79 protein-coding genes and 1 tRNA gene are annotated in these 91,134 nt (G+C 55.3%); 45 read left to right on the forward strand and 35 right to left on the reverse strand.

Annotated features, from left to right (window positions below):
* The first annotated feature begins 370 nt into the window (after nucleotides 1-370).
* The 3 genes from ACR0BZ_RS15450 (at nucleotide 371) to ACR0BZ_RS15460 (ending at nucleotide 2,752) form a co-directional block, all read left to right on the forward strand.
* Complete coding sequence (locus ACR0BZ_RS15450; RefSeq protein WP_480920667.1) at nucleotides 371-895, forward strand: RNA polymerase sigma factor; 525 nt, start codon at nucleotides 371-373, stop codon at nucleotides 893-895.
* A complete protein-coding gene (locus ACR0BZ_RS15455) occupies nucleotides 892-1,629 on the forward strand; it encodes an anti-sigma factor family protein (protein WP_480920668.1) in 738 nt (245 codons plus the stop codon). The genes ACR0BZ_RS15450 and ACR0BZ_RS15455 overlap by 4 nt, the downstream gene beginning before the upstream one ends.
* Nucleotides 1,630-1,693: 64 nt before the next feature.
* Complete coding sequence (locus ACR0BZ_RS15460; RefSeq protein WP_480920669.1) at nucleotides 1,694-2,752, forward strand: helix-turn-helix domain-containing protein; 1,059 nt, start codon at nucleotides 1,694-1,696, stop codon at nucleotides 2,750-2,752.
* A gap of 42 nt (nucleotides 2,753-2,794) precedes the next feature.
* Here the strand turns inward: ACR0BZ_RS15460 and ACR0BZ_RS15465 are convergent, their stop codons facing one another.
* From ACR0BZ_RS15465 to ACR0BZ_RS15485, 5 genes are all read right to left on the reverse strand, one after another.
* Entirely contained in the window at nucleotides 2,795-4,099 is a 1,305-nt protein-coding gene (locus ACR0BZ_RS15465) for a UDP-glucose dehydrogenase family protein (protein WP_480920670.1), read from the reverse strand.
* Between the two features lie 381 nt (nucleotides 4,100-4,480).
* Nucleotides 4,481-5,545: a DUF2793 domain-containing protein gene (locus tag ACR0BZ_RS15470; RefSeq protein WP_480870534.1), complete on the reverse strand. Its 1,065-nt coding sequence runs from the start codon at nucleotides 5,543-5,545 to the stop codon at nucleotides 4,481-4,483.
* A gap of 174 nt (nucleotides 5,546-5,719) precedes the next feature.
* A complete protein-coding gene (locus tag ACR0BZ_RS15475; protein WP_480477025.1) occupies nucleotides 5,720-7,159 on the reverse strand; it encodes a mannose-1-phosphate guanylyltransferase/mannose-6-phosphate isomerase in 1,440 nt (479 codons plus the stop codon).
* Nucleotides 7,160-7,230: 71 nt separating this feature from the next.
* Nucleotides 7,231-8,124: a UTP--glucose-1-phosphate uridylyltransferase gene (locus ACR0BZ_RS15480; protein ID WP_480477027.1), complete on the reverse strand. Its 894-nt coding sequence runs from the start codon at nucleotides 8,122-8,124 to the stop codon at nucleotides 7,231-7,233.
* A gap of 636 nt (nucleotides 8,125-8,760) precedes the next feature.
* On the reverse strand, nucleotides 8,761-9,996 hold the full coding sequence (locus tag ACR0BZ_RS15485; protein WP_480920671.1) for a lytic murein transglycosylase: 1,236 nt from the start codon (nucleotides 9,994-9,996) through the stop codon (nucleotides 8,761-8,763).
* A 186-nt stretch (nucleotides 9,997-10,182) separates the two neighbouring features.
* Here ACR0BZ_RS15485 and ACR0BZ_RS15490 point away from each other — a divergent pair, with 186 nt between their 5' ends.
* The 4 genes from ACR0BZ_RS15490 to ACR0BZ_RS15505 are packed head-to-tail and all read left to right on the forward strand — an operon-like array spanning nucleotide 10,183 to nucleotide 14,177.
* On the forward strand, nucleotides 10,183-11,142 hold the full coding sequence (locus ACR0BZ_RS15490) for a cytochrome ubiquinol oxidase subunit II (RefSeq protein ID WP_480920672.1): 960 nt from the start codon (nucleotides 10,183-10,185) through the stop codon (nucleotides 11,140-11,142).
* Nucleotides 11,139-13,229 carry a cbb3-type cytochrome c oxidase subunit I gene (locus ACR0BZ_RS15495; protein ID WP_480487345.1) on the forward strand — a complete coding sequence of 697 codons (2,091 nt, stop codon included), beginning with the start codon at nucleotides 11,139-11,141 and terminating at the stop codon, nucleotides 13,227-13,229. Before ACR0BZ_RS15490 ends, ACR0BZ_RS15495 begins: the two co-directional genes overlap by 4 nt.
* Entirely contained in the window at nucleotides 13,226-13,858 is a 633-nt protein-coding gene (locus tag ACR0BZ_RS15500; protein ID WP_480920673.1) for a cytochrome c oxidase subunit 3, read from the forward strand. Before ACR0BZ_RS15495 ends, ACR0BZ_RS15500 begins: the two co-directional genes overlap by 4 nt.
* A complete protein-coding gene (locus tag ACR0BZ_RS15505; protein WP_480483630.1) occupies nucleotides 13,851-14,177 on the forward strand; it encodes a cytochrome o ubiquinol oxidase subunit IV in 327 nt (108 codons plus the stop codon). Before ACR0BZ_RS15500 ends, ACR0BZ_RS15505 begins: the two co-directional genes overlap by 8 nt.
* Before the next feature lie 73 nt (nucleotides 14,178-14,250).
* On the opposite strand, the gene ACR0BZ_RS15510 is transcribed toward ACR0BZ_RS15505, so the two are convergent.
* The gene (locus tag ACR0BZ_RS15510) at nucleotides 14,251-14,952 is read right to left on the reverse strand and encodes a GntR family transcriptional regulator (protein WP_480920674.1); all 702 of its coding nucleotides are present in this window, start codon (nucleotides 14,950-14,952) and stop codon (nucleotides 14,251-14,253) included.
* A 66-nt stretch (nucleotides 14,953-15,018) separates the two neighbouring features.
* Here ACR0BZ_RS15510 and ACR0BZ_RS15515 point away from each other — a divergent pair, with 66 nt between their 5' ends.
* Nucleotides 15,019-15,567 carry a HutD/Ves family protein gene (locus ACR0BZ_RS15515; RefSeq protein ID WP_480920675.1) on the forward strand — a complete coding sequence of 183 codons (549 nt, stop codon included), beginning with the start codon at nucleotides 15,019-15,021 and terminating at the stop codon, nucleotides 15,565-15,567.
* Here the strand turns inward: ACR0BZ_RS15515 and ACR0BZ_RS15520 are convergent.
* Entirely contained in the window at nucleotides 15,564-16,928 is a 1,365-nt protein-coding gene (locus tag ACR0BZ_RS15520; protein ID WP_480920676.1) for a formimidoylglutamate deiminase, read from the reverse strand. The genes ACR0BZ_RS15515 and ACR0BZ_RS15520 overlap by 4 nt on opposite strands.
* A gap of 82 nt (nucleotides 16,929-17,010) precedes the next feature.
* On the opposite strand from ACR0BZ_RS15520, the gene hutI reads away from it, so the two are divergent.
* From hutI to ACR0BZ_RS15585, 13 genes are all read left to right on the forward strand, one after another.
* The gene (gene hutI / locus ACR0BZ_RS15525; RefSeq protein WP_480920677.1) at nucleotides 17,011-18,219 is read left to right on the forward strand and encodes an imidazolonepropionase; all 1,209 of its coding nucleotides are present in this window, start codon (nucleotides 17,011-17,013) and stop codon (nucleotides 18,217-18,219) included.
* Nucleotides 18,216-19,754 carry a histidine ammonia-lyase gene (gene hutH / locus ACR0BZ_RS15530; protein ID WP_480920678.1) on the forward strand — a complete coding sequence of 513 codons (1,539 nt, stop codon included), beginning with the start codon at nucleotides 18,216-18,218 and terminating at the stop codon, nucleotides 19,752-19,754. The genes hutI and hutH overlap by 4 nt, the downstream gene beginning before the upstream one ends.
* Nucleotides 19,751-20,545: an N-formylglutamate deformylase gene (hutG, locus tag ACR0BZ_RS15535; RefSeq protein ID WP_480920679.1), complete on the forward strand. Its 795-nt coding sequence runs from the start codon at nucleotides 19,751-19,753 to the stop codon at nucleotides 20,543-20,545. Before hutH ends, hutG begins: the two co-directional genes overlap by 4 nt.
* Entirely contained in the window at nucleotides 20,542-22,224 is a 1,683-nt protein-coding gene (gene hutU / locus ACR0BZ_RS15540) for a urocanate hydratase (protein ID WP_480920680.1), read from the forward strand. The genes hutG and hutU overlap by 4 nt, the downstream gene beginning before the upstream one ends.
* Nucleotides 22,225-22,366: 142 nt before the next feature.
* Nucleotides 22,367-23,416: a quinolinate synthase NadA gene (nadA, locus tag ACR0BZ_RS15545; protein ID WP_480920681.1), complete on the forward strand. Its 1,050-nt coding sequence runs from the start codon at nucleotides 22,367-22,369 to the stop codon at nucleotides 23,414-23,416.
* A gap of 6 nt (nucleotides 23,417-23,422) precedes the next feature.
* The gene (locus ACR0BZ_RS15550) at nucleotides 23,423-24,991 is read left to right on the forward strand and encodes an L-aspartate oxidase (RefSeq protein ID WP_480899902.1); all 1,569 of its coding nucleotides are present in this window, start codon (nucleotides 23,423-23,425) and stop codon (nucleotides 24,989-24,991) included.
* Entirely contained in the window at nucleotides 24,988-25,836 is an 849-nt protein-coding gene (gene nadC, locus ACR0BZ_RS15555; protein ID WP_480870433.1) for a carboxylating nicotinate-nucleotide diphosphorylase, read from the forward strand. The genes ACR0BZ_RS15550 and nadC overlap by 4 nt, the downstream gene beginning before the upstream one ends.
* Before the next feature lie 114 nt (nucleotides 25,837-25,950).
* Nucleotides 25,951-26,931 (forward strand): biotin synthase BioB, encoded by a 981-nt coding sequence (gene bioB / locus ACR0BZ_RS15560; RefSeq protein WP_480899904.1) that lies wholly within the window; start codon nucleotides 25,951-25,953, stop codon nucleotides 26,929-26,931.
* Nucleotides 26,928-28,061 carry an 8-amino-7-oxononanoate synthase gene (locus ACR0BZ_RS15565; protein ID WP_480920682.1) on the forward strand — a complete coding sequence of 378 codons (1,134 nt, stop codon included), beginning with the start codon at nucleotides 26,928-26,930 and terminating at the stop codon, nucleotides 28,059-28,061. The genes bioB and ACR0BZ_RS15565 overlap by 4 nt, the downstream gene beginning before the upstream one ends.
* Nucleotides 28,058-28,678, forward strand: a complete 621-nt coding sequence (gene bioD, locus ACR0BZ_RS15570) for a dethiobiotin synthase (RefSeq protein WP_480920683.1) — start codon at nucleotides 28,058-28,060, stop codon at nucleotides 28,676-28,678. The genes ACR0BZ_RS15565 and bioD overlap by 4 nt, the downstream gene beginning before the upstream one ends.
* A complete protein-coding gene (gene bioA / locus ACR0BZ_RS15575) occupies nucleotides 28,675-29,961 on the forward strand; it encodes an adenosylmethionine--8-amino-7-oxononanoate transaminase (RefSeq protein WP_480920684.1) in 1,287 nt (428 codons plus the stop codon). Before bioD ends, bioA begins: the two co-directional genes overlap by 4 nt.
* Nucleotides 29,958-30,578: a pimeloyl-ACP methyl esterase BioG family protein gene (locus tag ACR0BZ_RS15580; protein WP_480487372.1), complete on the forward strand. Its 621-nt coding sequence runs from the start codon at nucleotides 29,958-29,960 to the stop codon at nucleotides 30,576-30,578. The genes bioA and ACR0BZ_RS15580 overlap by 4 nt, the downstream gene beginning before the upstream one ends.
* Nucleotides 30,575-31,330, forward strand: a complete 756-nt coding sequence (locus ACR0BZ_RS15585; RefSeq protein WP_480920685.1) for a methyltransferase domain-containing protein — start codon at nucleotides 30,575-30,577, stop codon at nucleotides 31,328-31,330. The genes ACR0BZ_RS15580 and ACR0BZ_RS15585 overlap by 4 nt, the downstream gene beginning before the upstream one ends.
* A 124-nt stretch (nucleotides 31,331-31,454) precedes the next feature.
* On the opposite strand, the gene ACR0BZ_RS15590 is transcribed toward ACR0BZ_RS15585, so the two are convergent.
* From ACR0BZ_RS15590 to ACR0BZ_RS15600, 3 genes are all read right to left on the reverse strand, one after another.
* Entirely contained in the window at nucleotides 31,455-32,381 is a 927-nt protein-coding gene (locus ACR0BZ_RS15590) for a carbohydrate kinase family protein (protein ID WP_480487376.1), read from the reverse strand.
* A gap of 39 nt (nucleotides 32,382-32,420) precedes the next feature.
* Nucleotides 32,421-33,470, reverse strand: a complete 1,050-nt coding sequence (locus ACR0BZ_RS15595; protein WP_480833217.1) for a glucokinase — start codon at nucleotides 33,468-33,470, stop codon at nucleotides 32,421-32,423.
* Nucleotides 33,471-33,561: 91 nt separating this feature from the next.
* On the reverse strand, nucleotides 33,562-33,849 hold the full coding sequence (locus ACR0BZ_RS15600; RefSeq protein WP_480833218.1) for a family 1 glycosylhydrolase: 288 nt from the start codon (nucleotides 33,847-33,849) through the stop codon (nucleotides 33,562-33,564).
* Nucleotides 33,850-33,911: 62 nt separating this feature from the next.
* Between ACR0BZ_RS15600 and ACR0BZ_RS15605 the strand changes: the two genes are divergently transcribed.
* From ACR0BZ_RS15605 to ACR0BZ_RS15645, 9 genes are all read left to right on the forward strand, one after another.
* Nucleotides 33,912-34,661 carry a sugar phosphate isomerase/epimerase family protein gene (locus tag ACR0BZ_RS15605; protein ID WP_480920686.1) on the forward strand — a complete coding sequence of 250 codons (750 nt, stop codon included), beginning with the start codon at nucleotides 33,912-33,914 and terminating at the stop codon, nucleotides 34,659-34,661.
* The gene (locus tag ACR0BZ_RS15610; protein WP_480605626.1) at nucleotides 34,661-35,707 is read left to right on the forward strand and encodes a LacI family transcriptional regulator; all 1,047 of its coding nucleotides are present in this window, start codon (nucleotides 34,661-34,663) and stop codon (nucleotides 35,705-35,707) included. Before ACR0BZ_RS15605 ends, ACR0BZ_RS15610 begins: the two co-directional genes overlap by 1 nt.
* A 22-nt stretch (nucleotides 35,708-35,729) precedes the next feature.
* The gene (locus ACR0BZ_RS15615; protein ID WP_480920687.1) at nucleotides 35,730-36,479 is read left to right on the forward strand and encodes a basic amino acid ABC transporter substrate-binding protein; all 750 of its coding nucleotides are present in this window, start codon (nucleotides 35,730-35,732) and stop codon (nucleotides 36,477-36,479) included.
* Between the two features lie 66 nt (nucleotides 36,480-36,545).
* Nucleotides 36,546-38,192 carry an amino acid ABC transporter permease gene (locus ACR0BZ_RS15620; RefSeq protein ID WP_480920688.1) on the forward strand — a complete coding sequence of 549 codons (1,647 nt, stop codon included), beginning with the start codon at nucleotides 36,546-36,548 and terminating at the stop codon, nucleotides 38,190-38,192.
* Nucleotides 38,189-40,174 carry a beta-galactosidase gene (locus ACR0BZ_RS15625; protein ID WP_480920689.1) on the forward strand — a complete coding sequence of 662 codons (1,986 nt, stop codon included), beginning with the start codon at nucleotides 38,189-38,191 and terminating at the stop codon, nucleotides 40,172-40,174. Before ACR0BZ_RS15620 ends, ACR0BZ_RS15625 begins: the two co-directional genes overlap by 4 nt.
* Before the next feature lie 124 nt (nucleotides 40,175-40,298).
* Complete coding sequence (locus tag ACR0BZ_RS15630; protein WP_209507630.1) at nucleotides 40,299-41,423, forward strand: extracellular solute-binding protein; 1,125 nt, start codon at nucleotides 40,299-40,301, stop codon at nucleotides 41,421-41,423.
* Between the two features lie 116 nt (nucleotides 41,424-41,539).
* Nucleotides 41,540-42,652, forward strand: a complete 1,113-nt coding sequence (locus ACR0BZ_RS15635; RefSeq protein ID WP_480483654.1) for an ABC transporter ATP-binding protein — start codon at nucleotides 41,540-41,542, stop codon at nucleotides 42,650-42,652.
* A gap of 12 nt (nucleotides 42,653-42,664) precedes the next feature.
* Nucleotides 42,665-43,585: an ABC transporter permease gene (locus tag ACR0BZ_RS15640; RefSeq protein WP_209597330.1), complete on the forward strand. Its 921-nt coding sequence runs from the start codon at nucleotides 42,665-42,667 to the stop codon at nucleotides 43,583-43,585.
* Nucleotides 43,582-44,850 (forward strand): ABC transporter permease, encoded by a 1,269-nt coding sequence (locus ACR0BZ_RS15645; RefSeq protein WP_480588610.1) that lies wholly within the window; start codon nucleotides 43,582-43,584, stop codon nucleotides 44,848-44,850. Before ACR0BZ_RS15640 ends, ACR0BZ_RS15645 begins: the two co-directional genes overlap by 4 nt.
* Nucleotides 44,851-44,893: 43 nt before the next feature.
* Here ACR0BZ_RS15645 and ACR0BZ_RS15650 read toward each other — a convergent pair whose 3' ends face one another.
* The 10 genes from ACR0BZ_RS15650 to ACR0BZ_RS15695 all read right to left on the reverse strand — a co-directional run bounded on the left by ACR0BZ_RS15650 (nucleotide 44,894) and on the right by ACR0BZ_RS15695 (nucleotide 56,159).
* Nucleotides 44,894-46,810 (reverse strand): beta-galactosidase, encoded by a 1,917-nt coding sequence (locus tag ACR0BZ_RS15650; protein ID WP_480920690.1) that lies wholly within the window; start codon nucleotides 46,808-46,810, stop codon nucleotides 44,894-44,896.
* Nucleotides 46,807-47,667: an SMP-30/gluconolactonase/LRE family protein gene (locus tag ACR0BZ_RS15655; RefSeq protein WP_480920691.1), complete on the reverse strand. Its 861-nt coding sequence runs from the start codon at nucleotides 47,665-47,667 to the stop codon at nucleotides 46,807-46,809. Before ACR0BZ_RS15655 ends, ACR0BZ_RS15650 begins: the two co-directional genes overlap by 4 nt.
* Nucleotides 47,664-48,269 (reverse strand): 2-dehydro-3-deoxy-6-phosphogalactonate aldolase, encoded by a 606-nt coding sequence (locus tag ACR0BZ_RS15660; protein WP_480920692.1) that lies wholly within the window; start codon nucleotides 48,267-48,269, stop codon nucleotides 47,664-47,666. Before ACR0BZ_RS15660 ends, ACR0BZ_RS15655 begins: the two co-directional genes overlap by 4 nt.
* Entirely contained in the window at nucleotides 48,266-49,159 is an 894-nt protein-coding gene (locus ACR0BZ_RS15665) for a 2-dehydro-3-deoxygalactonokinase (protein WP_480773644.1), read from the reverse strand. The genes ACR0BZ_RS15660 and ACR0BZ_RS15665 overlap by 4 nt, the downstream gene beginning before the upstream one ends.
* A 4-nt stretch (nucleotides 49,160-49,163) precedes the next feature.
* On the reverse strand, nucleotides 49,164-49,928 hold the full coding sequence (locus tag ACR0BZ_RS15670) for an SDR family NAD(P)-dependent oxidoreductase (protein WP_267364972.1): 765 nt from the start codon (nucleotides 49,926-49,928) through the stop codon (nucleotides 49,164-49,166).
* Nucleotides 49,928-51,634, reverse strand: a complete 1,707-nt coding sequence (locus tag ACR0BZ_RS15675) for an IlvD/Edd family dehydratase (protein WP_480920693.1) — start codon at nucleotides 51,632-51,634, stop codon at nucleotides 49,928-49,930. Before ACR0BZ_RS15675 ends, ACR0BZ_RS15670 begins: the two co-directional genes overlap by 1 nt.
* Before the next feature lie 58 nt (nucleotides 51,635-51,692).
* Complete coding sequence (melA, locus tag ACR0BZ_RS15680) at nucleotides 51,693-53,033, reverse strand: alpha-galactosidase (RefSeq protein WP_480920694.1); 1,341 nt, start codon at nucleotides 53,031-53,033, stop codon at nucleotides 51,693-51,695.
* Nucleotides 53,030-53,878, reverse strand: a complete 849-nt coding sequence (locus ACR0BZ_RS15685) for a carbohydrate ABC transporter permease (protein WP_209507605.1) — start codon at nucleotides 53,876-53,878, stop codon at nucleotides 53,030-53,032. Before ACR0BZ_RS15685 ends, melA begins: the two co-directional genes overlap by 4 nt.
* Before the next feature lies 1 nt (nucleotide 53,879).
* Nucleotides 53,880-54,806 (reverse strand): carbohydrate ABC transporter permease, encoded by a 927-nt coding sequence (locus ACR0BZ_RS15690; protein ID WP_480507004.1) that lies wholly within the window; start codon nucleotides 54,804-54,806, stop codon nucleotides 53,880-53,882.
* 93 nt (nucleotides 54,807-54,899) lie between these two features.
* On the reverse strand, nucleotides 54,900-56,159 hold the full coding sequence (locus ACR0BZ_RS15695) for an ABC transporter substrate-binding protein (protein ID WP_480483665.1): 1,260 nt from the start codon (nucleotides 56,157-56,159) through the stop codon (nucleotides 54,900-54,902).
* Nucleotides 56,160-56,299: 140 nt separating this feature from the next.
* On the opposite strand from ACR0BZ_RS15695, the gene ACR0BZ_RS15700 reads away from it, so the two are divergent.
* From ACR0BZ_RS15700 to ACR0BZ_RS15710, 3 genes are all read left to right on the forward strand, one after another.
* Nucleotides 56,300-57,106, forward strand: coding sequence for an IclR family transcriptional regulator (locus tag ACR0BZ_RS15700; RefSeq protein WP_480483666.1), 807 nt, complete (start codon nucleotides 56,300-56,302; stop codon nucleotides 57,104-57,106).
* Nucleotides 57,103-58,161, forward strand: a complete 1,059-nt coding sequence (locus ACR0BZ_RS15705; RefSeq protein ID WP_480920695.1) for an ABC transporter ATP-binding protein — start codon at nucleotides 57,103-57,105, stop codon at nucleotides 58,159-58,161. Before ACR0BZ_RS15700 ends, ACR0BZ_RS15705 begins: the two co-directional genes overlap by 4 nt.
* Nucleotides 58,162-58,404: 243 nt before the next feature.
* Nucleotides 58,405-60,618 (forward strand): NADP-dependent isocitrate dehydrogenase, encoded by a 2,214-nt coding sequence (locus ACR0BZ_RS15710; RefSeq protein WP_480920696.1) that lies wholly within the window; start codon nucleotides 58,405-58,407, stop codon nucleotides 60,616-60,618.
* A gap of 396 nt (nucleotides 60,619-61,014) precedes the next feature.
* Here ACR0BZ_RS15710 and ACR0BZ_RS15715 read toward each other — a convergent pair whose 3' ends face one another.
* From ACR0BZ_RS15715 to ACR0BZ_RS15775, 13 genes are all read right to left on the reverse strand, one after another.
* Nucleotides 61,015-62,049: a glycosyltransferase family 2 protein gene (locus tag ACR0BZ_RS15715; RefSeq protein ID WP_480920697.1), complete on the reverse strand. Its 1,035-nt coding sequence runs from the start codon at nucleotides 62,047-62,049 to the stop codon at nucleotides 61,015-61,017.
* A gap of 191 nt (nucleotides 62,050-62,240) precedes the next feature.
* Nucleotides 62,241-63,347 (reverse strand): transporter substrate-binding domain-containing protein, encoded by a 1,107-nt coding sequence (locus ACR0BZ_RS15720; RefSeq protein WP_267366224.1) that lies wholly within the window; start codon nucleotides 63,345-63,347, stop codon nucleotides 62,241-62,243.
* Between the two features lie 43 nt (nucleotides 63,348-63,390).
* The gene (locus tag ACR0BZ_RS15725) at nucleotides 63,391-64,653 is read right to left on the reverse strand and encodes a type 2 periplasmic-binding domain-containing protein (protein ID WP_480483670.1); all 1,263 of its coding nucleotides are present in this window, start codon (nucleotides 64,651-64,653) and stop codon (nucleotides 63,391-63,393) included.
* Nucleotides 64,654-64,674: 21 nt separating this feature from the next.
* Nucleotides 64,675-65,457 carry a PP2C family protein-serine/threonine phosphatase gene (locus tag ACR0BZ_RS15730; RefSeq protein WP_267366226.1) on the reverse strand — a complete coding sequence of 261 codons (783 nt, stop codon included), beginning with the start codon at nucleotides 65,455-65,457 and terminating at the stop codon, nucleotides 64,675-64,677.
* Nucleotides 65,458-65,460: 3 nt separating this feature from the next.
* Nucleotides 65,461-66,480 carry an FHA domain-containing protein gene (locus ACR0BZ_RS15735; RefSeq protein ID WP_480483671.1) on the reverse strand — a complete coding sequence of 340 codons (1,020 nt, stop codon included), beginning with the start codon at nucleotides 66,478-66,480 and terminating at the stop codon, nucleotides 65,461-65,463.
* 201 nt (nucleotides 66,481-66,681) lie between these two features.
* Nucleotides 66,682-68,853, reverse strand: a complete 2,172-nt coding sequence (locus tag ACR0BZ_RS15740) for a serine/threonine-protein kinase (RefSeq protein WP_480487408.1) — start codon at nucleotides 68,851-68,853, stop codon at nucleotides 66,682-66,684.
* Between the two features lie 340 nt (nucleotides 68,854-69,193).
* On the reverse strand, nucleotides 69,194-70,480 hold the full coding sequence (locus ACR0BZ_RS15745) for a dynamin family protein (protein WP_480560260.1): 1,287 nt from the start codon (nucleotides 70,478-70,480) through the stop codon (nucleotides 69,194-69,196).
* Complete coding sequence (locus ACR0BZ_RS15750) at nucleotides 70,477-72,519, reverse strand: dynamin family protein (RefSeq protein WP_480920698.1); 2,043 nt, start codon at nucleotides 72,517-72,519, stop codon at nucleotides 70,477-70,479. The genes ACR0BZ_RS15745 and ACR0BZ_RS15750 overlap by 4 nt, the downstream gene beginning before the upstream one ends.
* 69 nt (nucleotides 72,520-72,588) lie before the next feature.
* Nucleotides 72,589-73,455 (reverse strand): hypothetical protein, encoded by an 867-nt coding sequence (locus ACR0BZ_RS15755; RefSeq protein WP_480920699.1) that lies wholly within the window; start codon nucleotides 73,453-73,455, stop codon nucleotides 72,589-72,591.
* Nucleotides 73,456-73,478: 23 nt separating this feature from the next.
* Nucleotides 73,479-73,880, reverse strand: a complete 402-nt coding sequence (locus ACR0BZ_RS15760; protein WP_480920700.1) for a hypothetical protein — start codon at nucleotides 73,878-73,880, stop codon at nucleotides 73,479-73,481.
* 46 nt (nucleotides 73,881-73,926) lie between these two features.
* Nucleotides 73,927-75,669, reverse strand: coding sequence for a dynamin family protein (locus ACR0BZ_RS15765; RefSeq protein ID WP_480920701.1), 1,743 nt, complete (start codon nucleotides 75,667-75,669; stop codon nucleotides 73,927-73,929).
* An 8-nt stretch (nucleotides 75,670-75,677) separates the two neighbouring features.
* Nucleotides 75,678-77,690, reverse strand: coding sequence for a dynamin family protein (locus ACR0BZ_RS15770; RefSeq protein WP_480487410.1), 2,013 nt, complete (start codon nucleotides 77,688-77,690; stop codon nucleotides 75,678-75,680).
* 2 nt (nucleotides 77,691-77,692) lie between these two features.
* Nucleotides 77,693-78,115 carry a hypothetical protein gene (locus tag ACR0BZ_RS15775; RefSeq protein WP_209507691.1) on the reverse strand — a complete coding sequence of 141 codons (423 nt, stop codon included), beginning with the start codon at nucleotides 78,113-78,115 and terminating at the stop codon, nucleotides 77,693-77,695.
* 834 nt (nucleotides 78,116-78,949) lie between these two features.
* On the opposite strand from ACR0BZ_RS15775, the gene ACR0BZ_RS15780 reads away from it, so the two are divergent.
* Nucleotides 78,950-79,034: transfer RNA gene (locus tag ACR0BZ_RS15780), tRNA-Leu, on the forward strand.
* Between the two features lie 1,484 nt (nucleotides 79,035-80,518).
* Here the strand turns inward: ACR0BZ_RS15780 and ACR0BZ_RS15785 are convergent.
* The gene (locus ACR0BZ_RS15785; protein ID WP_171722474.1) at nucleotides 80,519-80,752 is read right to left on the reverse strand and encodes a hypothetical protein; all 234 of its coding nucleotides are present in this window, start codon (nucleotides 80,750-80,752) and stop codon (nucleotides 80,519-80,521) included.
* Nucleotides 80,753-80,901: 149 nt separating this feature from the next.
* Between ACR0BZ_RS15785 and ACR0BZ_RS15790 the strand changes: the two genes are divergently transcribed.
* The 11 genes from ACR0BZ_RS15790 (at nucleotide 80,902) to ACR0BZ_RS15840 (ending at nucleotide 90,798) form a co-directional block, all read left to right on the forward strand.
* The gene (locus tag ACR0BZ_RS15790) at nucleotides 80,902-81,639 is read left to right on the forward strand and encodes a Crp/Fnr family transcriptional regulator (protein WP_171722473.1); all 738 of its coding nucleotides are present in this window, start codon (nucleotides 80,902-80,904) and stop codon (nucleotides 81,637-81,639) included.
* Nucleotides 81,640-82,086: 447 nt separating this feature from the next.
* Nucleotides 82,087-82,395 carry a hypothetical protein gene (locus tag ACR0BZ_RS15795; protein ID WP_171722472.1) on the forward strand — a complete coding sequence of 103 codons (309 nt, stop codon included), beginning with the start codon at nucleotides 82,087-82,089 and terminating at the stop codon, nucleotides 82,393-82,395.
* A 3-nt stretch (nucleotides 82,396-82,398) separates the two neighbouring features.
* Complete coding sequence (locus tag ACR0BZ_RS15800; RefSeq protein ID WP_171722471.1) at nucleotides 82,399-82,752, forward strand: hypothetical protein; 354 nt, start codon at nucleotides 82,399-82,401, stop codon at nucleotides 82,750-82,752.
* 79 nt (nucleotides 82,753-82,831) lie between these two features.
* Nucleotides 82,832-83,596 carry a hypothetical protein gene (locus ACR0BZ_RS15805; RefSeq protein WP_480920702.1) on the forward strand — a complete coding sequence of 255 codons (765 nt, stop codon included), beginning with the start codon at nucleotides 82,832-82,834 and terminating at the stop codon, nucleotides 83,594-83,596.
* 93 nt (nucleotides 83,597-83,689) lie between these two features.
* The gene (locus ACR0BZ_RS15810; RefSeq protein ID WP_480920703.1) at nucleotides 83,690-84,829 is read left to right on the forward strand and encodes an N-acetyltransferase DgcN family protein; all 1,140 of its coding nucleotides are present in this window, start codon (nucleotides 83,690-83,692) and stop codon (nucleotides 84,827-84,829) included.
* Nucleotides 84,830-84,884: 55 nt separating this feature from the next.
* Nucleotides 84,885-86,006 carry an alanine/ornithine racemase family PLP-dependent enzyme gene (locus ACR0BZ_RS15815; RefSeq protein WP_480920704.1) on the forward strand — a complete coding sequence of 374 codons (1,122 nt, stop codon included), beginning with the start codon at nucleotides 84,885-84,887 and terminating at the stop codon, nucleotides 86,004-86,006.
* Nucleotides 86,007-86,385: 379 nt separating this feature from the next.
* A complete protein-coding gene (locus ACR0BZ_RS15820) occupies nucleotides 86,386-86,958 on the forward strand; it encodes a hypothetical protein (RefSeq protein ID WP_480920705.1) in 573 nt (190 codons plus the stop codon).
* Between the two features lie 556 nt (nucleotides 86,959-87,514).
* Nucleotides 87,515-88,147 (forward strand): tyrosine-type recombinase/integrase, encoded by a 633-nt coding sequence (locus ACR0BZ_RS15825; RefSeq protein WP_170403722.1) that lies wholly within the window; start codon nucleotides 87,515-87,517, stop codon nucleotides 88,145-88,147.
* Nucleotides 88,148-88,814: 667 nt separating this feature from the next.
* Nucleotides 88,815-89,603 carry a hypothetical protein gene (locus ACR0BZ_RS15830; protein ID WP_480920706.1) on the forward strand — a complete coding sequence of 263 codons (789 nt, stop codon included), beginning with the start codon at nucleotides 88,815-88,817 and terminating at the stop codon, nucleotides 89,601-89,603.
* A gap of 183 nt (nucleotides 89,604-89,786) precedes the next feature.
* Nucleotides 89,787-90,476 (forward strand): hypothetical protein, encoded by a 690-nt coding sequence (locus tag ACR0BZ_RS15835; RefSeq protein ID WP_480912322.1) that lies wholly within the window; start codon nucleotides 89,787-89,789, stop codon nucleotides 90,474-90,476.
* A gap of 73 nt (nucleotides 90,477-90,549) precedes the next feature.
* Nucleotides 90,550-90,798, forward strand: a complete 249-nt coding sequence (locus tag ACR0BZ_RS15840) for a ParB N-terminal domain-containing protein (RefSeq protein ID WP_480484944.1) — start codon at nucleotides 90,550-90,552, stop codon at nucleotides 90,796-90,798.
* On the opposite strand, the gene ACR0BZ_RS15845 is transcribed toward ACR0BZ_RS15840, so the two are convergent.
* Nucleotides 90,790-91,083 carry a fatty acid desaturase gene (locus tag ACR0BZ_RS15845; protein ID WP_480920707.1) on the reverse strand — a complete coding sequence of 98 codons (294 nt, stop codon included), beginning with the start codon at nucleotides 91,081-91,083 and terminating at the stop codon, nucleotides 90,790-90,792. The two genes, ACR0BZ_RS15840 and ACR0BZ_RS15845, sit on opposite strands and share 9 nt — an antisense overlap.
* Nucleotides 91,084-91,134 lie beyond the last annotated feature (51 nt).

Below are 91,134 nucleotides of genomic sequence, written 5' to 3' on the forward strand. Positions count from 1 at the left end.
TTGTTCCAGGCGCGCTTCATCATTGCGTTCTCCAAATCCGTGAAACGGTGCGCACGCCCAGATACCCCATATCCCGCCGCGCCTAAAGGACAGATGCAACCCTGCGGCACACCAACCCATCCCAACATCCAAACACGCTAAATAAGACCTCAACACCAAACCCGCAACCAAAACAACCGTCGCAAATGGCCAATATCCAACGCCAAGTTGGTTGCAGAAACAGGCGCTGCAACAATTACAGACGCAAACGTGACTGCATGGAGCAGGAGTTTCGTTTCATTTCACCGCCAAATATGACAATTCTGCCCTTGCGGGTCCGGTCCGCGATTGAGAAACACAAGCAGGTCGCGATCATTCGATGAGAGCCGAGATGACTTCTGAACAAGCCGTCCGCGATGCGGTTCAGACGCATTCGAAGCGTGTCTGGCGGTTTGCGCTGGCATTATCGGGTGCCTCGGATGTAGCTGACGATTTGTTGCAGGCCACATGTTTGCGCGCGCTTGAACGACATCATCAGGTGACGTCGCACAATCGTCTGGACAGCTGGTTGATGACAATCTGCCGGTCGATCTGGCTGAATAAGCTGCGTTCGCGGTCGGTTCGACGCGCGCAGGCGCTGTCGGTGACCCCCGAAGCGGATCTGGTTGCAACGGGACCGGATACAGAAACGAATATTTTCGCGGCTGAAGTGTTTACTCAAGTGATGCAGTTGCCTGAGGCACAGCGCGAAGCGGTAATGCTCGTCTTCGTTGAGGGGTACAGTTACCGCGAAGCCGCTGCCTTGTTGGAGGTTCCAATTGGCACGATCATGAGCCGGCTTTCGAATGCCCGGCAGAAACTTAAAACCGTGATGCGGATTGATGCAGCGGACACCGCGCGACGGAGTGGCAAATGAAGTTTTCCGACGAGACGCTAATAGCGTATCTGGAAGGCAGCCTGGACGAGGCTCAGACCCGCGCCATTGAGGCTGCGGTTGAAGATGATGCTACGCTGGAACATCGTCTGATGGCGCTGGATCCGTTTGCGCCTGTTGTTCGGGATATTTTTGAGAACCTGCCCGCTGAAGCGCCGAAGGTGGACCTGCCGGAAAAAACGACTAGGCCCGCCAATAACGGGTTTCTGCGTCTTGTTGCGGTGGCGGCCAGCGCGGCATTTGCAGCCGTCGCCGTAACATTCTGGGCCACCCGGCCAGCAGATTTAAGCTGGGCCCAGCAGGCCGCGATCTATCAATCACTTTACGTGCCGGAAACGATTGCATCGCTGGACAGTTCGGACGCGTCGCTGGCCAAACAATTTGCAATGGCCGAAGCCGAACTGGGACGAACGCTGAATCAGGAAACACTGGAAGCGTTGCCGGGGCTGGAGCTGAAGCGGGCGCAGGTTCTTTCCTTCAAAGGCAAGCCCTTGATCCAAGTGGTTTTTGCCGATGATCAGGGTCGACCACTTGCCTTCTGTGTCATTCGCCAAGGACCGAATGCCCCAAATACCGAAGTCCAACAAACGGTGTTGAGCGGTTTGGCAACTGCAAAGTGGGAGCAGGGCGGTTATGGATATATGCTGTTGGGCAGTTCCCCACAGACGGATTTAAGCAACGAACTGGAAGTGTTGACCCGCACATTCTCGGGCTGATGGAAAACCCTTGTGAACTGTTGCAAATGCCCGAAGAATGCCGGGTATGACGTCGAAGAAAACCATGCCCCTTCCAGAAGACGAGGTCGATGATCTTGGCCCAGCCAGCATCTATGATGGCGATCCGGCAGAAGAGGATGACCCTTGGTTTTTGCCTCCGGACCAGGACGTGGAGGAAGACTTCTTTCTGCCTGGTCCCCGATCATCGCAGCGCCCGTTATTCGATCCGCGCGATTGGCATTCGGCACAATCAGAACTGTCGGCAGAGCTTGCTGATCTTGCCCTGACCTTTGGTGCTCTGGACGAGAGGCTGCGTTCGGGGCCTGAGGGGTGGACGCACCGTTTGGCACTTATGGAAACGTCCGATCTGGGGTGGTGGACAGGGGATCGGGTCAGCGTGGACCGCCTGGCTTTGTGGACGGGTCTGAGGATAGGCGCGACCCACGATGACGTGCAGGCGCTGTTTCGGGCAGGTTGGGCCGTACGCCGTCTGAGCTCAGGCGCAGGCCCTGCTAGTGGCGGGTGGGAAAGTGGGTTGACCGCGTTTCTTGACCGTCTGGCTCAGGGCTCTGATGCGACGCCCGAAGCGATCGTTGATCTGGCCGAAGTCATGCAGAATGCGGAAAGGCTGCACCCGGTGACACAATCGGCGATCGCGTTTCATGCTTGGCGAGCTATATCGCAGGGCGTCGGACAAGACACCGAGGCGGCAATTATCGCTGCGCGGCACGCGGCTTCGATGGGGCGGGGCGGCGCAATGTTCATGCCTCTGGCGTTGTCTGGTCCGGGTGCGTTGCGCGGAACGGGTGGGCCGACGGACAAGTTGGGGTCTTGGATACAGGGCGCCGGGCAAGCGGTTCTTGCGGCCTTGCTGCACCTCGACAGGATCAGTGTCTGGGAGGGCAAGGCCCGCGACGCGACGCAAGATATGAGCGGCCGCACCCCACCACGACTGATTGATGCTCTGGCGGCGTGGCCAATGGTCTCGGCCCCGCTTGCGGAAGACTTGACCAACTCTTCGCGCGCGGCGGTTCAGCGGAATTTCGATCTGTTCACCCGGAGAGGTCTGGTGCGTGAAGTCACGGGCCAAGGCCGTTACCGGGTTTGGACAGCCGCACTATGACCCGTCAACCACTTGCGAAACGGTAAGATTGGACGGGCGCTTTCAGCGTCCAACACCGACGTAGGTTTCGAACCCCGATTTCAGCGCTGTAGTTTTCGAGTAGATGTTGCGCAGGTCAACCATCCTAGCTGTGTTCATAGATGCTGCAATTTCGGAAAGGTTCAGCGCGCGGAACTCATTCCATTCCGTCAGCAGCACAACAACATCCGCGCCCTGCGCGGCGATATACGGGTCGTCGCACCATTCGACGCCCGGCAAAAGCGCTTCTCCTTCAGATTTTCCCTGAGGGTCAACAACGCGCACCGTTGCGCCACCGCCAATCAGGGCGGGGACGATGGACAGCGAAGGTGCGTCGCGCATATCGTCCGTGTTGGGCTTGAACGTGACACCCAGAACCGTCACGGTCTTGCCGTTGAAATGATCGTCACATGCGTCTCGAATTTTCTCGATCATCCGTTTCTTGATTTCGTCATTCACGCGGATGACGGTCTCGGTGATTTGCATCGGATGCGCGTGGTCCTGCCCGATCCGGGCCAACGCGGCGGTATCCTTTGGAAAACATGAACCACCGTAGCCAGGTCCTGCATGCAGGAATTTGTTGCCAATTCGCCCGTCAAGGCCAATGCCACGCGATACTTCTTTGACATCCGCACCAACTTTTTCGCATAGCCCGGCGATTTCATTGATGAAGGTAATTTTGGTCGCTAGAAACGCGTTGGCGGCGTATTTTATCATCTCGGCGCTTTCCAGATCGGTGGTCAGGATCGGGAAGTCGCGCAGGTAAAGAGGGCGGTATATTTCTGCCATCACCTCGGCAGCGCGGTCATTTTCGACGCCGACCACAACGCGGTCCGGACGCATGAAATCGTCTATTGCCGCGCCTTCGCGAAGGAATTCAGGGTTCGAAGCCACGTCAAATTCGGCCTGGGGGTTAGCGGCCTTGACTGTTTCCTGCACTTTTCTGTTTGTTCCGACGGGCACAGTCGATTTTGTGACGATAACGGTATACCCGGAGACAGCCTGAGCGATTTCTTCCGCCGCTGCCATCACATAGGTCAGATCCGCATGGCCGTCTCCACGCCGGGTTGGCGTTCCAACTGCAATAAAGATAGCATCCGCGCCGTCCACTGCGGCTGCAAGATCGGTTGTGAAGCTCAGGCGGCCAGCCGCGACGTTTCGCGCCATCAGCACGTCCAGACCCGGTTCATAAATTGGCACCTGTCCGGCTTTGAGCATATCGATCTTCTGCTCAGCCTTATCAACGCAAATCACATCATGACCGAAGTCCGAGAAACACACACCGGAAACAAGGCCCACATACCCGGTGCCGATCATTGCAATGCGCATCTGCCAAATCCTTTTATACCAATTACTATCAACGGCGCGGGCACAATCGAAGAATCCGGCGCCGGTTTCAATGATTTACAGGTATGGTTGCTGAGTTCCCATGTTTTCTTGTTGTTTTTGAGGCAATATGCGCGGGAACAGAGTTTTTACAATCCGTCGTGCTGCGCAGAACTTGTTGAATCACGTCCATTGTCAGCTGAAATGATACAATTCTGGGCATGGACCAGTAATAAACAGCCACTAAGCGGGCGGTGTTGCGCCGCCCACTTTCCGCCCGGAGCAAGGCGGCTGTGGCGGGTCCAATGGAATTGGCGATTGCTATAGAAATGGACCGACGACGCAAAAAAACCGCCCGAACCACAGTTCAGGCGGCAGCTGTGCTCAGAACCAGCGCCCTATGGCGATGACACTTGGTGAAAAAGCCGCTGTATCCGAAGTTACAGAGAGGGCTTTGCACGTGGCTTGAGTGTTTCCGGGCACATCAAACCCGATGAAACGATTATTGGCTCCAGCGCTGCCACTAACGCTTGGCGCAGAGGAAAATGGCGCTGGGTAGTTCCACGTCATTGCAGCGCTTGCGAACAATACGCCTTCCGCGGCCGTGCATGCGACAGGAAGCAACGCGGCGGTGCAGATCAGGGTTCCATCGGCAAAACGTGTAAATTCGCCATTGGTGTTACTTCCGCGCTCTATGACCGCACCGGTTGGTATACCGCCAACTTCTGATACCGACCCCAGAAGGTTACCCGGCCCATAACCGTAGTCGGCACGCATCAAGCGACCCGAAGTGGTATCCGTCGCATCGCCCTGAACAGCCGCACCAGCCGCTGTTCCGGTCGCGGGGTCAAAAGTCAGAGCTTCCGTCCAGGTACCTCCGTCAGGGGACACTTTGATTGAAAACCCCGTACTTCCGGATAACCCCATTTCAGCGTGACCGGTCCAGTTCGACTGAAACACCAGCGATGCTGTATCGCTGGCACCCGCCTTGTTGATCTTCAGCTGATGCCCGCCGCCCTCATGGCTCAGAAGCGTTGCCGGGCTTCGGACAGACAAGCGATTCGTAGCGTCCGAACTTGTTGCCACCCCAATACCATTCAGGTTCTGAGTATTGACGGGCAAGGGCAGCCAGTCAGACCCATTCCAGATCTTCAGTTCACCAGTGGCCTCGTCCCAGGCGCGCCAGCCCGCATACGGGGTCAAGAAATGCCAGGCGTTGTCCAGCCATGCGGCAAGCTCTCCTGCATGTCCGGCCCAGTCCCCGGTGGGGGTGACGCCCAGAGCATGGATATCACCCTGCTCGGGGACAACGGGCGGGGTGCTGGCATTGGTCGTCTGAACTGTTAGCTGAACGACCAGATCAAGCTGTCGCAGTGCCTCGTTGTGGGTGACGTGCTTTTGAGCCTGCGAAGGTTGTAGAAAAGGCAGGCGCAATCTGGGTGAGGTCATTGACACGAGGGTCCTCCTGTGGTCGTCGGTCCGAAAGTCGGTTGCGTGCCACCCTGCCGTAAGGCGCGTCAATCCGGTCTGACCTGGCCGACCGCACAGGAAATGATCTATTAACCTAAGTATCTCCGGGGACAAGCCGACCCGAGTATGGCCTATGGAGAACTTTGACGCTGCTTAATCTCGGGCATAAATGTCTTCGTACCGTATGATGTCATCTTCGCCCAAGTAGGTGCCTGTCTGAACTTCGATCAGAACCATGGGCACTTTGCCGGGGTTCTCCATCCGGTGCACGGCACCCAGCGGGATATAGACAGACTGGTTTTCGCTGACCAGCCGTTCCTGATCATCGACCGTAACCTTGGCGGTGCCTTCAACCACAATCCAATGTTCGGACCGGTGGTGATGGGACTGCAGGCTGAGCGAAGCGCCAGGATGTACATGGATTCGTTTAACCTGAAATCTGTCACCGATCACGAGGCTCTCAAACCAGCCCCAGGGGCGGTGATCGACCGGAAGCGTATCTGCCTGTTTGGCCCCTTTAGCCTTTAAGGCAGCGACAGCCTGCTTGACGTCCTGGGCTTTGTCCATGCTAGCAACCAGCACAGCATCCGGCATCGCAACTGCGATAATGTTCTCAAGCCCCATTGCCACCACTTCCTGAGCTGGCGATTCTGATCGTATCAGAACGTTGCGGCAGTCGATTGTGGTTACTTCCCCATTTGTCGCGATGCCGTTTTCATCAGGGTTTGACAATTCTTGAACAGCCGTCCAACTGCCAACATCCGACCAACCAGCGGAATACGGAACCACGCTGAGGTTGGGAGCTTTTTCCATGACCGCATAGTCGATCGAGATGTCATCGACTTCAGCCCAAGCCGAAGGATCCAATCTCAGGAACCCCAAGTCTGTCTTTGCGTTGTCGACGGCCTTTTGGACAGGTGCAACAAGGGTGCTTGCGAATTTTTCATATGCGGCAACGATGTCACGTGCCGCAAACAGGAAGATGCCGGAATTCCACAGGTAACTGCCATCTTTCACCATCGCCTGCGCCGCATCCAGATCCGGTTTCTCCGCGAAACGATCCAGGCGAACTGCACCTCCGGACGCGTCTGGGGCGTCGTTCAGCTTTAAGTAGCCATACCCGGTTTCGGGCCGAGTGGGCGTGATGCCAAATGTCACCAGATCGCCTCGTTCGGCAATTGCGCGCGTGCCTTCGGCGACGGCCTGATGAAAAGCCGCCTTGTTTGGAAGCACATGATCTGAAGGTGCGACCAGCATGATGGCTTCCGGATCATGTGAGGCAAGGTACAACGCAGCCGCGAGTACAGCAGGGGCTGTGTTGCGCCCTTCAGGCTCAATCAGGACCGGACCGGGGTCGATGCCCACGGCCGCCAACTGTTCAGGGACAATAAACCGAAAGGCTTCGTTGGTGAGAACTAGTGGTTTTGCATAGGGTGCATGTGAGGGTCCCAGCATCCGGTCGGCGCAATCTTGTAAAAGACTGGTTTTGCCGACAAGTGGAACGAATTGCTTGGGATAGCTTTTGCGCGACAGGGGCCACAAACGCGTTCCTGAACCACCACACAGGATAACTGGATAGACCGTACTGTTCATACACGTGCCCCTGAATTGCTGATGATTAACGTTATTATTCAGTTCTCTTTGTGGAATGGAAGATCCCGTGGCTACTGGGCCGCTTTTCCAGTTGCCACGATGTCATTCAGGTATTGGCTCAGGTCATCACGCAGGTCGTCACGGGCAAGAGCAAAGGAAACGGTCGCTTGCAGAAAACCGGATTTTGAGCCGCAGTCGAAACGCTGCCCGTCGAACTTGTATCCAAATACAGGCACACCGGATGCGATATCCTCGGCGATTGCATCAGTCAGTTGGATTTCACCACCACTTCCGGTTTTCATTGCGTTCAGGTTGTTCAGCACGGAAGGTCGGAGAATATAACGACCGATAACTGCCAGATTGGATGGCGCTTTCGACGGCTCAGGCTTTTCAACCATACCCTTGGCTGGAATGACCGGGCCAATACTGTCGACAACATCCAGCACGCCGTACGAACTTGTCTTTTCTGGTGGAACATCCATCGTTGCCACCATGTTGCCGCCTGTTTCTTCATAGGCTTCAACCATTTGTTGCAGACATGGTGTATCTGCAGCAATCACATCGTCAGGCAGCATTACGGCAAAAGGTTCATCGCCTATCAAGCGGCGCGCGCACCAAACGGCGTGGCCCAACCCCAAGGCTTTGTGTTGGCGGATATAGGCTATCGCGCCGCTTTCCATATTGGTCTTGTTCAGGATATCGAGAAGCTTGTTTTTACCTTTGGCCATTAGCTCCTGTTCGAGGACGAGGTTATGGTCAAAGTAATCTTCAAGCGCGGATTTCCCGCGAGACGTCACAAAGATGAACTCTTTGATCCCAGCGGCGCGGGCTTCGTCGATTGCATATTGCACCAGCGGGCGATCCACCAACGTCATGATCTCTTTCGGAACGGATTTGGTTGCCGGCAAAAACCGGGTTCCCATTCCCGCCACTGGAAAAACTGCTTTGGTGACTTTACGTGTCATGGTGCCTCTCAAAACAAAACTTGGCCGGAAAAGCAAAAAACATCCGGAATGTCCTCTTAGTCTTCAAAACCGTGTCAATCAATCATGCCCGGTGTGTCGACTGTAATTGACCAACTCGTGCCATCTCGGTCCAGATGAGTCAAAAGCCGACTCTATTGTTTCCTGTATACAAGGCCTGAACCACAGTTCCCAGAGACCCTTCCGTTTTTACTCTGTGCCAAAAATCTGGCGACGATTTGTCGATCACGGAAAGTTGATGTGTTTGGAGCAGCGTCAGTTGACTTGAAAAGTCCCCGGACGGAGTCCCGCGTACCTTACATTGGATGGGTATATCGCCTTGTTATTACGAGAAGTTTTGGGCTGCGCGGTCAAAAAAAGAACACAGTTGGCACGGACTGTGCAATTGAAATTAGCACGGCTCGCTTAGTCGCAAGCGGCGTGTCTCAATGGCAGACGCAACCCGTCGGCAAACATCCGAGCTTCATGGAAATACATGGTCTGACGCATCAAGTTAGTTTTCGATTGAGCAACAATATAATCGCAACCACAAAGATTGATGTTAATGACGGTCTGTTGCGACCGGCGGTAAGACGCTCAGGCAAGTTACCAGAGACCGTTCAATGCATGCTTGGTGCCTTATCGGGCCAGTTTTGTTTTCATCGAGATTTCAGGAAAACAGGTAGGTGCAAGACCCAATGCTTCCTGCCATCTGCCTATTGATCGGCGGGTTTTGAAACCTGGCAAACCGTCAACGCCCCCGACATCGTACCCCAAGCTTTCCAGCGCGCCCTGCATCTTTGCGATGTCAGAACGGTACAAGCCACCGACCTTGCCCCATTGTCCTTTGAAATCGCCGCTTCCAAATTGGATTCTGTCACCGACATGGCCCACGAACAAAGCATACAGATCGCTTTTGTTGTATTCCTTAAGAACGTAAAAATTCGGAGTGACAAGAAAAGCAGGACCAAATCGTCCGGCTGGCATCATCAGGTAACCTGCACCCTTCAGCTCGTGAGCTGGATAAGGTTTACCCGAGACCCGGTTTATGCCCATCGCTTCCCATTGCTGGATTGACCGCCCCTGATCAGGTCCTTCCAAGGCACATGAAACGGTTGCTGGCACAGACACTTCGAAGCCCCAGTCACGCCCGGCGACCCAGCCGTGCTGTTTCAGGTAGTTGCCAATCGATGTGATTGTATCATCGGATGACCCCCAGATATCGACCTGTCCATCGCCGTTGCCATCTGCGGCGTAAGCCAAATAGCTTGATGGCATGAATTGGGGTTGTCCTAACGCGCCCGCCCAACTGCTTTTCAATTGCCGGGCTGGCAGAGGTCCTGCTTCCGCGATTTGCAGAGCCGCGATAAGCTCGGCCGTGAAGTAGTCCGCGCGCGTGCTCATGAATGCCTTGGTCGACAAAACCCTGAACGCATCATGGCGGATCGGCACCTGCCCATAGCCGCTCTCTCTGCCCCAGATTGCCAGAATGATACGAGCAGGAACGCCCGTTTGACGTTCGACTTTGGCAAGAATCGCAGAGTGTTGCCTCGCCATCCTGCGCCCGATAGACGTTGCGCCCTGAATTGACCCCGGATTGAAATACCGGCTGGGCGATCCAAACTCGGCTTGTTTTTGCGCCTTGGGCGTTTTGCGTTTATGTCCGGGGGGAACCAGATCAGGCAGGTCCCAGTTCAGAGTAACACCAGAAAACGCCTGTTGCAGTGTGTTGCGCGAAACACCTTTGGCCTGCGCCTGCGGCCAGATCGTCTCCAACAACCACGACTGAAACTGGCGTTCAATTGCTGCACGATCCTGTGCCAGTGCGGTCTGGGACAGAATGATCAATCCTAGAGTGAACAGCAAAATACGCATTGACGATTTATCTGTCCCGACTGGCCTTGCAAGTCAACGGGAAGATGCCGCGCGACCCGTCGCCGTTTACACCCAAAGTTGAAAGAAAATTGAGGATGGCAATCCCCGGTTCGGAAAAACTCTTGAGAAAATTCACCCGCTTGCCGATAGTTGGATGGGATTGAGATGAGGAGAGGACAGTCAGCTGTGGCACAAGTCATTTCGTCCAATCCATCCTTGCTCAGGCTTGTCGTTGTGCTCCTGTTGATCGTTTCGGCGCAACCAGCTTTGGCCAGCGACAGCTTTATGGACCCGCAAGGCCCAATAGCGGCAGTTCAGAAAACGCATTTGCTTCGGGCGACCGTATTGATCCTGCTGGCCGTTATCCCGGTATTGGTGCTGGTCCCGATAATAGCGTTTCGGTATCGCCGCCGGAGCAACCGCATTGCGCCCTACGCGCCGGATTGGGATTTCTCGGCAAAGCTGGAATTTGTAATGTGGGGTGTGCCTGTCATAATCGTGGCCTTGCTGTCTTTTTACCTTTGGAAGGCGACGCATCGGCTTGACCCGTATTCGGCACCGTTTGGTGAAGATCCGGCGCTGCGGGTTCAGGTTGTCGGTCTGGATTGGAAGTGGCTGTTTCTGTACCCCGATCTTGGGGTCGCCACTGTAGGAGAGTTCGGAATTCCGACAAAGCGGCAAGTTGCATTGACGCTGACAACCGATACCGTGATGCAGTCGTTTATGATACCCGCGCTGGCCGGACAGATTTATGCGATGCCGGGCATGACCACCCAGTTACATCTTGTCGCGGATGCGCCGGAAGTGATGCAGGGTGAAAACACTCAGTACAACGGACGGGGCTTTGCCAAGCAGAAGTTCCGCACCATCGCAATGAGTGGTGAGGATTTCGACGCTTGGGTCGAAAAAGTGCGTAACAAAAGCATCCAACTAGATGTGGCAACTTATCGGAAACTGGCCATGCGGACCGACAGGGATGAGGTTCAGGCCGCTTTGGGAACATCTCGGATGCCGGATGATGCGCTCTACTTCACAATAGAAGACGACCTGTTTCAGAATATCCTGAGCCGCTACCACAGCGGTCAGCCTTTGCCGGTCGATCTACAGCCTGGAACTGCATCATTTGGGCAGGAGGCGCAAAAATGACGCCAACCGAGACAGGTTTCTTCGGGCGTCTGAGTTGGGACGCTTTTCCGATTGCCGGGTTGATCCAGAACCCAAATACTAATGAGATCGTGGCCAATACAGCCGCAGCTGTTGTGATTATTGGCGCTGTGGTTGTCGTAGGATTGCTGAGCTGGTTTCGTCTGTGGACACCCCTGTGGCGCGATTGGCTGACCAGCGTCGATCACAAGAAGATCGGTATCATGTATATCGTCTTTGCCATCGTGATGCTGGCACGCGGTGTGCTTGAAGGCGTTGTCATGCGCGCGCAGCAGGCTTCCGGGCCTGGCGACGGTTTCCTCGAAGCCGAACATTTTGCCGAGCTTTTCAGCACTCACGGCACAATCATGGTCTTCTTTGTTGCCGTTCCCTTTGTCTTTGGTGTTGCGAATTACATTGTCCCGCTGATGATCGGCGCGCGCGATGTGGCATTCCCGCGACTAAACCAGATTAGTCTGGGCCTTACGGTTTCGTCAGGCATGATGCTGATGGTGTCGCTGGTGATTGGAGAGTTTTCGACCGGCGGTTGGACAGCCTATCCACCGTATACCGGCGCAGCGTTCAATCCCGGTGTTGGACCGGATTACTGGATCTGGGCCATCGTTGTTTCGGGCATTGGCACCTCACTGACCGGTATCAATTTTGCTGTAACGATCTACAAGTTGCGCGCGCCGGGCATGACGTTCATGCGGCTGCCGATGTATTGCTGGACAATCATTTGCAGTTCGATCTTGATCGTCTTTGCTATGCCGCCTTTGGGTGTCGCCGCGCTGATGCTTGCCGCTGATCGCTATCTTGATTTCCACTTTTTCACAAACGACCTCGGTGGCAACATGATGAACTATGCCAATCTGTTTTGGCTGTTCGGCCACCCCGAGGTTTACCTGCTGGTTTTGCCTGCTTATGGCATCTATTCCGAGGTGTTTGCGACCTTCTCGGCCAAACGGCTTTATGGCTACAACTCGCTTGTCATCGCGACCATGTCGATCGCAGTGTTGTCGTTCACAGTCTGGCTGCACCACTTTTTCACCATGGGTCAAAGCGCGCTGATCAACGCGGTGTTTGGCATTGCGACCATGCTGATTGCCATCCCAACCGGCGTGAAAGTCTATGACTGGATGGCGACGTTGTGGCGGGGGCGCATTCGGTTTTCGGTGCCGATGCTTTATGGGTTGTCATTTTTGATGCTGTTTGCCATCGGTGGGCTGAGCGGTGTGATCCTGGCAAACCCAACCGTAGATTACCAGGTTCACAATACGCTGTTTTTGGTAGCTCATTTCCACAACGCGTTATTGCCTGGCGTGTTGTTCGGATTGTTGGCGGCATACAATTACTGGTTCCCCAAGGCCTTTGGATTCCGACTGAACGAATTCTGGGGCCGGGTTTCTGTCTTTTGCTGGACCGGGGGGTTTTTGCTGACATTCATGCCGCTCTATTTCGTCGGGCTGTTGGGCATGCCACGCCGCTCTTTCAGCTATAGCGATCCGTCTTTCCACCCTTTCATGATCGTGGCCATCATCGGAGCGATAGTTATTACCTGTGGATTGTTCTCGGTCCTGATCCAGCTATGGGTCAGCATTCGTGACCGCGACCAAACCCGCGTTCCTGTTGGGGATCCCTGGGATGGTCGCACATTGGAATGGACTATCCCTTCACCGCCTCCCGCGTACAACTTTGCGATCATCCCCAAGGTTACGGATCGGGATGAATTCACGGCACAGAAGGCAAAAGGAACGGCCTATCCAACACCAGACGCTTATGAAGATATCGAACTGCCCCGAAACACGGGAATTGGCTTTGTCCTGTGTGTTCTCAGCGGCATATGGATATTTGCGCTGGTCTGGTGGATCTGGTGGCTTGCCGCGATAATGACGGTTTTGATGATCCTTGCGGTGATCATCTGGACATTTGATGACAGTACAGAACTCACCATCCCCGCGGAAGAGGTGCGAAGGGATCACGAAGCCTGGTTGGCGTTGGTCCACAGCGAAGCGGCGGTTGATCGCGACTCTGAAACTTCTTCGGAAAACCGCGGCCTTGCCCGCCCGGATCTGGAGGTGGCGACATGAAGCGTGCGCCGACACACAGCTATCCCGGTATCAATCTTGGAGAACATCACGCCAGTGCCCACAAGGCGACCGAGGTTGTCACCTTTGGGTTCTGGGTCTTCTTGATGAGCGATCTGGTTTATTTCGGCCTGATGTTCGCGATTTACATAACAATGATCGATGCACAGGCAGGTGGTCCCGGCCCGCACGAGTTGTTTGATCTGAAAAGTGTTTTTGCGCAAACCCTGATACTGCTGACCAGCAGCCTGACAGTGGGTCTTGCCATGCTGGCGCTGAAGTACAATCTGCCGCGCGGTCGCATTGTCTTGTGGTTTGGCGTCACTCTTGTGCTGGGGCTTGGTTTTCTGGTGCTGGAAGTGCGTGACTTCATGGCCATGGCGGAAAAAGGCGGCATTCCGCAGCGCAGCGGTTTTCTGTCAGCCTTTTTTGGGTTGGTCCCGCTTCATGGTCTGCACGTTGCGACTGGATGCCTTTGGCTGATCGTTTTAGGTATCCAGTTACGCGTCATGGGCATGACGGATGTGGTTATCTCGCGCGTGGTGCGGCTGGCGTTGTTCTGGCATTTTCTCGATCTGATCTGGATTGGGATCATTACCATCGTGTATTTCGGAGGTCTGACCTATGGATAAGCGCTCTGAAATGCATCGTCGCGAGCGTCGGCGCTATGTGATCGGGTATGGTGGCTCGCTTTTGCTGACCTTGGCGATGTTTGGCGTGGCGCAGGTTTATGGGATTGAAACGGTTGGGGTTTACCTGACCATCGGGTTGCTTGGATTGGCACAGCTTGTGTTGCAGCTTGTCTACTTCCTGCATATCGATCGTCGGCGCAGCAGCCGCGAAGATCTGCATCTGGTGCTGTTTTCGACACTGGTTCTGATGATCATGATCCTTGGCACCGTCTGGGTTCTGGGCAATTTGGCCACCCGAATGCACATGCACTTGATGTAGTGCGTATTTGAAACAAGCGGGGTGGCGGGTCGAGATTTGGCTTTCGGCAGGACCACCAATAGCGGAAAAAGCCTCAGTAGGTTGTCCGCATTTGATACCCCTGATGATAGGTCATGCGTACAAAGGTGACCGGGGTTTTTCGAAACCACGTTGTCCGCTCCAACTGGAACAAAGGTGTTCCGGGCGGAACAGAAAGAAAATCCTGAAGCGGGCCGGTCGCCGGAACAGCCGAGAAGGCAATTTCCGCGTTCGAAAACGGAACTTCGGCCAGCAACCATTCATTTGGACCGGTGGTCAGAAAGTCCTCATTCATGACGTGCGGTACTGCGGCTGTATTGATCCATCGCTCCTCGAACTGGAAGGGGCGATTGTCGGCATGGTGCATACAGCGCAAATGCAGAATTTGCGTGCCCTCGGGCAGTCCGAGTTTGGCTTGTAGCCATGCCGGACAATCTATCAGCGTACGGCTGACCAACGCATACCGGTATTCTGCATTCATATCTTCAATGGTTTGACGGACTACTGCAATGGGCAGCCTGGCCTGTTTGACCGGTGTTGTAACCACACGTGTGCCACCTTTGCGTTTGCGTGTGACAATACCCTGATCAGCAAGTTCACGGAGTGCTCGATTGACAGTCGCGCGGGCGCAGCCGAACTCGGCGGCAAGCTCCAGTTCGGTGGGCAGCAGGCTGCCTTGCGGCCAAATTCTGGTCTGGATGCGATTTAGAACTTCATCGCGGATATCCTGGAAGCCGACGTTTTTTTGCTCGTTCACATTGTGCTCACTATATTTTCGAACTTATTTATATTATGTCTAGGTTAACGGTGAGATGCAAAGAATTTGACCCAGAACCTTATCAGATTGCAGGATTGCGCGGTTACGCCATGGGCCAATGGTGGCGGGGTAACAACCGAACTTGCCGCGAAGCGGGTCGGTAAACATGTCGTCTGGCGTATCAGTGTGGCCCGGATCGATCGGGATGGGCCATTTTCCCGATTTCCAGGCATGGCGCGTGTACACACGATCATCGAAGGCGCCGGGCTTGATTTGCTCGGCGATAGTGGCGTTTTACCAGTGCGACCATTCCTGCCGGTTTCGTTCGACGGAGCGCTCGCGCTGAATGCGCGTCTGTTGGGCGGGCCGTGTCGTGCGCTCAATGTGATCTACGATCCAAAGATCGTCGTTGTGGTAGTGAACGTTTTTGCAAATGATCAGGAATTCGAAGCGACAGCGGGCGAGTTTGTCTTTGTCGCCTCGGGAATGGCCCACATGTCAGACAACACGCCGCTGGTTGCCGGAGACGCAATGACGCTGAACGCCGCTGTTACGGTCAGTCCGGCTGCAGGCGCTAAGATCCTTCGCGTGTGTTTCAATAAGATCCCTAGCTAAAGCTCAGCCAGAAGCTCACTTATTGCCCCTTTGTAGTTACGCGTGACCTTGTCCCGCAGGACGTGATGTCCGTTTTGAACCTGGTGTCTGCCTGCGGACCAAAGATCAGTTACGACATTATCTTTGGCGGCAAAGACTAGACCATCCAGCAGTTGGTGAGGTTGTAGTGCGCAAAGGGCAGGGGCCTGACTGTCGATGGCGACGAGATCGGCCAGCATTCCTTCGGCAATTTGCCCCGCGTTGCGGCTTAGCGCCTGCGCACCGCCAATAGCTGCGCCGCGATAAAGGGTTTGTCCGGCAGAGCCTTCGCCAACCACCATCACGTTACGTGACAGGTCGCGCAGTCGTTGCGAGTATTCGAGTGCGCGGAGCTCTTCGGTCATGGAAATCAACACGTTGGAGTCCGATCCCACGCCAAAAGCGCCGCCTGCATTCAGATAGACAGGGCCGTTGAAAGGCCCGTCGCCCAGGTTGGCTTCTGTCACCGGGCACAGACCGGCAACGGCTTTGCTGCGGGCCATTGCGCGAGTCTCTTCGTCGGTCATATGGGTTGCGTGGATCAGGCACCAGTTGGACTCAACCGGGGCATTGTCCAGCAGCCATTCGACCGGACGCGCGCCAAGGCCAGCCTGCACTTCCTCAACCTCTCTGGGTTGTTCGGCAATGTGAATATGGATTGGACCGGAACTTTGTGATGCCACCACCTGCGCCAGATCGCGCGGACAGGTGGCGCGTAGGGAATGTGGCGCGATGCCGACGCGACAGTCGTCAGGAAGATTGCCGAGCGCACCCCGCGCCTGTGCGACAAGTTCGCAAAAACGGTCCACATCATTGCCAAAGCGTCGCTGCCCCGCCTCCAGCGGTTTTTCCCCAACTCCTGCATAGCTGTAGAGCACGGGCAGATGGGTCAGGCCAATTCCGGTCTCAGCAGCAGCGGCCATGATCCGGTCGCTGAGTTCGCAAATTCTGTTATAGGGTTGCCCGTTCGGTTGGTGGTGCAGGTAATGGAATTCACCGACCGAGGCGTATCCGGCCTCCTGCATCTCGACATAAACTTGCGCGGCGATGGCCTGAATGTGGTCAGGGTTCAGGCGGGCTGTGAAGCGATACATCAGATCGCGCCAAGTCCAGAAACTGTCACGGCCAGCCAGCCGATATTCGGTCATTCCCGCCATGGCGCGCTGAAAGGCATGGCTGTGAAGGTTGGCCAAAGCGGGCAGTAGAGTGTCGACGCGGGTGTCGCCGATTTGCGCGACAGCATTGGGTGTCAGTCGGGCAATGCGACCATTCTTGATCTCGAGTCGCAGATTCTCTGCCCAGCCGGCTGCCAGAAAGGCCCGTTTTGCGAAAATGACCGTCATCCCTACCTCCGGTTTTATGAATAGACATATGACATAAAGACCTGTACCAGAAAAGAGAGAATTGCACCGAAGAGGGATTCGAATGCAAACCCACGATCATCTGTTCACAGATCTGCACGCCGCGACCATGGTTGGTGCGGATGCATACGGATTGATCGAAAACGCGGCGATTGTCGTGCGTGGGGACCGGATCGCGTGGGTCGGTCCGAAGACGCAGTTGCCGGAAGAATACGCGACGTTCTCTCTAACCTCGCTGGACGGGCGGTTGGTGACGCCGGCTCTGATCGATTGCCATACCCATGTAGTGCATGGCGGCCACCGCGCGGCTGAGTTCGAGATGCGCCTTAACGGTGCCAGCTATGAAGAGGTGGCCCGCGCGGGCGGTGGTATTATTTCGACCGTGAAAGCCACGCGTGCGGCCAAAAAAGAGGATTTGATTGCGCAGGCCCAGCCGCGCGTGGACGCGATGATCGCCGAAGGGGTCTCGGTGATCGAGGTCAAATCGGGCTATGGGCTTGATCGTGAAACAGAGCTGACCATGCTGCGCGCCGCGCGGGCCCTGCAGGAAAGCCGCCCGGTGCGCATTATAACTAGCTTTCTGGGCGCCCATGGTGTGCCCGCCGAGTATAAAGACCGGCCCGAGGCGTACATTGCAGAGATTTGCATCCCGACGCTTCGCGCGGCTCATGCCGAGGGTTTGGTTGATGCAGTGGACGCCTTTTGCGAAGGGATTGCCTTCCTGCCTGACCAACTGGTGCCACTGTTTGACGTTGCCAAGGAACTAGGACTGCCGGTCAAATTGCATGCCGAACAACTGTCCAACCTGGGTGGTGCGAAATTTGCTGCAAGCTATGGCGCGCTTTCTGCCGACCATATCGAGTATCTGGACGAAAGCGGTGTCAAAGCCATGGAAGTGGCAGGCACGGTGGCCGTGATACTGCCCGGGGCTTTCTACACCCTGCGCGAGACGCAACAACCGCCAATTGATTTGCTACGCAAGTACGACGTGCCAATGGCCCTTGCGACCGACTGCAATCCGGGCTCGGCTCCGATGACATCACTTTTGCTTGCGATGAACATGGGATGCACCTTGTTTCGAATGACCCCCGAGGAAGCGTTGAAAGGTGTCACTGTGAATGCCGCGCGTGCACTGGGCCTGAGAGACTGCGGCAGGATCGTTCAGGGCCTGCGGGCGGATCTGGCTGTCTGGAATGTCACTCACCCGGCCGAGCTAGCCTACCGCATCGGTTTTAATCCCCTTCACGCCCGCATATTCGGAGGCGCATTTTGACCACTCTGACGTTAACTCCCGGTGCTGTATCTCTGGCGCAGCTGGAACAGGTATTCCGCCAGGAATGCGCCGTTCGGCTGGACCCGGTTTGCAGGCCTGCCATAGCCTCGGCGCACGCTCGCATTATTGAGGCGGCGACTGGCCAAGCCGCCGTTTACGGGGTTAATACGGGTTTTGGAAAACTGGCAAGCGTCAAGATCGCGGCCGAGGATACCGCGACGCTGCAACGCAACCTGATCTTGTCCCATTGCTGTGGCGTTGGACCAGCGATCCCGCGTGCTGTTGCGCGGCTCATGATGGCGCTCAAACTGCTCAGCCTCGGACGTGGCGCGTCGGGTGTGCGGTTGGAGCTGATTGACCTGCTGGAAGCGATGCTTGTCGCAGGCGTGACACCGGTGATCCCGGCACAGGGGTCTGTTGGTGCTTCGGGCGATCTGGCACCACTGTCGCACATGGCAGCCGTCATGATGGGCGAGGGTGAAGCTGAGTTTGGCGGTACAGCCATGCCTGGCGGCGACGCACTGGCAGCGGCAGGTTTGACCCCGGTCGAACTTGGCCCCAAGGAAGGGTTGGCACTGATCAACGGCACTCAGTTTTCCACGGCGTTTGCGCTGGCGGGGCTTTTCGGCGCGTGGCGGGCGGCGCAAAGCGCTTTGGTCACTTCAGCCCTGACAACGGATGCGATCATGGGGTCTACCGCGCCTTTGCAACCCGAAATTCACGCCTTGCGTGGTCACCGAGGCCAGATCGAAGCGGGCGCAACCATGCGCGCGCTACTGGCTGGGTCGGTCATTCGCGAGAGCCACCGGGACGGTGATACGCGGGTTCAGGACCCGTACTGCATCCGCTGCCAACCGCAGGTTGTTGGCGCCGCGATGGATGTGCTGCGTCAGGCTTCAGTAACCCTGGAAACCGAGGCCAACGCCGCCACCGATAACCCTCTGGTTCTGGCCGAGGCCGGGTTGATCGTATCAGGCGGAAACTTTCATGCAGAACCGGTCGGATTTGCCGCCGACATGATTGCTCTGGCAGTGGCCGAGATCGGGGCGATTGCGCAGCGGCGTATCGCGCTGATCGTCGATCCGGTACTCAGCTTTGATTTGCCTCCCTTTTTGACACCCAACCCCGGATTGAATTCTGGCCTGATGATTGCCGAAGTCACGACAGCCGCGCTGATGAGCGAAAACAAGCATCTGGCCAATCCTTGCGTCACGGATTCAACACCGACTTCGGCCAATCAGGAAGATCACGTGTCAATGGCCGCCCATGGCGCGCGGCGGTTGGGGCAAATGGTGACCAATCTGGAACGTATCCTGGGGGTCGAGTTGCTGTGCGCAACGCAAGGGGTTGAATATCGCGCGCCGCTGCCAACCAGTGAAAGCCTTCAAGGTGTCATGGCGCGCCTGCGTTCGGTTGTACCGGCGTTGGAAGATGACAGGTACATGGCAAATGACATCGAAGCAGCCTCGGCCCTTATTGCAAGCGGTGAGATTTCCGATGGCACCGGTGTCGCCATGCCGGAGCTTGGCGCATGACTGATCCAGTCGAAGTAGTTCAGGGCGATAGTCCAATTGTTTTGGGGCTGCCTCACACGGGCACCTATGTGCCTGCGGCGATTGATGCCAAGCTGAATGCACGGGGTCGGTCGCTGGCAGATGCGGATTGGCACATCCACATGCTTTACGACGGGCTTTTGCCCGGTGCTACCACGGTTCGGGCCACCTTTCATCGCTATGTGATCGACGCCAACCGTGACCCAGGCGGTAATTCTCTTTACCCTGGACAGAACACGACGACCCTGGTGCCGCTGACGGATTTCGACGGGCAGGACATCTGGGACATCCCTCCAACTGAAAAAGATATCATTGAACGGCGTGACGCATTTCATGCGCCATATCACGCCGCTTTGCTGGCCGAACTGGAGAGGGTGAAGGCGATCCATGGCATCGCTGTGCTGTATGATTGCCACTCAATCCGCAGCCGCATTCCTTTTCTGTTCGACGGCGTATTACCCGACATGAACATTGGCACAAATAACGGGATGACCTGTGCATTGGAAATCGAAACAGTTGCACATGAGTTCGCCGCTTCATCCCCTTACAGCACCGTTTTGAACGGGCGTTTCAAAGGCGGGTGGACGACACGCCACTACGGACATCCGGATAACAGTATTCACACGATCCAGATGGAGCTGGCGCAGTCGACCTACCTGACCTCAGAAACTCCACCCTGGACTTTTGACACCGCCAAAGCCAACCGTCTCCGCCGTTGGTTGAAAGACATTCTAGACGCCCTCAATGACACAGCATTGGAGCTTGCCCGATGACCGATCCTCGCAAAAACACCCGTGACATCTTTCCGCCCACCGGACCTGAACTGAACGCCAAAAGCTGGATGACCGAGGCGCCGTTGCGGATGATGATGAATAATCTTCATCCGGACGTGGCCGAAAACCCGCATGAACTGGTGGTCTATGGCGGGATTGGCCGCGCGGCGCGGACGTGGAAGGATTTTGACACCATCGTTGCCAGCCTGAAGGACCTGGAAGAGGATGAAACGCTGATCGTCCAGTCCGGCAAGCCGGTTGCCATTGTTCGCACCCATAGCGATGCACCCCGCGTATTGATCGCTAACTCGAACCTTGTGCCGCACTGGGCCAATTGGGACCACTTCAACGAACTCGATAAGAAAGGTCTGATGATGTACGGCCAGATGACCGCTGGCTCGTGGATCTATATCGGTACACAGGGCATCGTGCAGGGCACTTATGAAACTTTTGCCGAGGCCGGGCGTCAGCACTATGGCGGCGACCTGACAGGTAAGTGGATTCTGACCGGGGGACTGGGTGGAATGGGCGGCGCGCAGCCTCTGGCCGCTGTCTTTGCAGGGGCTTGTTGTCTGGCCGTGGAATGCAACCCGGACAGCATCGACTTTCGCTTGCGTACAAAATACCTGGACGAAAAAGCCGAGACGCTGGACGAAGCGCTGGCAATGATTGATCGCTGGACTAGGGCGGGCGAAGCGAAATCCGTTGGTTTGTTGGGGAATGCCGCTGAAATCTTCCCGGAAATCTACGCCCGGATGCAAGCTGGCGGGATGCGCCCCGATATTGTCACGGATCAGACCAGCGCCCACGATCCGGTAAATGGCTACCTGCCGCTTGGTTGGACCATGGCGCAATGGAAAGACAAGCGCGAAAGTGACCCGAAGGCGGTCGAAAAGGCTGCACGTGCTTCGATGAAGCAGCACGTCGCTGCAATGGTGGACTTCTGGAACGCGGGCGTGCCGACGTTGGATTACGGCAACAACATCCGACAGGTGGCTCAGGATGAGGGGTTGGAGAACGCTTTTGCCTTCCCCGGCTTCGTACCCGCCTATATTCGCCCGCTGTTTTGTCGGGGTATCGGACCCTTCCGCTGGTGCGCGTTGTCCGGTGACCCTGAAGATATCTACAAGACAGACGCCAAGATGAAGGAACTGTTCCCCGACAATACCCATCTGCACAACTGGTTGGACATGGCGCAGGAGCGTATTGCGTTTCAGGGCCTGCCGGCGCGGATCTGTTGGATTGGGCTAGGAGATCGCCACAAGGCCGGGCTGGCGTTCAACGAGATGGTTAGAAACGGCGAATTGAAAGCTCCGGTCGTCATCGGCCGAGACCATCTTGACAGTGGTTCTGTCGCCTCACCTAACCGCGAGACCGAGGCGATGAAGGACGGTTCGGACGCTGTTTCGGACTGGCCGCTGCTGAACGCGCTTGTCAATACGGCATCGGGTGCAACGTGGGTTTCGCTGCATCACGGCGGCGGAGTTGGCATGGGGTTCAGTCAGCATGCAGGCGTCGTCATCTGCGCAGACGGAACCGATGCCGCCGCCAAGCGATTGGAGAGGGTGCTCTGGAATGACCCCGCGTCGGGGGTTTGGCGTCACGCGGACGCCGGGTACGAGGACGCGAAAGCCTGCGCTCGTGAACATGGGCTGCGATTGCCGGGCATTTTGGGCTGATTACCACGCCAACCTTTGTTTTGTCGGTTTGCCTTAGCGCTAACGTCACATTTTCCGGTTTCGAACCGGTGCTGTTTCGGCTAGGGCTAAGCCGTTCAACAACCCCGTGGGGTTGAAGGCAACTGACAAAGGTGGCTACCCGTTGCTCGATATTGCACATGTCCGCTCGGTGATTTCGGACGTTTATGACCTTGCCCCATCGGCCACTCTGGCCAATGAGATGAAAGAAACGTTTGCCCGCATGGATCGCGTGGTCAGCCCACCAGATTGGGCAATCTACGCGCCTTACGTGCGAGCCATCAATACGCTCAAGAAAGAGCGTAATGCCGTGATCCTTGGGCACAATTACATGACGCCCGAGATTTTTCACGGTGTGTCCGATTTCGTTGGGGACAGTTTGCAGCTTGCGATCAAGGCCAGTGAAGTCGAAGAAGATGTGATCGTTCAGGCCGGTGTTCATTTCATGGCCGAGACATCGAAAATCCTCAGCCCTCAGAAGACTGTGCTGATGCCCGACATGGAAGCCGGTTGTTCATTGGCAGAATCGATCACCGCTGAGGGAATCGACGAAATGCGCGCCAAATACCCCGGCGCGCCGGTTGTGTCCTATGTAAACACCACTGCCGAGGTTAAAGCAGCCTCGGATATCTGCTGCACCTCTTCGAACGCACTTCAGATCGTGAACGCCATGGAAAGTGATACGGTCATCATGACACCGGATCAGTATCTGGCGCAGAATGTTGCCAATCAAAGCCACAAGAACGTGGTGTATTGGCCTGGCTCTTGCATCGTGCACGAACAATACACGGCACAGGACCTGCGCGACTTCCGCGAATGGAACCCGGGAACACGGCTGATTGCGCATCCTGAATGCCCGCCGGATGTGGTGGCCGAGGCAGACTATTCCGGCTCGACCAGCGGTATCATCAAATACGTGCATGATGAAAAGCCGAATAAGGCGATGCTGATCACCGAGTGTTCAATGGCATCCAACATTGCCGATGAATTGCCCGAGGTCGAATTTGTAGGGCCATGCAACATGTGCCCGTATATGAAGAAAATCACGCTTGAAAAGATCCTCTTCGCCCTGCACACGATGGAAGGGCAGGTCGAGGTCGCCGAAGATGTGGCTGAAAAGGCGCGAAAATCCGTTCAGGCGATGATTGATCTGTCCCGCAAGCTCGGCATTTGATCTGAAATGACCAAAGTCACCACGGATCGCGTCATTATTGTGGGGGCTGGCATCGGCGCGCTTTATGCAGCATTGAAGCTCGCGCCGCGGCCAGTGGTTGTAATCTCACCCGATGTTTTGGGCGAAGGTGCAAGTTCCTCATGGGCGCAAGGCGGTGTGGCCGCGGCAATGGATTTGTCGGATAGCCCGGAAAGCCACAGCCTGGACACCGTCAAGGCTGGCGCAGGAATAGTCGTTCCGGCCGTTGCCGATCTGGTCACGCGCGAGGCTCGGCAATATATCCTTGACCTGACGACATTGGGCACACCATTCGATCGCACCAAGGATGGCAGTTACGTGTTGTCACGCGAAGCGGCGCATAGCTTCGCCCGTGTCGTACGGGTGAAGGGGGATCAGGCAGGTAGTGAAATCATGGCTGCCCTGATCGAACGGGTGCATGAAACGCCCTCGGTTCAGGTGTTGGAAGGTGTCTTTGCCACGGCGCTGGACGTATCAAACGGTCGGGTGACAGGTGTCACGGTTCAGGACGCATCAGAAACAGGGTCCGAGCCCGTTACGATCTGCGGGCCTGCTGTGTTGCTTGCCGGGGGTGGCTCTGGCGGGTTGTATGCCTTGACGACCAATCCGGCACGCATTCGCGGGCAGGTCATCGGGATGGCCGCACGTGCTGGTGCGCTTATTGCTGACGCCGAATTCGTTCAGTTTCATCCGACGGCAATGGATGTTGGTGAAGATCCGGCACCGCTGGCAACCGAAGCGTTGCGCGGCGAAGGGGCAACCCTGATCAACAATAAGGGTGAGCGGTTCATGTTATCCGTTCACCCGGACGCGGAACTCGCCCCGCGAGACATTGTTGCGCGTGCGATTTTTGCCGAAGTGCAGGCAGGCAACCGACCCATGCTGGACACCCGCACCGCATTGGGCTCGAAGATAACGGACTTGTTCCCGGCAGTTGCTGAATACTGCGCGCGCAACGGTATCGACCCGGTCAACGAACCGATCCCGGTCGCACCGGCAGCGCATTATCACATGGGTGGTATTGCCACCGACACTGACGGTCGCGCGACACTTGACGGGCTTTGGGTCTGCGGCGAGGCATCTTCGACCGGCCTTCACGGCGCCAACCGGCTGGCCTCGAACGGGCTGCTTGAGGCGCTTGTCTTTGCGCGCATCTGCGCCGAAAGCATCGGGGCTTCCGTTCCGGTGGTGTCAAATGCCGACCCCGTTACATTGCAGTTTGTCCATGTGGTGACTCCAGACACGACAAGGGCTATCCAGGAGTTGCGCGAAACCATGACGCGCGACGTTGGTGTTGTCCGGGACCGGACGGGCCTAATCCGTGCTCTGCAAACTATTGCGCAGTTGGAGGCGCAGCACGATGCCTGCCCGTCATTTTGCAACATGTGTGCCACCGCGACCCTGATCGCTGCTGCTGCTTTGCACCGTGAAGAAAGCCGCGGTGCACACAAGCGATCCGATTTTCCAAAAGCCAATGATGGGCCCGGAGAGCGGTCCCGGATGTATTTGTCCGAAGCAATGAGCATTCGGGCCAAAGCCTGCGAGGAACTGTCATGACAAATGCGATTCTGCCAGATCTGATCCTGGAACCCATGGTTCGCGCTGCGCTGATGGAGGATCTGGGAAGCTACGGTGATGTGACAACCCGCGCCGTGATCCCACAGGAAACAACCTATACTGCCAGACTGAACGCGCGCGAAAACGCCGTCGTGTCGGGGATGCAGGTCGCCGCAATCGCGTTCCGGCTTGTGGACCCGTCGCTTGAGGTTGACGTGCGGATCAAGGATGGTTCGCGTTGCGTACGCGGTGATACACTGATGACCATCAAGGGCTCTGCCGCATCGATCCTGTCCGGCGAACGCGTCGCTCTGAACTTTGCCGGACGCCTGACGGGTATTGCCACAATGACAGCCGCATTTGTGGAGCAGACCAACGGCACTACGGCCCGCATGACCTGCACGCGCAAAACCACGCCAGGCCTGCGCATCGTGGAAAAACAGGCCGTGCTGCACGGTGGCGGTTTCAACCACCGCTATTCCTTATCAGATGCGATCCTGATCAAGGACAACCACATTGCTGCGGCAGGTGGCATTCGGCAGGTCCTTGAAGCCGCCAAGGCACAGGCCAGTCACATGATGGCGGTCGAGATTGAAGTTGATCGACTGGACCAGCTTGCCGAAGTGCTGGACGTTGGCGGTGCTTCAGTGGTTCTGCTGGACAACATGGACAATGACATGCTGCGCGAAGCGGTTGCCATGGTGGGCGGGCGGTTGAAGACCGAAGCCAGCGGCAATGTAACGTTGGAACGGGTCGCATCAATTGCGGCGACAGGGGTGGATTACATCTCGTCCGGTGCCTTGACGCATTCCGCCCGCACCGTCGATCTGGGGCTCGATTTCTGAAGGCGCGGCATTTCCGCTTGATTTATGATCGTTTGCGCCAACACAGTTGCGTATTCAAGTTTTATCGATAATAAATCCACAGCAACGCAAGCTGCAGAAAGTTTTATAGATAAAATGATCATCCCACACTCCGGCTGGACCCGTAAAACTGCGCAAGCTATTCACGATCTTCCGTTGATGGATCTTTTGTTTCGTGCGCAGACCGTGCATCGCGAAAACTTTGATCCGAACCAGATCCAGACCTCGAAGCTATTGTCGATCAAGACTGGTGGCTGCGCCGAGGATTGCGCCTATTGCTCGCAATCAGCCCGCAATGGATCAACCTTGCCCGCGTCGAAGCTGATCGAGGTTCAGCGCGTTCTTACCGAGGCCAAGAAAGCTCGCGATGGCGGCGCGACCCGGTTTTGCATGGGGGCGGCGTGGCGCGAGCCAAAGGCGCGTGACATGGATGCGCTGGTCGCGATGGTCCAGGGCGTCAAGGAACTGGGTATGGAAACCTGCATGACGCTGGGTATGCTCGACGACACCCAGGTGGTGCAGCTGCGCGATGCCGGTTTGGACTATTACAATCACAACATCGACACCTCGGAACGCTATTACTCCGAAGTCATCACCACCCGTACTTTTGCGGATCGGATTGACACGATGAACCGGGTGCAGGAAGCCGGGATCAAGGTTTGCTCGGGCGGCATTCTGGGGATGGGTGAACATACTGGCGACCGTATCGACATGTTGCTGACATTGGCCAACATGACGCCTCCGCCGGACTCGGTGCCGATCAATATGTTGATGCCGCAGGCCGATACCCCGCTTGCCGACGCCGAGCCGATCGATCCGATCGACTTTGTGCGGATCATTGCAACGGCCCGCATTCTGATGCCCAAGTCCTATGTGCGGCTTTCGGCCGGACGCAGCGACATGAGTGACGAGATGCAGGCGATGTGCTTTTTCGCCGGTGCCAACTCGATCTTTGTTGGCGAAACGCTACTGACAGCAGAAAACCCCGAAGAAGACACCGACGCGGTCCTGTTTGCCAAACTTGGCCTGCAAGCTGAAAAAGCCGAAACGCGAAACTGCACGGAAGCTGCCGAATGAAAGCAGTCAACCGACTGGAATCGATGCTTGATGCGCTTCAAGCCCGGCACCGCCGCCGGGCCTTGATCCCGACGCAAGGGCTGGATTTCGCGTCGAATGACTATCTGGGTCTTGCCGGATCTCAAGTGTTACAACGTGCGGCACATGATGCGCTGTCGCGGGGTGTGCCTGTAGGTTCGGGAGGTTCACGTCTGTTGCGGGGCAACCACCCTGAACATGAAGCGCTGGAGCGGGAAGCGGCCGCATTCTTTGAGGCTGAGGCCGCGCTGTTCATGGGAGGCGGGTTCCAGGCCAATCAGGCAATCTTCTCCACGTTGCCAGCGGCTGAGGATTTGGTCCTTTATGACGCGCTGGTCCACGCGAGCGCCCATGAAGGTATGCGGTCCAGCCGCGCGGACCTGCGTGCCTTCCGTCACAATGATGTTGCGGATGCACGCAACGTATTGCGCGACTGGCAATCTACAGGCGGTTCGGGTCAGGTCTGGATTGCGGTCGAAAGCGTGTATTCTATGGAAGGTGACCTGGCGCCGCTGGAAGACTTGTCCGTACTTGCGCGCGAAGCTGATGCAGTTTTGGTTGTTGATGAGGCCCACGCCACCGGTGTTTTCGGACAACGAGGCAGGGGTCTTGCGCATGACCTGAATGCTGATCTGCTGACATTGCATACCTGTGGTAAAGGGCTTGGTGTCTCAGGTGGGCTGATCTGCGGTCCGCGCGTGATGATAGATACCCTGATCAACCGCGCGCGTCCCTTCATCTTTGCGACCGCTCCGTCGCCTTTGAACGCTGCTCTGGTTCGTGCTGCGCTACGGGAACTGGCCGAGGATGTCAGTCTGGTTGAAGGCGAGCATGAACGTATGCGCCATGCCCATGACATCGCACGGGAACTGGGGTTGCCCGCCGCCGCGTTGAACAGTCAGATCATCCCGGTTGTACTGGGAGATGACGAGCGCACAATGGCGATGGCGGCCACTTTGCAGCAGCAGGGTTTTGACGTTCGGGGCATCCGCCCGCCCACTGTCCCAAAAGGCACATCCCGTTTGCGCGTCTCGATTACCGGAAACGTCACCCTTCAGGATATCACGGCCTTGTTCACCACTATCTCAATCTGTCAGTCGGAGGCCGCATGAGCGCGCTGATCGTTACCGGAACCGACACAGGTGTTGGAAAAACCGTGTTTTCGGCTGGTCTGGCGGCAGCGTTGCAGGCCCGGTACTGGAAACCTGTTCAGTCTGGTCTTGAGGATGTTACAGACACTGAAACCGTCAGCGCGCTGAGCGGTGCCGAGGTCCTGCCCGAAGCGTACCGGCTGAACATGCCCGCCTCACCGCATCTGTCTGCCGAAGACATGGGCGTTGAGATTGACCTCTCGCGTCTTGAAATTCCGAAAGTGGACGGGCCTCTGGTTGTCGAAGGGGCAGGGGGCCTCATGGTGCCGCTGAACCGCCAGTCCTTCTTTCTGGACGTGATTGCCGGATGGCAGGCTCCGGTTGTTCTTGTAGCGCGCACCGCCTTGGGAACGATCAACCACACCACATTGTCCCTAATGGCGCTTCGGGCTGCTGGCTGCGAGGTTGTCGGCGTCGCATTCGTGGGTGACCCCGTGCCGGACGTAGAGCAAACCATCGTCGAGATGTGTAAAGTGCATCATCTGGGACGCCTGCCATTTCTGAGCGACCTGACACCGCAGCGCCTGAACAGCGCATTTTCGGCAATCGATGTGGCGACCATTCGGAGGTTCTTGTGACCCCGTTGGAATTTGATGCGTGCCACCTGTGGCACCCTTATACACATGTGCTTGAACCCGGCCCGATGCACCTGATTACCGGGGCAGAAGGTGTCTGGCTGACGCGTGCTGATGGCGTCAGAATGATCGACGCAATGTCGTCCTGGTGGTGTACGGTGCATGGCCACAGGCACCCGGCCATCATCGATGCGATGCAAAAGCAGCTGAATACACTGCCGCATGTGATGTTTGGCGGTCTGACCCACGAACCCGCCGTGGAACTCGGGCGCAGGTTGGTCGACCTTCTGCCAGATGGCCTGGATCGCATTTTCTACAGCGACAGCGGCTCGGTCGCGATTGAAGTCGCGTTGAAGATGGCAGTCCAGTACCAGATTGCCAAAGGCCGGGGCGAACGGTCTGAATTTGCCACGATCCGGGGTGGCTATCATGGCGACACATGGAAAGCGATGAGCGTTTGTGATCCCGTCAACGGGATGCATGGTCTGTTTCGCGGTGCGTTGTCGATCCAGCACTTTCTGCCACGCCCTCACATCCAGTTCGGCGATGTGTGGCTCGACGACCCTTCCGAGAACGGGTTGGAGCCGCTGGAGGCGTTGCTGAACTACAAAGGCAACAGGATCGCCGCGCTGATCCTTGAACCGGTGGTGCAGGGCGCAGGTGGGATGTATTTCTATCACCCCGCCTGGTTACGTGGGGCGCGTGCCTTGTGTGATGCGCATGACGTTTTGCTGATTTTCGATGAGATCGCGACCGGTTTCGGACGCAGTGGCGAGATGTTTGCAATGGATCACTCCGGGGTGGTTCCGGATATCCTGTGTCTTGGCAAGGCGCTGACCGGTGGGCATATCACCTTGGCCGCCACTATCGCGACTGAGGCCGTCGCTCGTGGGATCGGTGAAAGTGAGGCCGGAGTTTTGATGCACGGTCCCACCTACATGGCCAACCCTCTGGCTTGTTCGGCAGGGGTGGCGAGCCTCGACCAGTTGCAACAGCGAAACTGGAAGCAGGAAGTTGCATCAATCTCGCAGCAGATGAAGGCCGAACTCGCGCCCGCACGCAATTTTCCCGGTGTTACAGATGTGCGCGTGCTCGGCGCAATTGGCGTCATCGAGATGGATGAGCGGGTCGACCCCTCCATCGCACATGGGTTGGCTACGGAAACCGGTGTGTGGTTGCGCCCGTTTGCTCGCAATATTTATTGCATGCCTCCCTATGTTATTTCACCTGACGAACTGAGCAGGGTAACGTCCGCGATGCTTGCTCTGGCTGGGGGGCAGAAATGAAAAGCCGTTGGCTGGCGCGATCAGGTGACAGTACTCTGACCCTTGTGTTCGGTGGATGGGCATTGGGCGATGCTCCGTTCCGGGGTCTTGCGGGGGGCGGGAATATCCTGTTGGTGGAAGGTTACACCAGCCTCGATGATCCCCTGCCCGATCTCTCCCGTTTCGATCACATAGACATGCTGGCCTTTTCCTTTGGTGTCGCGTCGGCTGCGCATTGGCTGGCGTGCTCGGGGTTTCGTCCCGACCGTTTGATCGCCATCAGCGGCACTTTGCACCCGGCGTGCCCGGAGCGTGGCATTGCGCCTGACATGACCAAGGCAACAGCGGCTCAGCTTTCCGAGCGCAGCTTCGCCAAGTTCTGCCGCCGTGCGGGGTTGCCAGGCGAGCCCCCGGAACTGGACATCGCAGCGTCGCAACAGGAGCTATTTGCCGTGATCCAACGTGGGTCTGCCCCTGATCCGGGTTTTGACAGGGTGTGGATACCCACAAACGACCGGATCATTCCGACATCGGCCCAAGAAACGGCATGGGCCTCAACCTCGGCCCGAGTCGAGCATGTGGCGGGGCCGCACGTACCATTCCTACGGGGGCAAAGTTGGGCGAGTTGGGTATCATGACAGCGCAACTGGCAGAAAGGGTGCAGCGGAGCTTTAGCCGAAGCTTTCAAACCTACCACGACACAGCAAATCAGCAAGCCTGGGTCGCAGGCAAGCTGGTGTCCGAACTGCGTCGTGCCGGAGCCCCGGACCGCTTTGAAGCTGTCTTCGAGCTGGGATGTGGCACAGGGCATCTGACCCGTCTGATGCGACAAAAATTTCACCTGCCAAACCTCATATTGAACGACATCGCGCCGCAGGCTCAGGCAACGGCTGATGCGGAACAGGCCAAGTTCATTGCCGGTGATGCACGTGAAGTTCACTGGCCTTCCCGGATTGATCTGATCGCCTCGGCTTCGATGATCCAATGGATGGAAAGCCCGTTGCAATTGCTTCACAAAGCGATGGACGCGCTGGAGCCCGGCGGGTGGTTGGCGGTTTCGGGTTTTGGCCCTCAGCAATATCAAGAGCTTAGCGCGATCGGATCTTCAGCGCGTGCACCGGGCCTTACTACGCCAGCTGCTCTTGCCGCTGCTGTCGACGGGCCGATGCAGGTATTGGCCGCTGGTGAAAGCCTGAGACAAACCTATTTCGATACGCCCCGCGAGGTACTTAGGTATTTGCGAAGAACAGGTGTAAACGGCAGGGCGCAAGGGATATGGACCAAGTCCACGCTGGCTCGGTTCGAAAAAGAATACGCTAAGGAGTTCGGCACGGATCGCGGGGTCTCACTGACATATCATCCCGTGTGGATCATTGCCCGGAAGCGATAGGTGGTAATTCTGCCGTGGTTTAACATAGTTTGTGCGACTGCCAGACGGTCGCAATCTCCGCAGCCACGGCCCTCGGCCTTGAAGCGATTGTCACCAGTTCGTTTTTTCGGGTTTATGCAGGCAATCAAATCTCATGTGCCCAGGGCGGTTCTGCCCCGGCGCGTGATACTGTTACGGCGGCAACAGTTGCGCCCAACGCCATGGCCGCCCGCAAGCTTTCAGAGGTCAGATTGCGCAGCCCCTGCTTTGTCAAATGCCCTGCGCGGCTGAGTTCAGTCAGAACACCAGCGTTAAACGTGTCGCCCGCGCCGATTGTGTCGACAACCTGAACAGGTTTCACAGGAACCGAAACCTTGGATCCGTCGGCCAGGTACCCATTCGCCCCGTCGCCACCCCTGGTCACGATGAGGGCTGACGGACCGGTCTGCAACAAAAGAGACGCTTTGGCGGCCTCGGGTTCGGCTCCCGGGATGATCCAGTCAAGATCTTCGTCTGAAACCTTCACAATATCGGACTGCGCAATCATGCGGTTCAGACGGGTTCGATACCGGGTCTGATCCTTGATGAAGCCCGGTCGGATATTCGGATCCAACATCACTGCGCGATCCGCTCCGTGGCGATTCAGAAGTGAGGCATAGGCATCCGCGCAGGGTTCACATGCCAGACTGATACCCCCAAGATATAAGGCGGACACGGCTGTAAGCTGGTCTGGCATGTCCTCGGGTTGCAGCATTCGTCCGGCGGTGTTTTCATCAACAAAGCTGTAAGTGGCGTGACCGTCTTTAAGCTGTACAAAGGCAAGGGTCGTGGGGCGGTCAGAGACAATCACATGTGACGTGTCAACATGGCTTGAATTCAGCGCCTTTGTAATTTGTTGGCCAAACATGTCAGACGACACGCCGGTCAGCATTCCGACGGAAACACCCAGACGACCGACTGCGACCGCCGTGTTCAATATCGCCCCACCTGTGTGCGGTACAAATCCTTGTGCGCCCGACGCTGTCGGCTCGGAAATCATGTCGATCAGGGCTTCACCACAGCACAGGATCATTTCGTAGTCCTTTTCAGAATTTTTTGTCAGGAAGACTTGCTATCGCATCAAAGCGTTCTTGCAGAAATTGTTCGCCCCGATGATGCCGAATTCTGCTTGCTCGGACACATACAGGTTCAATGAGCGGCGCAGTTCGCTGAAACGGCCACCGCCGTTGAACGCCTCTCTGAACTCATCACCGAATAACCAGCGGTTCTTTTCTGCGACACCGCCAACAAGAAACACTCCGCCTGCAGGCATCAGTGTGACAGCCATGTCGCCCATCAAAGCCCCCAGATGGGTGTTGAACATCCGAGCGGCCTGTACCGCGATTGGGTCAGAACGGTCGCGGGCATCAAGCAGAATGTCTTTCGCCGAGCGCGTTGGGGTCTGTATATGGCCTGCCGCCAGCCCGATCGCCTGATAGAGGATAGGCAAGCCCGTACCGCTCAGGAACATTTCAGCTTCCAGCGCGAGGCTGTCACCAAAGAAACACTCGGGCGCAATGCTGCGGGCTGCTTCAAAGATGTCAACTTCGTCGCGGTGACGCGGATACAGACCCACATGCCCACCTTCACCAGAGACTGTGTGATAGTGGCCCTCGGAAAACAGCAACGCCCCCACGCCAAGCCCTGTGCCGGGGCCCACCACCAATCGCGTGCCTGCTGGCGGTGTCGCGTGACCTTGCAAGACGGCAACATCTTTCTGGGTTACTTCTGCCACCGACCACGCTGCAGCGGTGAAATCATTAATTACAAACGTATGACTGGCACCAGTGGCCTTGGCCAATTCGGCTTCGGACAGGTCCAGATTGGCATTTGTCAGCCGAATCGTGCCGTTCCGGACTGGGCCCGCCCCCGCCGCCACAACCGCCTGTGGATTTGTTCCGATTTCATCCCGAAGCGCGTGAAACGCTTCCAGCAGATCTTCCAGTGTCCCCGTTGGGCGCTTGCGCAGGTCTGTCAGCTCTCCGTTCGTAACCACGCCCAGCCGCGTGTTGGTGCCCCCTATGTCAGCAACCAGATTCCAATGCTCATGCACTGCACTGGATGGTTGCGCTAACGGCTGAGAGACGTTCTGACCCCCGGAAAGGGCAGACTTGAGCGCCATGAAAGACGCTTTGGGTGTTCTCTCAAGCGTTTCAAAATTCACGTCCACCAGTCCAAACCTTTTTCCACATCCGAAGGCCCAATCGCATTTGTCACAGCAGTGACCAGACAAAACAGCCCTTTACCGGAACATCTTGTGCCAAAGCGTCCCTTACGGCAGCCAGGTGTCGGTTGAGATAATCCATACGATCATCATTCTGAAGACGTTCCCCGCTCGCCATACCGTTTTCGGTGATACAGATTGGTAGCCCGCTCGTATAGCCCTTCATTGTTTGGATCTGAAATCGGTTGAAAAAAAAGGCTCGATTGCCCACCCCATCTGGGTTTTGGGCAAAGGTTCGGAGCCCCTTCTCAGGGCTGGCCATACAGATCGCAACCATACGGCGCTTGACAAGGGTGCAGCTCGTAATTCACCCTAATTGAAACGTTTCAATGGTGAAGGATGCGAGTTTCTGCCCAACTCTACACAGTGCGGCAATGCGGTGATCTTGCAGATCAACTGCAATTGGTTGCGAACTGCGGGTATTCAGATGTCGAAACCACCGGCTTGCATGGCCTGACCCCCGCTCAGATGGCGGGCATTATTATCGGGTCAGGCCTTAATGTTCGGTCAGCACATTTTGATTGGGAAGAGTTTGAAGGGCGATTTACGGATATCGTCGAAGTATTAAACCTAATGGAATGCCGGGTGGCTGTCATGCCTTGGCTGGCGCCCCAGGTGCGGCCCGACACTGAAGAGGGATGGAGGGCGGTGTCGGGCCAGTTGTCCAAATGGGCAAACCAACTGACAGATCATGGTATCAGCCTTGCGTATCACAATCATGATTTTGATCTTATCGGTGAGGCTGGCGACACACCTCTTGATCTGATCCTTTCCGGCGGAGACGTCTTTTGGCAGCCAGATATCGGTTGGCTGGTTGCGGCTGGTCTGAATCCGGCGGACGCGATCCGCCGCCACGCCAATCGAATCCTGTCCGTGCATGCAAAGGATATCGACCCAGCAGGCGGAACAGGTGACGTGCGCTGGCGCGATTTGGGCGAAGGCGTAGTTGACTGGAACGCAACCCTGCGTGCACTTGCCTCGACCAACTGCACGGACCTGTTTGTCGAACATGACGAAACCGATGATCACGTGCGCACCCTGCAAACGGGTCGGTCATTTTTGACGGAACAATTGGCAGGGTTTGGGTGATGGCGCGGGCGACGATCAAATCGATTGCCAGAAGTACTGGGTATTCCGTTGGCACAGTCTCGAATGCTTTGCGGGATTCCGTATCGGTGAAACGGGAAACCCGGGAAGAGATTCAAAAAGTTGCGTCGGATCTGGGATACCGGGTGAATCTGGATGGCCTGAAGCTACGCACCAATAAATCCTATAGAATCGGGGTCATGGTCAGTGTTTCGAACGATGCTGCGGAAGAGTGGGAAGGTGTAGAGTTTACGCGTATTCTAGCCGGTATATCCAATGCGCTAATAGGAACACGCTATCAGTTGAGCGTATTCAGCACATGTGATGGCGAGGCTGCGGTGCAGACGTTGAAGTCCATCGTGCAGGAAGGGCAGGCTGATGGCGTGATCTTTTCCGGCACACGTGTTCATGATGAACGCGTCGCGTATCTGCAGGGGCAGGGCTTTCCTTTTGTCACATACGGCATGAGCGACAGCCCCCAACCGCATCCTTATGTGGATCTCGACAGTCAGGCAGCGGCTTATGATGCCACCGCCAGGCTGCTTGGGCTGGGGCATCGCCGCATCGCTTTGATAAACCCGCCGGATGACCTGATCTATGCGCAGCAACGCCGCAGGGGGTATGCTGATGCGCTGTCAGAATGCGGTGTGGAGTTCGACCCGACACTGGTTTCCACCGGCCCGACCACCGCGGAATCCGGTCAGCAGAAATTTGCTACGCTTATGGAGTTGCCGAAACCGCCGAGCGCCATCATCTGCGCTAATGAGGCCATAACCCTTGGGGCGCTGTCAGCTGCCGATAAAGCCGGAGTGCAGGTTGGAAGGGACGTTGTGGTCATCTCGAACGACGACTTGAAGCTCAGCCAGTATTTTGTACCGCCACCCAGCACTTATTACTTGCCGATTGCTGAAACAAGCCGTCTGCTGGGTGAGTTCATGTTGAAAGCTTTGGACGGGGTCGATCCGTCCGAGATTCAGAAAAAGATCAGGGCCTCATTGATCGAGCGGCAACCTGACACCCCGGCGCCGGATGCGGCGCAAACCACCTGATCCAACAAAGGAGTACCTGAAAATGTTTAAAAACCTACTTGCCGCTGCAACACTCACAACACTGATGGCTCCAGCGGCCTTTGCTGCCGACCTGGAAGGTCGTGTTCTGAAAATCGGAACCGATGCGACATACCCACCGATGGAAACCGTGGATGAAACAACCGGTGAGATCGTGGGCTTTGACGTCGATGTGATGAATGCAATCTGCGCGAAGGTCAATTGCGTCCCCAATTTCGTAAACACCGCTTGGGATGGTATCTTTGCGGCCCTTCAACAGGGTGAGTTCGATCTGGTTATCTCGGGCGTGTCGATCACCCCGGAACGCGAAGAAACCATGGACTTTTCCGAGCCTTACATCGTTGTCAGCCAAGCCATTCTGTTGCAGGTCGATAATTCTGACATGACACTTGAGGACTTCAAAGCCGGTGGCCAGAAACTGGCCGCGCAAACCGCGACGACCAACGCCCAATTGGCGGAAGAGCTTGTCGGGCGCGAGAATGTCAGCCTTTACGACAACTTCTCGGCCGCCATTCTGGCGCTTCAGAACGCAGACGTCCAGGGAGTGATCATCGATGGCACATCGGCGGCGGCCTATGAGCAGGAATTTGCGGGCGAGTTGACTGTTGGCATCACAGGCCTGCAATCCGATCCTTTGGGTATCGTGTTTCAGGAAGGCGATCCGACGGTGGACGCTATTAACGCCGGTCTGAAGGCCATTCAGGAGGATGGAACGCTGGACGAGCTGACAGCCAAATACTGGGGCACCAACTGATCCATTAGCGCCCTTTTTTGGCCCGGCGGCCAGTGCCGCCGGGCCTTGTCATAGCGGAGAAGTTCCATGTCGCGCCTCAGCACGATCCGCCCGAGTAACCTGGTGTTGCTCGCAGCAGCGCCCTTTATTATCTACCTGTTCGCCACATCCTCAAAATACTTGCGGTCTCTGGTCGCAATTCTGGGGATCGGCACAGACGCGGGGGCCATCTTTGTTGGATTTCTGCTGATTGCGACCGTTGCGATCCTTGGATATCTTTGCGCACGCTACGTGCGGTTTTCACAGAACTCCCCCGGCTGGTTGCGGCTCTGCGCGCTTGCCGCGTTACCGGCTGCTGCGGCGCTTTTGGTCATCAGCTTTGTTTCTCCGCAACTTCTGATGCCATTTGTCGAGTCGGTCTTCTTTCATGCGCTCAGCGAAAACACCTCGCCCCTCATCGATCGGTCCAATCAGACCTGGGTACTGTTTCCGGACGTGATCGCCAGGGTTCAGACGGGATTACAGGTTATCCTGGCGGTTTACGCAGCTGTAGTCGCACTTTGCCTATTGTCGGCACGTTTGCTGCCGTCCTGGCGCGGGCGCGTCTTGTTGGGGTTGGAGAGTCTCACAGGCGCGGTTCTGTTTTATCTCATGTTCATGGCTCATTGGCAGTTCGCGACCGGGGTGGCCATTACTTTCCGCGCGGCCATCTTTGCCTATATCTTCGCGGCCATTCTTGGTTTGGTCTGGGTCGGGTTGCAATCGTTTAAACCAAAGGCGCGTACTACGGTCGTCTATGGTTCGATCAGTTTGGCATTGCTGGCAGCCTCGGCCTTTTTCTTCATGCAGCCGCAGGTCAGCTTTGTTCTGGTGGGCAGCACCGAGGGGCGTATCGCGGTTGTGCGCGGCACGCCGCAGGCGCAGGCTGACATTATCCGGTTTGGCGAGTTCGATGGGGCCGGCGGTCAGCAGTATCGCATCCGCAGCGCAACCGATGCCACTGCCGCGCTTGAACAAATCGAAACGGTCGACAGTGTCTCGGGCGCTTTTATCCCGGAGGAGGCGCATTCGCAAGGTTATCCGGTCCTGTGGCAAACAAGATTTCTACCCGACAAGTACCGCAATCCAGCCCTGGCATTTGCCGTGCTCGGGTTTTTGTTGCTGACACTGACCATCGGCGGGGCTCAGCATAAGCTGCATCCGCTTGCGGTCGGGGCCGAATTTTTCGTGGATACGATACGCGGCATTCCGATGCTGGTAATCATTCTTTATATCGGTTTGCCGCTGGCGGGCGCAGTCAAGGATGTTACCGGCGGCGGAATCGATATGACCAATATGACACGGGGGATCATCGCGATCTCGGTTGGCTATTCCGCCTATATGGCCGAAATTTTCCGGTCCGGGATCGAGGCGATACCGAAAGGCCAATTGGAAGCGGGCAGCTCTCTGGGTTTGTCGCGATGGCATACGGCGCGGCTTATTGTTCTGCCGCAAGCCCTTCGGATTGTAACTCCACCGCTTGGCAACGAGTTCATCGCGATGATCAAGGACACGTCATTGCTGTCTATCCTGTCCGTCCGCGACATGACCCAGAGGATGCGCGAATTTCAGGCGGCTAGCTTTTTGCCCTTTGCCCCCTTCAACACGGCAGCAATCCTGTATGTCGTTCTCACACTCGGCTGCGCCAGTTTCCTGAAGTGGATCGAACGACGCACAGCAAAGGACACACGATGAGCGCGCTAGAACTTGGGGTTTGTTACTACCCCGAACAGTGGAACCCTTCGCAATGGCGAGACGATGCCGCCCGAATGGCGGACATGGGGCTGGATTGGGTGCGGATTGCTGAATTCACCTGGGGCCTGATCGAACCCGTGCGCGGTCAGTTTCACTGGGACTGGCTGGATGAGGTGATCGAGATATTGGGGCAGGTTGGACTACGGGTCATGATGTCCACCCCAACGGCCGCCCCCCCCAAATGGTTGATCGATGAGTATCCCGAAATCCTGCCCGTTGGGCCGGATGGTCGGGTCAGAGGGTTCGGTTCACGCAGGCATTATTGTTTTTCCAGTGAGGTTTATCTGGCCGAGGCGCAAAGGATCGCAACCGAATACGCTCGCAGATATGGTCAGAATTCGTATGTACAAGCGTGGCAGATCGACAATGAGTATAACGACCACGATACAGTTCTCAGCTATTCCGATGCCGCGCGGACTGGTTTTCAGAACTGGTTGGAGGAACGATATGGTGCAATCGACGTATTGAACGACGCGTGGGGAACCGTTTTCTGGGGGTCGCTTTACTCACGGTTTGGTCAGGTCGAACTGCCCAACGGGCTGGTCGCCACGCCCAACCCAGCCCACGCGCTGGATTTTGCGCGCTATTCTTCAGAACGGGTTCGTCTGTTCAACAAAACGCAGGTGGATGTTCTGCGCAAATATGCGCCGGGGCGGGATATCACCCATAACTTCATGGCAAGCAGTTTCGAATTCGATCACCACGCCGTGGCTGCTGATCTGGATATTATCGGGTTCGACAGCTACCCACTGGGGAACCTTTTGGGCTCTACCCTTTCGGATGAAGAAAAGCGCCGTTATTTGCGCACCGGCGCACCGGATTATCAGGGTTTTCATTGTGATTTATATCGCAGTCAGGGGCGCGGTCGGATGTGGGTGTTGGAACAGCAGCCGGGTCCGGTAGATTGGGCCGATAAGAATCCGTCTCCGGCAGAGGGGATGGTTCGGCTTTGGACTTGGGCGGCCTATGCACACGGCGCGCAAGCCGTGATGTTTTTTCGCTGGAGGCAGGCAAAATCTGCGCAAGAGCAATACCATACTGCGATATTGCGGTCGGATGGCAGCCTGGATCAGGCCGCTGTTGAATTGGCCCAGATCGTGAAGGATCGCGCAACGTTGCCGCCCGAGAGACGGGCAAAAGCACGGGTTGCAATGCTGCTGGATTATACCTCGATCTGGGCGGCGGATATTCTGCCGCACGACAAGGATTTCCCCAATGCTCAGATTTTTCGCGAGTGGTACACTGCAATTCGTGGTTTTGGGGTCGATCTTGATTTTGTTGGCCCTGAAGATGAACTGAGCGACTACGCCCTCATCGTGTTACCGCAAAGCATGATCGTGACGGCTGACCTTGCAGACAAGCTTGACGCTTCGGGAGCCAAGATACTGATAGGTGCCCGTTCCGGCAGCAAGACATCCGGGATGAACACTCCTTCCAATCTGGCTCCGGGCGAACTGGCAAAGTTAACAGGTATCCGTGTCACGCGCGTCGAATCACTCCCTTCACTTGCGCAGGAGGCTGTGATTCTTCCCGATGGTCAGCAACTCGAATTCACGGGCTGGCGTGAAATCGTCGAAACCAAAGAGCACGTTTTGGCCCGCTTCAAGAGCGCTTATTGCGATGCCAGCCCGGCGGTCATCCGTTCTGACCGCACGACCTATCTGGCAATGGTTCCGCGTAATGAGCTTTTGCAAGCGATTGTCGGTGAGGTACTGAACTGGGCTGGGATAAATGCAACGCCTTGCGATCCCGATTTGCGCATAACCCAACGCGGCTCGACCTACTACGCGTTCAACTTCAGTGACGTTTCAAAGCCTTTGCCTGTTGGCCTTGCACGTCAAATTTTGCTTGGTTCAGATCCGGTCAATCCAAAGGACATTACCGTTTGGCAGGAGAATGCGGCGCCTCATAATTCAGCTTAGACGTGTCAAATCGCGAAACTGGACATAAGATTTTCGCAAACTGTCACTTTTGGACTGACGGATGGGCGCAGAAAGTCCTATGAATAGAAAACAAAAAAATCGAGTCCAACAACGGGAGAACACTATGGTTACCAAATCATCACTTTCCAGACGCACTGTTTTGAAAGGAGCGGGTGCCGCGGCACTTGCCGCGCCTCTTTACAGCAAGAGCGCACTGGCGTCGTCCGGTGAAATCAACATCCTGATGTGGTCGGATTACCTGCCGCCCAGCTTTATCGAAGAGTTTGAGACCCTTACTGGCATCAAGGTGAACTACACCGGGATCGGCTCAAACGAAGAAATCATCAACAAGATGAAGGCAACCAAAGGTCAGGGCTTTGACATCGTCTCACCGACCAACAACCGCTCGTTGCAGTGGGAGCCGCTGGAGCTGTTGCAGCCCTTTGACATGAACAAGGTTCCGGTCGACTTGGTGAACCCTGCCATGGCCAAAATCGGTACGGATGCTTGGAACTTTGGCGGCGCCGGGGTCCACTGGTTGCCGCATATCTGGGGCACCGAAGGTATTGCATACCGCACCGACTTGTGGCTGCCGGCTGGGGACGCACCATCCTATGGCGACGTCTGGTCGGAAGAAAACGCAGGCAAGACCATGGGCCGCGCGCATTCGATGATGCTTGGCGCTGGTCTTTACATGGAGCGTTCCGGCGAGATGGAACCGGGTTCGGTCTGGGCCGCATATGGCGATGAAGAAACCATGCGCAAGGTCTGGGGTCAGATCACCGACTGGTGCATTGCACGTAAGGATCGCATCAAGCTGATCTGGAACGATGCCGACACGCAGAAAAACGGTCTTCTGAATGAAGGTGTTGTTGTCGGTCAGACCTGGGACGGCCCGCCACTTGCACTGAAATCGGCTGGTGAACCGGTGCATTATCAGGCTCCCATCGAAGGGGCGATGGCATGGGTTGACGGGATGTCGATTCCATCTGGTGCGGCGAATATCGACCAGATCTATGCCTTCATCGACTTCGCCTATCAGGCCAAACCTGCCGGTGTTGCCATCGACAGCCACGGGTACAACTCTCCTGTTCTGGGGGCTGACCAGTATTCAGGCGACACCTACAAGAAGAACTTTGCCGAGGCCTATCCGGGCGACTCGCTGGCCAACCTCAATCCGTGGCCGGCCGAAGCACCGTGGTATGCTGAAACGCGGACCGAGTTCGTCAACAAGTTCAAGAGCGCATAAGCGATCTGAATCCATGCCCCTCGCGACCTGCGAGGGGCAACAATCTGTGCGCCGCTCCGGCGTAACGGAAAGCTATGTGGTGTGGTGACAGCACGCACCTCAGGGAGATACCAAAAATGAGTGCAGGGGTCGGAGTCGATCTGGAAAACCTGTGGATCCGTTTCGGTGACTTCGTCGCCGTGCGCGATGCAAACGTCAATATAAACGGGGGCGATTTCTTTTCGTTCCTCGGGCCCTCGGGTTGCGGAAAAACAACGATCTTAAGGGCTGTTTCCGGCTTTCTCGAGCCTAGCGAAGGCAATGTTCTGATCGGCGGCAAGAACATGCGGGGCATCGGACCTAACAAACGCCCCACTGCGCTGATCTTTCAGAACCTGGCGTTGTTTCCCTTGATGAAGGTCTGGGAGAACATCACGTTCTCGATGGAAATCAAAGGTGCCAGCAGCGCCGAACGGCGCAAGCGCGCTGATGCGCTTTTGGACATGATCGCGCTGCCGGGGCAAGGCGACAAACTTCCCAGCGAATTATCGGGGGGTCAGCGTCAGCGAGTGGCCATCGCTCGCGCCCTTTGCGCCGAGCCGGATGTTCTGCTTCTTGATGAACCTTTGTCGGCACTTGACCTCAAACTGCGCCAGCACATGCGAACGGAACTGCGTGAGATACAGCAGCGGGTGGGCATTACCTTTATCTACATCACACACGACCAAGGTGAAGCGCTGACCATGTCAGACAATATCGCCGTCATGCGTGCAGGTGTGATTGACCAGATTGCCGACGGTAAAACCATCTACAACGATCCCAACACGGCTTTCGCGGCCTCATTTGTCGGCGAAAACAACGTTTTCCGTGGCAAGATCAAACAGGTCATGGGCAACGAGGCGCTGATCTCGACCAACCGCTCGGGCGACCTGGTTGCACGGATATCGACCGCCAACCAAGGCAAGATGAAAGAAGGCGATAGTGCGATGATGTTCATTCGTCCCGAAGCCTTCGCCATTGCGCCCGAGGGGGCTTCGGGTGACCATTTTGTTACCGCGCGGGTCAACCACGAAGAATTCGAAGGCAACGTCTTCAACATCTTTACCGAAGGTGAAGGTGGAAAAGAGATCAAGGTGTCGATCCCGAACCATGGACAATCCTTCGAGGACCACACCGGACAGAACATCACGTTGGAATACAAGACGCATAATGCCGTCATCGTTCCTGCGGGTGAACTGGCTGCAGAATAAGGGGAAAAACTCATGCCCCAGTTTCTGAAAGACTTCTTCAATCGCAACGGCACCGGCATGGGAGTGGCGATCCTGGGTCTGGTTCTGTTCTGGACCATCGGCCTGATCATCCTTCCGCAGCTGTCGATGTTGGACTTCTCGTTCCGTCCGAACCTGCCGCCGCCAGAGATCGGCGGACCCAAAGACGTATATACGCTAGAGAACTACAAATATCTGATTTATGGCCCCGAAGGCGGCAGTCAGGACTACAACACCGTTGATCTGAGGGTGTTTTTCCGAACTCTTGTGGCTGCGGTTTTTGTGACGGTTTTCAACCTGATCATCTGCTATCCAATTGCCTATTACCTGGGTCAGGCCGAAGGTAGCCATATTCGTATCTTTGCGATCATGCTGATCATCCCTTACTGGATAAACGAAATCCTGCGCGCCTTTGCGCTGCGCATCATCTTTGGGGAAACAGGTGTGTTGAACACGTTGTTCACGGGACTGGGCATCTGGGATACGCCGTTCGACTTCATTCGCAATGACATCGCGCTCTATGCGGGTCTGGGATACGCCTACATTCTGCTGATGATTTTCCCGATGTATAACGTGATTGAAAGTCTGGACAAAAACCAGATCGAAGCAGCACGCGACCTTGGGGCGCCTTGGTGGCGGATACATTGGCGTGTGGTCATTCCCTATGCCAAGCCGGGGATCAGCTCGGGCTGTACCATGGTCTTCATGTTGTCCGCCGGTGCGTTGGCTGCGCCGCAAATTCTGGGCGGGCCGTCCAGTCTGTGGTTCACCCAACTGATCTATCAGCAGTTCAATGACAACAACGACTGGCCACAGGGCGCCGCCTACGCAATCGTTCTGCTGGTCACTTGTATTCTGTTCGTGCTGGCCATGATGCGCCTGTTCAAAGTGAACATGGGGGATATCGGGAAATGAACAATTCCTTCCTCCGTATAAGCATCTGGGTCTATCTGGCGATCTTCTTCCTGTATCTGCTGGGCCCGCTTGTGATCATGTCGATCACCGCGTTCAACTCGTCCGGCTTCCCCCGGATGAGCCCATGGGAATGTCTGACATTCCAATGGTTTGGCGAACTGTTTCAGGATCAGCGTATCCTGAACGGTATCAAGAACTCGCTGATCATCGGAATCGGCACAGTGATCCTGTCCGTGGCGATGGGTTTGGCAGGCGCGCTGATGCTGACCCAGATCTGGCCGAAGCTTCGCGCGACCTACTATACTGTCATCATCGCACCGATCCTGATCCCCGGTGTGGTACTTGGTATCTCGACGCTGGTCTTCTGGGACCGGATCAACCGGATGCTGGGGCTGGGTGCAGACAGCTTTCTGTCAAACGGCATCTTCCTGACGGTGATCGGCCAATCCACCTTCATCGCCAGTTACTGCATGCTGGTGCTGGTGGCGCGGTTGCAACGGTACGATGTTGCCTTGACCGAGGCGGCACTGGACCTTGGGGCCAGCCATGCACAGGCTTTCCGCAAGATCCTGCTGCCCTTCATGCGCCCTGCAATCGCCTCGGCGGCGGTGCTGGCATTCTTGGCCTCGTTCGAGAACTACAACACCACCACTTTCACCTTTGGTGAATACCCGACGCTGACGATTGAGCTGGCTCAGAAGGTCCGCTACGGCATCACACCCGCGATCTCGGCGCTGGCATTCATTATCGTTGCGCTGACGGTTTTCTTCGCGCTGTTGAACGAAGCCAAGCTTAAACGTCAGGAACTGGTGGCAGCGGCGCGTAAGAACGCAACGGTCGAGGAATTGGCTGGCAAGATCAAGCTGCCAAGTTTCTTTGCCGGTAACATGGCCGCCGTGTTGTTGGTCGCATTTGCGGTTGTAACGATCACCGTTATTGGCACAGCGGCGACCTACAGTCCGGCGCAATGCATTGCCGATGTTCGCGAGCAAAAGCAGCTGGAAGCGGAACAACGCATTCAGGAGCTGCGCAAGCAGCGTGAGGAACGCCGCAAACAGCAGGAGGCGGAAAAAGCCGGGCAGGGTGATGCCCAAACCGCGCCAAAGCCGTCGAATAACAGCGGTTTTGGTAATGTCTTCGCTCCGAACTCGCTGGATGGCAGCGAGAATGAAAGCAACGAAGGTGCTTCTGAATCCGAGAGTGAGCCATCCAACAACAGTGGTTTTGGAGGGGTGTTTGACCCCAACAGCCTGAAAAGCGACTGATCGCTGTGCCAAGCGGCAACCAACGCATCTGCCCGGACAGGATTCAATTCTGTCCGGGCAGGTTGCGCTTCAGGATTTTCACATCACAACTGCCGATGATTGACCCGTTCCAGACCACCGGTTCAGCGTTATAGTTGATCAGGAACATGTGGTCGGCTGTCTCACGTAGTCGCAGTCCTGGCGGCATTGGCTTCAGGCTCAATCCCGTTTCTTTCGCAGCCAAGCCGACGACTCGATCCCATAATATTTCGTTTGGGAAGCCTGCAAGATACCAAAGCCCGTCCCCTGCCATAAGCGCAGGCGCTCCGTCATCAAACCTCAGAGTTTCTTCGGCTGATCCTGAAAGGCGATCAATCCAATGCTGTGCCGCGCCGCCGCCTCGGACCGTCCGGTTGACAGCGGGGGGCAGTGTTTCGACCAAATCCACGTTGCAGTCCAACCCTTTCAGGCCAGGTCGACCAGCGGCGGGGATCTGGAAATCACGGGTAATTGCGCCGCTGCGCGGGCCGAGGATTGCCAGATCCGAGTTGTCCGTTAACCTACGCTCCAAATCCGGGTCAATCGTTGCCAGTCCGGGGGCAAGGATCAGTGCATAATGCGCGGACAGGTCATTGGACGAAACGAAATCAATCGACAACCCCGCCCGGCGCAATGCACGATAAGCTGAGAAGACCAACCGGAAATAATCAAAGCCTGCTCCTTGCGGTAGCGATGTCCAGGCCCAGTCCGAGGGGTAATCAAACAGTATGGCAACTTTGGATTGCGCCTGATGCACCTCGCCCAATGTGGATAGCTCATCCGCTGTCTGACGGGCCTCGTGCAAGGCAGGGGCAGGGCGATTGTCCGGTGTCAGCAAACCCGCGTGCATCTGTTCCTGTGCAAAGGGGGCTTGGCGCCATCGAAAGTAGCTCACAACCTCAGCACCGTGGGCGACAGCCTCAAGCGACCACAACCGTACCATTCCGGGCAGGGGTGCCGGGTTATAGGGCGCCCAATTCACAGGACCGGGTTGTTGTTCCATCACCCACCATCGGCCACGGCCTACTGCCCGGTAAAGATCATGGTGAAACGCCTGCATGTCCGGATCGCCTTGCTGAAGAAAGGCGGTCTTGTGGGCTTCGTCATCTTCCAATCGGTCCGATAGAAATCCGATCGGATAACTGTCCCAAGTCGCAATATCCAGATCCGCGCCAACCTCGAAATGGTCGAAATCCAGAATACGGCCCATGTAGTTGTGCAACAGCGGCGCATCGGTCAAAGGTCGCAACACATCGACCTGAGCTTTGTTGAATGCCACAACCTGATCTGAACTGAACCGACGGAACGCCAGTACATGAGCGGGGTTAGGCTCGGTTACAGTTTGATTGGGTAAATCAACCTCATCGAAGCTACGGTACTCCATCGACCAGAACACGTTTCCCCAGGCCTTGTTCAGCTGTTCTATGGAACTGTATTGAACAGCCAGCCAGCGCCTGAATGCGTTCAGAGCCGGGGTACTATAGCTGACGGTTGTGTCGTGGCACCCATACTCATTATCGACCTGCCATGCCGCCACATACGGGTTGTGACCATAGCGCTTCCCCAGGACCCTTGCGATACGGACACATTCATCGACATAACCCTGGTGGCTAAAGCAATAATGTCGCCGTGACCCGAATTTGCGCACGTTTCCATGTGCATCCACGGCCAGCATGTCCGGATGTTTGTCCAGCATCCAACGCGGTGGCGTTGCTGTTGGTGTGCCAAGCACGACTTTCAATCCCGCCTTGCCAAGTGTTTCAACCGCAAGGTCCAGCCATTCGAATTGCAGGGTTCCGGGGTGGGGCTCCAGCCGGCTCCAGGCGAACTCTCCTATGCGCACCCACGAGATGCCAGTGTCCACCATGCGCGCGGCATCTTCCGCCCACATCGCCTCGGGCCAGTGTTCAGGGTAGTAACACACACCAAGTTCCGGCTTCATAATATGATCCTGTGTTCTGCCTGCCCTCGCCCCGCGTTTGGCATTGCAAAGGTCATGCCGTTGGTGGGTTGGGATTCAATATCCGCGTTGCTCAACCCCTGCCGTGCCGAGGTGCAGAACAGCGTGCCCAAGCCGTCGCCACCAAAGGCCGGGCAGGACGTATGTGACGCGTCGAAGGAAATGGCCTTCAGGAATTGACCTTCGGGCGTGTAGGCCGCGACACGTCCAATCCCCCATTGCGCGACCCAGATGTTGCCGTCGGCATCAACCACCGCACCATCCGGGTTCAGGCCTTCTTTGCGTAGGTCCAGAAATACCGTGTTTTCCCCTTCCGGCCATCCGCTTTCTGCATTCAAGCTCCAGCGCCTGACCTGCCTGACCGTCGTGTCACAGAAATAGGCCACGGATCGATCCGGTGCAAAACAGATTGCATTGGAAATCGTCACACCCGGCACGAGACATCTGAGTGTACCATTCCAGAACCGATAGATTGATCCGGCCCCGGCTTCAGCCTGTTTACCCATCGTGCCGATCCAGAAACCGCCCCAGGGATCAGCGCGACCGTCATTCGAGCGGGTGATTGGGTTGTCTGCCTCAAGCGGCGTGACCAGCGCTCGATGCCCGGACTTCAAGTCAAACTGCCAAAGACCCGTTTCCGACGCCAAAAGCAATGTGTCACGATCCACCCAGCCTGCGGCAGACACATGCTCATCGAAATCCCAGCTTATCTGATTTTCGCCTTCGCGCGTCATCATGCGTTTGTTGAGAATGTCGAACCAGAAAAGCTGTTGCCGAGCGGGGTGCCATAGCGGACCTTCGCCCAACGCGCATGGGCGGTCGTCAAAGACCGTACTCATCCTGCCGCCTTGTCAAAGGCTGCCACGATTTGCCCCGCGCGTTCTGCGACTTCGACTGTATCCATGCCGGGTTTGTACAGCGCTGATCCAATCCCGAATCCATCCACTCCGGCTTTGATCCATTGGTCGAAATTTTCAGGCCCGGCACCGCCGACGGCAAAGACGCGTGTTTCCTTGGGTAAGACGGGGCGAAGTGCTGCGAGCCCTAAAGGGCCAGCCATGACACCAGGAAACAGCTTTAATCCTGTGGCCCCTGCTTTGAGAGCGGCAAACGCTTCGGTCGGCGTGTAAACGCCCGGCCAGCTTTGCATCCCCAACGCCACAGACCGTTTGATCACATCAGTATCATAATTGGGTGACACGATCAGCTTGCCGCCGGCATTCCGAACTGCGTCCACCTGATCAACCGTTAGTACAGTACCAGCGCCAATCAGGGCGCGATCTTCGAAAGCTTCGGCCAGAATGGAAATGCTGTCGAGCGGATCAGGCGAATTGAGTGGAACTTCGATCCGGTCGATCCCTGCATCGATGATAACTCTGCCAACCGCCTCGGCTTCCTGTGGTTGCAGACCACGCAGAATGGCGATGATGGGGCGGCTCATGCGATTTGCCTTGTCATGTTGCGCGCCAGCGCCAGCCCGGCCAGGGTTGTTTCGGTGGCGTTTGCAGTCTCAACAAAAGCGCCCTGTTGTCTCAGCGCTGCCGCATAGACCCGCGATACGGCTTCTGCGCCGATGATAGCCAGTTGTTGGCCCAGCCAATATGGACGAGTGGCGGCCAATTCAGCACCGATAAGCAGTCCGGACAGCCGTGCGCGCGCGATGTCTTTGTCCTGATCGTGCAGCAGGTCTGCAGCCCGCAAGCCGAACAGGCGCGCAGCCAACTGTTCGGGTTTGGACAATGTATCCGCCACAGCATCTGCAAAGGCATCTTCATCCCATCCTCCACCTATAGAATGCCGCAGAACAGATTGCGCACTTAACAAATCAAAAAGCTCTCCAGTCATGAGCGTCCGAAAGCTCACGATTTCACCTGCGCTGACCTGAACCCATTTCGTATGGGTTCCTGGAAGGCAGAGGACACCATCCCAGTTCTGGCGAGTTCCCAAAAATCCCGCGATTTGTGTTTCTTCGCCCCGCATCACATCCGGCGGGGTCAATTGCTTTAATCCGGGTATGACGAAGGCCCGGATGCGCGGGTCTGTGCTGGGAACACGGACCGGTACTTGCGGCAAGGGCTGCGACGGAACGGTAGAATAAGGTGCTTCGACCCAGCCTTGGCGTGCACCGACCATACCGCAGGCGATCACATCGATGGGGCCATCCTTCAGCCAGTTTTCAACAAGGTCCAACAGGGCGGTCTGGAAACTGCCTGTTCCGATACGTGCCATACCTTTGTCGGACTGCGCGCAGTCCAGAACCGTTGCCCCCTGCATGGCCCAGACCCGCAGGTGAGATGTGCCCCAATCAACGGCGATCCAGTCAGTATTCATTGTGTCACCCTGAAACCACGACGCCGCCATCAACCGCCATACACTGACCGGTCATCGCCCGGCTGGCGTTGGATGCAAGAAACAATGTCGGTGCAACCATGTCTTCGGGCGTCAAATGTTCTTTCAGGCATTGTCGATCCAAATGCGCGGCCAAATCTTCGGGCGTCGCCCACATATCCAGTTGTTTTTGCGTCAAGACCCAACCGGGAGCCAGCGCATTCACACGTATGTTCTTTGGTCCCAGTTCGCGGGCCAAAGACCGAGTCATCCCTGTAATGCCCGCATTTGACGTCGTATAGATCGGATAGCCTGCATTGCCCATCATGTAGCTGATCGAACTGAAGTTGATGATAACGCCGCCTTCTTTCATTTGCCGGGCCGCTTCCTGACAGGCGAAATAATAGGCTTTCAGGTTTACCTCGATCATCCAGTCCCAGAACTCGGTCGTGGTTTCCTCAAGTGTATGGCGTTGGTCATTGGCCGCGTTGTTAACCAAAACGTTCAGGGGGCCGTGGGCTTTGGCGGCTTTGGCCATTGTCGTGTGAAGAAGCTGGGTGTCGGTCATGTCACCCTGCATGAACAGAGGTGCGCGGCCGTGTTTGTCGCGCATCTCTTCGACAAAACCGCTGGCGTCCGATCTGCCGATAAAAGCTACATTGGCCCCCTGAGCCAGAAACCCATCCGTCAATGCTGCGCCCACGCCCGAGCCTCCGCCGGTGATATAGACGGATGACCCGTTCAAGTCATGAAATGTCGCTGCTTGGGTCATCAGTGGCTCTCTCTGGTCACAAGGCGGGTGTCTTTGCCGACGAGGAAATCCAGATCGGCCCCTTGATCGGCCTGCAGCACGTGATCGACGTAAAGTTTGGCATACCCGCGGGAATAATGCTGCTTGTCTGGGTTCCATTGGGCTCGGCGCGCGTCCAATTCTTTTTCGTCCACCAACAGTTCAAGCTTGCCGGCGCTGGCAGATACGCGGATGCGGTCGCCGGTTTTCACCAACGCCAGCGTGCCACCCGCCTGTGCCTCAGGGCTGACATGCAGGATGACGGTGCCATAGGCGGTGCCGGACATGCGGGCATCCGAGATACGGATCATGTCGCGAACGCCTTCCTTCACCAATCTGGCCGGAATCGGCATGTTTCCTACCTCGGGCATCCCGGGATAACCCTTGGGTCCACATCCCTTGAGCACCAGAATGCTTTTGGGTGTGACCGGCAGATCATCCCGGTCGATATTGGCTTTCAGGTCTTCGATGTTTTCGAAAACGAACGCCTCACCCTCGGTTTCAAGAAGGGCATCTGTTGCGGCAGAAGGTTTGACGATGGCTCCGTTGGGCGCAAGATTGCCGCGCAAAACACGAAGGCCAGCAGCGGGCTTCACCGGATCGTTGAAAGGGCGGATGACATCGCGGTTGAAACATTCGGCGCCTTCGAAATGGGCCGAGATGTCCTTGTTCAGAACCGTTCTGGCCGGTCGCAGGAAAGGTTTGAGTTCGCTCAACACAGCCGGAACACCGCCAGCGTAACAGAAATCTTCCATCAGGTATGTGCCCGAGGGCATGCAGTTCACCAGAAGGGGAATCTCTGATCCGATTTCAAAGTCCTTGAGCGTCAGGTCAACGCCTACGCGACCTGCGAGCGCCAGTAGATGCACAACGGCATTGGTCGATCCCCCAACGGCCGCATTGGCGAGGATTGCATTCTCGAAGGCTTCCCTGGTCAAAATGTCCGATGGTTTCAGGTCTTCGTCGACCATTTCGACAATCCGCTTGCCGGTCAAATGGGCGAGGGCCATGCGGCGGGCGTCAACGGCGGGCAGGGCGGCATTGGTGGGCAAGCTCATGCCCATCGCTTCGACCAGAGACGCCATGGTGCTGGCTGTCCCCATGGTCATGCAAACCCCGGCACTGCGGGACATCCCGGATTCCGCGTTCATAAAATCCTGAAGGGTCATCTCTCCGGCACGCACGGCCTCGGAGAACTTCCACACATCGGTTCCTGAGCCAATATCCTGACCGCGATATTTTCCATTCAGCATAGGGCCGGAGCTGACAACGATCGACGGCAGATCGACCGAGGCTGCGCCCATCAATTGGCCCGGCGTGGTCTTGTCGCACCCGCCCAGCAGAACCACACCGTCAATGCCATATGCGCGGATCGACTCTTCGACATCCATGGCCAGCAGATTGCGAAACAGCATGGCTGTGGGTTTCATCTGGGTCTCGCCCAGCGACATGACCGGGAATTCGACGGGAAAGCCCCCGGCCTCCCACACACCGCGCTTTACCCCTTCGGCCAGATCGCGCAGGCCGGAATTGCAAGGGGTCAGCTCCGACCATGTGTTGCAGATTCCGATGATTGGCCGCCCATCGAAGGCGTGATCAGGAAAACCCTGATTTTTCATCCAGGATCGATGGATGAACCCATCCTTGTCGAGTTTCCCGTACCAATGCTGTGAGCGGCGTTTTGACATTGTTCTGTGATGCTTTTTTAGGTCTGGGTGGATTTGAGTATTTGTAAAAAGGTGAAATTCAAGCGGCGCGAGATGGGTGGCACCAATCTGGCAGCCAGTCGGCATGGGCAGACAGAAGGTCGTTCACCAGATTTCGAATTTGGCGCAGGTCCAGTTCGGCGGCGGTGTGCGGGTCCATCATGGCTGCATGATAGATATGCTCGGGGTTCTGGTCGACCAATGCCCTGACTGTGAGTTCCTGAACGTTGATCTGGCTACGCATAAGGGCGATCAGCTGCGGTGGGACGTCTGTGATGACAGAAGGCTGAATGCCATTTGCATCAACCAGACACGGTGTTTCGACAGCGGCCCCCATAGGCAGCTGAGGTATCTGGCCGGTGTTTGGCAGATTGCCATAGGCCACGTAAGGGGAGTCAGAGGTGATTGCGTTCATTATGTCTGCCGCAAACTCATGGCTGCGAGTGACGGCTATGTCGCGCCCGTCAGTCAGGGTTTTGGCCTGCTCTTTCCAGTTGTTCATCTGTTCCACACAGCGGGTCGGGTATTCATCGAGTGGGATTGAGAATTTCTCGATCAGGTCCGCCCGCCCGTCTTTGATGAACCATGGCACGTATTCTGCCAAATGCTCAGAACTTTCGGTGCAGAAAAAGCCAAGGTGATCCATCACTTCGTAGCGCACCTTGTTGAGGCAGCGCGGCATCAGCAGCGGTGCCTTGGGGATCCTGCCGCTGACATAACCTTGCCGAAGGGCGGGGTATAAATCATGGCCCTGGTGCTCAAGCCGCAGGAAGAAGGCGACGTGATTGACGCCCGCGACCTTGTAGCGAATGTCGTCTTTTGACAGGTCCAAATCATGTGCCAGTTCCGCCACAGTGTTCTGAACCGAGTGGCACAGGCCGACCTGCTTCAATGATGGGTATCTCTCGGCCAGTGCCCAGGTGTTGATGGCCATCGGATTGACGTATTGTAGTAGTGTCGCATCAGGGCATAGCTGCATCATGTCATGCGCTACGTCCCACAAGACCGGCACAGTGCGCAGCCCCCGCATGATGCCACCCACGCCCAGCGTATCGGCGATGGTCTGGCGCAGCCCGTATTGTTTGGGGATCTCAAAATCAGTGACGGTACAAGGCTGGTACCCGCCAATCTGAAAGGCAGTGATAACGAAATCGGCACCATCAAGTGCCGTGCGTCGATCCGCATGTGTGGATACTGTCGCGTTTGACCCGACGGAACGGACCATGGCGCGGGCTACAGATTCGCTTTCCGTCAAGCGTACGGGGTCGATATCCATCAGCGCAAAATGACTGTCCGCCAGAGCAGGCGTTAACAGAACATCCCCCACGATGTTCTGCATAAAGATCGTGGAACCTGCTCCGATGAAACTTATCTTTGTCATTTTACAGCTCCGAGGGTCAGGCCCGCGATAAAGTGCTTTTGCATCAGGAAGAACATGGCAACCGGCGGCAGCGCTGCTACGATCGAGCCCGCGCTCATTAGTTGGTAGGCGGCGCGGAACTGGGCGTTGAAACTGGTGATACCTGCCGTGACAGGTTGGCTTTCCGCGCCCTGTGTCAGGACGACCGCCCAAAAGTAATCGTTCCAGATGAAGGTAAAGATCAGCACGCTGAGTGCGGCTATTGCGGGTTTCATCAACGGCAGCACCACGTACCAGAAGATGCGCCATTCGCTGATACCCTCGACTCGCGCGGCCTCGATTAATTCAAAGGGCAGGGCCCGGATAAAGTTGCGCATGAACAATGTGCAAAAGCCGGTCTGGAAGGCGATGTGGAACAAGACGAGGCCGGTTTTTGTGTTGTAGAGGCCTAAATCCAGTGTCAGGTCGCGCACAGGCACCATCAGGATCTGGAATGGCACGAAATTGCCGGCTACGAACATGAAGAAAATCCATAGGTTCGATTTGAATTTGTAAATACCCAGTGCAAAGCCGGTCATGGAACTGAGAGCAACGGCACCGATTACCGTAGGAATGGTGATCATGAAAGAGTTCAGCAAATATCGCGGCATGTCCGAGTTGAAGAACACCAGCCCGTAATTGACTGCACCTTCAAAACTGGATGGCAAGCCCCAATAGTTGGCGTTGGTGAAATCCGCCGCTGGTTTGACCGAAAACAGAGCCACCGCCAGCAGGGGCCCAAGCCACAGCAGCAGGGCAATTGGCAGCATCGCCTGATAGGTGATCTGCGCGGCGCGCGGCTGTTTTTCGATAGGTTTGGGAAACATCTTAGCGCCCCCTTTCTTCGCGATACATCGACCAGAGGAAATAGGCGATGAAGCAGAGCATGATCAGGAACAGAACCACAGCGATTGCCGCGCCATACCCCATCCGGAAACCGTATTCGGACAGGGCGACCTCGAACATGTAATAGGCCAGCACGCGGGAGGATCCGAATGGCCCGCCCTGTGTCATGATTGAGATCAGGTCGAAACTGCGCAGCGCCCCGATGATTGTCACGACGAATGCAATGAAAGTCGCCGGGCGCAACTGCGGCAGAATGATGTGCCACAGCATTCTCAAGCCTTTGGCACCATCCAGGCGTCCGGCTTCGATCTGTTCTGGATCGACGGCATTCAGTCCGGTGAGGTAGAGGATCATGCAATAGGCGGTTTGCGGCCAAAGGCCCGCGACGATGATGCCATAGGTGACCAGGCGCTCATCACCCAGCACATTCAAGGGGCCCATTCCAAATAAGCCGAGAAACTCATTCAAAAGGCCAAAAGTAGGATCGTAAAACCACGTGAATACGAGGCCAACAACAACCTGAGAGATGACAAATGGAAAGAAGAACAGCGATTTGTAAAGGCGGATACCCCAGACCGTCTGGTTCAAAAACAAGGCAATGAACAGGCCCGTAGGAATGGCCAGAAGGTACAGGATCAGCCAGATCAGATTGTTTTTGAGCGATATATAGAATGCGTCCCGGTCAACCCACTCCCAATATAAGTCTTCATAGTTGCGCATTCCCACATATTCAGCGGCCCCCAACCCATCCCACTCGTAAAGTGACAGGTTGAAGGACTGGAAGACCGGAATGATCACATAGACCATGAAGAACAGCAGGCCCGGAGCCAAAAATAGCCACGGGGCGATCCGCTGTTGGTTTATGTGAAACCAGCTTTCCTGTTCTGGGGCGTCGGGGGCAGTGGTCATGGGTGTCCCGGGTTTTCTTGAGGTGAAGGCGGGCTGAAACCTGCCCAACAAAGCGGGTCAAGTAGGCCGGGCTTCAGCCCGGCCCAAGCCTGATCAGTTGTCGTAGATACGCTCTCGCGCGCGTTCCAGCTTGGCCAGAATACGGTCAGCATTGTCTGGTTTGACCATGAATTCTTGGAAACCTTCCATTGACACTTTGGCCATTTCAGCCGGCGCGTCGCGGTCCCAGAACTGAGCCACACCGCCGGGGCTGTTGGACGAGAGCATTGAAAAACCCTGCTGCAGGAACTTGTCATCGTCTACTGAGGATTGCGCGTTCACCGGCAGCTGACCGAGGTTTGACCCATTGTTGATCTCGGTCTGTTCGTCCGCCGAGACAACAAAGCGCAGGAATTCACGCGCTGCTTCTTTGTTCGAGGCATTCGCCGGGATATGGAATGTATCGGTCGGCGCGTCTTCAGCCAGTTCGACATCAGGGTTGATTGACACGAATTGGTAGAAATCCAGCTGATCATCGGTCAGCCCTGCTTCACGCAAGGGCGCGACTGCGAAGTTGCCCATCAGGTACGCGGCGGCTTCTCCATTGACCATGAATGGCAAAGCCTCCTGCCAGCTATAGGTCTGATGGTTATCAATGAAGGCCCCCATGTCGATCAACTGCTTCCAGTTGGCAAAGGTCTGCTTGACCCGGTCATCTTCCCAGCTGATTTCACCATTGGCCAGCTGGTTGTGAAAATCAAACCCGTTGGTGCGCATGTTCAGGTAGTCGAACCAGCCACCAGCGGTCCAAAGGAACTTGGTCCCGATGGTATAGCAAGCGCGACCTGAATCGACGATCTTCTGGCAATTTGCCAGCTCTTCTTCCCAAGTGGTCGGTTCGCTCAGGCCCAGCTCATCAAAGATGTCTTTGCGGTAGTAAACGCCCCACTGGTAGTAGGTATAGGGCACGCCCCATTGTTTGCCGTCGATGGTCATCGCGCCTTTGGTTGATGCCAGGTTTTCGGCGATTTCAGGTTCCGACCAAAGATCCGAGACGTCTTCGAACAGACCGGCTTCGACATATGGTTTCATACGGTTGGCGGCGTACCAAGTGGCCACGTCGGGTGTGTCGGCCGTCAGGAAGTTGCGGATCTGGGTCTTATACGCCTCGCGGTCGATAACCGTGGTTTCAATTTCCAGGCCGGGGTGCTGCGCTGCAAACCGCTCGATCATGGCTTCCATCGTTGCGCGCGGGGCCGGGTTTGATGTGTCCAGAAAAATCCGAAGTTCTCCGGTCAGGTCGGCAGCCGCCGGTGCTGCAATAGCAACGCCAAGTGCCAGCGCAGCGGTTGTGCGCTTGAAAGTGGAATACATGGTTTCCTCCCTGTTGCTTCCACACAAGTTCCAAATAATGAAACTATGTTTTATATATTGAAAACTACACATCGACTCGGTTAGTCTTGTCAAGACCCTCGTGCGAGCTGCGATGGGCAAGCGGAGGAGAACGGACGCCCGTGTCAGGTGACGGAACTATTGGCAAAGCATGTGACGTCCTGGATCAGGTCGCCGCATTTCAGCGCCCTGTGCGATTTTCGGAATTGCTGGACGGCAGCGATTTTCCGAAAGCAACATTGTATCGGTTTTTGCAATCGTTAACCAATCAGGGAATGCTATGTTACGACCCCGAGCGCCAAACCTACGCGCCGGGTATGCGTTTGGTACGACTTGCGCATGCAGCCTGGACCCAAAGCTCACTGGCCCCTATCGCACGTCCGTTTCTCGATATTCTAAGCCAGGAAACCGGAGAGACCGTGCATTTGGCGCAGCTCGATGCTGGTCAGGTTCTTTACGTAGACAAACGCAACGCGGCGCAACCGATCGAGATGTATTCCCAGGCGGGTAAGGTGGGCCCGGCATATTGCACGGGTGTTGGCAAGGCGATGCTTGCCTTTCTGAATGAAAGTGACCTTAACCGGGCAATTTCGCAGCAGAGTTTTCACCGCTTTACCGACAAGACTCTGACGTCCGACAATGACCTGCGCACGGATCTCGATCGAATTCGCAGCAAGGGTTTTGCCGTTGATGACGAAGAACATGAACCCGGAATTATCTGCGTTGCCTGCCCCATTCTGACAACAAACGGTCGGGTCCTGGGCGCAATCTCGGTAACCGGCTCGACCCAACGAATGGATTTTGAACAACTCGAGGCATGGGTGCCTCGTGTGCGGCGGGTGGCTGAACAAATCAGCACCGAGGCACAGGCATGGCGTTTCCCTGAAACGCGACCAGACCTCGGCAATGACAGGAAGCAAGCGACATGACAGGTGTAACCCTGAATCAGGCAATCAAGCGGTACGGCCAGACGCAAGTCATTCACGGCATCGACTTGCAGATCGAAGATGGTGAGTTCTGTGTTTTCGTTGGCCCTTCGGGATGTGGCAAATCCACATTGCTTCGGATGATCGCGGGTTTGGAAGAAACGTCGGAAGGCGAGATTCACATTGGGGTGCGAGACGTAACCCACATGGACCCGGCCAAACGTGGTGTGGCGATGGTGTTCCAGACCTATGCGCTTTATCCGCATATGACCGTGGCGGAAAATATGGGCTTTGGGCTTCGCATGAACGGTGTCCCAAAGGCCGAGATCACCAGAAAAGTGCAGGAAGCCTCGAACATTCTGAAGCTTGACCAGTATCTCAAACGCAAACCCAAGGCTCTGTCGGGTGGTCAACGGCAGCGGGTTGCGATTGGCCGTGCCATCGTTCGCGGCCCCGACGTTTTCCTGTTTGACGAACCCTTGTCCAATCTGGACGCCGAGTTGCGCGTGGAAATGCGTGTTGAGATCGCGCGCCTTCATCAGGAAATCGGCGCGACAATGATTTACGTGACCCATGATCAGGTCGAAGCCATGACCATGGCCGACAAGATCGTCGTGCTGCGGGATGGTCGTGTTGAACAGGTTGGGGCTCCGATGGATTTGTACCGTGATCCCGACAACCGGTTTGTCGCAGGCTTCATCGGTTCGCCTGCAATGAACTTTCTGGAATGTGACTATGGGGATGGCCATGTCTCGCATCCCGCGCTAGGCAAGCCGTTGCCCGTTTTTGCGACTATCCCCTCCGGTCGGACCAAGGTGATATTGGGCATGCGGCCCGAACATATTCAGATTGACCGTTCGGCCGATACTTGCACCGTGGACCTGACCGAAGCCTTGGGCGGCGTTTCCTATTCATATCTACGGACGCCAAATGGTGATAAGCTGATCATTGAGGAACGGGACGATCAACGAAGCAGAACCGGGGATCGGATCGGCATCGCCATACAGCCAGATCGTGTGATGTTTTTTGATCCAGAGACCGGGCAACGGTATCGTTAGTCACGACCTTCCAGCCCACGGGCAGTCTTACCCGTCCCAAGAGTTGCACGACACTTTATCTGACCCGTGGCAAAACGCGCGGGCAGATGCGATTGATTCCAAGTCAAACGTGATTTAAGGGAAGCCCTGTCAAAACAGAGTCACCCAGGGGCTGTATCGTGGTTTAGCCCCTCTCACGCCACGCAATTGTGGTTGCAACTCTTGGATCGCACGCCCCGAAAGGCTTAAAAAAGGTAAAAGAATATGGCAGATAAATCGAACTTCGACATATTGTATACCATTGTAGACGAAGCGCCAGAACTGGCCAGCGCCTCGTTCCTGCCCATCATTCGCAAGTTCGCATCTGCTGCGGGCGTTCGCGTTGGCACCAAAGATATTTCCCTTGCGGGACGCATTTTGGCAGCATTCCCCGAGAACCTTACCGACGATCAGCGTGTAAGTGACGATCTGGCTGATTTGGGCGAGTTGGTGAAGACACGTGATGCCAATGTCATCAAGCTGCCGAATATCTCTGCCTCGGTTCCTCAGTTGGTTGCGGCCATCGAAGAACTGCAATCGCAGGGTTACGACATTCCGACCTACCCTGCAGAACCTGCAACGGATGAGGAAAAGGCGATCCGCGCCCGTTATGACGCGATCAAAGGTTCTGCTGTTAACCCGGTTCTGCGCGAAGGGAACAGCGACCGCCGTGCGGCGCGTGCGGTGAAAAACTATGCTCAGAACAACCCGCATTCGATGGGCGAATGGGCGTCGGACAGCAAGACCAAAGTTTCGTCCATGCCGGCTAATGATTTCTATGCAAACGAGATTTCGGCCACCATCACCGCAGCACAAGCAGGCGATGCAAAAATCGAGTTTGTAGGTAAAGATGGTGACGTCACCGTTCTGAAAGACGGCTGGTCGCTGGAAGAAGGAACCATAGCCGACGCGACTTTCATGTCGGTCAATGCACTGTCTGCGTTCCTTTCAGATGCCATTGAGGACACCAAAAAAGACGGGACCATGTTCTCGCTGCATATGAAAGCCACGATGATGAAGGTTTCAGACCCGATCATCTTTGGATATGCGGTCAAAGCCTGGCTGGCCCCCGTGTTCGAAAAGTTCGGCGCGGAACTGGATGCGTTGGGTGTGAACCCAAATTCAGGTCTGGGCGCTCTGTTGGAGCGCGTACAGGGTCATGCTGACATCATGGCGGCTATCGACACGCTCAAGGCGGACCGTCCATCCATGTATATGGTGGATTCGGACCGCGGAATCACGAACCTGCATGTCCCATCGGATGTAATCATTGATGCCTCAATGCCTGCTGTGATCCGTGCCGGAGGCAAGGGCTGGGACCAGACGGGTGCCAAAGGTGACACCAACTGTGTGATCCCTGATCGCTGCTACGCGACCGTCTATGATGAGGCCATCAAGTTCTTCAAGGCCAACGGCGCGTTGAACCCGTCCACGGCCGGAGCCGTGGCGAATGTGGGCCTGATGGCTCAGAAAGCCGAGGAATACGGTTCGCACCCGACAACTTTCGAGGCACCGGCCGATGGTACAATCCGCATCGTTCTGGCCAATGGCGAAACGTTGCACAGCCACAGTGTCGAGGCCGGCGATATCTGGCGCGCCTGCACTGTCAAAAAAGCGCCGATCGAGAACTGGATTCAGCTGGCCATGGACCGTCAGCGTCTGACCGGCTCCGAGGCGATTTTCTGGTTGGACGCAAACCGGGCCCATGACGCGGAGCTTATCAAATATGTCAAACCGGCGCTTGAGGCTGCTGGCGTGGCCGACAAGTTTCTGATCATGGCCCCGCGTGAAGCGACCCGTCAGTCGTTGGAGACGATCACCGCTGGTAACGACTCGATTGCCATCACAGGCAACGTGCTGCGGGACTATCTGACTGACCTGTTCCCGATCCTGGAGCTTGGTACTTCGGCCAAGATGCTCTCCATCGTCAAACTGATGAACGGTGGCGGATTGTTCGAAACCGGTGCCGGTGGTTCGGCGCCCAAACACGTGCAGCAGTTGGTCGAGGAAAACCATCTGCGCTGGGACTCGATGGGTGAGTTCTGTGCGTTGGGTGAATCGCTGAACTTCCTTGCTGATACCAAAGGCAACGAAAAAGCGGGCATTCTGGGTACAGCGGCCGAAGCAGCGACGCAGGGTATTCTGGACAACAACCGCTCACCCAGCCGAAAAGTTGGTCAGCCGGACAACCGCGACAGCCACTATTGGTTTGCACGCTATTGGGCAGAGGCTTTAGCCACCCAATCCAAAGATGCGGAACTGGCTGCCGAGTTTGCGTCACTGGCCAAGGAGCTGGCCGCCAACGAAGTGCAGATCCTGTCAGAGTTGGCCGCAGCTCAAGGTCAAGCTGCGGATTTGGGCGGCTACTATCACACGGACCCAGCCAAAACGGCGGCGGTTATGCGGCCCAGCACAACGTTGAACACAATCATCGGCTAATCGCTAACGGCAAAACAGGTGATCCTTTGCCTGTTCAAAAAGCAGAAAGGGACCGGCACAATTGTGCGGTCCCTTTTTTGTATCGCGGGCAATGTAAAAGAAAGTAGGGTAGAGAAAAGTATTAAGCATTTACAATGCTTTACAATGAATTTGTTTGCACTTACGGGATTCCCCTAATAGCACGGCAGCGCTGACTGCTTTAAACCTTGGATAACAGAGAATTTCACTGGTGATGCCTCAGGGCCTTATCACTCACTCAGAGAATGACCAGCATTTGGGGTGCTGGTCATTTGCATTTTGGTTCTCGGGATTTTCTGGACAGCCAAGCAGTTCAACCATGGTTGAACACGAACACAATCTTGTGTTTACGCAAAGAGGAAGCCTGGAGACTGGGTATTAGCCAACGCGCCGGGGTTCTGGGTTGGCAATCGGCGCCTTTGTTCTGTTCGTTCCGTACATCGCAACACCTTTGTGTCGCAGATAAGACAGGCGACGCGCCTCTCGCCGGGCAAGCGCCAGAGACTCAAGGATCAGCGCGCACACGATTGACAGCATGGTTCCGACAAAACCGGATACTGCGACAACCAAAGACGGAATTCGGTCAACCAACCCTGTTTCCAAAAACTCGCGGAAAACCGATGCGAATACGAGAAGCGAAGGTAAGAATATCAACAATGCCAAAGATAAGAAGAACGCGATTGGCTTTTCGTCTTTGATCAAAAGGCCAATCATCTTGAGAATTCGCCACCCATCTGAATAGGTGGCCAGTTTTGAGTTCGAATCCGGAAGCCGTGAAACGTATTTTGTCTCAACCTCTCCAATCGGCATGCGCATCTGCATCGCGTGCACTGTAAGTTCAGTTTCAATCTCGAACCCGTTGGAAACCGCCGGAAAGCTTTTGACAAAGCGTCTGCTGAAAACACGATAACCGGACAGCAGGTCGTTGATTTTGCTGTTAAAGAAGAATTTCACCAGCCCGCTGAACAAGGCGTTTCCAAACTTATGACCCCGTCGATAAGCTTGAATGTCGTCGTTCACCCGTGCGCCATTGACCATATCAAGGTTTTGCGAGACCAGCAGATTGATCATTTCAGGTGCTGCCATACTGTCGTAGGTCGCATCCCCGTCTGCCATGACGTAGACATCCGCATCCACGTCAGCAAACATCCTGCGGACAACGTTACCTTTGCCCTGAAATGTTTCAGAGTAGACCAGCGCGCCAGCTTCTTGCGCCACTCTCGCCGAGCCGTCCGTGGAATTGTTGTCGAATACGTAAATTACTGCCTCCGGCAGGGCGGCGCGGAACTGCTTGACTGTTTCACCAATGGCAACGGCTTCATTGTAACAGGGCAAGATAACAGCAATTTCCAAACCCGGCCACAACGCCCGTGTCAGAGATCCACTTTGGATATTCAAGGCACCCTGTATCATATGTCACTCTTGCTCGCTCGGACGTGTCACTTGAGGGATGATTGCGCTTTGTTCCCAAGATGCTGCGCGTATGAGGTATTTCTGAAGCAGATAAATGGCCGAATTTTGGCATCCGATTGAATCGCGCCGATAATTCAGCAAAAGGGGGCCGGTTCAAGAACCGGCCCCAAAGTTTCAGCTGAACCGAGGGATCAGTTCGAAGCTGCGTTCAACTTTGCGTTTTGCTCACGCAGCGTATCCGAGATGATCGCGTACCATTCACCGGATTGACGCATTTCGATCAGACCCTTGTTCATCATAGCGATGTATTCGCGCGCGAACGGGTTGGTGCGATGCGCAAGGAAGCTCATCGACGACAGTGTGGACACATAGGGGTTCTCAACGATGTCAGCCGAAGTCAAACCCATGTCTTTCATTGTCGATGCGAACAGATCAACTTCGAATGCCGCAACATCTGCGGTTCCGGTCAATACAGCGTCAAGGCAATCACGGGCCGAGCTGGGCTGAACCACAGTCGTGTTCTCGCGGTTCAGTCCCTGTTCTTCCAGAACAACCATGCTCCAGCCTGCCATACGGCAAATGGTCGAGCCTTCCAGGTCCTTGAAACTGGTCGCGCTTGCGTATTCGCTTTCCGGCAGTGTGAAGAAGCCGCCGACGATATCGTAAACCGGGACCGAAGCTACGAATTGAGTGCAGCGAGCTTCGGTTTCAGGGGACCATTCGTATGTACGGTTGGTACAATCAGGAACGGTCCATGCAATTGAAATATCAAAGGCACCAAGCGGCAACAGTGTATCCAGATGCGAACTCCAGTCGTCGACAAAGCTGACTGAATACTCACGGCTGTTTCCGGCCCGCTGAAGGCTGGTCGTTGCCAGACGGGTCATGATGCCGCCGCCATTCAGTGTTTCGGTTGTGAACGGTTCCCAGCCGTTACCAGCCACCATTTTGATCGGCGGCGCATAGACATTCGACCGCTTTACGCTGGCCGCGCGCTGTTCTTCAGCAGCGATGATTTCCTGCGCGCTTTGGCCGTTCGGCAGGCTACCGTCTTCACAGGGCAGGGCCAGCACCAGCCCAGGATTAAGAGCCCCCGGGTTTGTGATCGCGTTCCTGTTCGCGTTGAAGATTGGCTGGTAGTTCGAGGTGCCATAGGCGGCAATGGCGATGGTTGCCAATGTGTCACCATCTTGCACGGTATAGTTCGTGCACGCTTCCTGTGCAGCGGCGGCTCCCGCGCTCAGAGCTGTGATGGCAGTTGCCGACAGCGCCAGTTTCTTAATTTTCTCGTTAAACATTTCCACTTCCTCCAGACTTTTGTTTGTCAGGCCAGACGGGGCCTTATCCATTTTCCATTTGGTGACGCAGGGCGGTCGACACGATATCGCGCCATTCGCCTGACTGCTGCATGATTGCCAGACCCTGATTCAGCGTCTCTAAGATCGCTTCCCCATCAGGATTATCTTTATGGGTCATGACATTAAGCGACTTGATCGCCGCCAGGTTGGGGTTTTCGATAATCCGGTGTTTATAGCCAAGTCGTGCGATGGCTTCCTCTGCCAGATGCGCTTCGATTGCCACGATATCGGCAGTTCCGTCCATCACAGCATGAAAGCAATCATCAGGCGATGTTGGCCGCATCAGCTTGATGACGGGTTCGTAAAGACTTACCGCGTCCATATGTGAAAGCGACCAACCTTCCGGGCGGCAAATTGTTGTCCCGGCAAAGTCGGCATAGGTCAGCGTCTGCTCGTACCCCGATCCATCGCGCGCAAAGAATGTATCCACGACTTCATAGAACGGGTTTGAGAAATCGTAGGTCTCACAACGATTGCGGTCACTTTCCGACAACGCTGCTGCATCTTCGCAATTTGGGCGTGACCAGGGGAAGGTGCCGTCAAATGCAAGTGTTGGCATCAAGAGATCCAGATGCGACGACCAATCGTTCACGAACTGAATTTTGTACGCTTGTTCCGGTGCGGCCCGCAGCATCGCTGTCTCAACCAGATGCGTGTAAAGCCCCCGGTTGGGCAACGCTTCGTCCGTAAACGGAGCGTAGTTCCCGCCGGTAATCAACAGCAACTGACGATCACGAATTTCCGGGCGCGTTTCAGCGTTAGCATTTCTGATCAGTGCGGCGGCTTCCGAGCGGGCTGCCTCGATCTCTTCTTTGGCAGCGGCCCGCGCAGCGACGACTGCATCTTCACTTGCCTTCTTTGCCTCAGCTTCTGCCGCCGCGACACGGGCTTCCGCTTCGGCCACGGCTTTCTCCGCGCGTTCTTCTGCCGCTTTTACCAGTTCTGAGGCCATTTCAGCCGCGAGGCGTCCTGCTTCGGTGTCGGGCAACTCGGGTGCGCGCCCGACATCTTCCAGGCAAGGCAATTTCAAAACATCGCCGACACGAATGATATTGGGATTTGTGCCGATAACATCCCTGTTAGCATCGTAGATTGGCCGATAATCTTCGGTCGCGTAAACTCGGATTGCCAATTCCCGCAGACTATCGCCACGCTGAATCTCGTAGTTTGAACATGCCTCTTGCGCTGACGCCGCGCCTGTGGCGGCGGCAAGGGCAAGGCTTGATATGAATAGGTGTTTTCTCATGGGTCCTGTTGCTTTGCCTGGTTATTTTCTCGTAAGTTTTGCGACTGCGATCGACAGATTGTCCTGATCGGGATCGCCCTTGGCCTGCACTGCCAGTTGCAAGGCTTCGGCGATTTCCTGTGCTAGCTCTTGCTGATGCAGGCGCAGAACATCCTGAATCTCAGCGTCGCTAAGATACTGAAGCCCGTCGCTGCCAAGGATCAGAATATCAGCCGGAGACACGATCAGCGGGTCTTCAGGGCAATCCACTTTTGGAATAGCACCCCCCATGATCACCGACGTCAGTTGGTTCCGGTCCAGTCCCCGTGCTTCAGCTTCCGAAAGCTCACCAGCGGCCAGTTTTGCGTCGATCACGGGGGCCATCGAGTGGTCTTCGTTCACCTGTGTCAACTTGCCTTCGCGGAACAGGTAAAGGGGGCTGTCACCGATCGAAATCCGGAACACACGCTGACCCAGAAAGAGGACACCCAACAAGGTGGAGCCCATGTTGAAACCCTGGCCTTGTGCCTCGTTATGGTCTGATATTGCTGCATTGGCTTGCATGGCAGCCAATGGCAGCGCGTCAATTGCGGCGCCTTCATTCAAGGTATCGGCTTCTAGCTCGGTATCCAGCGCGTTCCGCCAAGCGGCAATCACCATTTCCGAAGCCACTTCGCCCGCCTCGTGGCCACCCATACCGTCAGCGATCGCAATATAGCCCGCGTCCGATGCGTCGAACATGCGCGCAGCAATCGCGTCTTCCTGCGTTTCCCGCTGACCCTGGTTCAGGATCAGCGCAACATCATATGCCGGAGTAGCCAGCATCTATCAGGAATCCCGCCAATCAAAACCTTCATCGCAGAAGGCCATAAATCGGATTGATGTTTCACTGATGCGGATCAGATCACCGCTGGAGAGTGCGATTGTGCTCAGAACGGGTTTACCATTCAGGCGAACAAGGTTGGCCTTTCCGCCATGCCCTAGATAGCATTTCCGATCTTCCGGGTCATAAGCAATAACAGCGTGGTTCGAACGTGAAATGCCTGTGTCGCCGAAATCCAGTTGGATCGCCTGGTCATCGTTTCGACCGATTTGCATCAGGCCTTCGGTCAGGGTGATGCTGGCGCCCCGCCCGGGACCTGCCGTCACCACCAGCCAGCCAACCGGGAATGTTTCCTGAGCAGCTTCGGTTTTTGAGACGGGTTCTGATGTTTCGATCAATTCCTGAACATGCGTGTCCGCACGCTCAAACCCAAGGAACGTTGTTTTGACCCGCGAGCGACGGTCCTCGGCTGGGGCGGCAGGCGTGGGTTGAGCCTGTACGGCACCCTCTTCCACCACTGCCGGTTCTTGCACGGACGGGGCTGCAACCTCAGCTTCCACCGTTTCCGGCGCGCTCATTTCAGCTACATCCAGAGGCGGCGCAACTTCATCCGGTGTTTCGGCAAGCTCGTCTGCTACATGCAAAGTGATGATTTGATCGTCCGAGATATCCTCGTCATCGTCGGGGTCGGCCATCAAGTTCTTGGTATCTTGGTCGTCCTCGTCAGTTGCATCTTCAACGAAGATGGACACTTCAACCGGCTCTTCCGTGTTCTCCGCCGCAACTTCGTCGAATTCCGGCATTTTCTCTTCAGGGATAAGCTCGTCTGTTTCCTCATAGGATTCAGACGTCATGTTTCCACCGGCCAGTGCGGCACGCAGCGCGTTGAAGTCTGCGATAGGCTCCTGCTTTTCGGTTTCAGGTGCCGCGCTGTCAGCTGCATGAGCGTTTTCAGCAACATCATCTTCTTTGGATTTGCCGGCACCTTCGAGAAGCCGGCTCAGAGGGCTTTTGTATTTGAACATGGTGTCGACACCTTCGAATTGTTGGCACGGACCTTTTGTGCCATGGGGCTGCTACCTAACCCTGCGTGGAACAACGCAGAGACACTCAATTGAAAACATGGAAACTGGTACTCTCTGCGGCGGGCCGGTTCCCGCCGGGCGGCAAACTTAAAGCCACCCTCAGTAAACACACACTGGCAGATCAAAATTGAACCGGTCAGATCACTCCTGCGCTAACTGCATGGTCGCAGCTACCTCAGCACCGTTGCGCAATACGGTCAGCTTTGCCTCTGGCTGACTGTCGGAAACCAGCGCAGCCAGCATGCCATCAAGGCTTTCGGACGTATTCAATGTCATGTTGGTCTGGCTTTCGCTCAACAGAACATCGCCTTTTTGCAAGCTGCCTGTCGCCTCGGCTGGAACCGAGCTTACTTTTGTTTGCCACCCTTCACCTCCCGAGCTGCTGACTGTGAACGAGTAACCGTTCTCCAATCCGACCGAGCGCAGCACAGGCAGTGCCAGCAGGCCATTCTGCGCGCGGGTCTTTCCAAGCGGCCGGTAGCGGGCTGCAACCCGTGTAAAGCCGTCTGGGTCGACGCTTAGCTTGTCCAGGACTTGCGCCGCGAAAGAGACGTCCTGACGAACCGGGTTGCCGTTCAGAGTAAAGATCACAACTCCGGGTTCCACCCATTCGCCGATAACGCTCATGTCCTGATTGGCGTCCACACCGGTTACCGCAATTGTTGCACCTGTTGCGGTCCGGCGGCGGGACGTCTGGAAGGGGATTTCAACATCCCAATGGTGGAAAGATACCTGTTGTTCGACCGGAGTGCCGGAAGCGGCATCGGTTTTGGGTTCGTCCACAACAGCCGCAACCTCTTGTTCTGCAGGTTGTTCCTGGGCACCGGCAGTCTCGGTAGCTTCGGACGCTGTTTCTGTAGCGGTTGGTTCCGCAGGTTCAACTTGCGCCTGCTCGACAGGCTCTTCTGGTTCAGGTTGTTGCTCTGAAGCGACCGTGACGTCGGGTTCAGGTGTTTCGGCCACGGGTTCTTCCACCGCGGGCGGGTCTGCTTCGGCAGTTTGTGTGGTTGCTTCAGGCAGCGTCGTCGTAACCTCAGCTTGTTCTTCACCTTTGTCGCCGGACATCACGAAGAAACCGCCTGCAGCCAACGCTGCCACAAGCACTGCTGCACCAGCGATCATCTTGCCGCTGCCACCGGATCCGCTCTGAACCACGGTATCAACTGCGACCGGTGTTTCCGCTTTTGCAGAAATCTTTGCCATCTCGGGTTCATTCTTTTTTTCGGTTTCGCGAACAATGTCCGAGTTCCCGGCGAGCAGAGCCGTCACAACCGCTTCGGCATTTTCACTTTCGGCCTTGATCCGCGCCTTTTCTTCTTCCTTGTCCTTGCGATCCATGCCGACAATCACGGAAACCGGGCGATAGGCGAAGGTATCAAACATCACGCCAGGGCCGCGGAACATGCGCAGCCAATCCAGGGCTGTCTGCAACCGGTCCGTTGCGTGTACTTCCATTGCCTTGTCGATTGCTTCGAGGAATCCATCGGGGTATCCGTCAAAGCGGCCTGCCAATGGGGTATAAGGGTCGTCCTGCCCGTTGTTGAAGGCATTCAGGCGGCTCTGGCCGTCTACCGGGCGTTCGCCACTGATTGCGTGATACAGAGTCGCGGCCAAGACATAGAGGTCACTGCTGGGCCCTTGTTCGGCACCACGGACGTAAAACTCGTGCGGCGAATATCCGTCTTTTATAACGCGCAGGGTCAACAATGCGGCCGACTTGTTTGCGGCTTGCTCACGCGCGGCACCGAAGTCGATCAGGACCGGGTTTCCGTTTTCGTCAATCAGGATGTTATCGGGTGAAATGTCACGGTGCAGCATCCCGCTTTGGTGGATGAACGACACCGCGGACAGCATCTTTTCCGTGACTTGCACGATAAAGTCAGGACCACCGTCGTTTTCCGGATTCTCAACATAGTCCAGCAGGTCGCAACCACGGATCAGATCCATAGCGATATAAGCTGTGTCGTTGTCTTCGAACACCTGATGAACGTCGACGATGTTCGGATGCACCAGACGCGCATGATTGCGGGCTTCCTGAATAAACAGGTCGATAATGGCGCGCAAATCATCCTTGTAGGACGGGTCGTTCGGCTCAACCAAGTCCCCGTTGCGACGGCACAACGCACCGGGGAAACATTCCTTGATCACGACATCACGCTCCAGGCTGTCGCGTGCTAAATAGGTGATCCCAAATCCGCCGTTGCTGAGATATCGGAGGATCTCATACTGCCCGCGCAACAGCTTTGCGCCCGGTTGCAGTCCTTCAATTTTTGGTTCGTCGTGCGTTGCACCGACAGCCTGGTTGTGGCTCATTTTAATCCGCCCGTTCTACTCATTTTGCGGCTTAATTAAACAGGGCCGGCAGCCCACGAACTCACAACCAAAAACAACCGCAGGACACTTGAGAACGGTTAGACGTTTCAAATTTGACTTTAATGGGGCCGCCTGATGGCTTCACTAAGGATCGTTTTTTAGATTATAGCATATATGGTGTTAGCGCGAAGAAGTGACACAATATATTGATTAACGAAGTGGAATAAATGAAAACTGACGACCCCAAATCGGTCTCTTGGTCTACGAATTCGAAACAATAAAGGGCCGATTCTTCGGCCCTTCGAATCGCTGAACAGCGCTTCAATCCTGATGGAATGTGCTAGGTACCGGTTTTGGATTGTGCCGCAGCGACGGTACTGCCAGCCCATGCAAGGTTGTCACCAAGCTGTACAAGTATGCTGATTGCGTCTTTCAAAGGCGCATCTCCGCTTTCAAACTGAAGCAACAACAACAAGTCAGTCGCTTTTTCGAATTCGGCCGGAATCCAGTCAGCATCCGGATCGATCTCGCCACCTTGGTCCAGCCGTTCCGCGAAATCTTCGACGATTTCCTGGCAGCTTTGCAAAAAAGCTGCGGGTTCAATGGCAGTGGTGTCACGCAGATCTTCATAAATGCTGGCAATGGCAGCCAACCAGTCTTCAAGAATGGGGTTGTTCAGTGGCGGAAGGGCAGACCCGAGCGTTGACTGCATTGACGCAGCATCGTTGACGGAAGGTTCCGGCTCTGGCCCATTCAATGTTTCCAGGAATGGCAGAAACTCGTGCTTCAGATCCTTCCGGGCAGCGTCAAGGTCACTGCGCCGCCGGTCAGACGCCGCATCAAGGACCTTTTCCGCGAGTTCTTGGCCGCCACAGTTTTCCCAAAGATCAAAATCTGGTTCCGGCTCTTGTGCCATGGCGCGCACCGCGACGGGCGTGCCAATTGGGACCACAGCGCGAAACAGTCCTTCTTTTTCTTTGTTCAATCGAGCCAGTACCCGATCCAGAGCTGCCTGCACCGGGGGCAAATCAGCATGTGTAACTGCCAGCAGGCTGTTGGCTCTTAGCTCGGGCGGCACCTGCGCCCACAAATGCCGTTCTGTTTCACGCCATGCGCTTGTGCCGTTGGTACACCAGATGGCACAGTCGACGAATTTCAGCAGGTCCAGTGTCTGTTTGTATGTATCATCCAATGCGCCAGAGCCGGGAAGATCGAACAGTGATATCTCTTTGAGAGCAGGTGTGTTCAATCCAACCGAAATAAAGTCAGGCTCATCCGCAGCGGCCTTTTCCAGTGCTATACCAGAATATGTCTTTGGCTCCTTGTTCCACCAGCCGACTGTCGTCTCTGGCGTATCCGCGTAGGCAACGATGACAAGTGGCAGCTTCAGGTGCTGCGGACCGGTTGGAAGAATATCCGCCCCTGCCAGCATGTTTGCAAGGCTTGACTTGCCCGCCCCGAACTCTCCGGCGAAACCGATGTTGACCGCGTTGGAGAGGCGTTCGGCGTGGGCCAGAGCCCGTGCGCGCATATCTTCCAATTTCGGGTCCGACGACAGTTTTTCTGTCGATGTCAGAAAACGCTCCAGCTGGCGCACTTCCTGTTCGGTTCCGGGAAACTCAATCATTCCGCAGCCTCTGCTTGTCGTTCGTCCACGTTGCTTGTTCCAAAGACACTATCCAACTCGTCAGCAATACGGCGCGCCCGTTCGAACGCAGCTTGTGCTTCCGCCTGAGCATTCAACTCACCCGCTCCGGAACGGTGCTCAAGATGGCCTGCCAACAGGGCCAAGTAATGATCCAGAACAGTTTTCAACCGTTCCAGAAGGTTTTCACGCGTTGTGTCGATCAGGTCATCACCAATTAACTCGAATTCCTGCACGATCATGCGCTCGGCCCGCGTCACAACACTGTTGCGCGATATCAGGCGCGACAACCAGTTTACACGCAGCTCAACGGTAATGCCACGGGTCAGGGCGGTGGTGTCCGGGCGGAACCAACGCACTGCACTTGTGTTCATGCGATTGTCGACTGGTTCCTGCCACCCTGGCAGTGCCCGCAAAGCGGCGTTGCATTGCATGTCGATCGCGTAAAGCTCGCTCAACATGCGTTGCCGCACCACTTGCGACGCGCCTTGAACCAGCTCGCGCATGTGTTCGCGTAAAGGGGTGAAATTCAACTCGGTAGCGCCGCCTTTGGCAAGCAATGGGGATTGTCCTTCAGGTCCACGCACCACAACAAAGACGGATTCAGAGACCGTGTCGTCCATGACCCCACGCAGGTTTGAAAGAACATCGTCCATGTCCTTGACGATGTCTTGCGATTTGTCCGCAATCAATTTGCGCAGATCACCAAGCGTCTTGTCGCTGTCATCCGGGCTGTGCGCCCCCGCGCTGCCTTCGTCTTGCAGCGCACGAAGATGTACCTGTGACCGCTCCAAATCGCCACGCGCGAAGCTGTCGAGATGCTGCCACGCCAGCCTCAGCTGTTCGTTTATCGGCCCGTCCGCCAAAGCCTGAGTGACATGGCGGCGCAAGTCGGGCAAGCCCGACGCGATCATAGCAGCAAACCGCAAGACAGCCTCACGGCTGATGGGCCCCGGCCCTTGTTTGATCTCGGCCACACCGTTCAGGTATTGTTGCATCTGTTCCGGGTGCGCCCGCAACCACGCCAGAATATGATCGTGGTTCACACCGGTTTCATCGCCGGTCAGCGCATAGTGCGCCCATTGTGCGCTGCCCATCAGGACATCGATATTCGAAGTACCCAAAGCTTTTTCCAGCCCGTCTACAACATCCAGACGCACTTTTGCCGCATCTTCGGCCCCGCCGCCCAATTCATCGACACGGTTGATGAAGACAACGATCTGTCCAAGTTCCAATGCCTGCATCAGCCGGAACAGTTTCAGGTCCGCACGCGACAACGCCTGATGCGCTGACAGCACCACCACAAAGAAATCGGATTCCTTGAGATACTGACGCGAAATCTCCTCACGGATCAGCAGGGGGTCATTTACTCCGGGCGTATCGGTGACGGTCAGAGGGAATGGGAAATGACCGATGTCAAAATAGACCTCGGCCTTGCGCGTGATGTCACTGTAAAGTCCGCGATCACTGCCGGGGTCAACTGTCCCGTCTTCTGCGGGGTCGTCCCCGGCGCACACGTAACGCGCCAGATCATCGGATGTCAGTTGATCCAGATCGTGATGTTGACCCAACAGCTGTTCATAACTGTCCCCCAGTCGCCGACGCGCCCGGGTCTTCATGGCTTCGACCTGCTCTTCGATCATCTCGCGCTTGTAGCTGTCCTCGTCATCCGGGAACATGTTGCGCAACTCTTCGCCTTCGGCGATCAGTGATTGCCACTGGTAGTTGTCGAAGAAATGGAACTCGGCCCCTTCGGTTCGACCGTTCGGGTGCCCGAAATGCATGTCGGTGATCACGGTTGTCCACGGGTTCACGTCCGACGGCAGGTATTCTGCCTGACCGGTGAAGCCGTTGATCAAACGCGACTTTCCTGCCTTGATCTGCCCGACAAAGGCAACTGACGGTTTCAGTTTTCCCAGATCACCAATGATGCGCGATATGAACTGACGTGTTTCGTCATTGCTCGTCCCGTTCATGTCTTCTGCGATGCGAATAAGCTCGCGGCGATGTGTTTCACTCATTACTCTTTACCCTGACTACAAAAAAACAACGCATTGAATTAGTCGAAAATTTGAATGCTTTGGGGGCGGTCATTCCTCAGCCTCCTCCAAAGATTTCCAAAGATTGATTACCGCACCAAGTTTGCGGGCATCATGAATGGCCACAGCAATCTGTTCGTTGTCGCCCAGAACAGCCATGCCCGCACCCTTACCACCCGATGGCCGCATGACGATCAAATGCGGGCCTTCGAATTCGTCCCGGGTGTCGTTGTTCCAACCAGCAAGATCTGAAACAAAACATGTCAAGATCTCTTGATTAGCGTGCATTCCCTCGGAAGGTTTACAGGTTCCTTCGCAAGCCAGTGCAGTGTTTTCCATACTGTCCACAAGAACACGACCTGTGGCAAAGCGTTCGGCTCCGTCAAAAAACTGTTGCGCCAACGAATTGCCCGACCCTGCTGTCGGGGCAGGGCTGTTGTCTGAAGGTTTTTCAACGTCCGGAACAACAGACACGATGGGCTCAGAGGAAAGCTCAATTCCGGCGCAGGCGTTCTCGACCTCACTCAGCGTAATACCAACATCATCAGCCTCCAGCGTCGAGGCTGGCTTTCCAGACATCAGTTCCAGTGGGGCAGGGGCGGCTGAAATGTCTGAAATCAGTTGGGCCAGTTTGTCGACCAGCGCGGTACGTGGTTCCGTTTCGAAATCTGGGATCTGCCCGGACGGCACCTGAAACACATCCGTGATCCGGGAGCTGTTTACTTCGATTTTCAGGCAGCTTCCATTGGCCGCGGTCAGCTCCAGTCGTCTGGGCAATATCGTTCCGCGAATGAAACGCAACACAGCCGCCCGACGGGCTGCAGCAGTTTCACCGGGGACAATCACCGTCGGAGACAGGCGGGCGACCGAAGACCGCCCGATATCTTCGAGCATGTCGAGAATGTCTGTGTCCATCATACCGTGACCCCCTCTGGTCCCGTTCAGACTGCGGCCGCGACCGGCTTGAGACTGAGATGCGATTTCGTGAGTGCCAGTCCCACATTCGCGCTGTTGCGGCAGATATAGCAGACCACATGATCAGGATATTCCTTGGTCCGCAAAAAGATGTTCAACCGGTCTTTTGAAAACACCGCGATTTCCCCGAACCCGGCGTTTTCCTCATCAGTGTTTCCGGCCTCGTGCAAGAGCGCTTCAAATGCAGCGACACCCCGCCCCTGAAACAGATTGGCCACTGCGATTGCCAAAGTGTCCAGCGATTCTGCGCAATCTGGATCAGAGACACTGCTGCCTAAAAGCATGCCGGTCTCCATGTCGATATACCCGGCTGCAATGCAGTCGGGTATCGTTTCAATCGCGGTGTTCAATGCATCCTGAATGGACATTTAACTCTTTATCGTCCTTCTTCTCAGCGCCTTGACTAAGGCGTCCTTACAAAACATGCCATTCTGCACTGCTGCTTTCTTTCGTCTTTGGAATGGCTTGCGGGGCGTGTCTGGACTGTTTCGCACTATATTCAACTGCGATCTGGTCAAATTCGGCAAGAAAGGCTTTGAATACATTCTGAAGCCCGACTGCGTCTTTTGGCAGGTCCTCCTTGTTTGTGATTTCCCGCCACATAACCGACGCGCTAAGCGGCGACCCGGCTGCGGATTCTGGAAGATCGATATGCGCATCGTGGCGGATATCGCGGGCGTCTTCCTCGACTGAGGCCACGACCTCTATCAAACCGTTTGACTCAGGCTCAGGTTCGTAATCCTCGGCGTTGTTCTCGGGCTGAGCCGCCATCAGAGCCGCAATGGAGGATACCGAGACTTCGATACCCCGATCATCACGCGATTCAACTTCCGGCGTGAAAACTTCGACTTCGTCCGCTTCGGCCGCGGCTTCACGCAGAGTCGTGTTCAACGAGGTCAGCACGTCATCAACGGACTTGTCGCCCGTTTCAGCATCAGGAGCGTCACCCAGCAGGTCGTCAGCATTATCGGCAGCACCGAATTCACCGGACAGGTCGAACTCGTCCACGTCTTCTTCCAGACCGGCGACATTCTTCAACTCAAGAGGATCGCTTGAGGTGTCCTTGAAGAAGGCACGCAACTCGTCGCTGGTGTCGGTTTCCTCAGACATCTGCTCGGTGTCTGATACCATTTCTGCCCGCAGCCGTTCAGCGTCTTCCGGGTTGATCCGAACCCGTTCGCCTTCGTCAACGCGTCGCTCTACACGGGCTGGCCGGATGGGGAAGCTTGTTACGACATTATGATCGTCGGCTTCTGACTGCTGTTCGTTTTCCAGCGGATTGACCAGCCGCAAAGGAGTAGCTTCGATGCCGTCCGCCAGTGCCTCTCGGTCGTCTGGTTTGCGGGCGGGGCGCAGTGGTTGAACCTTGAATGCGCCGGACTGGCTTTTGTCGATCTGGTACCGCGCCAGCTGATCGGCGCGATTGTCCATGATCTGTTCTGTGATTTCCAGAAAACTGTCGATCATCTTGCCGCCGCCGCTGCGCGACCACATTTCGGCGTCGCCAGTCTTGTCACGGGCATTGATCGCATCCCGGGCGGAAAACAAAATGGACCGGTTGAACAGATGTCCGGCTTCGCGATTGACGCGTCGCAGAACCTTTTGACGGTCTTTAAGGTTTAGTGCATCCGCCCGCGTCACCAACAGCAGCGAGTTGTGTTGCAAGCGGTCCGGCAGCGAAACCCACGTTGCACGTTCGGTTTCGCGCCAGGCTTGCGTCGCATGGGTGCACCAAATGACGCCGTTTGCCTGCCCGACTGCGCGCTGCCAGACATCTGTCGAAATTTTGGGGTCCGAGATGCCGGGGGTGTCGATCAGATCGACGGCTTCCAGAATATCTGCCTCAAGGAAGATACGAATGAACTGCGCGTCGTTGACGCCAACAGTCTCAAGCTGATCCAGTTCGATTGGTTCGACGCTTCCGTCATGCCGCTTGATATATGGTTTTTCACTGCCCCAGCTAAACCAGACCGGTGGTAACTGGGTTGCAGTAACCTGCGTTGGCAAGGTTTGCGTTCGCAGTAAAAAGTTCATCAGTGTGGATTTGCCAGCGCTGAATTCACCCATCAAAGCGAAAACCGGTTTGCGGCGGGACCACTGCTCGATACGTTCCCATGCTTTCGGTGAAACAAAGCGTGTTTGTGAATCTTTTGCCATTTTTCTACTTATGCCGCTTCGTTGCTTAGGTCTTTCAGGATGTCACCCAGAATCTCGTCTCGCGATTTCTGAGGTTGCAGGCCCGCCATCGCTGCCGAGGTCTGGCTGGAGTTTTTGTCTGCTGATGATGAGATGCTCAGCAACGTTTCCTTCTGTTCCCGCATGAAATCCGCCAGAATAGCGCGGACGTTTTCCAACACGGCCGCAATCTGGTTTTCCTCGATATCCTTGGTGATCGAATTCGCCTCGGACGCGATCAGGCGTGTGTAATCGGCAGCGTATGCTTCAAAACCTTTGCGCTTTTGCCACCAGCGCCGCCACCAGGTACTTTGCAAGTCCAGAGCGATCGTCCGGCCGATCCCCAATGGTGGTGGAACGCGCGGCACGATAGGTGCTTCGATGCTGAATTCGCCCAGGTGGTTGCCAAGAATTTTGTGATACAGCGCTTCGACATCCGCAGCCGCAGTTGAGTAGAGCGCGCCAGCATCCTTACGCATTGCGCGGGCAAAACTGAAATAAGCGGCTTTTTGCAAAGTCCTCAATCCAGCAGGGTCGTATTGCCACGTGCCTTGCTCGCCATTCTTCTCAAGGTGCGCGATCAGAGAATCCGTGGCGCGCTTCACAAAATTCGCCTCGGCTGAGTTCAGGCGCTCCAATACTTTGTCGCGTAATGCATTGGTCAGTTCGGCTGCTTTCTTTTCATATTCCGCAGAAACTTTCGCAATTGCATCTTCCGGAGAAACACCGTCAAGATCACGCGCAACGCCTTCACCCTCTGACAGAGTCTTTGCCACGGCGGTGGCACGAATCTGGCTGGCGATGTTGCGGGCACGATGGCGAACCCGATCCATCAGCCTTGTTCCGGCACCTTCTGCAATACGCTCGTTTATCGCCAGCAGCAGGTCAGGCAAACCGGACAATGCCCAGATTTTATCCAGCGAGGGGGCCTGATCACCGAACCCGGCAGCGAGGTAAAATGTATTGAGTGCTTCGCGGGATTCCTCGTTCAGAATTTCGGGGTTCCCGGTCAGCGCTGCCTCGGCCCACAAGGCACTGCCGAACACGACACTTGTCTTTGCGTCGATGTTGTTCTGTTTCAGAGTATCCAGAATCCGGTCGCGGATTTCGGGGACTTGATTGACCGGGTCTGACAACTCGTCAATCCGGTTCACAAACAGGACAATCTGGCGGTTCTCAAATTGGGCGATGATCCGCATCAAGGCCATGTCCATGGTGGTCAGGGCTTGGCTTGCGGCAAGCACCACAACACAGACTTCGGACCCGCGCAGGCTGCGCAGGGTAATCTGTTCACGCACCATGAAGGTATCGTTGACACCCGGCGTATCACAAAGCTTCAGCGCAATCGGGTACTGAGGGATATCCATGTACAACTCGGCCGACTTGGTCACATCTGCGAACCGGCCTGTTTTTGGATTGATATCCGGGTCGTCCTCATCGCCCAGGCAGACATATCTTTGGATCAGTTCTTCATCGAAGTGATCGTATTGGTGGCTTTGGCCAAGTATCAGATCGAAGTGCTTTCCAAGACGCTCTTCCGACTTTGCTTTCATCTCGCCGATCTGACGGCGAATGTCCTCCATCTCGTCATCTGCACCGGCTCGGTTGGCCAGTTCGCCCAACCGGCCGCCCCCGACCATCAGATTGTCCCATTCTTCCTGCTCAAAGAAGGTGAACTTGGCCTTGGTATCGCCCGGTGGACGCGTGTTGATGTTCAGGGTTGTGACGACCGACGTCCACGGGTTCACATCCGACGGAAGCAAAGATGGGCGCCCCGCAAGAATGTTTACAATCGATGATTTGCCCGCTTTTACCTGACCGACCATAGTGATGCTGGCGGTGAAGTTTTCCATCCGGGTCTTGAGTGTTGCCAGACGTGCCGAGGAGCGCGCATCAGCCACCTCAGTCAATTGATCAATCTGCGCCGTCAGTGATGACATTGCCGAAGTCATCGGCGCCAGAGCTTCGTTGCCTACAGACAACAGGTGATCATTGCGCGCCATGCTTAACCTCCGGTTCCCGTAGCTGCGATGCGGGGTTCATGCGAAGGACGGCCCGTTGGAATTCCTGTCAGCGTGTCGATACGTGCGATCAGGTCCAAAGCGTTGCCCAGAATGTCAGCCTCGGCGCGCGGGCTGATGGTTTCGTAAGCCTTGGCGTCAGCCAGCACTTCGATCGAGCTGAAGCGATCGCCGTTTTCAAGGCACGCAACGCGGCGTCCGGTCGGGAAACCTTCGGATTTGACCGCGGGCAATGGCATACGCGCATTGGCCAGCAGGTAGTGGTCTCCGGAATGGGTTCGGAGCGATATCCCAAAGCCCGTGTTCGGGTGGTCCCGGTTCAGGATCTTGAGTTCGCCAAGAAAGCTTTCGCGAGCAAAGAAGACAGCCTCTTGCTCGGCAGTAGCGGAGGGATTCAGATCGGTCACAGCAGTAAACCTTGTACTGGAGTTGAGCAGGAAACTCGTACCGGCGCCAAAGTGGCAAAAAAGACTCATTAACTCCTGCTAAACAACAAGACCCTTCAAGGCGGTCTTATTTTGACGTGAATAAGATTTTTTGGCGTTTGAAATGTGGCAGCTTTGTGGTGGAGTTCTCTTGAGAATGCCTCAACCTGCGCGGGAATGCATATGACGCAAGAGCCATTCCGCACCTACTGTATGAAACCGAGCGGAGACCGGCGGAACACAATTGCCTGAACCTGACGGTGCGGGACATTCAAAAATCTGTGTGGCCCTGAAGGGCACTTTAGTCGGATAAGTTATCCTTGTTGTTTCAGAAACCTGAAGTTGCTCTCTGAGTTGGAAAGGGTCGCAGATGCGTTTTCTGGGGTGTCGTGGCGAGTAATCCCGCGCCTCCTCCCATGGGTTCAACTATGAACGCGCAAGGGCAATGAAGTAGGATTTCCATGTTCGCCAGTGGTGATCTGACAACAAGCTGTCGGCTTTTTCTAGGACTTTGGTCAACGTAAGAGCGATATTTCGCAGGCTAGCTGGGTCAAATTTTAACTTCGGCACGAATGAAGAGCTCTTCCAAAATAGCGTGGACATTGTCCCGCAGGATATCGGGTTTCACGGCCACTGATGTTCCCATCAACTTTCCACTGACAAGCCTCTTGGGGCTATACATCTTCATAAGATAGCGTGGTTGCCCCATATCTCATCAGAGGATCTACAAACTTGGCGATACATGTATTTTACCCCTCGCGCTCGGAAGCAAGCTTTGTTATTGACCGCTTCAATCCAGCGCTGCGGCGCTGAGTTGCGGGTGTGGCGAAATTGGTAGACGCACCAGATTTAGGTTCTGGCGCCGCAAGGCGTGGGGGTTCAAGTCCCTCCACCCGCACCATATCCCCAAAAAATTCATCTAATTATCAATGCGTTGTGTTTTTGATTCTATTTACAGCCCACCCCTTGGCCCACCTTTTGAAAATACCATTCTCAACTTCCTTGTTTGCTATCCGAAAAATCGGCGCGAGTGCCAACTGTGGTATACGAAATTGGTTTTCTCAAAGCCTTGCGACACTTCCACCTCAGAATTGGCAGGCCTTAACTGACTGAAAAGTAATCTGATTCACGGGGTTCGATACCTCAAGCTAAAGGACTTTCCTTTAATTCTCACTTTCGTCCGAAACCTAAGCATTCTGAAAAAATGTAGGTGGTGCTATATTGAGCATCCAAAATCAGAGCTTTACTTTAACCGCTACAATTTCTCCCACACCGATTAATCACTTGAGTCGCTACAGTGATCGAGTTGCACAACAAAGGGGTCGGGTTGCGGGCATAAGGAGCGTTGGCTGCAGCAAAAAAGTAGGCAGCTGGCACATTACAGCTAAAGGTCACAATAAGGAGATGAGGTTTTTCGGTGAATACCCAATTCCCAGAGAAATCGCTGGTCGCTACAACCCAATCCATGCAATGCTATTCAGGTGAAAAACCCAGCTAATACAAACGTTCAGGTGCTAAAATGTTAAAGCGGATGTGGGCGATGATCACCTGGAAACCATCGCGTAAGCATCCGCAAGATTTCTATTGCCTGACACCCTATCTGAACAGCCTAGACCCGATTGAAAATCCCCGCACCCGGATCCGTGACGGACAAAAGGAACGCGAAGCTGGTCGAGACAGAAGGACCGGCAAAACAATCTGGTTGCCGCTTTCTGATTAAGCGTCCTTCGTGCAGCAAACACAGCGACCGTGATTTGCGTAACACAAGCGGATGGAGTGCTCTTTATCAATTTCTTTTTCTTGTTCTTTGTCTATGTCTTGATGGAAGTACGTTCGCTTCGCGTTCGTAGAAACCGCACATTGATTTCATTACAAAAACTCAAATCCTTTCGGTTTTAGCGATCACTGATTGCTACTGAAACCGGTGCGTTTTTTCCAACCTTGTATTCATCCGGAAGTTCCAATGGCCCTAACCGGCCATTAACCGTCGGCAACTGGTGCTGTGACGCGGCCCGCCGAACCTGCCGTTCGCTGCAAGCGCAAATTCATCGGCTGGCTGAACTCACACAATGCGGACTTTGCCGTCATTCGATCTGGAGCCTTCGCTGAAGCAGCATTTGCTCGCGGTCGCGGCATACTTATTGTTGCGGCGCGGCGAGTGTCACCAATCAGGTCATTCGCAGGCGTTGTATTTGCGTTAACGGAAACTGTACCCTCGCCGCAGCTCGGTCGGACAATCAGGACGCAGGATATGGCAGGCATTGAAACATTGATTCTCGTTTCGTGTTTGAATTGATCAGGAACGAGGCACCAAAAGTGTTTCTGTTTGCAATTTTGCTTTTTTTTGACGAGCATAATCTTGTTTTTCCGATGCGGGACTTAACGCTACTGCCGAACCCGATAGCCGGAAGCAATGATCTGGTTTATCAGAGCAGCGGCGGCCTGGTGCATTACCTTTTCATCACTGTTGCCGACCGCTGCTTCGTGGGCAGCGGCTGCGTCACGCAGAACTCCCACAATCTCATGTTCGGGCAGGAGCTCACGATCTTTAATTGCAAGCAAAAGCGCTTCACAGATTGAGAGTGCGGCCATTCCTGAGTGGTCTTGCCGGTCGGCCATGGTAGACGTCCTTTTGTAACAGGCGTCCAAGCAAGGAAGCGCCACGATGAATTGCATCATTCTGGCATAGATTGCTGTATACTTAACTGATCGAAAGCAGTCTTGGCGTCGGATAGTTTCGCGGGCTGCTCATCGATGAAGGAAGAAATTTGCCCGCTATCAAGAACAGTCCGCTCACCCGAAAACTCTCAAACTTCGTCGCTCTGACTGAGGTTGAACTTGCGGTGTTAGCACGCTTGCACAAACGCCGCAGAACCTTTGAAGCCGGACGTGACCTTGTGCATCAAGGGCAATCAGAGCAGGCTGCCTACATTCTGGCCTCGGGCTGGGTTTGTTCCTACAAAACCCAGACTGACGGGTCGCGTCAGATCGTCGATTTCCAAATACCGGGTGACTTTCTGGGTTTGCGAAGCGTTCTGCTGCACACCTCGGATCACAGCATAGAACCAATCATGGAAATCCAAGCTATTGAGGTAGTAGTGGATGATCTCCTGGAAGCATTTGCGCAAACGCCCCGGCTGGCGACAGCAATTCTTTGGGCGGTATCTCGAGATGAAGCGATGGTGGTTGAGCACCTGGTCAACATAGGACGGCGAGATGCGGGTGAGCGCATGGCGCATTTTCTTTTGGAACTTGGTGTGAGGCTGACTCAGGTCGGGATGGCAAACAAGACGGGATACACTTGCCCCCTGACACAATACCACCTTGCCGATGCGCTGGGACTGAGTGCCGTGCATGTTAATCGTGTCCTACGGCAACTGCGGGAGAAGGGGTTGGTAACTTTTCAATCCGGGCAAGTGGCATTTGATGATTATGACGGACTGGTGACGTTGGCCGGTTTTGACCCCACTTATCTGGATCAGGCCGGGCCACTGTTGAAGCAATAGGTTCACCCCTCGGGCGATGCCGGGGTTTTGATGATGGTTGCCTGGTTAGAGACGCCATTCTCTTCGGCAGATTTGGGATTTCACTGAAAAAGAAGCGCAAGATAAATACAGTCCGATTGCGGTACTGGATTTCCTGCGCTTCTCAATTACTCGTTAAGAACACGCCAGCAAATATCCCGCCAACACAAATCAGGTTGCCGGAAACCAAACATCGTTGCACTGACTCAGGTTAGTCAATTTTCTGGCAGTATCTGATCCTCAGATGCCAAATGCATTTGAGATTCCAATAGAATCTCAAGTCATTGGCCGCCGACTAACATCGATCAGCGCACGTCTGCCATTTGCACATTATTCTAATTTACAACGCCAGTACTTCCGCGGCGCTTAAGAGCGTGTTCAGCGGCAGACTGTGCGGGGAAGATCCAACAAACTATTTGGAGGGCTAAGGTGAGCACGAGATCGTCCAGTTCTTTGGTGACGTTTTCAAATCCGTTCTCTTTGTGCGGCTACCCGGATGAACTTCCTGCAGGCGAGTATGAAGTAATTGTTGAAGAAGAACTATTACAGGGCCTGAGTTTCGAAGCATATCGAAGAACCGGAACCTACCTGACGGTTCAGAGCAAAGGCAGCAAGCCAGGCCGCACAGAAATGCGCCCCATCGACCCAAAAGATCTCGAACTGGCACTTAAGCACGACCAGACCTTGGCCACATCTAACAATGACAGCGATGCGGCGCTTTCCCCGCAGGAGGAATAGATTATGAACACGCCCGAATGGCTTAAACCCGGAATCTACGGCGCCCTGATCGGAGGGGTTTTCGTCGGCGTCGTTGGATTTTCTTGGGGTGGATGGATGACCGGCAGTAACGCGGACAAGATGGCCAACGCCATGTCCCGCGACAATGTAATCGCTGCGTTGGTTCCGATCTGCATCGACATGGCTAGAACTGACGCCCAACGCGCCGAAAAAATAACGACGATCAAAGAAGCTTCTTCTTTCAAGCGAAAGGATGCCGTTATGGCAGCCGGCTGGGCAACGGTACCGGGATCCCAAACCCCCAACAAAGATCTGGCACAGGCCTGCATTGAGGGGCTGAACCTGGATGGATCGTAACTCAATCACTCAACATTCGGACAACGCCGTTTGCACCAGGACAGTTGGAAAAAATCAGTACTGGTTTTACTCTCACTTCATGACGGCGCTGTTTGTTGGCGTTTTCAGCTGCTTGACGGGCTCCTTTATCTCATCAAGTCCCGCATCGGCCGAAACAAACTCTATCCCGGACAACGCGCATCCCAAAAAGTATGGCGACGGTTGGGAATGCGATTTGTCCTATCGGTTGGAAGGCGAAGAATGCGTGGCCATTGCCGTCCCAGAAAATGCCTACCCGACAAACAGAACCTATGGTTCGGGCTGGGCATGTACACATGGCTTTGTTGAAGTTGGTGGCACCTCATGCGTTGAAGTAATTGTGCCTGAGGGCGGATATCTCGATCCATCAGGTGAGAGGTGGCGGTGCCTGCGTGGGTACACAAGGGTAGACGATAGCTGCCAAAAAATCGTGGTGCCGGACAACGCCTACCTGACGAACAGTACCTACGGATCTGTATGGCTTTGCAATCGTGGCTACGAGACAGATGGTGAAGCGTGCGTTGCAATAGCAGTGCCGGATAATGCCTTCCTGAACGCATCAACCCACGGGCGTCCCTGGACATGCGAGCGCGGATATTTTGAGCGAGACGGAAGGTGCGATGCAGTCATCGTGCCTGAAAACGCTTTCTACGATGACGCGATCCACGGAGTTGGATGGAAATGCGAACATGGCTACGAGGCGTCCGGTGATCACTGCAATGCAATCGATCTACCCGCAAATGCCCATATCGACCGATCCGGCAATGGGTGGCAATGCCACAGAAATTTTCATCGGTCGGAAGGGCTGTGTGTTCTGAACGAATGAGGTTTCAGTCAGAGAGCCCACTTTTCCAAACTTCACATTTTGTGCCCGTTCTTACCTAGGACGGCGTGTTTCACACTCCAAAAAGGAACAGATATGAAACCCGTACCCATTGCGTCGGATGCCAAGCAGTTCATTGCCAGCGATGCGCAAGAGCTGCCGCCTGAACAAGCCGTTTTTCCGGAGCTTCACCGCAAGACACTTGTGACAGACATACCGACTGCAATTGTGTATTGCGAAGGAAACTTCGCAAAGATCGATGGCAAGACGGCTAATGGTCTCGTTCGACATTCAAAGGCCTATCGCGTTCTTTCGGTGATCGACAGCACGTTTGCCGGCTGTGACAGTGGCAAAGTGCTTGATGATGTCGCCAATCAGGTTCCCATCTTCGATGATCTTGATGCCGCCGTCGCTAATGAAGCTACGATCCCCGACACGTTTATTTACGGAATGGCGCCGGCCAGCGGCAGAATGTCCCTTGAGGATCGCGAAGTTGTTGTGGATGCGATTACGCTCGGAATGAACATCGTCAGTGGGCTGCATGAATTTCTTAGCGATGACAAAGAGCTCGTCGGATTTGCCAAAATTCACGATGTCACGATACGCGACATTCGCAAGCCGCGGCCCAATCCCGACCTGCGCCTGTTAGATGGCAGTATTGGAGACGTCCAGGCGATCCGCATCGCGGTGTTCGGCACCGATTGTGCAATTGGAAAGCGTACGACCGCGACAATCCTGACAAACGCACTTAACACGCATGGGATCAAAACAGTTTTAGTCGGCACCGGCCAGACAGGTTTGATGCAGGGCGCCAAGTATGGCGTTGCGATGGATTCGGTGCCGCCGCAATTTTGTTGTGGCGAACTTGAGCGTGCTGTTGTTGCAGCATCTGAAGGTGAGCGCCCCGATGTCATAGTGATCGAGGGCCAGGGCGCGCTAAGCCATCCGGCCTTTTGTACATCAGCCTTCATTCTGCGAGGCAGTCAACCACATGCAGTTATTCTTCAACACGCGCCCAAACGAAAACGTCGATGTGATTTCCCCAACATGACAATGCCCGACCCTTGCGATGAAATCACCCTGATCGAGGCTTTTGCGAACACAGAGGTAATTGGCATGACGATCAACCATGAAGGAATGAATGATATTGAGATTTCAAAGGCCATCACAGACTATAACCGCAAATTGTATCTCCCGGTCACTGACGCATTGAACCGTCCTCCAAAAACTTGGTGAATATGGTTCTATCTGCCTTTCCGCGCTTGCAACCCGTACGTGCTACGACGATTGAATGAGCAAGCTGCGTATTGACGTTGATCTGGACAAAATTCGGTACAACACACGGTTCCTGGTCGACCACCTTAGACCCCGCGGAATTACGGTGACAGGTGTGACAAAAGCCGTTTGCGGTCATCCTGAGATTGCGAATGCTATGCTTGAAGGTGGCGCGACAGGGCTGGCGGACGCGCGGATCAGCAATGTCATGCGTATGCGCGATGCTGGGATCTCGTGCTCCATATCCTTGATCCGAACGCCTATGCTGAGCCAGGTCGCGCAAGTTGTTGATAACTGCAATGTCAGCTTCAACACAGAAATGGACATTATCGCAAGCCTGGCCATGAATGCGCTGGGAAAGAACATTACTCACAGTATTATCCTGATGGTGGAAATGGGGGATATGCGGGATGGCATCTTGCCTGAACACCTTGAGCGCACTGTGTCTCAAATTCTTAGAATGGAAGGGATTTCTCTGAAGGGGATTGGTGCAAATTTTGCCTGTCTGGGTCATGTGGCACCCTCTGCAGGAGCAATGGAATTGCTTTCGTCGCTTGCCGTCGATACCGAACTTGCAAGTGGGCCCGCTCTGGAAACAGTGTCAGGCGGCGGTTCTGCCAGTTTGCCATGGGCGCTTGGCAAGGGGGCGACCGGAAAGATCAACAACCTGCGTCTGGGTGAGGCCATCCTGTTAGGTACCGATCCCGTTTCGGGATACGCGATCGACGGGCTTTACACAGATGTTTTTACGCTTTGGGCGGAAGTGATCGAAACGAAGACCAAATCAAATCCAAATCCCTTGCAATTGAATTATCCCATACCTTCAATGCAGTGTGTGACTTTAGACAGTCCTTCGAACACTCGGTCGATCCTTGCCATTGGACTCCAGGACACCGATGCGGCGGGTCTAATTTTCCCTGCTGGCGTCACGTTCGTCGGAGCCACCAGTGATCATATCGTTGTTGAAAACACCAATTGTCTGCTTCGCCCTGGTGGCGAGGTGAAGCTGAAATTGAACTATAGCGCGCTCTCGCGCGGCATGGCTGCACCCGATGTAGCAAAAGTCTTCCATGGTGATGGCGCATTGGTTGACTGCACCGCAGCGAACACTGATCGCCCATATTCGAAGCGAAAGTAGCGCGCCAGGGTTGCCGCCGCCTCGGTTCTGCTTCATCCACCCGTCTTATTCTACGGCTTTACGTAGTAAATTGGGCCACCAATACCTATATTGGTGGTACCCGCATTCACTTTTCACACCCTATCTGGGCTCGTGAGTGTTGCGGACAATCAAAGGATCAAAATGATGTCTTTCAAAGACCTTACGACCAGAGCGGCTGCCGCACTGAAGGAAAACGATGCGGACGCGTCAAAAAAAGAAGTGACGTCGAAAGGGCAGGACGCCGTCCCCGAAAAATCAAAGCCTAAACCTCAAAACTGATAATACCCTGCCGGGAGCGGGTGGCTTGTTCTTGTTTACATCTCCGAGCGAGCGGTATCAGCAAAGGAGAACTACCCAAATGAACCAACTAATCAGCAAGACAATCGCAGTCTTTTCCAGGCCGTTTACTTTCCCTGGCTTTGACGAATTACTCCCGGCGGGCGAATACGACATAGAAACTGAGCATTCCGCACCACCAGATTATTTGGATCCAGAAGCCTGGAAAGCATCAGTGCTAATCTTTCTGCTTCCACGGAAATCTCACCCCGGTCTGGCGCGAACGTTGACCGTTTCTCTTACTGATTTGGAGAGAGCCCGCGCAAAGGACAAGTTGTCTTCAAAGGAGTTGTCGCAGTTCCTGCTCGACCAATTATTGGCCGATCCCATGGTGCAATTGATTATGAGGGCAGATGGCGTTTCAGAGACACAACTTCGACACCTCTACTCGGACTCGCTCATTTCTGAAGCAGACGACAGATCATCAGATCAAAGTGCCCTACGACGAGGATGCGGAAGCGGCGCTCAGTACGCCTTCGCGGTCCAAGCTGCCGAGAATGAAGGAATGCCGGTTCGTCCCTTAATAACCCCTCGGACTGCAGGCCGCCCCATAGGGCAGTCTGAACCAGGCAGTTCCTTCAACCCCAAGGCATAGTGCTCGGAACTTTCTTTTCCAGTCGCTGTATAAACCAAAACAGAAATCGAGGCTAGGAACTGATGGAAGACTTCGACAACGACGCAGATACGATCATGGCTCGCGCCCACAATGACGTGCCGCAAGAACGCCCGTGTCTTCGTTGCAGAACGCCATTCTGGAGCGAAGGGTTCGGAGAGCGGATTTGTCGACGCTGCAAGGGGTTGAGCGCCTGGCGAAATGGCGTATCAGTAAGCCCTGGGTTAGCTCGGCGTCGCTGATAACCTGACGCCGGTCTTTCCAGCTTTTCTGATCATATCTCATTTTATCTTATTGGTGCTGACCCGGGCCTTTTAACGTGGAACCCGATCGGTAATCGGTGCTGAAGACGAAGCGTACGCGCGGTTTGGACTCGAACCGTTCTTATGTGTAGTGATATGGGCTCAAGCCGCCTAATGCACACACTAAACCATGCCAGTATTCATAATCGGACAGCAGGCATTCACGCCGCTTGTACTATTCGGTGGTCAGCGCGGTGCTGTTGCTTGGGTGCGGAGGGTGGATCGGAGTGCAAAATATGCCAAGAGTCCAACTACCTGCAGTCACCCCAAAACCCAGAGCTTGGAACAAGGGGCGGATCATCGGTCAGAAACGACCGCTACTCCCAAAACAGGTCTGGGCGATCCGTGCCCGGCTCGAACTTTCTGGAAATCTGCGTGATCTCACAATGTTCAACGTCGCGATTGATAGCAAGCTACGCGGCTGCGATCTGGTCAAACTCGCTGTGACCGATCTTGTCAAAGACGATCGCGTCCGTGAGCGTGTTTCGGTGATCCAGAGCAAAACCAAGCGATCTGTTCAATTCGAACTGACGGAAAACACGCGAGAAACTGTATTGGTATGGGTAAAATCACCGGAAATGTTTGCTAGCCGGTTCATGTTTCCAAGCCGATTCCATGATCGACCACACATCTCGACGCGCCAGTATGGCAGGCTGGTTCGAGACTGGGTGACCGCAATCGGATTGGAACCGAGCGGATATGGCACGCATTCGCTTCGCCGAACCAAAGTAGCTGAGATCTACCGCAAGACAGGAAATCTCCGCGCGGTCCAACTTCTGCTTGGGCACACAAAGGTCGATAGCACCGTGCGATACCTGGGCGTTGAATTGGAAGACGCGCTAAGCATTGCAGAGCGCATAGACATCTGAGACAGTTTGGCGAGCGGCGCTGTCGGTCGCCAATCCATAGTGGTTCTAGTTCTTTTACGCAGGAGTGGGACGTAGCGTGCCCTGAGCGGAAGTGTCAAAATCTTGTTGCGTACGCTCGCAGCACAGTTTTCTCGGCTCAGGCGCAATTTACAGGGTGCGGGACCGAGCGGCCATTTGATCACGCCGCGAGCACTTGTGCAGAAGCGGCGCGAAAATCGCTGCGTTGCAGCCAATGTCATCAGGCCAGTCATTCCTAGTTACGGGGAAGCCTTGATCACATACTCCTCTTTCGCCGCACTCAGGCCAGACAATTTCTTTCGGTAGTTCACCAAGGATCTTGGTCACCGGCAGTTTCAAAAACTACCTGCCCTGGCGGTACTTGCATTGCGACAAGGGAAACTTCCTTGACTCTATTCTGGCTAAGGACCACAAAAGTGCATTGGTGAAAGTTACTCGTCGCCGCGATGCTGCCGGCTTCGATGATCCAATGGCCTTCAGAATAACTGTAGCATATGCCCCAGCATAGGAACGGGTTTCGCTGGGGTCTTCGCTATGAGCTCGTTCCTCACATGCATTCGCAACTGTCACCTGACATGCGCCAGCCATCGCGTGACCCATGAAGGAAAGCGCCGTATGAACAACACATGGCTCATAAATTGCGTGCTTGATGGCCGATAGATCAGGTCTCAGGCTCCGCTTCAATCAGTCATTCATCGTGTTTACGCGCTGCATTCTTTGTTTGATCCCAGCACTTTTGGTGTCGCTCTCAGGAACAAAGCTTCCTGCCCAAGTCGCAGGCAATGCCGATGGATCAGTTTGTGACGAAGGTTTCGAAAACAAGAATGGATCGTGCCAAAGAACAGACTTACCAGAAAACGCATATTTGACAGGTAGCTCCTATGGCAGTGGCTGGGAATGCAATCACGGTTTTCAGAATGTCGGAGATCTCTGTGAGGAAATAAGAGTTCCTGAAAATGCCTATCTTGCGTCAACCGGAGATCAGTGGGAGTGCAATCGGCTGTTCCAGCGTGTCGAAGAAAAATGCGAAGAACTGATCGCACCTCAAAATGGATACGTCGAAACCAGGTTTGGCGCACAGGAAATACACTGCAACTGGGGATTTCGTAAGGAGAACCAGGATTGTGTTGCAATAGAAGTCCCAAAAAACGGTCGTCTGAGCGATAAAAAAAGCTCGGATGGTTGGGTATGCCTCAGAGGTTACAACGCAGCGGAGAGCGGCTGTGAGCCTGTGGCTGTTCCACAGCATGCGTATCTTGAACCAGATTCCTACTCTGGATGGAAATGCGAACGTGGTTTTCGCGCAAACCGGGACAGGTGCGATGCGATCCTTGTTCCTTCAAACGCTCATTTGAATCGAAGTGGTGATGGTTGGGAATGCAATCGGCCGTTCACACGACAGAACGATAAGTGCGCCGAAAATATTCCACGAAAATAGGTTCGTGGAAATCAATATCGCCTGACAAATCCGGAAGGACCAAGCCGTGAACCATAACTCGATTGACGAAAATCTTGGCAAAAGGATCAAAGCCGAAAAGGCGCGTCGCCGGTCCCACGGGATTAAGATATCTATAGCGTTAGCAGTGTTTGTTGCAGCGGTAATTGTAGTGGTGTTTCTCTGATGCGTAAATATGCCCCTCAAGTGACCCTTTCTGACTCAAAGATGTCAGTGCGTGGTCTGGAACAAAGAGCATTTCAGGACCGCAGTGTTCGCAAGACGCGGAACGCTGACGTATCAGAAGTGATCGAAGTAGAATTTGGAAAGTACTTGATTAAGGCTGGCATTCTGAGCGGTAACAGCGTTGCGCGCGCATTCCCCAAGCCACCAGCGAAAACGCAAGGTTTGATTGCTGATGCAGTTGGCGAAACACCGTCATTGGCCATTGAAGCCTTAAAAGAAATTCTCGAAGAGCGAGACAGGAAACGCAGCGCTCGACGTCGTTTGGAGGCGAACTCCGGCAACTTCATTCCCAGTGAAGGAGAATATGTCGAAGCATTGCGCCAGATCAGGCTCACCCCTGCGCAGGTCACCATGCTCAAAGCACTTACAATCGCAGGCAAGGAAGGACTGAGCATTGGTCAGTTAACTAAGGCAGCTGGTTACAAATCGCGCGAGGCGTCCGTCAAGGTCTTCAAGAAAATCGGGCTATTGATTGCAGAATATCTGGAACTCGAGCTTCCCGAAGCCGGATCGGCTCAAAATGATGGCGCCGCTCAGGTATTGGCATCTTCTCACGTCAAAAGTGACGATGAACCAGCGACTTGGATCATGCATCAGGAGCTGCGCGATGCTGTTCGTTCGGTTCTATGACGCACGTTCCAGCGCCAGCCTTTGAAGCGAACTTCGAACCGGAATAAATGCACGAAAGGCGCACGCGTAGCTTATGTTGGAGAAAAAACCATATCCGCTCGACCTGATCTATGTACCTGTGAAACGGGCCAAAACACTTGATCAACAAAAGGTTCTGGCACTGGCCGAAGATATCCTGAAGAATGGCCAGAAGACGCCGATCCAGATACGTGCGGACAACAAGCGGTTCGTGCTGATTGAAGGCCTTCACCGACTAGAGGCCATTCGCGCCCTTGGCGGTGATACTGTCGAAGCCTTTTTGGTGCGCGCCCGATTACACTAGACTCTTGTTGGGATTGGCGTTCGACAAAGCCTGAGAAAACGTCAGCAGGCGCTGACTTTCTTCATCCCAAAGATGCAATCGTGCGCAATGAAGGCTCTCATATAGAGTAATACGCTGGCAATTTTCCAACTCGGAATGGTCACGCAAAACCTCGTTTAGCCGATAAAACGGTATGCGGCTGGCAAGGTGGTGAACATGGTGTACACCGATATTGGCAGAGAACCACCGCAGGATGCCTGGCAGGGCTGGACGTGTCGCGGTTTGATGCCGCTCCTTTGATAGCATTTATTGCAACAAAGGAGACGAACTATGGGACTGAAACGGACGGACGAATTC

This window comes from Ruegeria sp. P8, assembly GCF_056534665.1.

Excerpts from the sequence above, each read along its gene's own strand:
- ACR0BZ_RS15505 (WP_480483630.1), top strand. The coding sequence starts at position 13,851 with ATGGATAAGCGCTCTGAAATGCATCGTCGCGAGCGTCGGCGCTATGTG.
- ACR0BZ_RS15730 (WP_267366226.1), bottom strand. The coding sequence starts at position 65,457 with ATGCTGGCTACTCCGGCATATGATGTTGCGCTGATCCTGAACCAGGGT.
- ACR0BZ_RS15465 (WP_480920670.1), bottom strand. The coding sequence starts at position 4,099 with ATGCGCATTGCAATGATCGGCACCGGGTATGTGGGCCTTGTTTCCGGT.
- ACR0BZ_RS15640 (WP_209597330.1), top strand. The coding sequence starts at position 42,665 with ATGCCCCAGTTTCTGAAAGACTTCTTCAATCGCAACGGCACCGGCATG.
- ACR0BZ_RS15675 (WP_480920693.1), bottom strand. The coding sequence starts at position 51,634 with ATGTCAAAACGCCGCTCACAGCATTGGTACGGGAAACTCGACAAGGAT.
- ACR0BZ_RS15495 (WP_480487345.1), top strand. The coding sequence starts at position 11,139 with ATGACGCCAACCGAGACAGGTTTCTTCGGGCGTCTGAGTTGGGACGCT.
- ACR0BZ_RS15585 (WP_480920685.1), top strand. The coding sequence starts at position 30,575 with ATGACAGCGCAACTGGCAGAAAGGGTGCAGCGGAGCTTTAGCCGAAGC.
- ACR0BZ_RS15470 (WP_480870534.1), bottom strand. The coding sequence starts at position 5,545 with ATGACCTCACCCAGATTGCGCCTGCCTTTTCTACAACCTTCGCAGGCT.
- melA (WP_480920694.1), bottom strand. The coding sequence starts at position 53,033 with ATGACAAAGATAAGTTTCATCGGAGCAGGTTCCACGATCTTTATGCAG.
- ACR0BZ_RS15690 (WP_480507004.1), bottom strand. The coding sequence starts at position 54,806 with ATGACCACTGCCCCCGACGCCCCAGAACAGGAAAGCTGGTTTCACATA.
- ACR0BZ_RS15745 (WP_480560260.1), bottom strand. The coding sequence starts at position 70,480 with ATGATTGAGTTTCCCGGAACCGAACAGGAAGTGCGCCAGCTGGAGCGT.
- ACR0BZ_RS15520 (WP_480920676.1), bottom strand. The coding sequence starts at position 16,928 with ATGACGGTCATTTTCGCAAAACGGGCCTTTCTGGCAGCCGGCTGGGCA.
- ACR0BZ_RS15715 (WP_480920697.1), bottom strand. The coding sequence starts at position 62,049 with ATGATACAGGGTGCCTTGAATATCCAAAGTGGATCTCTGACACGGGCG.
- ACR0BZ_RS15750 (WP_480920698.1), bottom strand. The coding sequence starts at position 72,519 with ATGAGTGAAACACATCGCCGCGAGCTTATTCGCATCGCAGAAGACATG.
- ACR0BZ_RS15645 (WP_480588610.1), top strand. The coding sequence starts at position 43,582 with ATGAACAATTCCTTCCTCCGTATAAGCATCTGGGTCTATCTGGCGATC.
- ACR0BZ_RS15550 (WP_480899902.1), top strand. The coding sequence starts at position 23,423 with ATGACCAAAGTCACCACGGATCGCGTCATTATTGTGGGGGCTGGCATC.
- ACR0BZ_RS15670 (WP_267364972.1), bottom strand. The coding sequence starts at position 49,928 with ATGACCCAAGCAGCGACATTTCATGACTTGAACGGGTCATCCGTCTAT.
- ACR0BZ_RS15810 (WP_480920703.1), top strand. The coding sequence starts at position 83,690 with ATGAAACCCGTACCCATTGCGTCGGATGCCAAGCAGTTCATTGCCAGC.
- ACR0BZ_RS15805 (WP_480920702.1), top strand. The coding sequence starts at position 82,832 with ATGACGGCGCTGTTTGTTGGCGTTTTCAGCTGCTTGACGGGCTCCTTT.
- ACR0BZ_RS15720 (WP_267366224.1), bottom strand. The coding sequence starts at position 63,347 with ATGTTTAACGAGAAAATTAAGAAACTGGCGCTGTCGGCAACTGCCATC.
- ACR0BZ_RS15580 (WP_480487372.1), top strand. The coding sequence starts at position 29,958 with ATGAAAAGCCGTTGGCTGGCGCGATCAGGTGACAGTACTCTGACCCTT.
- hutU (WP_480920680.1), top strand. The coding sequence starts at position 20,542 with ATGACCGATCCTCGCAAAAACACCCGTGACATCTTTCCGCCCACCGGA.
- ACR0BZ_RS15770 (WP_480487410.1), bottom strand. The coding sequence starts at position 77,690 with ATGGCGCGCAATGATCACCTGTTGTCTGTAGGCAACGAAGCTCTGGCG.
- ACR0BZ_RS15650 (WP_480920690.1), bottom strand. The coding sequence starts at position 46,810 with ATGAAGCCGGAACTTGGTGTGTGTTACTACCCTGAACACTGGCCCGAG.
- ACR0BZ_RS15840 (WP_480484944.1), top strand. The coding sequence starts at position 90,550 with ATGTTGGAGAAAAAACCATATCCGCTCGACCTGATCTATGTACCTGTG.
- ACR0BZ_RS15760 (WP_480920700.1), bottom strand. The coding sequence starts at position 73,880 with ATGTCCATTCAGGATGCATTGAACACCGCGATTGAAACGATACCCGAC.
- ACR0BZ_RS15755 (WP_480920699.1), bottom strand. The coding sequence starts at position 73,455 with ATGATGGACACAGACATTCTCGACATGCTCGAAGATATCGGGCGGTCT.
- ACR0BZ_RS15630 (WP_209507630.1), top strand. The coding sequence starts at position 40,299 with ATGGTTACCAAATCATCACTTTCCAGACGCACTGTTTTGAAAGGAGCG.
- ACR0BZ_RS15625 (WP_480920689.1), top strand. The coding sequence starts at position 38,189 with ATGAGCGCGCTAGAACTTGGGGTTTGTTACTACCCCGAACAGTGGAAC.
- ACR0BZ_RS15725 (WP_480483670.1), bottom strand. The coding sequence starts at position 64,653 with ATGAGAAAACACCTATTCATATCAAGCCTTGCCCTTGCCGCCGCCACA.
- ACR0BZ_RS15615 (WP_480920687.1), top strand. The coding sequence starts at position 35,730 with ATGTTTAAAAACCTACTTGCCGCTGCAACACTCACAACACTGATGGCT.
- ACR0BZ_RS15455 (WP_480920668.1), top strand. The coding sequence starts at position 892 with ATGAAGTTTTCCGACGAGACGCTAATAGCGTATCTGGAAGGCAGCCTG.
- ACR0BZ_RS15665 (WP_480773644.1), bottom strand. The coding sequence starts at position 49,159 with ATGAATACTGACTGGATCGCCGTTGATTGGGGCACATCTCACCTGCGG.
- ACR0BZ_RS15820 (WP_480920705.1), top strand. The coding sequence starts at position 86,386 with ATGAACCAACTAATCAGCAAGACAATCGCAGTCTTTTCCAGGCCGTTT.
- ACR0BZ_RS15825 (WP_170403722.1), top strand. The coding sequence starts at position 87,515 with ATGCCAAGAGTCCAACTACCTGCAGTCACCCCAAAACCCAGAGCTTGG.
- ACR0BZ_RS15565 (WP_480920682.1), top strand. The coding sequence starts at position 26,928 with ATGAAAGCAGTCAACCGACTGGAATCGATGCTTGATGCGCTTCAAGCC.
- ACR0BZ_RS15635 (WP_480483654.1), top strand. The coding sequence starts at position 41,540 with ATGAGTGCAGGGGTCGGAGTCGATCTGGAAAACCTGTGGATCCGTTTC.
- ACR0BZ_RS15835 (WP_480912322.1), top strand. The coding sequence starts at position 89,787 with ATGCGTAAATATGCCCCTCAAGTGACCCTTTCTGACTCAAAGATGTCA.
- ACR0BZ_RS15485 (WP_480920671.1), bottom strand. The coding sequence starts at position 9,996 with ATGCGTATTTTGCTGTTCACTCTAGGATTGATCATTCTGTCCCAGACC.
- ACR0BZ_RS15710 (WP_480920696.1), top strand. The coding sequence starts at position 58,405 with ATGGCAGATAAATCGAACTTCGACATATTGTATACCATTGTAGACGAA.
- bioD (WP_480920683.1), top strand. The coding sequence starts at position 28,058 with ATGAGCGCGCTGATCGTTACCGGAACCGACACAGGTGTTGGAAAAACC.
- ACR0BZ_RS15590 (WP_480487376.1), bottom strand. The coding sequence starts at position 32,381 with ATGATCCTGTGCTGTGGTGAAGCCCTGATCGACATGATTTCCGAGCCG.
- ACR0BZ_RS15660 (WP_480920692.1), bottom strand. The coding sequence starts at position 48,269 with ATGAGCCGCCCCATCATCGCCATTCTGCGTGGTCTGCAACCACAGGAA.
- ACR0BZ_RS15480 (WP_480477027.1), bottom strand. The coding sequence starts at position 8,124 with ATGACACGTAAAGTCACCAAAGCAGTTTTTCCAGTGGCGGGAATGGGA.
- bioB (WP_480899904.1), top strand. The coding sequence starts at position 25,951 with ATGATCATCCCACACTCCGGCTGGACCCGTAAAACTGCGCAAGCTATT.
- ACR0BZ_RS15785 (WP_171722474.1), bottom strand. The coding sequence starts at position 80,752 with ATGGCCGACCGGCAAGACCACTCAGGAATGGCCGCACTCTCAATCTGT.
- ACR0BZ_RS15685 (WP_209507605.1), bottom strand. The coding sequence starts at position 53,878 with ATGTTTCCCAAACCTATCGAAAAACAGCCGCGCGCCGCGCAGATCACC.
- ACR0BZ_RS15600 (WP_480833218.1), bottom strand. The coding sequence starts at position 33,849 with ATGGTTGCGATCTGTATGGCCAGCCCTGAGAAGGGGCTCCGAACCTTT.
- ACR0BZ_RS15765 (WP_480920701.1), bottom strand. The coding sequence starts at position 75,669 with ATGGCAAAAGATTCACAAACACGCTTTGTTTCACCGAAAGCATGGGAA.
- ACR0BZ_RS15450 (WP_480920667.1), top strand. The coding sequence starts at position 371 with ATGACTTCTGAACAAGCCGTCCGCGATGCGGTTCAGACGCATTCGAAG.
- hutI (WP_480920677.1), top strand. The coding sequence starts at position 17,011 with ATGCAAACCCACGATCATCTGTTCACAGATCTGCACGCCGCGACCATG.
- ACR0BZ_RS15845 (WP_480920707.1), bottom strand. The coding sequence starts at position 91,083 with ATGCTATCAAAGGAGCGGCATCAAACCGCGACACGTCCAGCCCTGCCA.
- ACR0BZ_RS15695 (WP_480483665.1), bottom strand. The coding sequence starts at position 56,159 with ATGTATTCCACTTTCAAGCGCACAACCGCTGCGCTGGCACTTGGCGTT.
- ACR0BZ_RS15815 (WP_480920704.1), top strand. The coding sequence starts at position 84,885 with ATGAGCAAGCTGCGTATTGACGTTGATCTGGACAAAATTCGGTACAAC.
- ACR0BZ_RS15605 (WP_480920686.1), top strand. The coding sequence starts at position 33,912 with ATGCGAGTTTCTGCCCAACTCTACACAGTGCGGCAATGCGGTGATCTT.
- ACR0BZ_RS15735 (WP_480483671.1), bottom strand. The coding sequence starts at position 66,480 with ATGTTCAAATACAAAAGCCCTCTGAGCCGGCTTCTCGAAGGTGCCGGC.
- ACR0BZ_RS15460 (WP_480920669.1), top strand. The coding sequence starts at position 1,694 with ATGCCCCTTCCAGAAGACGAGGTCGATGATCTTGGCCCAGCCAGCATC.
- ACR0BZ_RS15655 (WP_480920691.1), bottom strand. The coding sequence starts at position 47,667 with ATGAGTACGGTCTTTGACGACCGCCCATGCGCGTTGGGCGAAGGTCCG.
- nadC (WP_480870433.1), top strand. The coding sequence starts at position 24,988 with ATGACAAATGCGATTCTGCCAGATCTGATCCTGGAACCCATGGTTCGC.
- ACR0BZ_RS15595 (WP_480833217.1), bottom strand. The coding sequence starts at position 33,470 with ATGGCGCTCAAGTCTGCCCTTTCCGGGGGTCAGAACGTCTCTCAGCCG.
- ACR0BZ_RS15740 (WP_480487408.1), bottom strand. The coding sequence starts at position 68,853 with ATGAGCCACAACCAGGCTGTCGGTGCAACGCACGACGAACCAAAAATT.
- hutG (WP_480920679.1), top strand. The coding sequence starts at position 19,751 with ATGACTGATCCAGTCGAAGTAGTTCAGGGCGATAGTCCAATTGTTTTG.
- ACR0BZ_RS15800 (WP_171722471.1), top strand. The coding sequence starts at position 82,399 with ATGAACACGCCCGAATGGCTTAAACCCGGAATCTACGGCGCCCTGATC.
- ACR0BZ_RS15705 (WP_480920695.1), top strand. The coding sequence starts at position 57,103 with ATGACAGGTGTAACCCTGAATCAGGCAATCAAGCGGTACGGCCAGACG.
- ACR0BZ_RS15830 (WP_480920706.1), top strand. The coding sequence starts at position 88,815 with ATGGCCGATAGATCAGGTCTCAGGCTCCGCTTCAATCAGTCATTCATC.
- ACR0BZ_RS15500 (WP_480920673.1), top strand. The coding sequence starts at position 13,226 with ATGAAGCGTGCGCCGACACACAGCTATCCCGGTATCAATCTTGGAGAA.
- ACR0BZ_RS15620 (WP_480920688.1), top strand. The coding sequence starts at position 36,546 with ATGTCGCGCCTCAGCACGATCCGCCCGAGTAACCTGGTGTTGCTCGCA.
- ACR0BZ_RS15475 (WP_480477025.1), bottom strand. The coding sequence starts at position 7,159 with ATGAACAGTACGGTCTATCCAGTTATCCTGTGTGGTGGTTCAGGAACG.
- ACR0BZ_RS15610 (WP_480605626.1), top strand. The coding sequence starts at position 34,661 with ATGGCGCGGGCGACGATCAAATCGATTGCCAGAAGTACTGGGTATTCC.